103 protein-coding genes, 1 tRNA gene, 1 other RNA gene, 1 pseudogene and 1 riboswitch (2 of these 107 running past the window's edge) are annotated in these 110,699 nt (G+C 74.2%); of the genes and pseudogenes, 60 read left to right on the top strand and 46 right to left on the bottom strand.

The genetic code is table 11. The annotated features are described in order from the left end of the window. On the top strand, positions 1-699 hold the 3' portion of the coding sequence (locus tag EV384_RS30785; protein ID WP_130338878.1) for a hypothetical protein. It extends 60 nt beyond the left edge of the window; only the last 699 of its 759 coding nucleotides appear in the window; its start codon lies beyond the left edge, outside the window; it ends in the stop codon at positions 697-699. Between the two features lie 23 nt (positions 700-722). Beyond that, positions 723-1,988: an FAD-binding protein gene (locus tag EV384_RS30780; RefSeq protein WP_130340920.1), complete on the top strand. Its 1,266-nt coding sequence runs from the start codon at positions 723-725 to the stop codon at positions 1,986-1,988. A gap of 25 nt (positions 1,989-2,013) precedes the next feature. Here EV384_RS30780 and EV384_RS30775 read toward each other — a convergent pair whose 3' ends face one another. Then, positions 2,014-2,463 carry a MarR family winged helix-turn-helix transcriptional regulator gene (locus EV384_RS30775; protein ID WP_130338876.1) on the bottom strand — a complete coding sequence of 150 codons (450 nt, stop codon included), beginning with the start codon at positions 2,461-2,463 and terminating at the stop codon, positions 2,014-2,016. 83 nt (positions 2,464-2,546) lie between these two features. Between EV384_RS30775 and EV384_RS30770 the strand changes: the two genes are divergently transcribed. Continuing rightward, positions 2,547-3,188 (top strand): maleylpyruvate isomerase family mycothiol-dependent enzyme, encoded by a 642-nt coding sequence (locus EV384_RS30770; RefSeq protein WP_130338874.1) that lies wholly within the window; start codon positions 2,547-2,549, stop codon positions 3,186-3,188. 16 nt (positions 3,189-3,204) lie between these two features. Here the strand turns inward: EV384_RS30770 and EV384_RS30765 are convergent, their stop codons facing one another. Both EV384_RS30765 and EV384_RS30760 read right to left on the bottom strand, forming a co-directional pair. Beyond that, on the bottom strand, positions 3,205-4,347 hold the full coding sequence (locus EV384_RS30765; protein WP_130338872.1) for a site-2 protease family protein: 1,143 nt from the start codon (positions 4,345-4,347) through the stop codon (positions 3,205-3,207). Positions 4,348-4,395: 48 nt separating this feature from the next. Beyond that, on the bottom strand, positions 4,396-5,247 hold the full coding sequence (locus EV384_RS30760) for an alpha/beta hydrolase (protein WP_130338870.1): 852 nt from the start codon (positions 5,245-5,247) through the stop codon (positions 4,396-4,398). Between the two features lie 148 nt (positions 5,248-5,395). Between EV384_RS30760 and EV384_RS30755 the strand changes: the two genes are divergently transcribed. The 4 genes from EV384_RS30755 to EV384_RS30740 are packed head-to-tail and all read left to right on the top strand — an operon-like array spanning position 5,396 to position 8,954. After that, positions 5,396-6,355 (top strand): ABC transporter ATP-binding protein, encoded by a 960-nt coding sequence (locus EV384_RS30755; RefSeq protein ID WP_130338868.1) that lies wholly within the window; start codon positions 5,396-5,398, stop codon positions 6,353-6,355. 1 nt (position 6,356) lies between these two features. Further along, positions 6,357-7,157 (top strand): ABC transporter permease, encoded by an 801-nt coding sequence (locus tag EV384_RS30750; RefSeq protein ID WP_130338866.1) that lies wholly within the window; start codon positions 6,357-6,359, stop codon positions 7,155-7,157. 29 nt (positions 7,158-7,186) lie between these two features. Next, positions 7,187-8,323 (top strand): sensor histidine kinase, encoded by a 1,137-nt coding sequence (locus tag EV384_RS30745; RefSeq protein ID WP_130338864.1) that lies wholly within the window; start codon positions 7,187-7,189, stop codon positions 8,321-8,323. A gap of 7 nt (positions 8,324-8,330) precedes the next feature. Next, positions 8,331-8,954 carry a response regulator transcription factor gene (locus EV384_RS30740; RefSeq protein WP_130338862.1) on the top strand — a complete coding sequence of 208 codons (624 nt, stop codon included), beginning with the start codon at positions 8,331-8,333 and terminating at the stop codon, positions 8,952-8,954. A gap of 122 nt (positions 8,955-9,076) precedes the next feature. On the opposite strand, the gene EV384_RS30735 is transcribed toward EV384_RS30740, so the two are convergent. After that, entirely contained in the window at positions 9,077-10,522 is a 1,446-nt protein-coding gene (locus EV384_RS30735; RefSeq protein ID WP_130338860.1) for an alpha-amylase, read from the bottom strand. A 300-nt stretch (positions 10,523-10,822) separates the two neighbouring features. Between EV384_RS30735 and EV384_RS30730 the strand changes: the two genes are divergently transcribed. From EV384_RS30730 to EV384_RS30715, 4 genes are read left to right on the top strand one after another with little or no spacing between them, the layout of a single operon-like run. After that, positions 10,823-12,250: a hypothetical protein gene (locus tag EV384_RS30730; protein ID WP_130338858.1), complete on the top strand. Its 1,428-nt coding sequence runs from the start codon at positions 10,823-10,825 to the stop codon at positions 12,248-12,250. Further along, positions 12,247-13,710, top strand: a complete 1,464-nt coding sequence (locus EV384_RS30725; RefSeq protein ID WP_130338856.1) for an NADH-quinone oxidoreductase subunit NuoF family protein — start codon at positions 12,247-12,249, stop codon at positions 13,708-13,710. Before EV384_RS30730 ends, EV384_RS30725 begins: the two co-directional genes overlap by 4 nt. Before the next feature lie 20 nt (positions 13,711-13,730). After that, positions 13,731-14,336 (top strand): TlpA family protein disulfide reductase, encoded by a 606-nt coding sequence (locus tag EV384_RS30720; protein ID WP_130338854.1) that lies wholly within the window; start codon positions 13,731-13,733, stop codon positions 14,334-14,336. After that, the gene (locus tag EV384_RS30715; protein ID WP_130338852.1) at positions 14,336-15,325 is read left to right on the top strand and encodes a cytochrome c biogenesis CcdA family protein; all 990 of its coding nucleotides are present in this window, start codon (positions 14,336-14,338) and stop codon (positions 15,323-15,325) included. Before EV384_RS30720 ends, EV384_RS30715 begins: the two co-directional genes overlap by 1 nt. Positions 15,326-15,632: 307 nt before the next feature. On the opposite strand, the gene serS is transcribed toward EV384_RS30715, so the two are convergent. The 5 genes from serS to EV384_RS30690 all read right to left on the bottom strand — a co-directional run bounded on the left by serS (position 15,633) and on the right by EV384_RS30690 (position 20,949). Continuing rightward, the gene (gene serS, locus EV384_RS30710) at positions 15,633-16,919 is read right to left on the bottom strand and encodes a serine--tRNA ligase (protein WP_130338850.1); all 1,287 of its coding nucleotides are present in this window, start codon (positions 16,917-16,919) and stop codon (positions 15,633-15,635) included. A 92-nt stretch (positions 16,920-17,011) separates the two neighbouring features. Continuing rightward, entirely contained in the window at positions 17,012-18,091 is a 1,080-nt protein-coding gene (locus EV384_RS30705) for a DNA polymerase III subunit beta family protein (protein WP_130340919.1), read from the bottom strand. Positions 18,092-18,138: 47 nt separating this feature from the next. After that, entirely contained in the window at positions 18,139-19,326 is a 1,188-nt protein-coding gene (locus EV384_RS30700) for a saccharopine dehydrogenase family protein (protein WP_130338848.1), read from the bottom strand. Between the two features lie 31 nt (positions 19,327-19,357). Continuing rightward, the gene (locus EV384_RS30695; RefSeq protein ID WP_130338846.1) at positions 19,358-20,509 is read right to left on the bottom strand and encodes a zinc-dependent alcohol dehydrogenase; all 1,152 of its coding nucleotides are present in this window, start codon (positions 20,507-20,509) and stop codon (positions 19,358-19,360) included. Further along, positions 20,506-20,949, bottom strand: coding sequence for a hypothetical protein (locus tag EV384_RS30690; protein ID WP_423202929.1), 444 nt, complete (start codon positions 20,947-20,949; stop codon positions 20,506-20,508). Before EV384_RS30690 ends, EV384_RS30695 begins: the two co-directional genes overlap by 4 nt. Before the next feature lie 118 nt (positions 20,950-21,067). Between EV384_RS30690 and EV384_RS30685 the strand changes: the two genes are divergently transcribed. Continuing rightward, on the top strand, positions 21,068-24,091 hold the full coding sequence (locus EV384_RS30685; RefSeq protein ID WP_423202976.1) for a winged helix-turn-helix domain-containing protein: 3,024 nt from the start codon (positions 21,068-21,070) through the stop codon (positions 24,089-24,091). A 67-nt stretch (positions 24,092-24,158) separates the two neighbouring features. Here the strand turns inward: EV384_RS30685 and EV384_RS30680 are convergent, their stop codons facing one another. The 3 genes from EV384_RS30680 to EV384_RS30670 form a co-directional block, all read right to left on the bottom strand. Continuing rightward, positions 24,159-24,710, bottom strand: a complete 552-nt coding sequence (locus tag EV384_RS30680; protein ID WP_130338842.1) for a DsbA family protein — start codon at positions 24,708-24,710, stop codon at positions 24,159-24,161. Continuing rightward, on the bottom strand, positions 24,707-24,943 hold the full coding sequence (locus EV384_RS30675; RefSeq protein ID WP_130338840.1) for a hypothetical protein: 237 nt from the start codon (positions 24,941-24,943) through the stop codon (positions 24,707-24,709). The genes EV384_RS30680 and EV384_RS30675 overlap by 4 nt, the downstream gene beginning before the upstream one ends. 80 nt (positions 24,944-25,023) lie before the next feature. After that, entirely contained in the window at positions 25,024-25,701 is a 678-nt protein-coding gene (locus EV384_RS30670) for a BON domain-containing protein (protein ID WP_130338838.1), read from the bottom strand. A 270-nt stretch (positions 25,702-25,971) separates the two neighbouring features. On the opposite strand from EV384_RS30670, the gene EV384_RS30665 reads away from it, so the two are divergent. Then, on the top strand, positions 25,972-27,762 hold the full coding sequence (locus EV384_RS30665) for a hypothetical protein (protein ID WP_130338836.1): 1,791 nt from the start codon (positions 25,972-25,974) through the stop codon (positions 27,760-27,762). 175 nt (positions 27,763-27,937) lie between these two features. On the opposite strand, the gene EV384_RS30660 is transcribed toward EV384_RS30665, so the two are convergent. Together EV384_RS30660 and EV384_RS35190 are read right to left on the bottom strand one after the other, a co-directional pair. Beyond that, positions 27,938-28,342 (bottom strand): hypothetical protein, encoded by a 405-nt coding sequence (locus EV384_RS30660; RefSeq protein ID WP_130338835.1) that lies wholly within the window; start codon positions 28,340-28,342, stop codon positions 27,938-27,940. 128 nt (positions 28,343-28,470) lie between these two features. Continuing rightward, entirely contained in the window at positions 28,471-28,614 is a 144-nt protein-coding gene (locus tag EV384_RS35190; RefSeq protein WP_165440117.1) for a hypothetical protein, read from the bottom strand. Positions 28,615-28,965: 351 nt separating this feature from the next. Here EV384_RS35190 and EV384_RS30655 point away from each other — a divergent pair, with 351 nt between their 5' ends. Beyond that, a complete protein-coding gene (locus tag EV384_RS30655; protein ID WP_423202975.1) occupies positions 28,966-29,304 on the top strand; it encodes an STAS domain-containing protein in 339 nt (112 codons plus the stop codon). 15 nt (positions 29,305-29,319) lie between these two features. Here EV384_RS30655 and surE read toward each other — a convergent pair whose 3' ends face one another. Both surE and EV384_RS30645 read right to left on the bottom strand, forming a co-directional pair. Next, positions 29,320-30,180 carry a 5'/3'-nucleotidase SurE gene (surE, locus tag EV384_RS30650; protein ID WP_130338831.1) on the bottom strand — a complete coding sequence of 287 codons (861 nt, stop codon included), beginning with the start codon at positions 30,178-30,180 and terminating at the stop codon, positions 29,320-29,322. After that, a complete protein-coding gene (locus EV384_RS30645) occupies positions 30,177-31,157 on the bottom strand; it encodes a 1-phosphofructokinase family hexose kinase (protein WP_207232518.1) in 981 nt (326 codons plus the stop codon). The genes surE and EV384_RS30645 overlap by 4 nt, the downstream gene beginning before the upstream one ends. Positions 31,158-31,239: 82 nt before the next feature. Between EV384_RS30645 and EV384_RS30640 the strand changes: the two genes are divergently transcribed. Next, a complete protein-coding gene (locus EV384_RS30640) occupies positions 31,240-31,767 on the top strand; it encodes an SRPBCC family protein (protein WP_242624370.1) in 528 nt (175 codons plus the stop codon). Between the two features lie 11 nt (positions 31,768-31,778). Here the strand turns inward: EV384_RS30640 and EV384_RS30635 are convergent, their stop codons facing one another. From EV384_RS30635 to EV384_RS30615, 5 genes are all read right to left on the bottom strand, one after another. Continuing rightward, positions 31,779-32,288, bottom strand: coding sequence for a hypothetical protein (locus EV384_RS30635; protein WP_130338829.1), 510 nt, complete (start codon positions 32,286-32,288; stop codon positions 31,779-31,781). A 114-nt stretch (positions 32,289-32,402) separates the two neighbouring features. Continuing rightward, positions 32,403-33,479 carry a coiled-coil domain-containing protein gene (locus EV384_RS30630; RefSeq protein ID WP_130338827.1) on the bottom strand — a complete coding sequence of 359 codons (1,077 nt, stop codon included), beginning with the start codon at positions 33,477-33,479 and terminating at the stop codon, positions 32,403-32,405. A 5-nt stretch (positions 33,480-33,484) separates the two neighbouring features. Beyond that, positions 33,485-33,616: riboswitch (cyclic di-AMP (ydaO/yuaA leader) on the bottom strand. Between the two features lie 143 nt (positions 33,617-33,759). After that, positions 33,760-34,674, bottom strand: a complete 915-nt coding sequence (locus EV384_RS30625; RefSeq protein WP_130338825.1) for a cation diffusion facilitator family transporter — start codon at positions 34,672-34,674, stop codon at positions 33,760-33,762. Between the two features lie 105 nt (positions 34,675-34,779). After that, on the bottom strand, positions 34,780-36,897 hold the full coding sequence (locus EV384_RS30620) for a HelD family protein (RefSeq protein WP_130338823.1): 2,118 nt from the start codon (positions 36,895-36,897) through the stop codon (positions 34,780-34,782). 117 nt (positions 36,898-37,014) lie between these two features. Then, positions 37,015-37,974, bottom strand: coding sequence for an alpha/beta fold hydrolase (locus EV384_RS30615; protein WP_130338821.1), 960 nt, complete (start codon positions 37,972-37,974; stop codon positions 37,015-37,017). A 149-nt stretch (positions 37,975-38,123) separates the two neighbouring features. On the opposite strand from EV384_RS30615, the gene EV384_RS30610 reads away from it, so the two are divergent. Further along, the gene (locus EV384_RS30610; protein WP_130340915.1) at positions 38,124-38,786 is read left to right on the top strand and encodes a carbonic anhydrase; all 663 of its coding nucleotides are present in this window, start codon (positions 38,124-38,126) and stop codon (positions 38,784-38,786) included. 36 nt (positions 38,787-38,822) lie between these two features. On the opposite strand, the gene EV384_RS30605 is transcribed toward EV384_RS30610, so the two are convergent. Beyond that, complete coding sequence (locus EV384_RS30605; protein ID WP_109804978.1) at positions 38,823-39,152, bottom strand: hypothetical protein; 330 nt, start codon at positions 39,150-39,152, stop codon at positions 38,823-38,825. A gap of 322 nt (positions 39,153-39,474) precedes the next feature. Here EV384_RS30605 and EV384_RS30600 point away from each other — a divergent pair, with 322 nt between their 5' ends. The 4 genes from EV384_RS30600 (at position 39,475) to EV384_RS35185 (ending at position 45,118) form a co-directional block, all read left to right on the top strand. After that, the gene (locus EV384_RS30600; protein ID WP_130338819.1) at positions 39,475-39,966 is read left to right on the top strand and encodes a DUF3145 domain-containing protein; all 492 of its coding nucleotides are present in this window, start codon (positions 39,475-39,477) and stop codon (positions 39,964-39,966) included. 39 nt (positions 39,967-40,005) lie between these two features. Next, positions 40,006-41,733, top strand: a complete 1,728-nt coding sequence (locus tag EV384_RS30595) for a glycoside hydrolase family 3 protein (protein WP_130338817.1) — start codon at positions 40,006-40,008, stop codon at positions 41,731-41,733. A gap of 119 nt (positions 41,734-41,852) precedes the next feature. Next, positions 41,853-42,842, top strand: coding sequence for a glycosyltransferase family 2 protein (locus EV384_RS30590; protein ID WP_278045658.1), 990 nt, complete (start codon positions 41,853-41,855; stop codon positions 42,840-42,842). Beyond that, positions 42,839-45,118, top strand: a complete 2,280-nt coding sequence (locus tag EV384_RS35185) for a hypothetical protein (RefSeq protein ID WP_165440116.1) — start codon at positions 42,839-42,841, stop codon at positions 45,116-45,118. Before EV384_RS30590 ends, EV384_RS35185 begins: the two co-directional genes overlap by 4 nt. Before the next feature lie 73 nt (positions 45,119-45,191). Here EV384_RS35185 and EV384_RS30580 read toward each other — a convergent pair whose 3' ends face one another. The 7 genes from EV384_RS30580 to EV384_RS30550 all read right to left on the bottom strand — a co-directional run bounded on the left by EV384_RS30580 (position 45,192) and on the right by EV384_RS30550 (position 52,463). Then, positions 45,192-45,908 carry a class I SAM-dependent methyltransferase gene (locus EV384_RS30580; protein WP_130338815.1) on the bottom strand — a complete coding sequence of 239 codons (717 nt, stop codon included), beginning with the start codon at positions 45,906-45,908 and terminating at the stop codon, positions 45,192-45,194. Between the two features lie 57 nt (positions 45,909-45,965). Then, positions 45,966-47,390 carry an acyl-CoA carboxylase subunit beta gene (locus EV384_RS30575; protein ID WP_130338813.1) on the bottom strand — a complete coding sequence of 475 codons (1,425 nt, stop codon included), beginning with the start codon at positions 47,388-47,390 and terminating at the stop codon, positions 45,966-45,968. 22 nt (positions 47,391-47,412) lie between these two features. Further along, complete coding sequence (gene fabF, locus EV384_RS30570) at positions 47,413-48,639, bottom strand: beta-ketoacyl-ACP synthase II (RefSeq protein ID WP_130338811.1); 1,227 nt, start codon at positions 48,637-48,639, stop codon at positions 47,413-47,415. Positions 48,640-48,641: 2 nt separating this feature from the next. Beyond that, positions 48,642-48,881, bottom strand: coding sequence for an acyl carrier protein (locus EV384_RS30565; protein ID WP_088972559.1), 240 nt, complete (start codon positions 48,879-48,881; stop codon positions 48,642-48,644). Between the two features lie 88 nt (positions 48,882-48,969). Next, a complete protein-coding gene (locus EV384_RS30560; protein WP_130338809.1) occupies positions 48,970-49,914 on the bottom strand; it encodes a beta-ketoacyl-ACP synthase III in 945 nt (314 codons plus the stop codon). Then, on the bottom strand, positions 49,914-51,083 hold the full coding sequence (locus EV384_RS30555) for an acyltransferase domain-containing protein (protein WP_130338807.1): 1,170 nt from the start codon (positions 51,081-51,083) through the stop codon (positions 49,914-49,916). The genes EV384_RS30560 and EV384_RS30555 overlap by 1 nt, the downstream gene beginning before the upstream one ends. A gap of 78 nt (positions 51,084-51,161) precedes the next feature. Next, complete coding sequence (locus tag EV384_RS30550; RefSeq protein ID WP_278045657.1) at positions 51,162-52,463, bottom strand: PucR family transcriptional regulator; 1,302 nt, start codon at positions 52,461-52,463, stop codon at positions 51,162-51,164. Between the two features lie 65 nt (positions 52,464-52,528). Between EV384_RS30550 and EV384_RS30545 the strand changes: the two genes are divergently transcribed. The 3 genes from EV384_RS30545 to EV384_RS30535 all read left to right on the top strand — a co-directional run bounded on the left by EV384_RS30545 (position 52,529) and on the right by EV384_RS30535 (position 54,519). Then, positions 52,529-53,068 (top strand): orotate phosphoribosyltransferase, encoded by a 540-nt coding sequence (locus EV384_RS30545; RefSeq protein WP_130338803.1) that lies wholly within the window; start codon positions 52,529-52,531, stop codon positions 53,066-53,068. A 149-nt stretch (positions 53,069-53,217) separates the two neighbouring features. After that, complete coding sequence (locus tag EV384_RS30540; protein ID WP_130338801.1) at positions 53,218-53,556, top strand: hypothetical protein; 339 nt, start codon at positions 53,218-53,220, stop codon at positions 53,554-53,556. A gap of 36 nt (positions 53,557-53,592) precedes the next feature. Beyond that, positions 53,593-54,519: an NADP-dependent oxidoreductase gene (locus tag EV384_RS30535; protein WP_130338799.1), complete on the top strand. Its 927-nt coding sequence runs from the start codon at positions 53,593-53,595 to the stop codon at positions 54,517-54,519. A gap of 39 nt (positions 54,520-54,558) precedes the next feature. Here the strand turns inward: EV384_RS30535 and EV384_RS30530 are convergent, their stop codons facing one another. Then, the gene (locus EV384_RS30530; protein ID WP_130338797.1) at positions 54,559-55,212 is read right to left on the bottom strand and encodes a hypothetical protein; all 654 of its coding nucleotides are present in this window, start codon (positions 55,210-55,212) and stop codon (positions 54,559-54,561) included. A 223-nt stretch (positions 55,213-55,435) separates the two neighbouring features. On the opposite strand from EV384_RS30530, the gene EV384_RS36965 reads away from it, so the two are divergent. Then, positions 55,436-56,059, top strand: a complete 624-nt coding sequence (locus EV384_RS36965) for a copper resistance CopC family protein (protein ID WP_130338795.1) — start codon at positions 55,436-55,438, stop codon at positions 56,057-56,059. Positions 56,060-56,314: 255 nt separating this feature from the next. On the opposite strand, the gene gltX is transcribed toward EV384_RS36965, so the two are convergent. From gltX to EV384_RS30510, 3 genes are read right to left on the bottom strand one after another with little or no spacing between them, the layout of a single operon-like run. Next, positions 56,315-57,724 carry a glutamate--tRNA ligase gene (gltX, locus tag EV384_RS30520; protein ID WP_130338793.1) on the bottom strand — a complete coding sequence of 470 codons (1,410 nt, stop codon included), beginning with the start codon at positions 57,722-57,724 and terminating at the stop codon, positions 56,315-56,317. Between the two features lie 48 nt (positions 57,725-57,772). Further along, a complete protein-coding gene (locus EV384_RS30515; RefSeq protein ID WP_130338791.1) occupies positions 57,773-59,050 on the bottom strand; it encodes an MFS transporter in 1,278 nt (425 codons plus the stop codon). After that, on the bottom strand, positions 59,047-60,378 hold the full coding sequence (locus EV384_RS30510; RefSeq protein ID WP_130338789.1) for a GH1 family beta-glucosidase: 1,332 nt from the start codon (positions 60,376-60,378) through the stop codon (positions 59,047-59,049). Before EV384_RS30510 ends, EV384_RS30515 begins: the two co-directional genes overlap by 4 nt. A gap of 187 nt (positions 60,379-60,565) precedes the next feature. On the opposite strand from EV384_RS30510, the gene EV384_RS30505 reads away from it, so the two are divergent. After that, positions 60,566-61,012 carry an SRPBCC family protein gene (locus EV384_RS30505; protein WP_089013161.1) on the top strand — a complete coding sequence of 149 codons (447 nt, stop codon included), beginning with the start codon at positions 60,566-60,568 and terminating at the stop codon, positions 61,010-61,012. Positions 61,013-61,172: 160 nt separating this feature from the next. Here EV384_RS30505 and aceE read toward each other — a convergent pair whose 3' ends face one another. Continuing rightward, positions 61,173-63,917, bottom strand: a complete 2,745-nt coding sequence (aceE, locus tag EV384_RS30500) for a pyruvate dehydrogenase (acetyl-transferring), homodimeric type (protein ID WP_130338787.1) — start codon at positions 63,915-63,917, stop codon at positions 61,173-61,175. 181 nt (positions 63,918-64,098) lie between these two features. Here aceE and EV384_RS30495 point away from each other — a divergent pair, with 181 nt between their 5' ends. Then, a complete protein-coding gene (locus EV384_RS30495) occupies positions 64,099-64,458 on the top strand; it encodes a hypothetical protein (protein WP_130338785.1) in 360 nt (119 codons plus the stop codon). 23 nt (positions 64,459-64,481) lie between these two features. After that, the gene (locus EV384_RS30490; RefSeq protein WP_207232517.1) at positions 64,482-64,886 is read left to right on the top strand and encodes a YjbQ family protein; all 405 of its coding nucleotides are present in this window, start codon (positions 64,482-64,484) and stop codon (positions 64,884-64,886) included. Between the two features lie 103 nt (positions 64,887-64,989). Here the strand turns inward: EV384_RS30490 and EV384_RS36960 are convergent, their stop codons facing one another. Together EV384_RS36960 and EV384_RS36955 are read right to left on the bottom strand one after the other, a co-directional pair. Beyond that, complete coding sequence (locus tag EV384_RS36960) at positions 64,990-65,451, bottom strand: alkaline phosphatase D family protein (RefSeq protein ID WP_278045656.1); 462 nt, start codon at positions 65,449-65,451, stop codon at positions 64,990-64,992. A 103-nt stretch (positions 65,452-65,554) separates the two neighbouring features. Beyond that, positions 65,555-66,025 (bottom strand): annotated as a pseudogene (locus tag EV384_RS36955) (alkaline phosphatase D family protein); the annotation flags it as partial. Between the two features lie 281 nt (positions 66,026-66,306). Between EV384_RS36955 and EV384_RS30480 the strand changes: the two are divergent. The 7 genes from EV384_RS30480 to EV384_RS30450 all read left to right on the top strand — a co-directional run bounded on the left by EV384_RS30480 (position 66,307) and on the right by EV384_RS30450 (position 72,393). Beyond that, on the top strand, positions 66,307-66,789 hold the full coding sequence (locus EV384_RS30480; RefSeq protein WP_130338781.1) for a MarR family winged helix-turn-helix transcriptional regulator: 483 nt from the start codon (positions 66,307-66,309) through the stop codon (positions 66,787-66,789). Between the two features lie 51 nt (positions 66,790-66,840). After that, entirely contained in the window at positions 66,841-69,609 is a 2,769-nt protein-coding gene (locus EV384_RS30475) for a thiamine pyrophosphate-dependent enzyme (RefSeq protein WP_130338779.1), read from the top strand. Between the two features lie 111 nt (positions 69,610-69,720). Beyond that, positions 69,721-70,158, top strand: a complete 438-nt coding sequence (locus tag EV384_RS30470) for a DUF3052 domain-containing protein (RefSeq protein ID WP_089013166.1) — start codon at positions 69,721-69,723, stop codon at positions 70,156-70,158. Between the two features lie 80 nt (positions 70,159-70,238). Beyond that, the gene (locus EV384_RS30465; protein ID WP_130338777.1) at positions 70,239-70,706 is read left to right on the top strand and encodes a peroxiredoxin; all 468 of its coding nucleotides are present in this window, start codon (positions 70,239-70,241) and stop codon (positions 70,704-70,706) included. A gap of 84 nt (positions 70,707-70,790) precedes the next feature. Next, positions 70,791-70,865 (top strand) — tRNA-Val (locus tag EV384_RS30460). Positions 70,866-70,952: 87 nt separating this feature from the next. Continuing rightward, positions 70,953-71,219: a DUF2625 family protein gene (locus EV384_RS30455; protein ID WP_130338775.1), complete on the top strand. Its 267-nt coding sequence runs from the start codon at positions 70,953-70,955 to the stop codon at positions 71,217-71,219. Positions 71,220-71,457: 238 nt separating this feature from the next. After that, positions 71,458-72,393, top strand: coding sequence for an acetyltransferase (locus tag EV384_RS30450; RefSeq protein WP_130338773.1), 936 nt, complete (start codon positions 71,458-71,460; stop codon positions 72,391-72,393). A 453-nt stretch (positions 72,394-72,846) separates the two neighbouring features. Here EV384_RS30450 and EV384_RS30445 read toward each other — a convergent pair whose 3' ends face one another. Continuing rightward, on the bottom strand, positions 72,847-73,374 hold the full coding sequence (locus tag EV384_RS30445) for a hypothetical protein (RefSeq protein WP_130338771.1): 528 nt from the start codon (positions 73,372-73,374) through the stop codon (positions 72,847-72,849). A gap of 390 nt (positions 73,375-73,764) precedes the next feature. On the opposite strand from EV384_RS30445, the gene EV384_RS30440 reads away from it, so the two are divergent. From EV384_RS30440 to EV384_RS30430, 3 genes are all read left to right on the top strand, one after another. Then, a complete protein-coding gene (locus tag EV384_RS30440; RefSeq protein WP_130338769.1) occupies positions 73,765-75,255 on the top strand; it encodes an NCS2 family permease in 1,491 nt (496 codons plus the stop codon). 218 nt (positions 75,256-75,473) lie between these two features. Next, the gene (locus EV384_RS30435) at positions 75,474-76,007 is read left to right on the top strand and encodes a GNAT family N-acetyltransferase (protein ID WP_130338768.1); all 534 of its coding nucleotides are present in this window, start codon (positions 75,474-75,476) and stop codon (positions 76,005-76,007) included. Positions 76,008-76,203: 196 nt separating this feature from the next. After that, positions 76,204-77,001, top strand: a complete 798-nt coding sequence (locus EV384_RS30430; RefSeq protein WP_130338766.1) for an alpha/beta fold hydrolase — start codon at positions 76,204-76,206, stop codon at positions 76,999-77,001. An 81-nt stretch (positions 77,002-77,082) separates the two neighbouring features. On the opposite strand, the gene EV384_RS30425 is transcribed toward EV384_RS30430, so the two are convergent. Both EV384_RS30425 and EV384_RS30420 read right to left on the bottom strand, forming a co-directional pair. After that, on the bottom strand, positions 77,083-77,826 hold the full coding sequence (locus tag EV384_RS30425; RefSeq protein WP_130338764.1) for a 3-oxoacyl-ACP reductase family protein: 744 nt from the start codon (positions 77,824-77,826) through the stop codon (positions 77,083-77,085). A gap of 92 nt (positions 77,827-77,918) precedes the next feature. Further along, positions 77,919-78,854, bottom strand: a complete 936-nt coding sequence (locus tag EV384_RS30420) for a phosphotransferase (RefSeq protein ID WP_130338762.1) — start codon at positions 78,852-78,854, stop codon at positions 77,919-77,921. A gap of 217 nt (positions 78,855-79,071) precedes the next feature. On the opposite strand from EV384_RS30420, the gene EV384_RS30415 reads away from it, so the two are divergent. Next, positions 79,072-80,223 carry a polysaccharide pyruvyl transferase family protein gene (locus EV384_RS30415; RefSeq protein WP_130338760.1) on the top strand — a complete coding sequence of 384 codons (1,152 nt, stop codon included), beginning with the start codon at positions 79,072-79,074 and terminating at the stop codon, positions 80,221-80,223. A gap of 27 nt (positions 80,224-80,250) precedes the next feature. Here the strand turns inward: EV384_RS30415 and EV384_RS30410 are convergent, their stop codons facing one another. Then, positions 80,251-80,457, bottom strand: coding sequence for a hypothetical protein (locus EV384_RS30410; protein WP_130338758.1), 207 nt, complete (start codon positions 80,455-80,457; stop codon positions 80,251-80,253). Positions 80,458-80,540: 83 nt separating this feature from the next. Between EV384_RS30410 and EV384_RS30405 the strand changes: the two genes are divergently transcribed. Next, entirely contained in the window at positions 80,541-81,062 is a 522-nt protein-coding gene (locus EV384_RS30405; protein ID WP_130338756.1) for a DinB family protein, read from the top strand. Between the two features lie 12 nt (positions 81,063-81,074). Here the strand turns inward: EV384_RS30405 and EV384_RS30400 are convergent, their stop codons facing one another. After that, positions 81,075-81,947 carry a carbohydrate kinase family protein gene (locus tag EV384_RS30400; RefSeq protein WP_130338754.1) on the bottom strand — a complete coding sequence of 291 codons (873 nt, stop codon included), beginning with the start codon at positions 81,945-81,947 and terminating at the stop codon, positions 81,075-81,077. A gap of 63 nt (positions 81,948-82,010) precedes the next feature. Here EV384_RS30400 and EV384_RS30395 point away from each other — a divergent pair, with 63 nt between their 5' ends. Together EV384_RS30395 and EV384_RS30390 are read left to right on the top strand one after the other, a co-directional pair. Further along, positions 82,011-85,193: a DEAD/DEAH box helicase gene (locus EV384_RS30395; protein ID WP_130338752.1), complete on the top strand. Its 3,183-nt coding sequence runs from the start codon at positions 82,011-82,013 to the stop codon at positions 85,191-85,193. After that, positions 85,190-86,224 (top strand): SWIM zinc finger family protein, encoded by a 1,035-nt coding sequence (locus EV384_RS30390; RefSeq protein WP_130338750.1) that lies wholly within the window; start codon positions 85,190-85,192, stop codon positions 86,222-86,224. Before EV384_RS30395 ends, EV384_RS30390 begins: the two co-directional genes overlap by 4 nt. A 12-nt stretch (positions 86,225-86,236) precedes the next feature. Here the strand turns inward: EV384_RS30390 and EV384_RS30385 are convergent, their stop codons facing one another. Next, positions 86,237-86,494 (bottom strand): DUF3040 domain-containing protein, encoded by a 258-nt coding sequence (locus EV384_RS30385; RefSeq protein WP_089013185.1) that lies wholly within the window; start codon positions 86,492-86,494, stop codon positions 86,237-86,239. Between the two features lie 476 nt (positions 86,495-86,970). Here EV384_RS30385 and EV384_RS30380 point away from each other — a divergent pair, with 476 nt between their 5' ends. From EV384_RS30380 to EV384_RS30360, 5 genes are all read left to right on the top strand, one after another. Then, positions 86,971-89,016, top strand: coding sequence for a DUF1800 domain-containing protein (locus EV384_RS30380; RefSeq protein ID WP_130338748.1), 2,046 nt, complete (start codon positions 86,971-86,973; stop codon positions 89,014-89,016). Positions 89,017-89,024: 8 nt separating this feature from the next. Next, complete coding sequence (locus EV384_RS30375; protein WP_130338746.1) at positions 89,025-90,404, top strand: DUF1501 domain-containing protein; 1,380 nt, start codon at positions 89,025-89,027, stop codon at positions 90,402-90,404. Continuing rightward, complete coding sequence (locus EV384_RS30370; protein ID WP_130338744.1) at positions 90,401-91,828, top strand: ferredoxin reductase family protein; 1,428 nt, start codon at positions 90,401-90,403, stop codon at positions 91,826-91,828. Before EV384_RS30375 ends, EV384_RS30370 begins: the two co-directional genes overlap by 4 nt. Before the next feature lie 14 nt (positions 91,829-91,842). Continuing rightward, on the top strand, positions 91,843-92,421 hold the full coding sequence (locus tag EV384_RS30365) for an FMN-binding protein (RefSeq protein ID WP_130338742.1): 579 nt from the start codon (positions 91,843-91,845) through the stop codon (positions 92,419-92,421). A 61-nt stretch (positions 92,422-92,482) separates the two neighbouring features. Beyond that, positions 92,483-93,058, top strand: coding sequence for an FAD:protein FMN transferase (locus EV384_RS30360; protein WP_130340913.1), 576 nt, complete (start codon positions 92,483-92,485; stop codon positions 93,056-93,058). 289 nt (positions 93,059-93,347) lie between these two features. Here EV384_RS30360 and EV384_RS30355 read toward each other — a convergent pair whose 3' ends face one another. Beyond that, positions 93,348-94,019, bottom strand: a complete 672-nt coding sequence (locus EV384_RS30355; RefSeq protein WP_130338740.1) for a bifunctional DNA primase/polymerase — start codon at positions 94,017-94,019, stop codon at positions 93,348-93,350. 244 nt (positions 94,020-94,263) lie between these two features. Between EV384_RS30355 and EV384_RS30350 the strand changes: the two genes are divergently transcribed. The 7 genes from EV384_RS30350 (at position 94,264) to mctP (ending at position 101,084) form a co-directional block, all read left to right on the top strand. Next, positions 94,264-95,490 carry a helix-turn-helix domain-containing protein gene (locus tag EV384_RS30350; RefSeq protein ID WP_130338738.1) on the top strand — a complete coding sequence of 409 codons (1,227 nt, stop codon included), beginning with the start codon at positions 94,264-94,266 and terminating at the stop codon, positions 95,488-95,490. A 16-nt stretch (positions 95,491-95,506) separates the two neighbouring features. Next, positions 95,507-96,088: a flavoprotein gene (locus EV384_RS30345; RefSeq protein ID WP_130338736.1), complete on the top strand. Its 582-nt coding sequence runs from the start codon at positions 95,507-95,509 to the stop codon at positions 96,086-96,088. Between the two features lie 123 nt (positions 96,089-96,211). Continuing rightward, positions 96,212-97,078: a Nif3-like dinuclear metal center hexameric protein gene (locus EV384_RS30340; RefSeq protein ID WP_130338734.1), complete on the top strand. Its 867-nt coding sequence runs from the start codon at positions 96,212-96,214 to the stop codon at positions 97,076-97,078. After that, positions 97,075-97,812 carry a zinc ribbon domain-containing protein gene (locus EV384_RS30335; RefSeq protein WP_130338732.1) on the top strand — a complete coding sequence of 246 codons (738 nt, stop codon included), beginning with the start codon at positions 97,075-97,077 and terminating at the stop codon, positions 97,810-97,812. Before EV384_RS30340 ends, EV384_RS30335 begins: the two co-directional genes overlap by 4 nt. A gap of 5 nt (positions 97,813-97,817) precedes the next feature. After that, on the top strand, positions 97,818-99,038 hold the full coding sequence (locus EV384_RS30330; RefSeq protein WP_130338730.1) for a bifunctional RNase H/acid phosphatase: 1,221 nt from the start codon (positions 97,818-97,820) through the stop codon (positions 99,036-99,038). A gap of 151 nt (positions 99,039-99,189) precedes the next feature. After that, entirely contained in the window at positions 99,190-99,432 is a 243-nt protein-coding gene (locus EV384_RS30325; RefSeq protein WP_130338728.1) for a DUF3311 domain-containing protein, read from the top strand. Then, complete coding sequence (gene mctP / locus EV384_RS30320; RefSeq protein ID WP_130338726.1) at positions 99,429-101,084, top strand: monocarboxylate uptake permease MctP; 1,656 nt, start codon at positions 99,429-99,431, stop codon at positions 101,082-101,084. Before EV384_RS30325 ends, mctP begins: the two co-directional genes overlap by 4 nt. A gap of 50 nt (positions 101,085-101,134) precedes the next feature. Here the strand turns inward: mctP and EV384_RS30315 are convergent, their stop codons facing one another. Beyond that, positions 101,135-101,614 carry a MarR family winged helix-turn-helix transcriptional regulator gene (locus EV384_RS30315; RefSeq protein ID WP_130338724.1) on the bottom strand — a complete coding sequence of 160 codons (480 nt, stop codon included), beginning with the start codon at positions 101,612-101,614 and terminating at the stop codon, positions 101,135-101,137. 58 nt (positions 101,615-101,672) lie between these two features. Here EV384_RS30315 and EV384_RS30310 point away from each other — a divergent pair, with 58 nt between their 5' ends. Then, complete coding sequence (locus tag EV384_RS30310) at positions 101,673-102,905, top strand: MFS transporter (RefSeq protein WP_130338722.1); 1,233 nt, start codon at positions 101,673-101,675, stop codon at positions 102,903-102,905. An 88-nt stretch (positions 102,906-102,993) separates the two neighbouring features. On the opposite strand, the gene EV384_RS30305 is transcribed toward EV384_RS30310, so the two are convergent. Further along, a complete protein-coding gene (locus EV384_RS30305; protein WP_130338720.1) occupies positions 102,994-103,755 on the bottom strand; it encodes a sulfite exporter TauE/SafE family protein in 762 nt (253 codons plus the stop codon). A 157-nt stretch (positions 103,756-103,912) separates the two neighbouring features. Between EV384_RS30305 and EV384_RS36560 the strand changes: the two genes are divergently transcribed. The 3 genes from EV384_RS36560 to rnpB all read left to right on the top strand — a co-directional run bounded on the left by EV384_RS36560 (position 103,913) and on the right by rnpB (position 106,252). Further along, entirely contained in the window at positions 103,913-104,266 is a 354-nt protein-coding gene (locus EV384_RS36560; RefSeq protein ID WP_341273646.1) for a sigma-70 family RNA polymerase sigma factor, read from the top strand. Next, on the top strand, positions 104,263-105,735 hold the full coding sequence (locus EV384_RS30295) for a hypothetical protein (RefSeq protein WP_130338716.1): 1,473 nt from the start codon (positions 104,263-104,265) through the stop codon (positions 105,733-105,735). Before EV384_RS36560 ends, EV384_RS30295 begins: the two co-directional genes overlap by 4 nt. 104 nt (positions 105,736-105,839) lie before the next feature. Further along, an RNA gene (gene rnpB / locus EV384_RS30290) (RNase P RNA component class A) lies at positions 105,840-106,252 on the top strand. Between the two features lie 410 nt (positions 106,253-106,662). On the opposite strand, the gene EV384_RS30285 is transcribed toward rnpB, so the two are convergent. Beyond that, positions 106,663-107,139: a MarR family winged helix-turn-helix transcriptional regulator gene (locus tag EV384_RS30285; RefSeq protein WP_130338714.1), complete on the bottom strand. Its 477-nt coding sequence runs from the start codon at positions 107,137-107,139 to the stop codon at positions 106,663-106,665. Between the two features lie 286 nt (positions 107,140-107,425). Between EV384_RS30285 and EV384_RS30280 the strand changes: the two genes are divergently transcribed. The 3 genes from EV384_RS30280 to EV384_RS30270 form a co-directional block, all read left to right on the top strand. Next, the gene (locus EV384_RS30280) at positions 107,426-108,631 is read left to right on the top strand and encodes a multidrug effflux MFS transporter (protein WP_130340912.1); all 1,206 of its coding nucleotides are present in this window, start codon (positions 107,426-107,428) and stop codon (positions 108,629-108,631) included. A gap of 139 nt (positions 108,632-108,770) precedes the next feature. Then, positions 108,771-109,757: a zinc-dependent alcohol dehydrogenase family protein gene (locus EV384_RS30275; protein WP_130338712.1), complete on the top strand. Its 987-nt coding sequence runs from the start codon at positions 108,771-108,773 to the stop codon at positions 109,755-109,757. A gap of 89 nt (positions 109,758-109,846) precedes the next feature. Further along, positions 109,847-110,699, top strand: the 5' portion of a protein-coding gene (locus EV384_RS30270) for an aldo/keto reductase (protein WP_130338710.1). 221 nt of this gene lie beyond the right edge of the window; only the first 853 of its 1,074 coding nucleotides appear in the window; its start codon is at positions 109,847-109,849; its stop codon lies beyond the right edge, outside the window.

Raw genomic sequence — 110,699 nt, 5'->3', positions numbered from 1 at the left:
GTGACGGTGCTGGCCGTCGGCGGCCACCGGGTGCTGCGGACGCTGGTCGCCCTCGGGGCCGTCATCCTCGGCGGCGTGGTGCTGCTCGGCGCGCTGCGGCCGTTCCGCTTCGTGATCGGACCGGACGGGCTGGACGTGCGGCGGCCGGGCCTGCGCGGCACGTACCGCTGGGATCAGTTCGACGCCCTGGCGCTCGCCGACGGGCCGTCGGTGCAGGGGCGTCCCGGGACGCCACGGTTGCTCGGCGTGCCCGGCGCGGCGCTGCCGCCCGAGGTGCGGGCCAGCGCGCGCCACTCGCTCGACGGGCGGGCCGCCGTGGAGCTGCTCGACCTGGCCCAGGTGCGCCAGACACCCGACGAGGTGGCGGATGCCCTGGCCCGGTACGCCGCCGACCGCTTCACCGACGCGCGTGCCCGCACCACCGCCCGGCTCGTCGGCGTCGACTTCGACTTCGCCGAGTCCCTGCGCGGCTACCGGACCGAGCGGATCGACGAGCTGGTCCGGCATGCCCAGGCGGCGCTGGCTCACGGCGACGCGGCGGCGCGGCAGGCGGCCCGCGCCGAGATCGAGCAGGCCCGGACCACCGGGCTGCCGGTGGCGCTGCGCGGGTATGCCCTCCGCGAGGTCGATGTGGCGCTCGACGCGCTCTGCGCCGCCCTGGCCGACCCCGCCGCCACCGACCGGGAGACCGCCCCGTGACCGACGCCCCGCTCGCCGGCGACATCGCCGCCCGGACGACCAGCGGCGCCGCCCCGCGCCCCCGCGCCGGCCGGAACTGGGCCGGTAACGTCCGCTACGCCGCCCGCCGCCGGCACACCCCGTCGACGGTGGACGAGCTGCGCCGGCTGGTCGCCGGCAGCGACCGGATCCGGGCCGTCGGCACCGGGCACTCGTTCAACCGACTCGGCGACACCACCGGCGACCTGGTCTCGCTGGCCGGGCTCCCGCCCACCGTCGAGCTGGACGCGGAGCGCGGCACCGTCGCCGTCGCCGCCGGCCTGCGCTACGGCGACGTCGCCACCCGGCTGCACGCCCAGGGGTACGCCCTGGCCAACCTGGCCTCCCTCCCGCACATCTCGGTGGCCGGCGCGGTCGCCGCCGGCACCCACGGCTCGGGCGACACCCACGGCAACCTGGCCACGGCGGTCGCCGCCCTCGAACTGGTCACCGCCGACGGTGACCTGCTGACCCTCGACCGGGCCGACGACCGGTTCGCCGGCATGGTGGTCAACCTCGGCGCGCTCGGCGTGGTCACCCGGGTGACCCTGGACGTGGTGCCCACCTTCGACGTCCGGCAGTACGTCCGGCTCGGCCTGCCGCGCGACGCCCTCGATGCCGCCTTCGCCTCGGCGTACAGCGTCAGCGCCTTCACCGACTGGCGCTCCGCGCGGCTGGACCAGGTGTGGCGCAAGCAGCGCGCCGACCAGCCGCCGCCCCCGGCGGACTGGCTCGGTACGACGGCCGCCCCGGCGCAGCGCCACCCGGTGCCCGGCATGCCGGCGGAGAACTGCACCCCGCAGCTCGGCGTGCCCGGGCCGTGGCACGAACGGCTGCCGCACTTCCGACTCGGCTTCACCCCGAGCAGCGGCGACGAGCTCCAGTCGGAGTACCACGTGGCCCGCGACGTGGCCGCCGAGGCGCTCGCCGCCCTGGACGCGGCGGCCGACCGGATCGCCGCCGTGCTGCAGATCTGCGAGCTGCGGACGGTCGCCGCCGACCCGCTCTGGCTCAGCCCGAACCACGGGCGGGACAGCCTCGCGATCCACTTCACCTGGATCGGTGACGAGGCGGCGGTGACGCCGGTGGTGGCCGCGGTGGAGGAGCGGCTGGCGCCGTTCGCGCCCCGCCCGCACTGGGGCAAGGTCTTCGGGCTGGACCCGGCCGCGGCGTACCCCCGGCACGCGGACTTCCTCGCCCTGCTGCGCGAACTCGACCCGGCCGGGAAGTTCCGCACCGAGCTGCTGGACCGGTACTTCCCCCGCGACTGACGGCCGGGCGGCGATGCCGACCCGGTCACCGGTACGGGTCGGTGATCTCCCGGAGCCGGGTGAGGGCGCGCCGCAGCTGGCTGGTGGCCTGCCTGCCCAGGTGCCGCGTCCATTCGGCTTCGACCTCCGCCTCGGCGGCCCGCGCCACCCGGATCGCGGCCTCGCCGCGCGCGGTGATGGTCACCAGCCGGGCCCGGGCGTCGGACGGGTCGGGCACCCGGCGGACGTAGCCGGCGCGTTCGAGCTGGTCGACGAGGAACGCGGCGGTCTGCTTGGTGACCCGCGCCTGCTCGGCGAGCTCGGTGACCCGGGTGCCCTGCGGGCCGATCCGGGCGAACACCCGGCCCTGCGCCACGGTCAGGTCGTCGAACCCGGCGGCGGCGACGGCGTCGACCACGCGGGACTCCATGGCCCGGTACGCGATGAAACAGAGCAGCCCGAGGTTCAGCTCGTCGTCGGGTGGACCCTCGTTCATTCGGCCCCTTGACTTGGTCAGACACTCTGACGAATATTGGTCAGAGGATCGTACCAAATCAAGCTGTCGGCGAGGGGGCGGGAATGAACCGTGACGACGTGTGGCGGACGATCGACGACGAGCGGTCCAGCCTCGCCGACCTCCTCGACGACCTGTCCGGCGCGGAGTGGGGGACGCCGTCCCTCTGCGCCGGCTGGCGGGTACGCGAGGTGGCCGCGCACCTCACGCTCGCCCACACGGGGGCGCTCGCAGCGGCCCTGGCGATGCTGCGGGCCCGCGGCAGCTTCGACCGCATGATCCACGACACCGCCGTACGGGAGGCCGCGTTGCCCGTCGAGGAGTACGCCGTCCGACTGCGGGGCATGGTGGGGTCGCGCCGGAAGGCGCCCGGCTTGACGCACCTGGAGCCGCTGCTGGACATCCTCGTGCACGGCCAGGACATCGCCCGGCCGCTGGGCCGGAGCCGCCCGATGCCGGCGGAGGCGGCGGCCACGGCCGCGACGAGGGCCTGGACCATGGGCTGGCCCTTCCACGCCCGCCGCCGGCTGGACGGCTTCGAGCTCGTCGCCGTGGACCACGCCTGGTCCGTCGGGCGCGGCCCCCGGGTCGAGGGAGACATCGCGGCGCTCCTGCTCCTGCTCACCGGCCGGCATGCGGTCGTCCCGGAGCTCTCCGGCCCCGGCGCCCCCGACCTCACCGCCCGGCTCTCCCCGGCGCCTGCCTGACGGCGGCCCGTCGTCCCTAACGGCGACCCGGAGTCATCTGGTCGCGCATGCTGCCGCGCTGCACTGCCCGGCTGATGTCGCTCGGCGAGACGATCCCCACCAGCCGCTGGTCGGTCACCACCAGCGCCCGGCCGTCGGCACACTCACTGAGCCGGGGAAGCAGGTCGTTGAGCGCCTCGTCCGGGACGGCGAGCACCAGCTCGTCGGCCCGGCAGGACACCTCGCCCAGCGTGGTGGTGGCCCGCCGGTCGGCGGGGATGCCCCGGACCCGGTCCAGGGTGACCAGCCCGACCGGCCGGCCGTCCTCGGTCAGCGGCAGCGCCGAGTGCCGGTACGCGAAGAGGTAGTGGTCCACGAAGTCGGCGACTGTCATGTCCCCGGACGCGGTCTGCGGCTGCGGCGTCATCACCTCGCCGACCCGGACCCCGCGCAGCGCGCTGCCCATCCGGGCCTGCCGTTCCTCCATGCCGGCCGCGCCGATCAGGAACCAGCCGATCAGCGCCAGCCAGAGCCCGCCCACCCCGGCCCCGGTCAGGAACCGCCAGAGTCCAAAGGCGATCAACAGGGCGCCGAGGCCCCAGCCCGCCCGGGCCGCCACCACGGACGCCTTCGTCCGGTCGCCGGTCGCCTTCCACACCGCGGCGCGCAGCAGCCGCCCGCCGTCCAGCGGGGCGGCCGGCAGCACGTTGAAGATCGCCAGCAGGACGTTGATGCCGGCCAGCCAGGACAGCGCACCGAGCAGCAGCCCGCCCCCGCCGGCCAGCGCGATCACCACGGCGATGCCGCCGAAGAAGAACCCGATCAGCAGGCTCACCAGCGGGCCGATCCCCGCGATGCGCAGCTCGGCACCCGGGTCCTTCGCCTCCCCCTTCAGCTCGGACACCCCGCCGAAGAGCCAGAGCGTGATTCCCTGCACGGCGATCCCGTTGCGTTTGGCGACCACCGAGTGGGACACCTCGTGGGCGAGCAGGCCGAGGAAGAAGACCACCGCGGCGCTCACCCCGGCCGCCACGTACTCCCAGCCGGGGCGGCCGGGGTAGCTGCGGGGAAACAGACTGGCCGACAGCGCCCACGCGATCAGCACGAAGATGACCACGACGCTCCAGTTGACCCCGACGGGTACCCCCGCGATCCGGCCAAGCCGGAAGCTCGCCCTCATACGTCCGTCATACCCCCGCTCCACCCCGACATGCCAGGGCCGATCGGCTCATCGGCCCGGCGCCTCGCTCACCACCGTCGGCGAGACGGTGTTCGCCGCCTCCACCGCCCAGTCCAGCGCGTAGTCGGCCTCCTCCTCCCAGCCCGGCTCGCCGCCCACGAAGTGCGACCGGCCGGGGAACTCGTGGTACGCGGTCACCGCCCGGGACGGCCGGTAAAGCTGGGCGTTCGCGGCGGCCAGCGACGGCGGCACCACATGGTCCTCGGTGCCGGTGGTCAGCAGCAGCGGCGCCCGGTCGTCCCGGTGGGTGTCCGCCTTGGTGGCCGAGTTCGGGTCCAGGTTGGCGAAGGCGCCCTCGAAGAAGACGTGTCCGGCGCCGGGGACGGCGTACCGGTTCCAGGCCGCGTCGGAGTCCGCCCGGCTCATCGTGTTGCCGAAGGCGTACGCGAAGTCGTCGGCGGTGAACGGCACCGCGCGGTTCCGGTTGGCCGGGCTGCGCAGGATGGAGAACCCGGAGCGCAGGGTGCTCAACGGCAGCCTCAGCACGCCCTTGACCGGTGCCGGGTGCACCCCGACGCCCGCCGCGCCGAGGCCGCGGGAGATCAGCAGCTGGGTGACCAGGCCGCCGAACGAGTGCCCCATGATGATGGGCGGCCGGGGCTGGTCCCGGATGATCGCTTCGTAGTGGTCGACGATGTCGGCGATCCGCTGCTGGGCGATCGGGGTCGGGTCCGCCCGCAGCGCCTCGACCTCGCCCTCCATCCCGGGCCAGGCCGGCGCGAGCACCCGGAAGCCCTGGGCCTCGTACCGGTCCACCCAGTGTTCCCAGCTGCGCGAAGTCATCCAGAGGCCGTGGATCAGCACGATCGTGTCGACCCGTCCGGTTGGCGCGCTGGCCATGGTGCCCTCCCCGGTGTCGCGGACGTGGACCGCAGGCGCTTACCCGGCGCAGGCCCGGGCGCACCCCGCCGGGACCTGACAAATGTCACGGTCGGAAGGTGACGCCCGCTCCGGGGACGGGACGGCCGCTCGCCGGAGCATCGTTGTCATGACCGACACCGCACCGGCCGTCGAACTGGCCGGACTCACCAAGACCTTCGGCCCGGTGACCGCCGTCGACGGGCTCAGCCTGCGGATCGAGCCCGGTGAGGTGGTGGCCTTCCTCGGCCCCAACGGCGCCGGCAAGACCACCACCGTGGACCTGCTGCTCGGGCTGGCCCGCCCCGACGCCGGCGGCGTCCGGCTCTTCGGCGGCACCCCGGCCGACGCCGTCCGGCACGGCCGGGTCGCCGCGGTGATGCAGACCGGCGGGCTGCTCAAGGACCTCACCGTCGGCGAGACGGTACGGATGACCGCGCGCTTCTACGGCCGGACCCGCCCGGTGGGTGAGGTGCTGAACCGGGCCGGCATCGCGTCGATCGCCGACCGGCTGGTCGGCAAGTGCTCCGGCGGCCAGCAGCAGCGGCTGCGCTTCGCCCTGGCGCTGCTCCCGGACCCCGACCTGATGGTGCTCGACGAGCCGACCACCGGCATGGACGTCGAGGGGCGGCGGGACTTCTGGCAGGCGATCCGGGCCGACGCCCGGGCCGGCCGGACCATCCTCTTCGCCACCCACTACCTGGACGAGGCCGACGCGTACGCGGACCGGATCGTGCTGGTGCGGCAGGGCCGGGTGGTCGCCGACGGCACCACCGCCGAGATCAAGAACCTGGCCGCCGGTCGGGTCGTCCGGGCCACCCTCCCCGGCGCCGACCAGGCCGTGCTCGCCGCCCTGCCCGGGGTCCGGGCGGTCGAGGTACGCGGTGACGCGGTGCTGGTCCGCACCGACGACTCCGACGAGGTCGCCCGGCACCTGCTCACCCGCACCGCCGCCCGGGACGTCGAGATCACCTCCCGCAACCTCGAGGACGCGTTCCTCGCCCTCACCACCGACGGCCCGACCACCGACGGTGTTGCCGCCGGTGGCCCGACCGCCGCCCGCCCGACCGCCCAGACCATCGGAGCCTGAGATGACCGTCGCCGCCCCCTCCGCCCCGTCCGCCACCCGCGCCGACCGGCGGCCGCCCGCCCTGGGCGGGTTCTCCACCGCCGTGCTGGCCATCGAGATCCGCCGGGTCCTGCGCAACCGCCGGACGCTGATCTTCATCCTGGTCATGCCGGCGGTCTTCTTCCTCCTCTTCGGACTCCCGCAACGCGGACAGGAGCTGCCCAACGGCCGCCCGGTCACCGCCTGGATCATGATCAGCCTCGCCGTTTACGGCGCCATGGTGGCCACCACCAGCGCCGGCGCCGCAGTGGCCACCGAGCGGGCGCTGGGCTGGAGCCGGCAGCTCCGGCTCACCCCGCTGCGCCCGCCCGCGTACGTGGCGACGAAGGTGGCCACCGCCATGGTGCTCGGGCTGATCGCGGTGCTCGTGGAGTTCGCGGTCGGCGCGGCCGCCGGGGTCCGGCTGCCCGTCCAGGTCTGGCTGCTGTCCGGGCTCACCGCCTGGCTCGGCTCGCTGGTCTTCGCCGCCTTCGGGCTCTTCGTCGGCTACCTCGCCCCGGCCGAGAACGTCATGCAGTTCATGGGCCCGATCCTGGCGATCCTGGCCATGCTCGGCGGCCTCTTCGTCCCGCTCGACGTGCTGCCGCACGCGCTGCAGCAGATCGCCAAGTTCACCCCGGTGTACGGAGTCGGCCAGCTCGCCCGGGCCCCGCTGACCGGGGCCGGGCTGGACTGGGTGGCGCTGGGCAACGTGGCCGGCTGGACCGTGCTCTTCGGCCTCGGCGCGGCCCGGCTGTTCCGCCGGGACACCACCCGGGTCTGACGGGAACGGCGGCCGCTAGCGTGTTCAGGATGCAGCTTCCGTCGGACCGGAACTATCTGGAGACCCGCCACTGGCGGGTCACCGGCTGGTTGCTCGCCGCGGTCTGGCTCTTCTTCCTCAACATCCCGCTGCTCGCCGCCCTGCACCAGCCCGAGCCGTGGCGACGGGTGGTCGGCGCGGCGACCCTGGTCGCCTTCGGCGTCTTGTACGTCTTCGTCTTTCAGTGGGCGCGCGGCCGGCGTCTGGAGCGCCGGGGAATCCCCGTCGGCCGGGCGTGGGCGGCCGTGGCGTTGCTGCTCGGGCTCGGGCTGGCCGGCATCCCAGGTACCGGCGGCGACTGGTTGACCACCCTGGTCTTCGTCGCCGCGGCGGCGGTGTTCCTGCTGCCGAGCCGGCAGTCGCTGGCGGTGGTCGCCCTCGCCGCGCTGACCCCGCCGGTGACGGCCGCGCTGGTGCCCGCCTGGAAGGCGGAGGGCACCGTGGTCTTCGCGGTGCTGCTCGCCTCCTTCGCCATGTACGGGGTGACCCGGCTGACCCAGCGCAACAGCGAACTCCAGGCCGCCCAGCAGGAGATCCGCCGGCTGGCGGTGGCCGAGGAGCGGGCCCGTACCGCCCGGGACCTGCACGACATCCTCGGCCACTCGCTGACCGTGGTGGCGGTGAAGGCCGAGCTGGCCGGCCGGCTGCTGGAGCTGGACCCGGCCCGGGCGGCCACCGAGATCGCCGACGTGGAGCGGCTGGCCCGGCAGGCCCTCGCCGACGTGCGGGGCACCGTCGGGGCGTACCGGGGGATCAGCCTGGCCGGGGAGCTGGCCGGCGCCCGCTCCGCGCTGGCCGCCGCGGGCATCGCCGCGGAGCTGCCGGACGCGGCGCCGGAGTTGCCGGCGGAGCGGGACGAGCTCTTCGGCTGGACGGTACGGGAAGGGGTGACCAACGTGGTCCGACACAGCGGGGCGCGGCGCTGCGTGATCCGGGTGGAGCCGGGCCTGGTCGAGGTCCGCGACGACGGACGGGGACCGGCCGCCGCGGCGGCGAACGGGCCGGGCGGGCACGGGCTGGTCGGGCTGCGCGAGCGGGCCCGGCGGCTGGACGCCACGGTCACCGTCGGCCGCCGCTCCGACGGGCCGGGTTTCCTGCTCCGCGTCACCCTGCCGGCGGACCAGTGATCCGGCGATGAGCGGGCGGATCCGGCTGCTGCTCGCCGACGACCAGGCGCTGGTCCGGGGCGCGCTGGCCGCGTTGCTCTCGCTGGAGCCGGACCTCACGGTGGTCGCCGAGGTCGGGCGGGGCGACGAGGTGGTCCCCGAGGCCCGCCGCACCGCGCCCGACGTGGCCCTGCTCGACGTCGAGATGCCCGGCCTGGACGGGATCGCCGCGACCACCGCGCTGCGCGCCGCCGTGCCCGGCTGCCGGGTGCTGGTGGTGACCACCTTCGGCCGCCCCGGCTACCTGCGGCGGGCGATGGAGGCGGGCGCCAACGGCTTCGTGGTGAAGGACACCCCGGCCCGGCAGCTCGCCGACGCGGTGCGCCGGGTGCACGCCGGGCTGCGGGTGGTCGATCCCACCCTGGCCGCGGAGACCCTGGCCACCGGGGCCAGTCCGCTGACCGAGCGGGAGACCGAGGTGCTGCGGACGGCCCGGGGCGGCGGCACGGTGGCCCAGCTCGCCGCCGTGCTGCACCTGTCCGAGGGGACGGTGCGCAACCACCTCTCCGCGGCGATCGGCAAGACCGGGGCCAGGAACCGCGCGGACGCGGTGCGCATCGCCGAGGAGAACGGCTGGCTGCTCGGCGAGTGAGCGCGCGACCGTCGCCGCTCAGGCGGTGGCAGCCGTTGGTGACGTAAGGGAGAGGAGGCCCCCCGCTCCGTCAAAGGCGGTGCGGGGGGGCCTCCGGGTCGGATCGGGCCGGCCGGGCCGGGTCAGGGCAGCTTCGCGCCGATGTGGACGGCGACCGCGTCGTGGGCGTTGATGTTCGCCGCGAACCAGCCGCTGGAGTCCACCGTGATCACCGGCCCGCTGCACGAGCCGTTGCCGAAGTCGCCGTGGATGACGTCGCAGTACCGGCCGGCGGGCACCCCCGCGTAGTAGGAGCGGCCGGTGACCGCGAAGCCCTCGTCGTTGATGGTCAGGTAGCCCCTGCCGGCCCGGCTGAACGCGATGTGCTGGTAGCCGTTGTCGTACCAGTTGGCCACCGCGGCGCCCTGGGTGGCGTTGTTGAAGGCGACCATGTTGGCGATCACCCGCCAGCGGTGCTCGCACTCCCAGCCCGAGTAGCAGGTGGTGTTCAGGGTCTTGTTGTTGGCGTCCGAGGGCGGGCCCTGGTCCTTGCCGCTGAACGTGAAGCTCGACATCACCGCCGGCGACCCGTACGGCCAGGCCAGCATGAACGCGTTCGCGAGGGCGTAGCTGCCGCCGTTCTTGTAGGTCAGCACCCCGCCGTCGCGCTGGGTGTCGTGGTTGTCGACGAAGGCGACCGCCGAGCCGCTGGGCAGGTAGCCCCAGGCCGCACCGAAGTTCTTCAGGTACGCCAGCCGCTCGCTGTTGAACATCCGGGCGAGGTCCTTGCCGTACCGGAACTCGTGCACGTCGCCGTTGCCGGTGTACTCGGTCGGCTGGATCGGCTCCCCGGCGCCGTAGATCACCTCCTGGACGAGGTACGCCGAGCGGGAGAGCTTGCCCTTGATGGCGGCGATGTCGCCGGCCGGCATGTGCTTGCTGGCATCCAGCCGGAACCCGTCCACGCCGAGCGAGAGCAGGTCGTTCAGGTACCCGGCGATCCTCGACCGGACGTAGTCCGACTCGGTCTTCAGGTCCGCGAGGTTGACCAGCTCGCAGTTCTGCACCTCGTACCGGTCGTTGTAGTTGACGATGTCGTCGCCGCCGTTGCGGCCGCAGTGGTGGAAGTCCTGGGTCTGGTAGATGCCCGGGTAGTCGTAGTGCCCGTACGAGGAGCCGGCCCAGCCGGTGCCGCCGTTGTCCTGGCCGGACATGTGGTTGATGACGGCGTCGACGATCACCTTCACGCCGGCGGCGTGGCAGGTGTTCACCATGGACTGGAACTGCGCCCGGGTGCCCTTGCGGGACTCGACCCGGTAGCTGGCCGGTTGGTAGGCCACCCACCACGGGTTGCCCTTGACGTGCTCCTGCGGCGGGGAGACCTGGACGTAGCCGTAGCCCTTGGGGCCGAGCACGTTGGTGCACTCGCTGGCCACCGAGGGCCAGTTCCACTCGAAGAGCTGGGCGATGACCTTCCTGGTGCCGGACGGGGCCGCGGCGGCCGGGGGAGCCGCCACGGCGGTCGGTACGAGCAGGCTGGCGATCATGCCGAGGGCGAGGACCGCCGAGCGGCATCGGCGTCGATGCATCGGGACTCCTGGGGGTGCGGGGGACGGGGGTGGCGCGGCGCGGGGGAGGCATCTCAGTGCCGGTTTCTTGCAATTCCGGGCTGAAATTTTCGGCAAGGTTACAAGCGTGTTGCAACGACTGTCAACGGATGGAAATACGTCGCTGGATTTGGCGCTACACGCGCGCCGGGGGCACGCGGTTCGACGGATCGGCCGAGAAATTCGCCACCGCGCTGATCCGCTCGCCGCGTCGCTCCGTACCTGAGGAGGGAGCAGGGTTGGCCGGTGGGGGCGCCGCCGTGAGACACGATCGAGGAGCAGATGGCCCGGGCAAAGCAGAACGAGAAGGCGGCGACCGTCCGGACCACCAGCACCAGCCGAGGTGCCCGGACCCGGTCGAAGTCCGCGATGATCGCGCTGACCACGTCCGCGCTCGCCCTCGCCTGGGCCGGCGTCGAGCTGGCCGGCGTCGGCGGGACGATGTACGCGTACGGCTTCTTCTTCACCGAGTTCTTCGCCGGGGTGGTCGCCCTGGTCTCGCTCAGCCTCACCGTGATGATGGGGCTGCTCGCCACCGACCGGCTGGTGCTGCTGATCCGGCACCGGGTGCTGCTCCAGTCCGCGCACCGGGCCACCGGCATCCTCGGCGTGGCCGGGCTGGTCGTCCACGTCATCACCAAGATCTCGATCGGCCGGGCCGGGCCGACCGACGCGGTGGTGCCGTTCATCGGCGGCCGGGGGCTCTACGTCGGACTCGGCACGGTCGCCTCCTTCCTCATGGTCAGCGTGCTCTGGACCGGCCTGATCCGGGTCCGCTTCGCCGGGGTCGGTCCGAAGTGGCTCTGGCGGGCGCTGCACTCCATGGCGTACGTCTCCTGGCCGTTCGCCCTGATCCACGGCCTCAACGCGGGGCGACCGGCGACGTCCTGGGTGGTGGTTAGCTACCTCGCCTGCGTGCTGCTGGTGGTGGTGGCGCTGCTGGTCCGCTTCTCCGTCCACCTCGGCAAGCGCAGCCGGGAGCAGCACCAGGCCGCCGTGCTGAACCAGGCGATGGCCGGCAAGCCGGCCGAGGAGAGCCGGGGACTGCTCGGCGGCCTGGTCCGCCGACGCTCCGGCGAGGAGGAGAAGAGCCGCGCCGGCCGGGGCCGGGAGGGCGGCTGGGCGGAGACCACCGCGACCTCGTGGAGCGCGCCGGCCGGCACCGCCCGCCGCCGCGACCCCGACCGGTTCGCCGTGCCGGTGGTGCCCGAGCCCGGCTCGCTGCTGGAGCCCGTCCGGGCGGCCGCCCGCCGGTACCGGGACGAGGAGGAGAACGTCCCCCGCCGGTACCGGGACGAGGTGGACGCCCGCTACTCGGCACCGCCGCAGCGGCGGGTCGAGCCGGAGGAGCCGTGGGACAGCCCGCGGCGGTGGGAGAGCGGCGAACGACCGGTCTCCGCGGAGCCCATCTCCGCCGGGCCGATCTCAGCCGGCCCGGTGTCGGCCGGGCCGATCTCCGCGGCGCCGTGCAGCGGCGGCGGCCGGCACAGCGTTGCGGACGAGGTGCCGGAGGAGCCGGACTACTGGCGACCGCCGGCCCGGTACGTCCCGGACGAACTGCCCGTCGACGACACCCCCACCCTGGTCGACCTCGCCTCCCGGCGGGCGCTGCGGGCCGCCGGCGAGAGCCGGTCGTCCCGGCGGCGCCGGGCCAGCGCGGACGCGGTCGACGGCGCCTACTGGGCCGGGCTGCGGGGCGAGGCGAAGTGATGCGGACGACCGTGCCACCGGTCGCGTGCGTCGGCGAACCCCGCCTCACCGCCGGCTTCGCCGAGTTCGGCCGGCTCGACCTGCTGGCGCATGAGGAGGTGCACGGCCCGATCGGGCCGATGGAACCGGCCAGCCTGCTCCGGCTGGCCGAGGCGATCGACCTCAAGGGCAAGGGCGGCGCGGGCTTCCCGTTCGCCCGCAAGCTGCGCGCCGTGCTGGAGTCCTGCGAGCGGCAGAGCCTCTCCGCCGTGGTGGTGGTCAACGCCACCGAGGGGGAGCCGGCGAGCTGGAAGGACAAGGTGCTGCTCACCCGGGCGCCGCACCTGATCCTCGACGGCGCCGCGCTGGCCGCGTACGCCCTGGATGCCGAGGAGATCGTGGTCGGGGTGGCGGACGACGTGGGCCGGCCGTCGCTGACCGAGGCGTTGCAGGAACGCCGGATGCCGGTGCCGACCACCATCGTCACCGTGCCGCACCGGTTCATCTCCGGCGAGGGCGGCGCGCTGGTCAACGGCATCAACGGCCTGCCGCACATCCCGCCCGGCACCAAGAGGCGCTCCAGCGACTCCGGGGTCGGCGGGCTGCCCACCCTGCTCTCCAACGCCGAGACCTTCGCCCAGCTGGCGGTCGCCGCCCGGCTCGGCCCGTACGAGTACGCCGCGCTCGGCACCGACGACGAACCGGGCACCGTGCTGCTCACCGTCACCGGGGCGGCCGGCCGACCGGCGGTGGTCGAGTGCGCCGCCGGCACGCCGCTGCGGGAGATCCTCGACCTCTGCGAGGCGCCCGACGGGCCGGGGGTCCTGATGGGCGGCTACCACGGCAAGTGGATCACCCCCGAGGCCGCGGACCGGGCGGAGGTCTCCCGCAAGGGGCTGACCGCCGTCGGCGGCACCCTCGGCGCCGGCATCATCGTCCCGCTCGGCCGGGACACCTGCCCGCTCGGCGAGGCCGCCCAGGTGGTCCGCTACCTGGCCGGCGAGTCCGCCGGGCAGTGCGGGCCGTGCAAGATGGGCCTGCCCGACCTGGCCCGCGCCGTGGACCTCGCGGTCTCCGGCAGCGCCCCGATCGAGATCGTCCGGGCCGCGGCCGGCGACGTGAAGGGGCGCGGCGCGTGCAGCCACCCGGACGGCACCGCGCGGTTCGCCCTCTCCGCGGTGCAGGTCTTCGCCGAGGACCTGCGGCTGCACACCACCGGCGACGGCTGCGGCAAGCGGGTCAAGGGCGTGATGGGACTGCCCGGGGCGCCCGACGCGAACCCGCAGAACCTCACCCTGGACTGGTCCCGGTGCGACGGGCACGGACTCTGCGCGCACGTGGTTCCGGACTTCATCCGGCTCGACGCCAACGGTTACCCGGCCTTCCCGTCCACCCCGGTGCCGACCTGGCTGCGGGAGGGCGCGCTCAAGGCGGTCAAGGTCTGTCCCGAACTCGCGCTCCGGCTCGCCAGGGCCGAGTAGCCGACCGAGAGGAGACGCGGATGTCGCGTCGTACCACGGTGGCCCGCCGGGCCACCGCCGCCGTCGCGGTGGCCGCGCTGCTGGGCGTCGCGTCCTGCGCGGTCGGCCCGGAGCCGGCGCCGCCGGTGAGCGCCGTCGCGGCCGCGTCTCCCGCCGCCCCGACGATCGGGCCGGCCGCACCCACCGGCACACCCGCCGCCACGCCGGCGGTCCCGGCCAGGGTGCCGGAGACGTTGAAGTTCACCGCGAAGACCCTGGACGGTACGCGGTTCTCCGCCGCCGAGCTGGCCGGGAAGCCGGTGGTGCTCTGGTTCTGGGCGCCCTGGTGCGCCACCTGCGCCAGCCAGGCCTGGACGGTCGCCGAGATCGCCCCGAAGTACCGGGACACGGTGCCGATCGTCGGCGTCGCCGGCCTGGGTGAGCAGCAGGCGATGAAGGAGTTCGTCACCGAGTTCGACCTGGCCGGCACCCCGCAGCTCGACGACCGGGCCGGGGCGCTGTGGCGCCGGTTCGAGGTGGTCGAGCAGAGCACCTTCCTGATCATCGACCGGGACGGCCGGGTCGTCCACCAGGGCTTCCTCGACGGGGAGTCGCTCAGCCGGCGGGTCGCCGCGCTGGCCGGCTGATGACGCCGCTGCTGCTCGCCCTGACCGCCGGCATGCTCGGCGCGGTCAACCCGTGCGGCTTCGCGATGCTGCCCGCGTACCTGTCGCTGCTGGTCGCCGGCCCGCCGGACGGGCGCGGCGCGGTCGGCCGCGCGCTCACCGCGACCGTCGGGCTGACCCTCGGGTACGTCGTGGTCTTCGGCGCGTTCGGACTGGCCCTGGCGCCGCTGGCGGACTGGCTGCGCCCCCGGCTGCCCTGGTCGACCGTGACGCTCGGCCTGCTGCTGGCGGCGGCCGGCTGCTGGCTGCTCGCCGGCCGGCGGCTGCCCGCCCCGCGCCCGTTCGCCCGGGCGCCCCGGCTGACCCGTTCGCTGCCGTCCATGGCGCTCTTCGGCATGGCGTACGCGCTGGCCTCGCTGACCTGCACGGTCGCCCCGTTCCTGGCGATCGTGGTGACCAGCCTCCAGGCCGGCTCGACGCTGCGCGGGCTGGCGCTCTTCGGGGCGTACGCGATCGGGATGGGGCTGGTGGTCGCGGTGGCCGCGCTCGGCGTGGCCTTGCTGCGCGGCCGGGTGGTGGCCCGGCTGCGCGGCGCCGGCGCGCTCGTGCCCCGGTTGAGCGGCCTGGTGCTGCTCGTCGCCGGCGGCTACGTCGCCTGGTACGGCTGGTACGAGGTCCGGCTCGCGCTGGGCCGGCACGACGCCTTCGGCGACCCGGTCGTGGTGGCCGCGGCCCGGATCCAGCAGGGCCTGGTCGCCGGGCTGGACGCGGCCGGCCCGGCGGTGCTCGCGGCGGCCCTGGTCGCGCTGCTGCTGCTGGCCCTGTGGCGGCGGGCGACGGTCGCCGTCCGCACCGAAGGCCCCGGTCCCGAAGGCCCCGCGCCCGACGGTCCCGCGCCCGACGGTTCCCGGGCGGTGGCCGACCGCCCGGCGGCGGGTCCCGTGGCGGCGTCGGCCGCACCGGCGGCGGTGTCGCTGGTGGCGGCGACCGTGGCAGCGTCGGCGCACTGAGGTCGTCGCCGCGGTCCGTACCGGATCGGGTCCGTCGTCACGCTCCGCGGCGCCCGTCGAGAGCCGTTGTCTCCGTGAGCGTTATTCCTGTCAGGCATATTTATGCCTGACGGTCATAACCGTTGACGGACATGGTGTCGTCGGGGCGCCGGCGGCGGGCCCCAACCGGATCCGACGCGGAACGGGTCGGGCGGTCAGCCTCGACCCGGATCGGACCCCCGGGTGCGCGCGGCGAGGTGCCGAGCCGAGCCGGGACGACGAACGGCGGGGTCGGGAGGACCCGACGCCCGCCGTTCGGCGTGTGCGGTCAGCGGAGCGGCGTGAGCCGGTCGGTGCCGATCTTGTCGCGGAGCACCTCCGGCACCAGCACCGAGCCGTCGGGCTGCTGGAACTGCTCCAGGATGGCCGGGAAGAGCCGGCTGGTGGCCAGCGCCGAGCCGTTCAGGGTGTGCACGAAGCGGGTCTGCTTGCCGCCCGGCTCGCGGTAGCGGATCGCCGCCCGGCGGGCCTGGTAGTCGCCGGCCCAGGAGACCGACGACACCTCCTTGTACTTGCCGGTGCTCGGCATCCAAACCTCGATGTCGAGGGTCTTCTTCATCGCGGCGCTGGCGTCGCCGGCCGACAGCATGCTGCGCTGGTAGTGCAGGCCCAGTCGCTCGACCAGGCTCTCCGCGTGGGTGAGCATCTCCTCCAGCGCGGTGCCCGCCTGCTCCGGCAGGGTGAACTGGAAGATCTCCACCTTGTTGAACTGGTGGCCGCGGACGGTGCCGCGCTCGTCCGAGTGCGCGCCCGCCGCTTCCCGCCGGTAGCACGGGGTATAGGCGAACGCCTTCAGCGGCAGCTTCGCCGTCTCCAGGATCTCGTCCTGGTACGCCCCGAGGATCGCCGTCTCCGAGGTGGGCAGCAGGAACTGCCCGCGCGGGGCGGACTCCCGGTCCAGGTGGTAGACGTCGTCGTAGAACTTGGGGAACTGGCCGGCGGCGAAGCCGGCGGTGTCCAGCAGCAGGTGCGGCGGAAGCAGGAACTCGTAGCCGGCCTTGACGTGCTCGTCGATGAACCAGCTGATCAGGGCCCACTCCAGCCGGGCGCCCATGCCCGTGTACATCCAGAAGCCGGAGCCACCGAGCTTGACTCCCCGCTCGTGGTCCACCAGGCCCAACATCCGGCTCAGCTCGACGTGGTCGCGGACCTTCTCGAGCACCGGCGGCTCGCCGAAGGTCTTCACCACCCGGTTGGCCTCCTTGCCGCCGGGGACGACGTCGTCGGCGGGCAGGTTGGGCAGCTCGCTCATCGTGGTCCGCAGCCGGGACTGCACCTCGTCCAGCTGGGACTCCAGCTCGGCGAGCTGCTTGCGCTCGGCCTCCGGCGCGACGGGCTCCGGCGCGGTGCCGGCCCGCTTCGCCTGCGCGTACGCCCGAGCCTCGGCCTTGCGGCGCTGCCGCTCGGCGTCGATCTCCGTGATCAGGGCGCGGCGCTCCTGGTCGAGCCGCTGGACCTCGTCCAGGACCCGGTTGACCTCGGCGGGATCCAGGCGCTTCGCCAGCGCGGTCGCCACCGCCTCGCGATCCTTCCGGATCAACTCCATGTCGAGCATGCTGCTCGTACGCCTCCGTCCAGGCAGTCAGGTGGGACCCCCAGATGCTACCGTCGCGGCCCCGTCCGGCCGTCCCGCACCCGGGACCGGCGTCAGAGCCGCACGGGCATGAGGATGGAGAAGGCGTGCTCGTCGTCCGGGCGGCGCACGGCCAGCGGGGCGATCGGCCCGTCCAGCTCCAGCAGGAGCTGCCCCCGGTCCCCGGCGTCCAAGGCGTCGAGCAGGTACTCCCGGTTCACCCCGATTCGGACGACGTCCGCCTCCGGCGCCTCGTCCGGCCCGACCACCCGCAGCCCGCCCCGCGCGTCCAACCCCAGCACGGTCACCTCGGCGCGTACCCCGTCGTGCTCCTTCACCAGCACCGGCGCGCCCTCGGCGGTCACCGCCGCGCGCAGCGCAACCACGTCCACCACCACCCGGTGCGCCGGCGCGCCGGGAACGTGGCCGCGCAGCAGCCGGCGGTAGTCCGGGAAGTCGTACGGCAGGGGCGCGGTGCTCACCGTGCGTCCGGCGACGGAGACCTCGACGCGCTCCCGGTCGACGGTGACGTGCGCGTCCGGGGTGATCCCGGCGCCGGTGTCCAGCAGGGCGCGCGCCTCGTCGACGAAGCCGACCGGGACGAGCACCCGCACCGGCGGGCCGTCCATCTTCCACCCGGTCCGGGCCACCGCCAGCCGGTGCCGGTCGGTGGCGACCAGCCGTACGCCGTCCGGCTCGACCTCCAGCAGCACCCCGGCCAGCACCGGCAGCTCCGGGTCGGAGCCGACGGCGAAGCGGACCGCGTCGACGGCGGCGGCGAGGTCGGCACGGTGCAGCACGAGACGGGTGGTCATCGGGGTCTCCTCGGAGTCGATCAGGGCACGGACCCGGGAGAGCTCACGGCGGGCGTCGGCGAGGCCGTCCTCCAACCGGCGCAGGTGCGCGTCCAGCAGCCGGCCGACCACCGCCGGCTCGGACCGGTGCCGCAGCGCGGCGCCGATCTCGGCCAGTGGCATGCCGACCCGGCGCAGCCCGGCCACCAGCCGGGCCGGGGCGACCTGGTCGTCGGTGTACCAGCGGTAGCCGGTCACCGGGTCGACCAGCGCGGGCACCAGCACGCCGGAGCGGTCGTAGAACCGCAGCGCGCTCACCGTCAGCCCACTGGCCCGGGCCAGCTCGCCGATGCTGCGCAGTTCGCTCTCCACGACGACCGATCCTGTGCCCTCAACCCGGTCGAGGGTCAAGCCGTCGGGCCCTCGTCGACCACGCGGAACGTCATCCCCGCCTTGACCAGGCGCGCCAGGAGCGCGTCGCCCATCGCGGTCACCGGGGTCACCTGCCCCGACGTCGGCGGCAGGTCGTCGCACGCCAGGCAGAGCGCGGACTCGGCGAGCATCTTCGCGGTCTCGTCGTACCCGGGGTCGCCGCCGGCCACCTCGGTGAGCACCTTCCGGCCGCCGCCGACGCCCAGGAAGCGCACCTTGAACCAGGACTTCGCCCGCTGCTCGGCGGTCGGCCCCTGACCGGAGGAGAGCCGGCCGAGCAGCCAGCGCCGGGTCGGCGGCAGCTTCACCAGCCCGACCAGGCCGGCCATCCCGACCCCGGCGACCAGGATCGTCGGCAGCCGCTTCACCGCGGCGAAGTGCCGGTAGCGGAAGTCCGGGCCGTACTCCGGGCGGGCCGCCGCCGACCGGCGGACCACCTGCGGGTCGATGGTCGGCAGCGGCACCACCCACCGGCCCAGCTCCTTCGACCGGCCCACCTTCCCGGGCACCGCGCGGACCCGGCGGCCCTCGGGGCGCGGCTCGACCGCCTTGCGCGCCTTCGCGGCCCGGCTCATCTCCCCGGTCCGGGAGAACGCCGTCAGCGCCGAGTGGTACGTCCCGGCGGAGAACCGGCCGCCGGCCCGGACGAAGCCGTCCACGGTGATCGGCCCGTCCGACGGGAGCTGCTTGACGGTGTACCAGGCGCCGAGGTCGTGCGGGATCGAGTCGAAGCCGCAGGCGTGCACCAGCCGCGCCCCGGTGCGCACCGCCTCGGCGTGGTGCCGGATGTACATCAGGTCGACGAACTCCGGCTCGCCGGTGATGTCCAGGTAGTCGGTGCCGGCGGCGGCGCAGGCCGCGACCAGCGGCTCCCCGTGGTGGATGTACGGGCCGACGGTGCTGGCCACCACCCGGGCGCTCGCGGCGACCGCGCGCAGCGAATCCGGATCGGTCACGTCGGCGGTCAGCAGCGGCAGCCCGGCCAGCTCCGGGTCGATCGCGGCGAGCCGGTCCCGCACCGCGGCCAGCTTCTCCGGGTTGCGGCCGGCCAGCGCCCAGCGCAGTCCGGCCGGGGCGTGCCGGGCCAGGTACTCGGCGGTGAGGGCGCCGGTGAAGCCGGTCGCGCCGAACAGGACGAGGTCGTACGGGCGGTCGTCAGGCATCTGCCGAGTGTGCCACCCGCGGGCGCGCGGATCACGGGGCGAATACCGCCCGGACGCAGCCGTCGGCCCGCTCACGGAACAGCGCGTAACCGTCGGCGCCCCGCTCCAGCGGCAGGCGGTGGGTGGCCAGGTGCTCGGTGCGCAGCTCGTCGCGGGCCATCCGGTCCAGCAGCATCGGGATCCAGCGCTGCCCGTGCTGCCGGGCGCTGCGGACGGTGAGCCCCTTGTTCATCACCGCGCCGAGCGGGAACGTGTCGACGAACCCGGTCCAGGTGCCGAGGACGACCACCGTGCCGCTCTTGCGGCAGGCGTGCACCGCCTCGCGGAGCGCCAACGGCCGGTCCGCCCTGCCGCCGAGCCGGCCGCCGAGCAGCCCCGGTGGCTCCGGTTCCATGCCGACCGCCTCCACGCACACGTCCGGGCCCCGACCGCCGCTGCGTTCCCGCAGCTCGGCCGGGACGTCGACGTACCGGTAGTTGAGCGGCTCCGCGCCGACGTGCCGGTCGACCATGCGCAGCCGTTCGTCGTACCGGTCGATGACGATCACCCGGTGCGCGCCGCGCAGCAGGGCGGCCCGGGCGGTGAGCTGCCCGACCGCCCCCGCTCCCCAGACCGCGACGACGTCACCCGGCCCGACCTCGCCCAACTCGGCGCCCATCCAGCCGGTCGGCGCGGCGTCCGAGGCGAACACCGCCCGGTCGTCGCTGACCGGGTCGGGCACGGTGAACGCGCCGACGTCGGCGTACGGCACCCGGACGTACTCGGCGTGGCTGCCGGCGAAGCCGCCCAGCGGGGCGGGGTGGCCGTAGCAGCCGCCGGTGGGCTGGCCCCAGGCCGACTCGGTCGCCGCCGCGCCGGCGCCGCCGTTGTCGCAGCAGGCGAAGAGGCCCTGCCGGCAGAACCAGCAGGCGCCGCAGGCGACCGCCGCGCAGACCACCACCCGGTCGTCGAGCCGGTGCCGGCGTACCTCCGGGCCGACCTCGACCACCTCGCCGAGGAACTCGTGGCCGAGCACGTCCCCGGCCGCGAGGAACGGGATCCGCCCGCCCAGCAGCGGCAGGTCCGCGCCGCAGGTGGCGCTGCGCCGGACCCGGACGATCATGTCGTGCGCGTTGCGCAGCTCCGGGTCGGGCACCTGCCGTACCGCCAGCGCGTCGACGCCCTCCCAGCACAGTGCCCTCACCCGGCGGCCCCCGGACGGTCCAGCCGCGAGCGGTCCGCGCGGAGCACCTCGCCGGTCTCGGCGAGCTGCTTGGCCTCCCGCAGCGCCTGCCGGATCAGCAGCCCGGGGTCGTCGCCGACCAGGTGGGCGGCGAGGCCGGGCAGCCGCGGCGAGCCGCCGAGCGGTCGGGCGGCCAGCTCGGTGCCGCGGCCGCCGGGCGCCGGGCGGGCGTGCAGCTCCACCGCGCCGTCGAGCCGGCGCAGCGGCTCCGGCCACCTGCCGCCGGGCAGCACCGCCTCTGGCGGGCCGCCGACGGTCACCACCTGCCACCGCGCGGGCCGCGGGTCGGCGCCGGCCACCCGCGGCCAGCTCCACCGCCCGGGTACGACCAGCGCCCGGACCGCCGTCGCCCCCGCCGCGGACACCGCGAGGGCGATCGTGCCCCGGGCCAGCCGTCCCATCCGTACCACCTGCCCCTCGCCTCGTCGCGGGTCGGCGGGCGGCCGGTCACGCGCGGCCGACCGCCCGCGGGTGTCCAGCATCCGGGGGGCCCGGGTGAAGCCGGCTCGCCCCGAAGGGGTGAACCGGCGCGGGCCGGGTAACCGCTCGCCGCACGACCGGGAGCGGACGCGACGGGGGAGGGGCCGCATGCCGGAGGACCGCGACGGCGTCGGGACCGCGGACGCGCCGCCGCTGCTGGCGTCGCGGCTTTCGCCCGCCGTCCTGCCGGAGCCGGTGCTGGTCCGGCCCCGGCTGCTGGACCGGCTGGACCAGGGGGTCGCCGGGCCGGTCACCCTGGTCCGCGCTCCGGCCGGCTGGGGCAAGACCACGCTGCTCGCCTCGTGGGCGCGGGCGTCCCGGGCCGAGCCGCCGCCCGCCTGGTTGGCGGTGGAGGCCGGGGATACCGGGGAGCGGCTCTGGTCGTACCTGGCGGCGGCGCTGCGGGGGGTCGTAGAGGGTACGCCGGACGACACACCCCGCCCCCCGGTGCCGGAGACCCCGCCCCGCCCCGACCAGCTCGAACTGCTCGCGGCGGCGCTCGCCGCCCGGGAGCGCCCGGTGCTGCTGGTCCTGGACGACCTGCACCGGGTCACCGATCCGGCCGCGCTGACCGGGCTGGAGTTCCTGCTGCGCCACGCCGAGCAGCGGCTGCGGCTGGTGGTCGGCGCCCGGACCGACCTGCCGCTGGCCCTGCACCGCTGGCGGCTGGCCGGAGAGCTGACCGAGCTCGGGCCGGACGAGCTGGCCTTCACCGGCGAGGAGGTGGCCGACCTGCTGGTCGCGCACGGGGTGCGGCTGCCGGCCGCCGCGCTGCCCCGGCTGGTCGAGCGCACCGGGGGCTGGCCGGCCGGGCTGCGCTTCGCCGCGCTGGCGCTGCGCGCCCAGCCGGACCCGGCCCGCTGGGTGGAGCGGTTCGGCGGCGACCAGCCGGACGTCGCCGGGTACCTGCGCGAGGAGGTGCTCGGCCCGCTCGCCCCGGACGCCCGGGACGTGCTGCGGCGCAGCGCGGTCGCCACCGCCGTCTGCGCCGACCTGGCCGACGCCGTCACCGGCCGGGCGGACTCGGGGCCGCTGCTGGCCGCCCTGGCCCGGGACGGCGGGTTCCTGCGGCAGGACGGCAGCAGCCCGCCCTGGTACCGCTGCCACCCCCTCCTGGCCGACCTGCTCCGCGACGAGCTGGGCCGGCTCCCCGCCGACGAGCTGCGCGACCTGCACGCCCGGGTGGCCGACTGGTACGCCGGGAACGGCCGCCCGGCGGAGGCGTTGCGGCACGCGCTGGCCGGGGGCGCCTGGGACCGGGCCACCGAGCTGCTCATCGGGCACTGGCCGGAGCTGGCGCCGTACGACCGGGACCTGCCAGCCGCTCCGCCGCCCGCCGACCCGCCCGCCGAGGCGCTCCGCCGGGACCCGGAGCTCGCGCTGGCCTGCGCGGCGGAACGGGCGCACGCCGGGGACGCGACCGCCGCCGCCGGGCACCTGCGGCGGGCCGTGGAGCACGCCCGCACGCTGCCCGCACCGCGCCGGGACCGGTTCCGGCGGCTGGCCACCGCGCTGGAACTCACCCTGGCCCGGCTGGCCGGCGACCACGAGGAGGTACGCCGGGTCGCCGCCCGGCTGCTCGCGACGCGCACCGCCCCCGGTCCGGGGGACGATCCGCGCGCCGGGGCCGGCGAGGACGCCGACGTCCGGGCCGTCGCCGGCACGGCGCTCGGCCTGGTCGAGCTGGCCGAGGGGGAGCCGCGCGCCGCCGGGGACCGGTTCGCCGATGCGCTGGCCGCGGCGCGGCAGGCCGGCCGGCCCCGGACCGAGCTGGTCTGCCTCAGCCGGTCGGCCCTGCTCGACGCGGTCCGGGGCGACCTGCAGTCGGCCGACCGGAGCGCGCGGGAGGCACTGGCCCTGCCGCCCTGCCAGGGGTGGTCCTGCCGGGTGGACTGCGGGCACGCGTACCTGGCGCTGGCGCTGGTGGCGTTGCACCGGGACGAGCCGGCGGAGGCGGCGGCGAACCTGTCCCTCGCGGCACCGGCCGCCGGGGACCCCGGCGTGGCCGCGCTGGCCGCGCTCTGCCGGGCGGAGCTGCTGGCCGAGAGCGGCGAGCCGGCCGCCGCCCTCCGCACGCTGGTCGAGGCCCGGCAGGGGCTGGCCGAGGCCCACGCGGGGCGGGTCGGCACCCGGGAGGGGCTGCCCGAGGACCGGGAGGTGCGGGTCGAGGACCGGGCCGGGCTGGTTGACGGCCGGCCCGCCGCCGCGGAGCTGACCGCCTGGTTGACCGCCGCGGAAGCCCAGCTGCGCGCCGCCGTCGGCGACCTCGACACCGCCCGTGGCCTGCTGGTCGAGGCGCTGCGCCGGGCGGACGCCGAGGCCGCCCGGGAGCCGGCCGGCGGCCGGCTCCCGGCCGGGCCGCCGGGTGTGCCGTCCGCCACCGGCGGGGCGCCGGGTGGTGGGGGCGCGTCGACGGGGTGGGACGACCGGACGCCGGACCGGGGGGACGACGCCCGGCGGTCGAGCGGCGAGGCGGCGGCGCTGTGGGTGGCGCTGGCGCGGGTGGAGCTGCGGGCCGGTGATCCCCGGGCCGCCGCGCACGCGGTACCGGACTGGTCGGCCCCGGAGGCGGAGTCCTGGCCGCTGCCGCTGCGCCTCGCCGCCGGCGTCCTCGACGCGGTCCTGGCCCGGGAGGGCGGCGACGACCGGCGGGCCGGTCGGCTCGTGGAGCGGGTGCTCGACCTGGCCGAGCCGGCGGGGTACCGCCGGGTCTTCACCCGCGCCGAGCCCGGGCTGCGCGACGTGCTCGCCGCCCACCTGGACTCCGGCACCGCGCACTGGCCGACGGTGAGCGACCTGGTCCGCGGCGCGGACGAGCGGCACGCGGACGAGTCGGCGGACCGGCCGGGCGGGCCGGAGCGGGCGTTGGACGAGCCGCTCACCGAGCGGGAGCTGACCATCCTGCGGTACCTGCAGAGCATCCTGTCCAACGTGGAGATCGCCAGCGAGCTGTCACTGTCGGTCAACACGGTGAAGACGCACGTGCGCAACATCTACCGCAAGCTCGACGCGACCCGCCGTCGCGAGGCGGTCCGGCGGGCCCGTGAGCTCCGGTTGATCTGACGGCCGCAGCCGTCCACCAGGGTTGATCTGACGGCGCAGCCGTGGGTCGGCGCTGGTCCGGTCGGGGTCAGGCGTTCGCGGCGGCGTCCACCGCGGCCAGCAGGTCCGCCAGGTCGTAGCCGCCGTCGTGGCGGACCTCGTTGACGAAGAGGGTCGGGGTGCCGTTGACGCCGCTGCGGATGCCGCCGACGAAGTCCCGCCGGACCCGGTCGGCGTACGCGTGCCCCTTCACCTCCGCGTCGACTTCCTCGGGCGGCAGCCCGAGCTGTTCGACGCCGAGCGACAGGTGCACCGGGTCGAGCTGGTCCTGGTGCTCGTAGAGCCAGTCGTGCATCTCCCAGAACCGTCCGCGCCGGCCGGCGGCCTCGGCCGCCTCCGCCGCGCTCTCCGCGTACGGGTGCACGTTGGCGATGGGGAAGTGCCGGTAGACCAGCCGGACCTGGTCCGCGCGCTGGCGCAGCACCTCGGCCAGGTTCGCGTACGCGGCGCCGCAGAACCGGCACTGGAAGTCGCCGTACTCGACGAGGGTCACCAGCGCCTCCACCGGCCCGCGGGCATGGTCGGTCTCGGTCACCGGGATCCGCAGCTTCGCGGTGGTGACCTGCAGTGGCGTCGTCATCCGGCCGTCACCCGCCGATTCGTCTCCAGCCGTTCGAGGGCGTCGAGGATGCCGTCCACACCGGGGTTGACGTCCGTCGGGGAGAGATGGCTCCAGGTGACCGCGCCCTGGCGGTCGATTACCGGGTGGCCGCGTAACTGCCCGGGGCCCACCTGTCGCCCGTCCGGGGTGCCCGGCAGCGTGAACCCGGGCGCGGGACGCCCGGGGCTGATCAGCCCGTTCGGATCAGTCATGGGTTCCACGCTCGCTCCGGACGGGGTGAGCCGGGATCACCCGGGCCGGGTGGTTCCCGCCGGCCACCCGGCCGGGCCGCTCAGCGGCCCACCGCGACGTGGTTGTGCACCTCGCGGATGCCGGGCGCCGACCAGACGACCCGTTCGATCTCCTCGCGCTCCGGCACCGAGTGCACCAGGCCCTCCAGCACGACGGTGTCGCCGTGCACCCGGACGCTGATCCCCTCGGCCTCGGTGGCGCCGTTGCGGGCCAACGCGTCCACGATCCGCTCGGCCAGGTCGCGACTGTCGGCCCGGACCGCCGGCCGGACGGTCATGCCGTTGCTCACCCCGCGTACGCCGGTCAGCCGGCCGACCGCGCGTTCGGCGGCGCGGCGCTGGTACTCCCACTCGACCTCGCCGTGCAGGGTGACCCAGCCGTCCGCCACGGTCACGTTGAGGGCCTCGATCGGCACGAACGCGTCCCATTCCAGGGCCCGGCTGGCCGCGGTGGCGATCTCCGGGTCGCTCTTCTCGGCCGCGGTGGAGATCCGGACGGCCAGGTCGTTGGCGACCGCCCGGACCCGGGACACCCGGTGGGCGGCCCGCTCGGCGGCCCACTTCTTGGCGTAGCTGTCCACCCAGCCGGTCAGCGTCACCACCCCGTCGGTGACGGTCACCCCGATCTCGTTGGGGCGTACCCGGGGTTCCCAGGTCAGCTCGTCGAGGACGTCGGTCTGGATGTCCTGGTCGGTCCGGGTGACGGTTGCGGTGGCCATCGATCACTCCTTCACGGATCGGATTCGCTGCGGTGCGCCCACCCGCCGGCACGGACGCCGCCAGCACCGATCCTGACCCCGCCCCGGGTGACCTGTCCTCACCCGACCCGGGTGACCCGCGCCCGCGACCTTGCGCTCGCTGCCCCGGCGAACGGGGCGAATCGCCCGCCCGGCGGCCCCCAACCGCAAGATCGCGGGGAGCGGGAGGTCAGGGCGTGGACCGGGGGTGGGTGGGTCGGGCACGATCGCGGGGGCGACGGGGGGCGGGCGATGAGTGGTGTGCGGGAGGCGGTCGCGGTCGGCGGGGTCGCGGTCCCGGGCCGGCGGGGCGGGGTCGTGCGGGGGCGGGGGTCGGGGCTCGTCGGGGCGGCCGGGCGGCTGGTCCGGCACGAGTGGACGGTCCTGGTGCTCGGCTCGCTGCTGCTGGCCGCGGCGATGACCTGGCCCACGCTGCGGGACGTCACCGGGACGCTGCCACAGGACACCGGTGACCCGACGTTGCAGGCGTGGCAGATCGCCTGGGGCGGGCACGCCCTGCGCACCGATCCGGTGCGGGTCTGGCACTCCAACACGTTCTTCCCCGAGCCCTACACCTACGCCTACTCGGACACACTGCTCGGCTTCGCCCCGGCCGGCCTGGTCGGCGCGGGACCGGTGGCCGCCGTCGCCCGCTACAACCTGGTCTACGTGCTGGTGCACGCGCTCGCCTTCGTCGGGGCGTACGCGCTGGCCCGGCAGCTCGGATCGGGGCGGGCCGGCGCGGCGGTGGCCGGCGCCTCCTTCGCGTACGCCCCGTGGAAGCTGGCCCAGGCCGGGCACCTGCATGTGCTCTGCGTGGGCGGGATCGCCCTGTCGCTGGCCATGCTGGCCCGGGGGCACGGCTGGTCGCTGCGCCGGGGCCGCCGTCCCCGACGGGTCCGCCCGGGCTGGGCGGCGGCGGGCTGGGCGGTCGCCGCCTGGCAGGTCACCCTCGGCTTCGGCATCGGCCTGCCCTTCGCGTACGCCCTCGGCCTGCTCTGCCTCGGCGCGGCCGGCGGGTACGGCTGGTCGTGGTGGCGGCGTCGGGCCCGGCCGGTCCTGCCGCGCGGGCTGCTCCTGGCCGACCTGGCCGGTGGGACCGCGTTCGCCGGGGTGACCCTGCTGATGGCCGCGCCGTACCTGGAGGTGGTGGCCCGGCACCCGGCCGGCCGGCGGACGGTCGCGCAGATCGCGATGTTCTCCCCGCCGCCACACGGGTTCCTGACCGCGCCGCCGGAGTCCTGGCTCTGGGGCGACGCGCACGGCGCGGCCCGGGCCACGCTGGGTTTCCCCACCGAGATGACCCTGCTGCCGGGGATGACGCTGCTGGGGCTCGCCGCCGCCGGGTTGTTCTTCTCCGGCTGGCGGATCCGGCACCGGCTGGCGCTGGGAATGGGGGTGCTGGTCAGCGCGGCGCTGGCCGCCGGCGCCACGCTGGGCGGGGACGGCGATCCCGGGTACGTCACGCTGGTCCGCCACCTGCCCGGCTGGGACGCCATCCGCACCCCGGGGCGGCTGGTGCTCTGGACCACGCTGCTGCTCGGGATGCTGGCCGCCGGGGCGCTGACCGTACGCCGCTCGGAGCTGCCGCCCGGCGTCGGGGGGTGGCGGCGGTGGGCGCGGTGGGTGCTCGTCCTGCCGGTGCTGCTGGTGCTGCTGGAGGGGGTCAACCGCACCCCGCACGTGCCGGTGCCCGCCGAGCCGGCGGCGCTGCGCGGGCTGACCGGCCCGGCCCTGGTGTTGCCCAGTGGTGGCACCCGCGAATTCCACGTGATGCTCTGGTCGACCGACGGCTTCCCCCGGATCGTCAACGGCCTGGCCTCGTTCACCCCGGCCAGCCAGGAGCGGATCCGGGCGGCGAGCGTCACCTTCCCGGACGCCGCGTCGGTGGCGTACCTGCGGGCGTCGGGGGTGCGCACGGTGGTGCTGCTGCCCGGTTACGCGGCCGGTACGCCGTGGCGGGAGGCGGCCGGGCGGCCGGTGGACGGCCTGGGGATCCGCCGGGAGCCGGTGGGCGACGGGCTGGTCTTCCACCTGGACTGACCGACCGTCCTAATCGGACAAAGCCCGTCCGGGTGGCTGTCTCCTCCGGGGCAGCCACCCCGGGCGGGCACGGCTGTCTCTCCTCGTCCGGCCCGGCGCCGCGCCTCATCGGGCCGGACGGCGAACGGCGGTGTCCCCGGGGTCGGGGACACCGCCGTGTCGTCGGTGCGTCGGGTCAGCCGTCCAGGCCGACGGGCGAGTTGGGCCGGTCCACGTCGACGAACTCGATCTCGTCGGCGTCCCGGCCCCGGCTGCCGGCGGCCCGGGCGGCGGTGCCGGCGGCCCAGCCGAGGGCCGCGCCGACCAGCGCGGCGCTGATCAGCAGGGTCCAGGGCAGCGCCGGACGGCGGCCGGCGAGCGCGTCGAAGGCGAGGGTGGCCCGGCGGCGGGCCTCCTCGGCGGCGGTGCCGACCAGGTCGGTGGCGTCGTCGGCCAGGCCCGAGCCGCCGCGCCGGGCGGACCGGGCGGTGTCCCGGACGCTGTCACCGGCGGAGCTGACGGACGAGACCAGGTGCTGCCACGCCTGGTCCGCGATCCGCTCGGGCTTGCTGCGGCGGTCCAGCAGAGTGGTTCCGAACATCGTGCTTACCTCCTCGGGGTGCCGAAGCCCGGGGGCCACTTCGGACTCCGGCGGCTGTCCGGCGCGTGACTGTTCGCTTACCCGCCAGTGCCCGTCCGGGCGTTGGCGCAAACCATCCGCCGGTCCGCTCAGCGGACCGAGACGGTCACCGGCCCGCGGGCGAAGTCGTCATCGTCGTCGTCATCGTCGTCGTCCCCGCCACCGAAGCCACAGGCCAGTACGAGAGCGAGCAGGGCGCCGACACCGGTCAGCCCGAGCAGTCTCCTGATCATCGATCATCCTCTCCGTCCGGGGCACTCCCGGCCGATGCTAAGCGGCGGGGTCAACCGAACGCGCCGATCGTCGGGGATACGCGCCCGGCGGGCGCGGGACCGCTACCCTGGTGCGGCGGATCGGCCGGCACCGGTCGATCGTTGGAGACAGCGAAACCCGGACGTCGGGAAAATAGGAACCAGAAGGTCCGGATTGGGCTGCCCAGGTGTGCCCGGTCCGCGAATTGCTCATCCCGAGGGGTGGCGACCGAGGCCGTCGGAGGAATACTCTCGGTCGCGGCCCGCGTACTGATGAGGCGCCCGTCATGGGCGAGTGGAGGTGCTCGCGTGAGCCTGTCGATCGTGAAGTCGATGCTGCCGGGTGGTGTCATCCAGATCGCCCCGCGAGGTGAAATCGACGTCGACACCGCCTACGAGGTCCGCGAGGCGATCGCGGAGGTGCTCGCGAAGGGCCGCCCGTCCCGGATCGAGCTGAACATGCGGTTGGTCACCTTCATCGACTCCGTGGGCATCAGCGCGATGGTCGCGGGCTTCCAGACCGCCGAGGTCAGCGGCGTGAAGCTGATCGTGACCGAGCCGAGCCGGTTCGTGCACCGGCAGCTCTGGGTCACCGGCCTGCTCGGCCTCTTCGGCGCACCCGAGCCCTACTTCGCCGGCACCGCGACCCGCGAGGTGCTCCCCGGCGCCTGAGGCCGCTCCGATCGATCACGACTCCCGCCGGCCGCCGGCCGGGGGTCGGTCCTCGGGTGCGCCGAGGCCGGAGAGGTCGACGTCGGAGACCTCCGTCACGGCCCGCACGGCGGTGACCGAGGCGTACCCGTCGGCGAGCAGGGCCAGGTCGGTGCCGGGCTGGACGGCCTGGCCGGGCTCCTCCAGCGAGGTGCGGACGAAGCCGTGTCCCGACTCGGCGACCGTCATCTGCACCTGACCGAAGCTGGCCAGGGTTCCCTTCCGGACCCCGCGCAGCCGGCCGTGCGGCAGGTCGGGCGCGTTGACGTTGAGCACGCTCTCCACCGGCCCGGCCAGCAGCCGGGGCAGCAGGTCGAGGGCGACCCGGGCGGCGGTGGACCAGTGCCGCTCCGCGTCGCGTACCCGGGCGGCGGCGGCCACCGCGGCGCCGCCGCTGGCCGCGGTGGCCTCCCCGACGGAGAGCACATCCAGGGAGACCGCCATCGCCCGGCAGCCGTTCGCAGCGGCGGTGAACGCGGCGCCCACGGTGCCCGAGTGCAGCACCGCGCGGCCGGCGTTCGCGCCCCGGTTGATCCCGGAGAGCACCACCGTCGGCGGCGGCCCGAACGCGCCGTGCACCGCGATCAGCGCGATGAAACCGGGTGAGCCGCCCACCCCGTACGCCGGCACGTCGGGCAGCTCCGGCAGCGGGTGCTCGCGGACCACCACGTGCCCCTCCCGCTCCACCGCGGTCATCGCGGCGCTGGCGCCGCTCGCCTCCTCCAGCGGCGCGGCGACCACCACGTCCAGCCCGCGGTCCACCGCGGCCCGGGCCAGCCAGCCGATGCCGGGCGCGGCGATGCCGTCGTCGTTGGTCACCAACACCCGCAGCGTCATCGTTCGGCCGCCCGCTCGGCCAGCTCGTCGGGGGTGGTCCGCTCCTGCGGCCGGGTGCCCGCCGGCACCAGCCGGACCCGCTCCACCAGCCCGGTGATCGAGTCCAGCCGCCCGGTGCCGGGCCCGTGCCGGGTCACGTTCAGGGCCCCGGCCGCGGCGCCGGTACGGATCGCGGTGCGCACGTCACCGCCGCTGGCCGTCACGGCGGCCACCCCGGCGGTCATCGAGTCGCCCGCGCCGCGTGGGTCGGTCGCCTGCAGGCGGGGCATCTCCACCTCGAAGACCTCCCCGTCGACCAGGGCCAGCGCCGGCTCCTCGGCGCGGCTCACCACGACGTTCTCGGCGCCGGTGGAGTGCAGGTCGTACATCGCCCGGGTGAGCTGCTCCTCGTCGTCGCCCTCGGCCCGCCCGTCGACGATCAGCTCCTCGTGGCTGACCTTGAGGAAGAAGACGCCGCTGGCCAGCACCGCGGTGAGATGCTCGCCGGCCAGGTCCACCACCACCCGGCTGCCGTTGGCGCCCAGGTCGGCGGCGACGCGCCGGTAGAGGTCGGCCGGGACCAGCGTCGGGTCGTTCGGGCCGCTGAGCACACTGACCGGGGCCCGCAACCCCTCGCCGAGGGCCAGGTTGTAGAGCTCGTCCAGCTCGTGCCGGCTGAGCGGGTGGCCCGGCACGTCGACGATCTCCTGCCGGGTGCCGCCCCGCCGATCGTGCACGTACCCGCCGCTGCCGCCCGAGTCGCGGACCACCGCCTTGAGGTCGACGCCCTCGCTGACCAGCAGCGGCTCCAGCACCTGGCCGATCTCGCCGCCGAGGCTGGCGCAGAGCACCACCTCCACCCCGAGCGACATGATCATCCGGGCCTGCCAGACCCCCTGCCCGCCGGGGTGCAGGTGCAGCTCGGGGTGGTCGGCCGGCTGGTCGACGGTCACGGTGAGCCGGGGCGTCGGCGCGAAGACCATCACGTGTCCGCTCATCCGCCGTACCCGTCCATCCGCGCCACCTCCTCGTCCCGCCGGGCGTCCGGATTCCCCGCCGGCCCCGCGTCATGCCGAGGCGTTGCCAGCCCGCCCGCCGTACGGGACGATCGGGCGGACCGCCGACGGCGAGGGGGACGGTGTGCTCAGCCGCGACACGTTCAGCTACACCGTGCAGGCCCGGTGTTCCCGGGCCGAGGCGGTCGCGCTCCTCGGCGACCTGACCCGCCAGGGCGAGCTGCACCCGCTGATCGTCGGCGTGCGCCGGCTGCCGCCCCGCCCGGGCGCGCTGGCCAGCTACGCGATCACCGACCGGCTGGCGGTCGGGCCGCTGCGCTTCCCGGTCACCTACCAGGCCGACGTGCTGATCGCCACCGAGGACGAGGTGGTGACGGTGGCCCGGCAGCGCCCGGCCACCACCGTGCGCAACCACACCCGGCTGCGGGACGAGCCGGGCGGCGTGACGCGGATCGACGTCGAGATCACCCTCGCCGCGCCGGCGCCCCTGTTCGGGTACGCCTTCCGGCAGGCCCGGGCGGCCCACCTCGGGCTCGCCAGCCGGCTCGGCGCGGTGCTGGACCGCGGTCCGGACGCGCCAGCCGCCAGCTGACCGGTGTCCGGTCAGGACCGGGGCGCGACGGCCACCGGGCGGCGGCGGGCCGGGGTGGCGGGGCGTAGCCGGCCCCACGGCTTGTACGTGGAGAGCACGGTGGCCACCAGCAGCAGCGTGCTGGAGATGGCCGGGGCGACGACCAGGTCCACCCGGTAGTGGGTGGAGGCGGCGGCGCCCAGCTCGCCGAGCTGCCGGATCCGGGGCGTCAGCAGCAGCAGGACCAGACCGAGCAGCACCGTGGTGAGCACGAACTTGACCAGCACCCAGCGCCAGCGCAGCAGCCCCCACGGGGTGAGCAGGGAACTCGCCACCCCGACCAGCCAGACCACCACGCTCAGCGGTGCGAAGAGGTACGTGACGACGAGCCCCGCGGTGGGGTAGACCACCGCGGGGTCGGCGCCGCGCAGCCCGGCGACGCCCAGGGTGAGCAGCACCAGGTCCGCGCCGAGCCAGCCCAGCGAGGTGACCAGGTGCAGGGTCAGCAGGGCCTTGCGGACGGCGGGGGAGAGTCGGCTCATGCCGTCGATGCTGGTCCGGCGGGCCGGTCGCGTCGTGGGGCCGGGGGCGACATTCCGCGTACGTCGACGGGCGTAGCGGGGGTGACCCGTCCGGCGACGGATCACCCCCTCGGCTCAGTAGACCGACAGGTGCACGTGGTTGGTGTGGTCGCTGGACGGGTCGCCGTTGCCGCCGCTGTACGACTTCCAGCCGCTGCTCGGCAGCCAGATCTGCTTGAACCAGATCACGTAGAGCACGGCCAGCGCGTCGGAGTTGCGGACGAAGTAGGCCGCCAGGTTGTTGCCGTACGTCCGGTCGCCGCCGCTGGCGACCCCGCCGAAGCCGTCGGACTGCGCGGCGAAGTCGCACGCCCGGCCCTTGGGGTGCTCGCCCGACCCGCTGGGTCGGTAACAGGAGACGTACCGGGTGAACCCGGCCGACTTGGCCTCGTTGAGCGCGTGCAGCGTGCGCGGGGTGATGCAGCCGTCGGCCGGGGTGGGGTCGTTGACGCTGCACGACTCGGGCGGCCAGGAGCCGTCGGCGTTGCGCGGTGCCGGGTCGGCGTTCGCGGTGGAGGTGCCCCGGACCGTGCCGCCACTGTCGCGGGCGCTCTCGGCGCGGTCGTTCGCCACCTCCAGCGCGCGTTCGGCCTGCTGCTTGCGCTTGGCCATCACCGCGACCTGCTTGCGCTGTTCCTGGATCTCGGCGTTCAGCGCCGTCCGGGTCGATGTCGCCCGGTCCCGGGTCTCGATCAGGTCGCGCAGCGCCCGGTCCTCGTGGGCGGCGACCTGGCCCAGCGCGGCGGCGCGGTCCATGAAGCCTTCCGGGCTGTCGCTGGCGAGCAGCGCCGCCGCGGTGCCGAGCCGTCCGGTCCGGTACGCGACCCCGGCGATCTCGCCGACCTTGGTGTCGCGGACGCTCAGCTCGGCGTTGATCGTGGTGAGCTGGTTGGTGAGCTGCTGCTGCCGACCGACCGAGCGGGCCAGCGCCGTCTTCGCCTCCAGCCAGCCCTTGCTGGCCGCGTCGAGCTGGGCGCGCAGGGCCGGGGTGCCGCCCTCGTCGTCGTCGCCGGGGGCGGCGGCGAGCAGGCCGGCCGGGGGCGCCGCCCCGGCGGGGCCGACCGGCGCGGTCGCGAGGCCGAGCGCGAGCGTCGCCACGAGCAGGGCCGCCAACCGGGCGGCCGTCCGTTTCACAGGTGCCACTGCTGGCATTCAGGGTTTCCTTCCGTCAGCCGCCGACCGGGTTAGCTGACGGGTTCGGGACGGAAGATCCCTACCGCTGGCGCGGATGCACCCCACGAACATGGTTCCCCGGTTCGCCGCAGGCGGCGATTAGGCGGCGGCCACCGCAGGCGCCGGAGGGCGCCGCCTGGCGGAGGCCGGGGCCGAGCCTACCGGTGGTGCCCCGGCCCGGCCCGGTGAGCTACGGGCACGAACGAGGGCAAAACCGGCACAGGTGCACAATACCCGCACTGATTTAAGTTTGCCCTAATTACCACTCGACTGCACCACAGGCCCCGGCTGACGCTCCGGGCTCGATCTGCAACGTGGCGTGATCGATCCGGAAGTCCTCGTGCAGGGCGGCCCGAGCGGCGGCCAGCACTTCGCCCACCTCGGCGCCCGGGCACATGGTCAGGTGCGCGGAGGCCACATCCATCCCCGAGGTCAGCGTCCAGACGTGCAGGTCGTGCACCTCCGCCACGCCGGGCACCGCGGCCAGCCGGTCGTGCACCGCGGTCACCTGGAGGTGCTCCGGGGCGGCCTGCACCAGGATGCGCACCGCGGCGCGCCCCAGCCGCCAGGTGCGGGGCAGGATGAACAGCCCGATCGCGACGGCGACGAGAGGGTCCGCCCACCACCAGTCGGTGAGCGCGATGACCAGCGCGGCGCCGATCACCCCGAGCGAGCCGAGCAGGTCGCCCAGCACCTCCAGGTACGCCCCGCGCAGGTTGATGCTCTCCTCCGCCCCGCTGCGCAGCAGGGCGAAGGCGGCGATGTTGGCCAGCAGGCCGAGCACCGCCACCGCGAGCATGGGACCGGCCAGCACCTCCGGCGGCTCGCCGAACCGGCGTACCGCCTCGACCAGCACGTAGACCGCGACCGCGCCGAGCAGCACCGCGTTGGCCAGGGCGGCCAGCACCTCCAGCCGGTAGAGCCCGAAGGTGCGCTGCGGGTCGGTGTCGGCGCGTCGGGTGGCGGTGATCGCGGCGAGGGCCATGCCGATGCCCAGCACGTCGGTGAACATGTGCCCGGCGTCCGAGAGCAGGGCCAGCGAGCCGGTGCCGAACGCGGTGACCGCCTCGACCAGCATCAGGGCGGCGAGCAGCCCGAACGCGGCCCAGAGTCGACCCCGGTGGCGGTAGGCGGCGTTGGTCACCGCCCCGCTGTGGTCATGACCTGCGCCCACGCCCACACCCTTTCGCCCTCGCCCCGGCCGGGCCCAATCTATGTTCACATCGCTATGTATGCAAGTGAAAGGCCGGCGTCCGCCCGCTCGCGGTCGAAGCCCTGCTCAGCCCAGCGCGTCGAGGGTGGTGAGCCGCTGCGTGGCCCGGGAGAGCGCCACGTAGAGGGTCCGTACGCCCGAGCCCGGATCCGCCCGGATCTCGCTCGGCGCGACCAGTACGACCCCGTCGTACTCCATGCCCTTGGCCTGCAGGCTCGTCACCACCTGGAGCCGGGAGCCGCCCAGGTCGCCGAGCCAGCCGGCCACCTCGTCCCGGCGCGGCACCGGGGTGATCACCCCGACCGTCCCCTCGACCTCGGCCAGCAGGATCCCGGCCGCCTCGACGGCGGCCGCCGCCAGCTCGGCGGCTGGCACGGTCCGCTCGACCGGCTCGATGCCGGTGGAGCGCACCGCGGTGGGCAGCGGCAGGTCCGGGTAGAGCCGGCGGATCTCCGCCGCCGCCACCGCGAAGATCTCCGCCGAGTTGCGGTAGTTGGTGGTCAGCGTGAACTGGTGCCGGCGGCGTCGCCCCAGCGCCTGGTCCCGGGCCCGGGTCAGCTCCTCCGGATCGCCGGTCCAGGCGGTCTGCGCCGGGTCGCCCACCACCGTCCAGGAGGCCAGCCGGCCGCGCCGACCGATCATGCGCCACTGCATCGGCGAGACGTCCTGCGCCTCGTCGACCACCACGTGCGCGTACTCCCGGTAGTCCTCCGGCCGTTCCCGGGCCGCGGCCCGGGCGGCCCGCTGCCGATCGGCGAAGGTGCTCAGCTCGCGGACCCCGCCGGCGAGCTGGAACGGGTCGCGCTTCGCCTTCGCCGGCCGCACCGGCTTGCCGAGCAGCGCGTCCAGCTCGTCCAGCAGCGCGATGTCCGCGATGGTCAGCCCCGCGGTGTCCAGGCTCCGGTACGCCTCCGTCAGCAGCCGGATCTCCGCCCCGGAGAGGATGCCGCCGGCGTACCGGCGCAGCCGCTCCGGACGGGCCAGCCAGCCGAGCACGTGCCGGGGATGCAGCCGCGGCCACCAGGCCTTAAGGAACTCCCGGAACTCCGGCCGGTCGATGATCTCGTCCTCGAACGCGCGCTGCTCCGGCAGCCGGCCGACCCGCAGCTGGCGGGCCTGGGCGTAGAGCGCCGCAAGGACGCCGTCGAAGCCGGCCCGGCGCACCTCGTTGCGGCGCGCGCCCCGCAGCAGCGCCCGCTCCTGGATGCCGTCCAGCTCCCGGCGCTCCAGCCGGAGCAGCTCGCCCCGGTAGAGCAGCCGCAGCTCGGCCGGCGAGTCCGGCGCCGTGTCCCGGACCGCGCGCTCTAGCACCCGGCGCATCCGCAGCGACCCCTTCACCGCCGCCACCTCGGGCGGGTCGGTCCGGGTCGCCGACATGCCCGGGAAGAGCGAGCCGAGCGAGTGCAGGGTGGCCGTCTCCTCGCCGAGCGAGGGCAGCACCGAGGCGATGTACGCCACGAAGACGCTCGACGGGCCGACGACCAGGATGCCGCCGCCGGCGTACCGGCTGCGGTCCGAGTAGAGCAGATAAGCCGCCCGGTGCAGCGCCACCGCCGTCTTGCCGGTGCCCGGGCCGCCGGAGACGATCGTGACGCCCGAGCCGGGGGAGCGGATCGCCTCGTCCTGCTCCCGCTGGATGGTCGCCACGATGTCCCGCATGCCCCGGCCGGTGGCCCGGGACAGGGTGGCGAGGAGCGCCCCGTCGCCGACCACCGCCAGGTCCGCCGGCGCCGAGGCCGGGTCGAGCAGGTCGTCCTCGATCCGGGTCACCTTCTCGGCCGAGGACTGGATGGTGCGTCGCCGCACCACGCCCATCGGCTCCGCCGGGGTGGCCTGGTAGAAAGCCGCGGCGGCGGGCGCCCGCCAGTCGACCACCAGGGTCTCGGCGTGTTCGCCGCGCACCCCTAGCCGCCCGACGTGCAGCACCTGGCGGGTCCGCAGGTCGAGCCGGCCGAAGACCAGCCCCTCGTGCTCGGCGTCCAGCGCGTGTCGGCGCCGCGCGGCGTGGAAGACCATCGCGTCCCGCTCGACCAGCGCCCCGAAGTTGCCCACCCGGGCCAGCCGGTAGCCCTCCCGCTCGGCGTCGGCGGCCGACCGGCGCAGCTCCGCCAGCCGGGCGTACACCCGGTCGAGATGCCGCTGTTCGGCGGCCATCTCCTGTTCCAGGGTGGTCTGGTCGGTCAACGCGGCAACTCCTGTGGTCAGGGCGGCGGGCACGGTGGCTGAATGAGGGTACGGGCCGGCGTTCCGGCCCGCGTCGGGGCCATGCCGGTCCGGGGCGCCGCCCGCCCGGGTTGCCCGTTATCCGACCGTTCCCACCCCGGCCGTCGGGCCGTCACCGGCGCGGCTCCCGGCCGGGGCGGGCAGCTCCAGCACCTGCCGGAGCACCGCGGCCAGCGCCGCGTTCACCTCGTCCGGCCGCTCCATCATCAGCATGTGCCCGGCGCCCGGGCAGACGGTCAGCTCGGTGGTCGCCAGCGCGGCGGCGATCGACTCCGCGCACGGCGGCGGGGTGAGCCGGTCCCGGTCGCCGACCAGCGCGGCGGCCGGCAGGTGGCCCAGCGCGGCCAGGGTGTCCAGCCGGTGCTGGGCGCCGATCGAGGCGCGGAACCCGCCGATCGAGCGCAGCGAGGCGTGCGCCACCGCGGAGGTGACCAGCCGGATGTCCGCCGGGTCGCAGCGGTCGCCGAAGAGCATCCAGCGGATGCTGGGGCGCAGCGCGCGCAGCAGCGCCCGGGGCGGCCGCCAGGACCCGCACCGGGCCAGCACCCCGGCGCCGGTGGTCTCGGCGAGCCGGATCAACCGGGCGATCCGGGGCGACAGGCCGTAGACGGTGTGCGTGTGCCCCTCGGCGGTGGTCGAGACGAAGACCAGGCCGGCGGTACGGGCGGCGAAGTGGCCGGGGTGGCGGTGCGCGTACTCCATCACCGTCATCCCGCCCATCGAGTGCCCCACCAGCACCACCTTCCCGGCCGGGGCGACCTCGTCCACCACCGCGGCCAGGTCGTCGCCGAGCTGGGCCAGGGTGGCCGTGCGCAGCGCCATGCAGCTGGACCGGCCGTGCCCCCGGGCGTCGTAGGTGACCACCCGGACCCGGTCACCGAACCGCTCGCGGATCTCGGCGACCTGGCGGTGCCAGCTACGGCCGTCGAGCGTCCAGCCGTGCAGCAGGATCGCGGTCACCTCGGCGTCGTCCGGCCCGGTCACCGCCACGTGGAGGCGTACGTCGTCGGGAAGCTGTACCTCCACGTGCTCCGGCATGGTTACCTCCCCCGGGCCGACCGGTGTCCGTCGCACCGGCTTAACCCGGCGGTAACACCGGCTACCCGTCATGACAACACGCCAACCGTGGTGGTGAGAAGATTCGCAACCGCCCCCGCGGGGTCGGATCGGTGACCAGGCTGGAGGGCATGCCGCCGCCGCGCCCGACCCCGGCCGCCGGAGCGGGCCGGAGCCCGCGTTCCGCCCTGGCCGAGCTGCTCGCCGGGAACCGCCGGTTCGTCAGCGGCCAGCCGGTGCACGGGCACGACGTCACCGCCGCGGCGGCGGTCGCCTCGGGTGACCAGCAGCCGTACGCCGTGGTGCTCGGCTGCATCGACTCGCGGGTCCCGCTGGAGGCGATCTTCGACCAGACGTTCGGGTCGATCTGCGTGATCCGCACCGGCGCGCACGTGCTCGACCGGGCGGTCCTGGGCTCGATCGAGTACGTGGTGGGCCAGCTCGGGGTGCCGCTGGTGATGGTGCTCGGGCACGAGCGTTGCGGGGCGGTCGGCTCGGCGGTGGAGACGCTGCGCACGGGGGAGCGGCCGGGCGGCTCGCTGGCGTACGTGGTGGACCAGATCGCCCCGGCGGTGGCCGAGGTGGGCCCGGACGACCCCCGGGCGCACCCGCTGGCGGTACGCCGGCACGTGCGACGCACGGTGGCCGCGCTGCGGGCCGACGACCTGCTCGCCGGCCCGGTCGCCGCCGGCCGGGTCGCCGTGGTCGGCGCCCTCTACGACCTGGCCACCGGCGATGTCGCGCTGCTGGCGGAGGGACCGGCCGGAGAGACGACGAACCGCCCGCCGGGGTGACCCGACGGGCGGTTCATGGTGACGCGGGTGAGGGACTCAGCCCTCGAAGACGCCGGCCTCGACGAGACGCTTCTCGGTGGCGTCCCAGCCGTGGCCCGGGTGAGCGGCGGCGAGGCCGTTGATCTCAGCCCGGATCTTGGCGGCGTGACCGGCGGCGGCCAGCACCCGGATCTCCTCGACGAAGGCCTCGGAGTCGGTGCGCAGGTGCGCCGTCTTGCCGTTGGTCAGGTTCCGCACGTAGGCGTGCTTGCCGCCGTTGAGCGGGATGACGTACTTGAACTCGCCCAGCACGCTGAGTGCGCCACCCTGGCCAGCCTGGCCGGCCCGGACTGACGCGCGCGCGGTCTTAGAGGTGTTGCTCGCCACGGAGGTACTCCTTGCAGACGTACGGGAGGACTTAAACGTCCGGGGGCTGTTGCGGGTGACGCACGGATGAGCCTCGGCCCGCGAAGATGTGCGGCGGCACAGAACCGCCCATGAAACTGTACACGACCGCGACACCTGGCTGGTCGTCGCGCCGTCATGGTGGTCAACCGGGTCACCCGGCCGGCTATTCCGACCCGATCCCGTCGCCGAATTTTCCGATTCGCTGGCGCACCACCCGTCACAGGGTCATCATGTGTTGCAGAGGCCACTCGGGTGGACGAGGTCGTAGGGGAAGACGCACCTCGCTCTCCGGGAGGTCACCGTGCCAACGCGTGGCGTCGTATACGTCCACTCGACCCCGCTCGCCGTGTGCTCACACGTCGAGTGGGCGATCGCGCGCGTCCTCGCCGCGCCGGTCAACCTGCAGTGGACGGCTCAGCCCGTCGACCCCGGCGCCCGGCGCGCCGAGTGCGGGTGGACCGGTAGCCCGGGGACGGGCGCCGAGCTGGCTGCTGCCCTCCGGCAGTGGCCCATGATCCGTTTCGAGGTCACCGAGGAGCCCAGCCCCGGCGCCGACGGCGAGCGGTTCATGTACGTCCCGGGGCGGGGCCTGTTCCGGGCCACCGTCGGCGCGGCCGGCGACATCCAGCTCGGCGAGGACCGGCTGCGCAGCATCATGGCGTCCGCCCGCGCCCCGGAGGCCCTCGCGCACGCCTTGGACAAGGCGCTCGGCACCGCCTGGGACGCCGAGCTGGAGCCCTACCGGTACGCCGGCGACGGCGCCCCGGTGACGCTGCTCACCCGGGTCGGTTGACCAAAGGTCAAGTTGCCCGATACGCGGTGGACTGGTGGGATGGGCCGCGTGTCGACCACCCCTCGACGTACCGTCGTCGCGCTCGTCGCACTGACCGCGCTGCTCGTCTCCGGGTGCGGGAAGGAGCCGGGACCGCGCCGCGCCGCGCCGCCGGGTCCCTCCTCGTCGGCCGCCCCGACCCCGACCCCGACCGCCGCCGACCCGGCCGCCCGGGCCGCGGCCCTGGTCCGCACGCTCGCCGACGAGGACCTGGTCGGCCAGGTGCTGATGCCGTACGCGTACGGCAGCTCCGCCACCAAGGTCTCGCCCGCGTCGGCCGCCGGCAACCGGGCCCTCGCCGGGGTCGACACCCCGGCGGAGATGGTGGCGAAGTACCGGCTGGGCGGGGTGATCCTGGTCGGGTTCAGCGCCGACGACCCCACCTCCGGCAACCAGGCCACCACCAACGTCGACAACCCGAAGCAGGTCCGGGAGTTGACCACCGGGCTGCGGGAGGCCGCCGGGAAGCTCCCCGCCGGGCCGGCCCCCTTCCTGATCGGCACCGACCAGGAGTACGGCGTGGTCACCCGGATCACCGACGGGGTGACCCTGCTGCCCAGCCCCCTCGCCGCCGGGGCGGCCGGGAAGCCGGCGCTGACCGAGGCGGCCTGGCGGGCCGCCGGCGCGGAGCTTGCCGCGATGGGGATCAACCTCGACTTCGCCCCGGTCGCCGACGTGCTGGCCACCCGGAGCACCGTGATCGGCTCCCGCTCCTTCGGCGCCGACCCGGCCAACGCCTCCGCCCAGGTCGCCGGCGCGGTGCGGGGCCTGCAGGCCGAGGGGGTGGCGGCCAGCGTCAAGCACTTCCCCGGGCACGGCCTGAGCGCCACCGACTCGCACAAGGACCTGCCGGTGATCGGCCAGTCCCGCGAGGTGCTCGACCGGACGGCGTTCCCGCCGTTCCGCGCCGGCATCGACGCCGGCGCCATGGCGGTCATGTCGGCCCACCTCGACGTGCGGGCCGTCGACCCGGGCACCCCGGCCACCTTCTCCCACAAGCTCCTCACCGACGTGCTGCGCGGCCAGCTCGGCTTCCAGGGCGTGGTGATCACCGACGGGATGAACATGCCGCCGGCGAAGCGCTGGTCGCCCGGCGAGGCGGCGGTGCGGGCCCTCACCGCGGGCAACGACCTCATCCTGATGACCCCGAACGTGGGTCAGGCGTACGACGGGCTGCTCGCCGCGCTCCGCGACGGCTCGCTGCCCCGGGCCCGGCTGCTGGAGGCGGCCACCCGGGTGCTGACCATGAAGTTCAAGCTGGCCGACCGGCCGACCCCGGAGCTCTCCGGGCTGAACGGCCCGGAGCACCGCAAGGCGGCGGCCGACCTGGCCGCCGCGGCGGTCACCGTGCTGCGCGGCCGGTGCGGCGGCCCGGTGGCCGGGCCGGTCACCGTCACCTCCTCCGGCGGGCGGGACCGGACCCGGGCGACGCTGACCGAGGCGCTCACGGCGGCCGGGGTGAAGGTGGTGCCGAGCGGCGGCACGGTCGTCCACCTCGTCGGGTACGGCGACGGCGCGGACGACCTGCGCGCCGACGCCGCGGTGACGGTGGCCATGGACACCCCGTACGTGCTGGCCGCCGCGAAGTCGCCGACGCTGCTGGCCACCTACTCGTCCAGCCCGGCGTCGATGACCGCGCTGGCCGGGGTGCTCGCCGGCAAGGCCCGACCGGGCGGCCGGTCGCCGGTCCCGGTGACCGGGCTGCCCGCCACCACCTGCGGCACCTGACCGGCGGCCGCCGCTCCCGCCCGCCGGGCCGCTGGTCGACCGCGACGGGCCGAGCGGAGGCGGCTCGACTGGTAGCGTTCGGGCCGTCCGCCACCACAGGAAACGGAGGGTCGAGCGCCGTGACGCGACCGGAGCCGGCACTCTCCGTGGTGGTGCCGATGTTCAACGAGGAGAGCGTCCTGCCGCTGCTGGTCGAGCGGTTGCGCGGCGTGCTCGACGGCCTCGGCGAGTCGTACGAGGTGGTGGCGGTCGACGACGGCAGCACCGACGGCACCCTCGCCGGGCTGGCCGCCCTGCGCGCCGGCTGGCCGGCGCTGCGGGTGCTGCGGCTGCGCCGCAACAGCGGCCACCAGGCGGCCCTGATCGCCGGGCTGCTCCGCGCCCGCGGCGGACACGTGGTCAGCATCGACGCCGACCTGCAGGATCCGCCCGAGGTGATCGTCGAGATGCTCCGCCGGGCGCGGGCCGACGAGCTGGACATCGTCTACGGCGTCCGGGCCGACCGGAGCCAGGACAGCGCCTTCAAGCGGTGGACCGCGGCCGGCTACTACCGGCTCATGCGGCGGCTGGTCGGCAAGCAGGTGCCCGCCCAGGCAGGTGACTTCCGGCTGCTCAGCCGGGCCGCCGTGGAGGCGCTGCGGGAGCTGCCCGAGCGCAGCCCCGTGCTCCGCCTGGTGGTGCCCTGGCTCGGCTTCCCCAGCGGGGAGGTCGGCTACGAGCGGCAGGAACGTGCTGCCGGACGGACCAAGTACCCGCTGTCCCGGATGGCCGGCCTGGCCGCGGAGAGCGTCACCAGCTTCTCCGCCGCGCCGCTGCGGGTGGCCACCTGGCTGGGGCTGGCCGGGGTGGCCGTCTGCGGGGTGCTGGTGGTGGTGGCGGTGCTCGCCTGGTTCGCCGGCGCGACGGTGACCGGCTGGCCGTCGCTCTACGTGGCGATCCTCTTCCTCGGCGCGGTGCAGCTGCTCTGTCTCGGCCTGCTCGGCGAGTACGTCGCCCGGATCTACACGGCGGTGCAGGGCCGGCCCGCGTACTTCGTGGCCAGCGACAGCGCCGCCGAGCCGGCGGTTCCCGGCCGGGACGTCGTCGAGCTGGCCGACACGCTGCGGTGACCACGCTCGCCACCGGGGACGCCGCCCCGCCGACCCTCGGTCCGCGCCGCCGTCAGGCCGCCGCCCGATTCGCCCCGGCCCTCGCCGGCTACGCGTTCGTCGCGGTCGTCCTGCTCAGCGCCGGCACGCCCGCGCCCGACCTGGCCCGCTGGACGGCGTACGCGCTGCTGGCCGTGCTGCTGCCCGGGACCCTGGTGTACCGGGCGCTGCGCCGCCGGCCGCACACCCTGGTCGAGGACCTGGCGATGGGCGCGGCCGTCGGGCTGGTGCTGGAGCTGGCCGCCTGGGCGGCGTTCACCGCCGTCGGGGCACCCGGCTGGCTGCGTCTCTGGCCGCTGGTGGTGCTGGCGCCGTTCGCCGCCGTGCCGCGGCTGCGCCGGCACTGGCGGGTCCGCTACGACACCGCCGCTCCCGCCGGTTGGGCCTGGGCGCTGACCGGGGTGGTCGCCGGCTTCACGCTCTACCTGTACGAGTCGTTCCTGGCCGTCAACCCGGTGCTCCCCACCGAGGAGGGGCAGGCGCAGTACATCGACCTGGCGTTCCAGCTCTCCCTCGCCGGGGCGGCCACCCACCAGGTGCCGCTGGAGGTGCCGCAGGTGGCCGGGGAGCCGCTGCACTACCACTGGTTCGGCTTCGCCCACCTGGCGGCGACCAGCCTGGTCAGCGGGGTCGACCTGCCGACGGTCCTCTTCCGGCTCGCCGTGCCGGCGCTCTGCGCGCTCGCCGCCGTGCTGGTCGCCGTGGTCGGCTGGCGGATCACCGGCCGGCCGTACGCCGGGGTGGTCGCCGCGGGGCTGATGTTCACCGTCGGCGAGTTCGGCTTCGAGAACGGGTGGCGGCAGCTCTTCGGCACCCAGGCCACCTTCATCGTCTGGGGCAGCCCGTCGATGACGTACAGCTGGGTGCTGCTGCTGCCGCTGATCGCGGCGCTCGGGGAGATCGTCGGGCGGGCGCGCGGGGTGGCCGTGCCCCCGCTCGGGCGCGGCGCCTGGGTGCTCGCGGCGCTCTTCCTGGCCGCCTCCACCGGCGCGAAGGCCAGCACGGTGCCGGTGGTGCTGGCCGCGCTCGCGTTCACCGCCGCGCTGCTGCTGGCGGTCCGCCGTCGGCTGCCCCGCGCGGTGCTCGTCGCCGCCGGGCTGGCCCTCGTGGCGCAGGTCTTCGCCACGGCCGTGCTCTTCGCCTTCGAGAGCCACGGGGTGATCGTCGACCCGTTCTCCGGGCTGCGGACGTACCTGCCCGAGGGGCGCTCCGCCGGGGTCACCGCGGTGCTCTGGGCGGCGGTCTTCCTGGCCTTCCTGCTCAGCCTCCAGCTCCGGCTGGCCGGCGTCCTGGCGCTGCTGCGGGTGCGCCGCGGGCGGCTGGAGCCGGTGCAGCTCCTCCTGCTCGGCGGCGCGCTCGCCGGGCCCGCCATCTACCTGCTGGTCGGCCACCCCGGTAGCAGCAACCAGTACTTCACCCGGACCGGCTTCGCCTTCGGGGTGCTGCTCTCCGCCTGGGGCTGGGTCGAGGTGGTCGACCGGGCCGCCCTGGCGGCGCGGGGACGGCTGCTGCTCGGGGTGGGCACCGCCGGGTTCGCGGTGCTGCTGACCGCGGTGCAGCTCGGCTCCGCGGCCAGCACGCCGGCGACCCCCGCGTACGCCCCGGTGCTGTCGCTGCTCTGCTGGGCCGCCGCCCTGACGGTGGTGGCGCTGCTGGTCGCCCTGTGCTGGCCGGCGCTGGTCGGGCGCTGGCCCGGGCTGGCCGGCCGGGGCGGGCTGCTGCTGCTCACCGCCGTGCTGGTCGCCGGCGCGCCCGGCCTGGTGATGGACGCGGCCGCCGCCCGGAAGCAGCCCAACGGCGGGGCGTACCCGGTGGTGCCGATGCCCGCCTCCCGGGTCGAGGCGGCCCGCTGGGTCCACGCGCACAGCGCCCCGGACGACGTGGTCGCCACCAACGTGCACTGCCGGGCCGTGGTGGACGGCTGGTGCGACGCCCGCACGTTCTGGCTGAGCGGCTACGCCGAGCGCGCGGTGCTGGTGGAGGGGTGGGCGTTCGCGCCCCGAATGGTCGGGCTGCCCGAGGGCCCGTACGCCCCGTTCTGGGACGCCGACCGGCTGCGCGCCAACGACGCCGCCTTCACCGCCCCGACGGCCGCCGGGCTGGCCGCCCTCCGCGACCGGTACGGGGTGCGCTGGCTGGTGGTCGACCGGGCCGTCGGACCGGAGTCGCCGACCCTGCGTACCCTGGCCGACCTGCGTTTCGAGAACTCCCGGACGGCCGTCTACCGGCTGCGCTGATCCCCGTTCGGCCCGCTCGTCTCACCCGCCGTGATCGGCGGTGGCGGGCGAAGGAGTCAGCCGGGGTTCCGGCTCAGCCCTCGGCCGGACGGTGGACGCGGAGCATCAGCGAGACGCCGGGGAGCGACCGCACCGGCAGGTACCGCTCGGCGGTGATGATCGTGCGCAGCCCGAGGTTGACCACCGGGTGCAGGTCGTCCAGGTCGCTGCCGGTGGACCGGCGCCGCCGCCAGGCGGCCACCGGGCGGAGCGCCACGTTCCAGCTCCACAGCTCGTCGACGACCAGGCCGGCCTTCTCCACCACGGCGCGCAGCGAGGCGCGGTCGTAGCGGCGGACGTGCCCGACCGCCACGTCGTGCGCGGACCAGAGCCGCATGTCGCACGGCACTGCGATCAGCGCCGTCCCGCCCGGGCGAAGGGTGCGCCGGATCTCGGCGGCGGCGAGGTGGTCCTCGTCGAAGTGCTCCAGGATGTCGTAGGCGACCACCAGGCCCAGGCTGGCCGAGGGGATCGGCAGGTGGCGGGCGTCGGCCCGGATCACGTCCAGGCCGCGTTCCCGGGCCACCCCGGCGCCCTCCGCGCTGTACTCCAGGGCCACCGGCCGCCAGCCGTGCGCCCGCAGCACCCGGGTGTTGCCGCCACCGGCCGCCCCGATGTCCAGCGCCCGCTCCGGTCGCGTCCCGGCCGTCGCCAGCCGGCGCAGCGCCCGTCCGAGCAGGGCGCGCCGCTCCCGGTACCACCAGTGGGTGTCCTCGAGCGCGGCGAGCTTGCGGATCTCGGTCGCTTCCACGCCGCAGACGTTAACAGGGCCCCTCCGTGCCGGAGGGGCCCTGTCCGCACGCCGTCGTTACAGCGGGATGTTGCCGTGCGCGCCCCGGGCGGCCGGCGCCGCGGCGAGCGCCTCGGCGATCCGGCGCCGGGTCTCCTCCGGCTTGATCACGTCGTCCACCACGCCGATCTCCAGCGCCCGGTTGACGCCACCGGCGACCCGGATCTGCTCCTCGATCAGCTGGGCGCGCAGCGTCTCCCGCTCGTCGGCGGGGGCGGCGGCCAGCTTCTTGCGGTGCAGGATGTTGACCGCCGCGCTGGCGCCCATGACCGCGACCTCCGCGTTCGGCCAGGCGAAGACCGCGGTGGCGCCGAGCGACCGGGAGTTCATCGCGATGTACGCGCCGCCGTACGCCTTGCGGGTCACCAGCGTCACCCGCGGCACCACCGCCTCGGCGAAGGCGTGCAGCAGCTTCGCGCCGCGCCGGACCACGCCGTCCCACTCCTGGCCCAGGCCGGGCAGGTAGCCGGGGACGTCGACCAGCACGATCAGCGGCACCCCGAGCGAGTCGCACATCCGCACGAACCGGGCCGCCTTCTCGGCGCTCGACGCGTCCAGGCAGCCACCCAGCCGCAGCGGGTTGTTGGCGATCACGCCGACCGTCCGGCCGGCGAACCGGCCGAGCGTGGTGACCACGTTCGGCGCCCACTTGGCGTGCAGCTCCACGCCCGGGGCGTCGAGCAGCGCCTTGACCACCGGCTTCACGTCGTACGCCCGGTTGGTCTCGACCGGCATCTTGGCGGTCAGGTCGTGCCCCTCGGTCGCGCCGGCCGGCACGTCGTCGGGGGAGAGCCGGCCCTGGTGACCCAGCAGCGCGGCGAGCTTGCGCGACTCGACCATCGCCGCCTCGTCGTCGGCGCAGGTCACGTGCACCACGCCGGAGCGCCGGCCGTGCGGCTCGGGGCCGCCCAGGCGCTCCATGTCGACCTGCTCGCCGGTGACGCTGCGGACCACCTCGGGGCCGGTGACGAAGATCCGGCCGGCGCCGCTCATCACCACGATGTCGGTCAGCGCCGGGCCGTACGCGGCGCCACCGGCGGCCGGGCCGAGCACCACGGAGATCTGCGGCACCCGGCCGGAGGCCCGGACCATGGCCGCGAAGACCTGCCCGACGGCGTCGAGCGCGACCACGCCCTCGGCCAGCCGGGCACCGCCGGAGTGCCAGAGGCCGAGCACCGGCACCCGCTCCCGGACGGCCGTGTCGATCGCGTCGACGATGTGCCGGCACCCGTCGGTGCCCATCGCGCCGCCCATCCTGGTGGCGTCGGTGGCGTACGCGATCGCCGGCGTCCCGTCGATCTCGCCCCGGGCCCAGAGCACGCCGGAGGTGTCCCGCGGCGCGAGCAGGCGCAGCGAGCCGCCGTCGAACAGGGCCCGGAGCCGGACCTCGGGATCGCGGTAGTCCACTGTCGAGCTGTCCGCGCTGACGGCGGTCGTGGTCACTTGTGCCTCCAAGGCTGTGGTCTCAGGCCCGCGTGAAGACGAGAGCCACGTTGTGACCGCCGAAGCCGAACGCGTTGTTCAGCGCGGCGGGGATCTCCAGGTGGCGCGCCTTGTGGGCGGCCACGTCCATGGTCAGGCCCTCGTCCGGATCGTCCAGGTTGATCGTCGGCGGGGCGACCCCGTCGCGGATGGCCAGGATGGTGGCGATCGACTCGAGCGCGCCGGCCGCGCCGAGCAGGTGCCCGGTCATCGACTTGGTGGCGGAGAGTACCGGGTGGTCGCCGAGCGCCTTGCGCAGCGCGCCGATCTCCAGCATGTCGCCCACCGGGGTCGAGGTGGCGTGCGCGTTGACGTGCGTGATGTCCGTCTTCGCGACGTCCGCGTCGGCGATCGCCTTCGCGATGGCCCGGATCGCGCCCTCGCCCTCGGCGTGCGGCTGCACGATGTCGTACGCGTCGGAGGTGATGCCGGCGCCGGCGAGGCGCGCGTACACCCGGGCGCCGCGCGCGGCCGCGTGGTCGGCGCGCTCCAGGACCACGACGCCCGCGCCCTCACCGAGCACGAAGCCGTCCCGGCCCTTGTCCCACGGACGGGAGGCCCTCTCCGGCTCGTCGTTGCGGGTCGACATGGCCCGCATCGAGGCGAAGCCGGCGATCGGCAGCGGGTGGATGACCGCCTCGGTGCCGCCGGCCACCACCACGTCGGCCCGGCCGGCGCGGATCAGGTCCAGGCCGAGCGAGATCGCCTCGGCGCCGGTCGCGCAGGCGCTGGCCACCGAGTGCACGCCGGCCTTGGCGCCCAACTCCAGCCCGACCCAGGCGGCCGGACCGTTCGGCATCAGCATCGGCACCGTGTGCGGGGAGACCCGCCGCGGCCCGGACGCCTCCAGGATGTCGTCCTGGGCGAGCAGGGTGGTGGCGCCGCCGATGCCGGAGCCGACGCTGACCGCCAGCCGCTCCGGGTCCAGCCCGGAGTCGGCCAGGCCGGCGTCGGCCCAGGCCTGCTGCGCCGCGATGATCGCGATCGCCTCGGACCGGTCCAGCCGGCGCAGCTTGACGCGGTCCAGCACCTCGGACGGGTCCACCGCGAGCTGGGCGGCGATCCGGACGGAAAGTTGCCCGGCCCACTCCTGGGTGAGCGCACTCACCCCGGAGCGGCCGGCGAGCATGGCGTCCCAGGTCGACGCGACGTCCCCGCCGAGCGGGGTCGTCGCGCCGAGCCCGGTGACGACGACGTCGGGGCGACTCATGATCAGGACTGCGCCGCGATGTAGCTGACGGCGTCCCCGACGGTCTTGAGGTTCTGCACCTCGTTGTCCGGGATCTTGACGCCGAACTTCTCCTCGGCCGCCACCACGACCTCCACCATCGAGAGGGAGTCGACGTCGAGGTCGTCGGTGAAGGACTTCCCCTCGGCCACGTCGTCCGGGTTCACGCCGGCAACCTCTTCGAGGATCTCGGCGAGGCCGGCGGTGATCTCGTCACGGGTCATTGCGGTTGGTTCCTTTCATCGGGGGGTTCACTCGACGGCCGGCGATGCCGGTCGTCACTCCTCGGCGCGTGCGCGCCCGAGGGGGTCTTCAGGGGCAGCGGACAACCTGACCGGCGTAGGTCAGGCCACCGCCGAAGCCGAACAGCAGCACCGGGGCGCCCGCGGGCACCTCCCGCCGCTCGACCAGCTTGGACAGGGCCAGCGGCACGCTCGCCGCCGAGGTGTTGCCGGACTCGACGATGTCCTTGGCGATGATCGCGTCCGGGATGTTCAGCCGCTTGGCGATGCCGTCGATGATTCGGGCGTTGGCCTGGTGCGGCACGAACGCGGCCAGCTCCGACGGCGCCACCCCGGCCTTCTCGCAGGCCTGCAGCGCCAGCGGGGCCAGCGAGGTGGTGGCCCAGCGGAAGACCGCCTGCCCCTCCTGCGCGATGTACGGGCGCCAGCCCTCGATGCGGACCGCGTCGCTCTTCTCCGGCACCGAGCCCCAGACCACCGGGCCGACCCCGGCCGGCTCGCCCTCGGCGGCGGCGGTCACCACGGCCGCGCCCGCGCCGTCGCCGAAGATGATGCAGGTGGAGCGGTCGGTCCAGTCGGTGAAGTCGGAGAGCTTCTCCGCGCCGATGACGATCGCGTTGCGCGCCGCTCCGGCCCGGATCGCGTGGTCGACGGTGCCGAGGGCGTACGCGAAGCCGGAGCAGGCGGTGTTGATGTCGTACGCGGCCGGGGCGGTGATGCCCAGCTTGGCGGCGACCCGGCAGGCCACGTTCGGGCTGCGGTCGACCGAGGTGCAGGTGGCCACCACGACGAGGTCGATGTCGGCGGCGGTGAGGCCCGAGTTGGCCAGCGCCTTCCCGGCGGCGGCGGTGGCCATGTCGGCCACCGTCTCGTCGCCGGCGATCCGCCGGGTGACGATGCCGACCCGGTCCCGGATCCACTCGTCGTTGGTGTCCACGAGCTGGGCGAGGTCGTCGTTGGTCACCACCCGGGACGGCTGGTAGTGCCCCATCGAGACGATCCGACTGCCTGCCATTAGTGCTGTCCTCCGATGCGGGCGAGCGGCTGGCCCGGGGCGACCGGGTCGTCGTGGTGGGCGAGCCACTCGGTGAGCAGCCCGCTGTCGTGCGCGGTCACCTCGACCGGCCCCTGCCGGGTGGCGACGTGACCGATGACCTGGCCGACGCGCAGGTCCGCACCCTCGGCCAGCTCGGCGGCCGGCTCGAAGGTGCCGGCGGCGGGGGCGACCACCACCCGGAACTGGATCACCGGCTCGTGGCCGCCCAGGCCGCTGTGCCGGGCAATCAGGTCCCGCGCGGCGGGCAGGTCGTCGGGGGTGTTCAGGGTGACGATCTCGGGGACGCCGGTGGCCTTCAGCTCCCGCTTGACCAGGCCGGCCAGGGTGCCGGCCGGGGGCAGCTCGATCACCCCGGTGACGCCGAGGTCGGCGAGGGTGCGCATGCACAGGTCCCAGCGGACCGGCGCGGTCACCTGCCGGACCAGCCGCTGCACCATCTCCCGGCCGTGGTTGACCGCCGAGCCGTCCAGGTTGGAGAGCAGGATCCGGGCCGGGTCGGTCGGAGTGATCCCGGCGGCGACGCCGGCCAGCGCGGCCTCGGCCGGGGCCATGTACGGCGTGTGGAAGGCGCCGGCCACCTGGAGCCGGATCACCCGGGTCTTCGCCGGCGGCTCGGCGGCCAGCTTCTCCAGCCCGTCCACCGCGCCGGCGGCGACGATCTGGCCGGCGCCGTTGCGGTTGGCCGGGTGCAGCCCGTGCGCCTCGATCGCGGCGAGTACCTCGTCCGGGTCGCCGCCGAGCACGGCGGCCATCCCGGTGGGCTCCAGCGCGCAGGCGGCGGCCATCTCCCGGCCGCGTACGCCGGCGAGGGTGATCGCCGCCTCGGCGGGCAGCACCCCGGCGAGCGCCGCGGCGCCCAGCTCACCGACGCTGTGCCCGGCGGTCACCGCGACGTCGTACATCGGCAGGTGCTCGGCGGCGAGCAGCGCGGCGGCGACGAGCAGCGGCTGGGTGCGGGCGGTGTCCTTGATCTCCTCGGCGTCGGCCTTCGTGCCGAGGTGGACCAGGTCGACGCCGGCCAGCGCGGACCACCAGCGCAGACGCGCCTCGGAGCCGGTCAGGTCGAGCCAAGGGGTCAGGAAGCCGGGTTTCTGGGAACCCTGGCCGGGCGAGAGTACGGCGAGCACGCTTATGACTCTGACTGATACTCGTGAGTCATGCTGTAACGAGCGACACCAAACCGCACTAGAACCTTTGGAGGGATCCTACAAAAATCGGCGGTGATCATCACCTGCCTGTGACGTTTTCCTGACGCCTGGGGCCATTGTCTGGGTCGGGACGGGTGCGACCCCCGGGACGACCGGGTCCAGCCGGCCCACGGTCAGCGCCACCTGGAGTGCGAACGCGTCGCGGGGCGCCAGCGGCGAGAAGCCGGTCACCTCCGCGATCCGCTTCAGCCGGTAGCGCACGGTGTTCGGGTGCACGAAGAGCGCCCGGGCGGCACTCTCCAGCGTGCCGCCGGCGGCGTGGAACGCGTCCAGCGTCTCCAGCAGCTCGCCACCGGCCCGGACCAGCGTGGCGTACACGTCGTGCCGGAGCCGGCGGCGGGCCTCCGCGTCGCCGGCCAGGGCCCGCTCGGGCAGCAGGTCGGCGGCGGGCACCGGGCGCGGCGCGGTCGGCCAGGCCGGGGCCGCGCGGAACCCGGCCAGCGCGGCCCGCGCCGAGTCCGTCGCCTCGTCCAGACTGGGTACGGCCGGGCCGACCACCACCGGCCCGTCGCCGAACGCCGTGAGCAGCTTCTCCGTCGCGGCCACCGGGTCGGGCGCCCCGCCGAGCACGATGACCAGCCGGTCGCCGTGCACGCCGCCGATCACCTCCACCCCGATCCGCCGGGCCTGCCGGTAGACGGTGTGCAGCACCGCGGCCACCTCGCCGCCGGGGGAGCGGCCCACCGCCACCGCCACCGGCGGCGCGTCCGTCCAGCCCAGCGCGGCCGCCCGGCTGGCCAGCACGTCCGGCGAGTCGCCGCGCAGCAGGGCGTCCACCAGCAGGGCCTGCAACCGCGCGTCCCACGAGCCCCGGGACTCGGCGGCCCGGGCGTAGACCCGGGCGGCGGCGAACGCGATCTCCCGGGAGAAGCGCAGCACCGCCTCGCGCAGCTGCTGCTCCTCGCCCTTGGCGGCGAGGTGCGACACCTGCTCCTCGACCACGTCGATGGTCACCTTGATCAGCGCCACCGTCTGCTGCAGGCTGATCGAGCGCGCCAGGGCCTGCGGCGCGGTGGCGAAGACCTCGTCGGAGACCTCCTGGGTGCTGTCCGCGGTGCCGCCGCCCTCGCGCAGCCACTGCACCAGCGACCGGGCGCCGGCCTGGGCGACCAGCATGACCCAGGAGCGCTGGTCCGCCGGGAGCTCCCGGAACCAGGGCAGGGTCTCGTCCATCCGAGAGACGCTGGCAGTGGCCAGCGCCCCAGCCGCCCGTTCGATCCGGCGCAGGGTGGCCGACAGGTCGGTACCGCCCGGCTCGCTCACCGGTCCAGCCTGACACGCCCTGACCAGGGACTGCACACCGAGGGGTCCGCCGGCCGGGACGCGCTCGACGCGGGGCGGGGGCTCCGCCAGAATGATCTTCCGTGACCGACCACGACCTCGCCGCGCTGGCCCGCGACATCGACGCGACCTCCCGACTCACCGGACGCTTCGTGCTCCGCTCCGGCCGCGTCGCCGACGAGTACTTCGACAAGTACCGGTTCGAGGCCGACCCCGCGCTGCTGGACCGGGTCGCCGCCGGGCTGGCCGGGCTGGTCCCGCCCGGCACGGAGGTGCTCGCCGGTCTCGAGATGGGTGGCATCCCCGTGGTCACCGCGCTGGCCCGGCAGGTGGGGCTGCCCTGCGCGTTCGTGCGCAAGACGGCGAAGGCGTACGGGACCGCCCGGCTGGCCGAGGGAGCCGACGTCGCCGGCCGGCGCGTGCTGGTGGTGGAGGACGTCGTCACCTCCGGCGGTCAGGTGGTGATCTCCACCGGTCAGCTCCGCGAGCTGGGCGCCCGGATCGACCACGCGCTCTGCGTGATCGACCGCGCCGAGGGCGGCACCGAGGCGCTCGCCGCCCACGGCGTCGCACTGCGCGCCCTGCTCACCCGCGCCGACCTCGACGCCCACCGCCCGGCCTGAGCCGTCGCCGGCGGTCCAGGCCGCCGGACGATCTCCACCATGCGCCGATCCGGTACGCGGCGCAAAGCGCGTCAGCCCCGGCCAGTACGGTGTCAGGGCACGTCGGGGCGACCTGCCCGGCGGGCGATGGCGAGCGTGAGGAGACCGGGATGGCGCACGGGGAGGCCGAGCACGGCTGCGCCCAGGGCGAGCCCTGCCGGCTGGGCCACCACGAACAGCCGGCGTCCCCCAAGCACCCCCGCCGGCTGAGCGGCGCGACGCATCCGGGGGAGCCGACGGCCGGGCGCGGGCCCGACCGCGTCGACGACGAGCCGCCCGCCCCGCGCCAGCGCGGGCCCGAGCCGGTCGAGCTGACCACGCCCGAGCCGGCCCCCGCCCAGGGCTGCCGCAGCGACCTGGCCGGCTGGGCCGGGGCGCACCGGCACGGCGCGGTCCGGCCCCGCAACCGGAGGCTCCGCCGGGAACGACCGCCACACCGCTGGTGCTGACCCCGCCGCCGCCCTGCGGCGGTTAGCGTGAGCAGGGTGAAGGCGATCGCGATCGACGCGTACGGCTCGGCGGACCAGCTCACCCTGCGGGACCTGCCGGAGCCGCCGGTCGGCCCGGACACCGTGCTGGTGCGGGTGCGCGCCGCCGGGGTGAACCCGGTCGACTGGAAGGTCCGCGAGGGCCACCTGGCCGGCGCCATGCCGCACCACTTCCCGCTGGTGCCCGGCTGGGACGCCGCCGGCGTGGTGGCCGCCGTCGGCCCGGCGGTGGCCGGCTTCGCCGTCGGGGACGAGGTCATCGGGTACGTCCGGCGCGACGACGTCCAGCACGGCACGTACGCCGAGCTGGTGCCCGCCCCGGAACGGACGCTGGCCGACAAACCGGTACAGGCGTCCTGGGCCGAGGCGGGTGGCCTGCCGCTGGCCGGGTTGACCGCGTACCAGGCGTTGCAGCTGGCCCGGACCGGCGCCGGGGACACCGTCCTGGTGCACGGCGCGTCGGGCGGGGTGGGACACCTGGCCGTGCAGGTGGCCCGGGCGCTCGGCGCCGACCGGGTGATCGGCACCGCGAGCGAGGCCAACCACGACTTCGTCCGCTCGCTGGCCGCCGAGCCGGTGGCCTACGGCGACGGCCTGCTGGACCGAATCCGCGCCGTCGCGCCCGACGGGGTGGACGTGGCGCTGGACCTCTTCGGCGGCGAGGCGCTGGACGTCTCCGCCGAGCTGCTGAACCGGCCCGCCCGACTGATCTCCACCGCCGACCCGGAGCACGTCACCCATCTCGGCGGCAGCTACCTCTTCGTCAAGCCGTCCACCGACGACCTGGGCGTGCTGGCCGGGCTGGTCGACGCCGGCCGGCTCACCGTGCAGGTGGCCCGGACGTTCCCGCTCGCCGAGGCTGCCGAGGCGCAGCGGCTGGTGGAGGCGGGGCACGTCCGGGGCAAGGTGGTGCTGGAGGTCTAGCGGGGGCCGGAGCCGCCGGCCGGTCGCCGGCCGGCCCGCTCAGCGGGTGCGGCGCCGGATCAGCAGCGCGATGCCGGCGAGGCCGGTCGTGATGACCAGCATCACCCCGACGTTGAGCAGCAGCAGCCGCTGGAGCTCATCCACCGCGTCGTCGATGTCCCGCGCCGGGTTCAGCGAGTCCTCCGGGATGACCCGCTCGCCGCCGCCCACGCCGCCGCTGACCGTGTCGAACTGCCGCTCCAGCGGCACCCCGACGCTGCGCAGCGTCTCGGACATGTTGAGCCGGCCGAAGAACCAGCCGGCCGAGATCTTGCTCAGGTCGGGCTGCTTGGCCGGCCGGTAGACCCGGGGGCCGCCCTTGGCCAGCGGGTAGAGGTCGTACGTCCGCGTCGGCCTACCCCCGGCGAGCACCACGACCGTGTACTTCGGACCGAGGTTCTTCGCCTCCGGTCCGCGCTGCCGGCCGGTACGGCCGAGCCAGCTCACCTGGTCGACGACGGCGGCGACCTCGATGGGTCGGGTGTCGGCGCGCAGCCGCAGCGGCTGGCCGAGCCGGTCGCCGGTGATGTCCACTCCGGCGGGTGCCGGCTTGGGCGCCGTCGCGTGGGCCGTGGCGGCGAGCGCCAGCGAGCAGGCCGTCGCTATCAGTGCACCCGTCACCGCGGCCAGCAGCCGCCTCACCTTCCGGACCATCGCCGCCTCCTCGCCCCGTTCGATGGATGGCTTTCGCTGCAGGTCACACGTTGATCGGCCGACGTGGTGGTCATGCCCACGGATCGGGTGCCCACCTCAAAGACTCCGCAGAACGTCGCTCGGTTGCAGCTGTTGGAAAAGTATTTGGAACTATCTGCGATCTGGGGCCGACTAACGAGCGGCCGTTGATCAGCGGGCGGATCGTACCTTTGCGGAGGGGTTCATGGGGGGCAGCGTGGCACGCGCGGCGCGTACCTGGCTAGCGGTTCTCGGCGTGGCGATCGGTATGTCGGTGCTGCTGCCGGCCACCCCCGCGGCGGCGCACAACTCGTTGACCGGCAGCGACCCGCGGAACGGGGCGCGGCTGGCGGCCGCGCCGAAACGGATCGAGCTCCGCTTCCTCGCCACCCCGGCCCCCGCTACGACGAAGATCACAGTCACCGGGCCGGAGAACGTGCCGGCGGCGGGCGGCGCGCCGACGTTCACCGGCAACCGGGTGAGCGTGCCGTTCAAGCCCGGCGCGGCCGGCCTCTACATCGTCGGCTACCGGGTCGGGTCGACCGACGGCCACCCGGTGACCGGCGAGATCCGCTTCACCGTCACCACCGGCACGCCGGCCGAGCCGCCGTCGGCGACTCCCACGGCCACCAGCGCCGCGTCGACCACTGCCCCGCCGACCGGTGCCCCGGGCAGCTCGGCCGCCGTCCCGGCGAGCCCGCCGGCCAGCCCCGCGCTCGCTGCCGACCGCCGCTCCGACGACGGCGGATCGGGCTGGCTCTGGGCGCTCGGCGCCGTTGCGCTGCTCGGCGGGGCGTTCCTGCTCCGCCGCCGCGCCGCGCGCGGCTGACCGCCACCCGGTGGGTGCGGGCCGTCCGGCCGTTGCCCGGATCGTCCCTGCCGAGTGGGGCGAGGTGTTCGACGGCGGGACCGACACTCCGCCGCGGCCCCTTTGCTCTGCTGCACTGGACGCAACACCGAGCGCCGCCCGGTGTTGCGTGGGCTGCAGCAGTGCAAAGCATGGACAGCGGTGTGCTGAGGGCGCGGGCCACGCCGTACGACGAAGGGCCCGCCGGACGACCGGCGGGCCCTTCGGAGGTCGGGGTCAGACCAGGCGGATCCGAGCGGCGCGCAGCCGGGTCAGGGCGCGCTCCCGGCCGAGCACCTCGAGGGACTCGAAGAGCGGCAGCCCGACGGTGCGGCCGGTGACCGCGACCCGGACCGGCGCCTGGGCCTTGCCGAGCTTCAGGCCACGCTCCGCGCCGACCGCCTCCAGGGTGGACTTGAGCGACTCCGCGTCCCAGGACTCCAGCGCGTCGAAGGCGGCGATCGCGGCGTCGAGCAGGTCGGCCGCGCCCTCCTTCATCGCCTTCGCCCAGGCCGCCTCGTCGATCAGCGGGTCGGCCAGGAAGAGGAAGTCGACGTTCGGCACGATCTCGCTGAGCACCGCGATCCGGGTCTGGGCCAGCGGCGCCACCGCGGCGAACGCGGCCGCGTCGAACTCCTCCGGCTGCCACGGCGGCGGGGCGATGGTGCCGGTGCCGGTGAGCCACGGCTGGCACGTGGCGATGAACTCCTCCACCGGCAGCGCCCGGATGTACTCGCCGTTGAAGGCGCGCAGCTTCTTCTCGTCGAAGAACGCGGGGGAGGGGTTCACCTCCTCCAGCCGGAACTCCTCCTCGATGACCGGCCAGGGCACGATCTCCCGGTCGCCGGAGGGGGCCCAGCCGAGCAGCATCAGGTAGTTGCGCATCGCGCCGGCGAGGTAGCCCTCGTCCCGGTACGCCTCCAGGGCGACCTTGTCGCGCCGCTTGGAGAGCTTCTGCCGCTTCTCGTTGACCACCACCGGCACGTGCGCCCAGACCGGCGGCTTGACCCCGAGCGCGTCCCAGAGGAGCTGCTGCTTCGGCGTGTTGGGCAGGTGCTCCTCGGCCCGGATCACGTGGGTGATCCCCATGGTCATGTCGTCGACCACGTTGGCGAGGAGGAAGACCGGCGAGCCGTCGCCGCGGGCAATCACGAAGTCCTCGATCAGCTTGTTCTCGAAGGTCGGCTCGCCGCGGATCAGGTCGACCACCACGGTCTCGCCCTGGTCCGGCGTACGGAAGCGCAGCGCCCGCCCCGGGCCGGGCTCCAGGCCCCGGTCCCGGCAGAAGCCGTCGTAGCCCTGGTACTGCGAGCCGGTCCGCGCCTGCACGTCCTCGCGGGTGCAGTCGCAGTAGTACGCCCGGCCGGCGTCGAAGAGCCGCTGGGCGGCGGCCCGGTGCTCCCCGGCGTACGACGACTGGAAGTACGGGCCCTCGTAGCTGCCCCGCTCGATGCCGATCCAGTCCAGCGCCGACAGGATGCCCTCGGTCCATTCGGGCTTGTTGCGGGCCGCGTCGGTGTCCTCGATGCGGAGCACGAACACCCCGCCCTGCTGCTTGGCGTAGATCCAGTTCTGCAGGGCCGAGCGGGCGCCGCCGACGTGGAACATACCGGTCGGGGAAGGGGCGAAGCGTACACGTACCGTCACGTCCCCCAGCCTACGGCCGGCCGCGACCGCTTTCCGCCAGGGGGCCGGTCAGGGCACCGAACGGATCTTGAGGACCAGGGCGCTGCCGAGCAGGGTGACCGCCGCGGTGGCCGCGTAGAGCGTCGGATAGCCGCCCAGGTGCACGACGATCGGGGCGGAGATGGCCGGCCCGAGCACCTGCGGCGCCGAGTTCGCGATGTTGATCACGCCGAGGTCCTTGGCCCGGTCGGTGGCCGCCGGCAGCACCTGGGTGATCAGCGCCGCGTCCACCGCCAGGTAGACGCCGTAGCCGGCGCCGAGCAGCAGCGCGGCGGCCACCGCCATCGGCCAGACCGGCGCCATGGCGAGCAGCAGCGCCGCCACCGCCATGATCACGCCGGAGGTGATCACGAAGACCTTGCGCCGGCCGGACCGGTCCGACAGCCGGCCGGCGACCACGGCGGTGAGCATCATGCCGAGCGTGTAGAGCAGGATCAGCACCAGCAGCGCGCCCTCGGGGTCGGGGTGGCGCACCCCGTCGGTGAGGAAGTACAGCAGGTAGAGGGTGCCCAGCGCGTTGCCGGTCTGCACCAGGAACCGGGTGAACCAGGCCCAGGCGAAGTCCGGGTGCCGGCGCGGGCTGATCCACATCGAGGCGAGCAGCGCGCGCAGCCGCAGCGCCGGCCGGTGCTCCCGGGGCAGCGGGTCGTCGGCGGTGAGCAGCGCGAACGGCAGCGACAGCAGCAGCATCGCCACGGCGATCGCGGCGTACCCGGCGGCGTTGCCGGTGACCAGCGCGGTGACCAGCACCGCCCCGACCACCAGGCCGAGCGCCTGCGGGATGCCCACCCAACCGGAGACGCCGCCGCGCTGGGCGACCGGCACCCGGTCCGGAATGGCGGCGGTCAGGCTGGCCAGCATCGCGTTGAAGCAGACCTGCGCGGCGACCCAGCCGAGCGCCACCCCGGCGATGGTGTCCTGCCGGGCCAGCAGCACCAGCGCGAGGGCGCCGAGCACCGCGCCGGAGGCGGTCCAGACGTGCCGGCGACCCAGGTGCCGGCTGGCCAGCCGGATCACCGTCCGGTCGGACAGCGCCCCGGCGAGCGGGTTGGCCAGCACCGCGGCGAGCGCGCCCAGCCCGGTGACGACCGCGAGCATCGCCTCCTTGTCACCCGGCGCGATCCGCTCCACCTGCTGCGGGAGCAGCACCTGGATGGGGGTGAAGAAGGCCATCCAGACGCCGAGGTTGGCCGTGAAGATCAGCGCGATCCAGCTCCGCCGGACCGGCACGGTCGGTTCGGCGAGCGCCGCCGGCAGCGAGGTCGGCGTCGGGTTCACCGTGGTCACGGCTTGATCACCTGATCACGCAGCCAGGCGTACGAGGACTTCGGGGTACGCGCCTGGCTGGCGTAGTCGACGTGCACCAGGCCGAACCGCTTGGTGAAGCCCTCCGCCCACTCCCAGTTGTCCAGCAGCGACCAGACGAAGTACCCGGTCACGTCGACGCCCTCGTCGATCGCGGCCCGCACGGCGCGCAGGTGCCCGTCCAGGTAGGCGATCCGCTCGGGGTCGTCGACCCGGCCGCCGGCGTCCGGCACATCGTCGTACGCGCAGCCGCTCTCGGTGATCTGGATCGGCGGCAGCGCGTCGCCGTACCGGTCCCGGAGGCCGACGAGCAGGTCGCGCAGCCCGTCCGGGACGACCGGCCAGTCGAAGGCGGTCCGGGGGTAGCCCTCCAGCGGGACGATCTCGAAGGGCAGGGGCGAGTCCTCCTCGGCCGCCCGGATCCCGGTCGGGTTGTAGTAGTTCACCCCGAGCACGTCGATCGGGGCGGCGATCACGGCCAGGTCCTCGTCGCGGACCAGGCCCGGGTCGAGGCCCGGCCCGTCGGGATAGCCGAGGCCGAGCAGCGGGTCGGTGAAGAGCCGGTTGTGCAGCGCGTCGTAGGCGGCCCCGGCGGCCCGGTCGGCGTCGGTGTCGCCGGCCGGCCGCACCGGCGAGTAGTTGTTGGCGATCGCCACCGGGCTGGTGCTGCGCGCCCGCAGCGCCGAGACCGCCAGGCCGTGCCCGAGCAGCTGGTGGTGGGCCACCGGGAAGGCGTCGAAGAGCAGCATCCGGCCCGGGGCGTGCACGCCCATGCCGTGCCCGAGGCTCATGTGGATGAACGGCTCGTTCAGGGTGATCCAGAGCTTCACCCGGTCGCCGAGGCGGGCGGCGACCAGGTCGGCGTACTCGGCGAAGCGGGCGGCGGTGTCCCGGTTGAGCCAGCCGCCGGCGTCCTCCAGAGCCTGCGGCAGGTCCCAGTGGAAGAGGGTGGCGACCGGGTCGACGCCGTGGCCGAGTAGTTCGTCCACCAGCCGTTCGTAGAAGTCCAGCCCCGCGGGGTTGGCCGCCCCGGCCCCGGTGGGCTGCACCCGGGGCCAGGCGATCGAGAACCGGTACGCGGAGACCCCGAGCCCGGCCAGCAGCGCGACGTCCCCGGCGTACCGGTGGTAGTGGTCGCAGGCCACGTCGCCGGTGCTGCCGTCGGAGATCTGCCCGGGGGAGTGGGCGAAGGTGTCCCAGATGGACGGTCCGCGGCCGTCGGCGTCGACCGCGCCCTCGATCTGGTAGGCGGAGGTGGAAACCCCCCAGCGGAACCCGGTGGGGAACTCCGGCATCGGCGCGCTCGTCATTCGCCCTCCCAGAAACGCGAAGCGTGTTCGGGACTCTAGGGCGCGAGCCGCCGATGCGCCATAGGCCGGAGAGCGCCGGCAGCGCAAGGGTTTTCGGCGTGTCTTTTCGGAACCCGTCCGAGTAAGTCCGAATTACCGCATACAGTCGGAATATCGCGGATGTGTCCTTAGTGGGGGAAAGACAGAAATGATCCTCGTGGAACGCAGTGCGCACGTGATGGCGCCGGTGGAAGCGGTCTGGGACGTCGTACAGCGGGCCGAGCAGTTGCCGGCCTGGCTGGCGGGGGTTCGCGCGGCGGAGGTCCTCTCGGGGGAGGGCTTCGGCCGGCGCCAACTGGTCCAGGCCGGGCGCGGCGCGGCGCACGAGGCCGAGGTGATCGCCTACCAGGAGCCGACCCTGATCGGGTGGCGCGAGCGGGCCAAGGGCGCCGGCGCCCGGGCCGAGGCGCGCACCGAGATCTACGTACAGCTGACCCCGGACGAGGAGGAGGGCGGGACGATCGTGCGGCTCATCGTCGTACGGTGGCCCGCCGGGCCGGTGAAGGCCGCCCTGCTCCGGCTCGGCCTGCGTCGGGTCGGCGCCGACCTGGAGGACTCGCTGGCCCGACTGACCGACCTGGCCGCCGTCGGCTGACGGGCCCCGTCCCGGCGTCGCCCGCGATGGTGATGGTCCGGCGTCCCCGCCAGGGACGCCGGACCATCCTGCCCTTTGTCGACCACCACAACTTCATGATCGACGGGGGAAGACGAAGGGCCCGGCGCGGGAGTGCGCCGGACCCTTCGGTGCGTACGACTCAGCTGTCGCCGCCGGTCTCGCCGACCGGGGCGGCGGTGACGTCCTCCAGCGCGTACTTCTTGGCGGCCTCGGCCGGGACGTTGGCCGGCACCGCGCCGCGGAGCGCGAGCTGCCGCAGCGTGGCGACCGTCACCGACTCGGCGTCGACGTGGAAGTGCCGGCGCAGCGCGTGCCGGGTGTCCGACATGCCGAAGCCGTCGGTGCCGAGCGAGGTGTAGTCGCCGGGCACCCAGCGGGCGATCAGATCCGGCACCGCGCGCATCCAGTCGCTGACGGCGACCTTCGGCCCGTCGGCGTCGGCCAGCTTCTGCTGGATGTACGGGACCCGCTGCTCGCCGCCCGGGTTGAGCAGGTTGTGCTCCTCGCACTCCACCGCGTCCCGGCGCAGCTCGGTCCAGGAGGTCACCGACCAGACGTCGGCGGCCACCCCCCAGTCCTCGGCGAGCACCTGCTGCGCCCTGAGCGCCCACTGCATGCCGGTGCCGGAGGCCAGGATGTTGGCCTTCGGCGCGTCCCCGCCCAGCTGCGGCGCGGGGGAGTAGCGGTAGATGCCCTTGAGGATGCCCTCGGCGTCCACGCCCTCCGGCTCGGCCGGCTGGAAGATCGGCTCGTTGTAGACGGTGAGGTAGTAGAAGATGTTCTCCTGCGCCTCGCCGTACATCCGGTGCAGGCCGTTCTCCATGATGTGCGCGATCTCGTACGCGAACGCCGGGTCGTACGCGACCACCGCCGGGTTGGTGGCGGCGAGCAGCAGAGAGTGGCCGTCCTCGTGCTGGAGGCCCTCACCGTTGAGGGTGGTCCGGCCGGCGGTGGCGCCGAGCAGGAAGCCGCGGGCCATCTGGTCGGCGGCCGCCCAGAGCCCGTCGCCGGTGCGCTGGAACCCGAACATCGAATAGAAGATGTACATCGGGATCATCGGCTCGCCGTGGGTGGCGTAGGAGCTGCCGGCCGCGGTGAACGTGGCGACCGAACCGGCCTCGTTGATCCCCTCGTGCAGGATCTGCCCGTCGGTGGCCTCCTTGTACGACAGGAACAGCTCCCGGTCCACCGAGGTGTACCGCTGGCCGTGCAGCGAGTAGATCTTCGCCGTCGGGAAGAGCGAGTCCATGCCGAAGGTACGGGCCTCGTCGGGGATGATCGGCACCCAGCGCTTGCCGAACTCCTTGTCCTTCATCACATCCTTGAGCAGGCGGACGAAGGCCATGGTGGTGGCCACCTTCTGCTTGCCCGAGCCGCGCTTGACGTCGGAGAACCGCTCGGTGCCCGGGATCTGCAGCCGCTTGCCGGTGGTCCGCCGGGACGGCAGGTACCCGCCGAGCTGCTGGCGCCGCTCCTTGAGGTACTGGATCTCGTCCGACTTCTCACCCGGGTTGTAGTACGGCGGCAGGTAGGGGTTCTCCTCCAGCTGCTTGTCCGGGATGTCCAGGTAGAGCCGGTCGCGGAAGAGCTTCAGGTCCTCCAGCGTCAGCTTCTTCATCTGGTGGGTGGCGTTGCGGGCCTCGAAGTGCGAGCCCAGCGTCCAACCCTTGATCGTCTTGGCCAGGATCACCGTCGGCTGACCGGTGTGCTCCATCGCCGCCTTGTAGGCCGCGTAGAGCTTGCGGTAGTCGTGCCCACCCCGCTTGAGGTTCCAGATCTCGTCGTCGCTCAGGTGCTCGACCATCTTGCGGGTCCGCGGGTCGCGGCCGAAGAAGTGCTCCCGGACGTACGCCCCGGACTCCGCCTTGTAGGTCTGGTAGTCACCGTCGGGCGTGGTGTTCATCAGGTTGACCAGCGCGCCGTCGGTGTCCGCCGCGAGCAGCGGGTCCCACTCCCGGCCCCAGACCACCTTGATCACGTTCCAGCCGGCGCCCCGGAAGAACGCCTCCAGCTCCTGCATGACCTTGCCGTTGCCGCGGACCGGGCCGTCCAGGCGCTGGAGGTTGCAGTTGATCACGAAGGTGAGGTTGTCCAGCTCCTCGCGGGCGGCCACCCCGATCGCGCCCAGCGACTCGACCTCGTCCATCTCGCCGTCGCCGAGGAACGCCCAGACGTGCTGCTGGGAGGTGTCCTTGATGCCCCGGTGCTGCAGGTACCGGTTGAACCGGGCCTGGTAGATCGCGTTGATCGGGCCGAGGCCCATCGAGACGGTCGGGAACTCCCAGAAGTCCGGCATCAGCCGCGGGTGCGGGTACGAGGGCAGTCCGCCGCCGGGGTGCGACAGCTCCTGCCGGAACCCGTCGAGCTGGTCCTCGCTGAGCCGCCCCTCCATGTAGGCCCGCGCGTACATGCCGGGGGAGGCGTGACCCTGGTAGAAGATGTGGTCGCCGCCGCCCGGGTGGTCCTTGCCCCGGAAGAAGTGGTTGAAGCCCACCTCGTAGAGCGACGCCGAGCTGGCGAAGGTCGAGATGTGCCCGCCGACGCTGATCTCCGGACGCTGCGCCCGGTGCACCAGCATGGCGGCGTTCCACCGGATGTACGCCCGGATCCGCCGCTCGATGTGCTCGTCACCCGGGAACCACGGCTCGCGCTCCGGGGGGATGGAGTTGATGTAGTCGGTGGTGGTCAGGGACGGCACCCCGACCTGGCGCTCGCGGGCCCGCTCCAGCAGGCGCAGCATGACGTACCGGGCGCGCTTGGTTCCGCGCTCGTCGATGACACCGTCGAGTGACTCGACCCATTCGCCGGTCTCTTCAGGGTCGATGTCCGGAAGCTGGCTCGGCAGACCAGCGGTGATCACCGGGCGCTTGCGTTCCGTAGCCACAGGCGTTCCCTCGGTTGTGTGTGGGATAGGTCTCTAGCGCCATCCTGCCCCCTGGTGGCGCTCGTCGTCACGTCTCCCTCCCCGAGACGCGACGCTCAACACAGGTACCCACCAGTAACTTTGCGCGATCGCCGAGTGCGCTAGGAACCTGCCGCTCGCCACCGGGGGCTACCCTGCCGGCATGCGGCGGCGACCGGTCCTGGTGGGCGGGGCGATGGCGGCCGTGGGCGTGGCCCTCCTGGCGGCCGCGGTAGCAGTCATGGCGCGCGGAGGCAGGGGAGTGCTCGACCCGCTCCGGCTTCCGTTGCTCGGCGTCGTCGTCGGCGGGCTGCTGGTGCTGCTGGGCGTGGGGCTGATCCGCGACGCGCGCCGGTTCCCGCCCGGTTACCGGGAGCACCAGGGCGACGGCGCGTACCTGCCGTACCTGCCGGCACCCGACGGCGGAGCGGGTGGGCAACAGTCGCCCGCCGACGGTGGTGGCGGGGGCGATTGGGGTGGCGGTGGCGGTGGCGACTGTGGCGGGAGCGGCGGCGGTTCCTGAGCCGCTGCGGCAGAATGCGCCGTATGCGCAGTGAGGTGATCACCGTCCAGACCGGGTCCCGGCCGACCGTCCGGGACATCACCGCCGAGGCCGAGCGGTTCGTCTCCGGTCAGGGCGACGGCCTGCTGCACGTCTTCGTGCCGCACGCCACCGCGGGGCTGGCGGTCATCGAGACCGGGTCCGGCTCCGACGACGACCTGCTGCGGGCGATCGACGACCTGCTCCCCGCCGACGACCGCTGGCGGCACCGGCACGGCTCACCCGGTCACGGGCGCGATCACGTGCTCCCGGCGTTCGTCCCCCCGTACGCGACCCTGCCGGTGGTCGACGGGCGGCTGGCGCTCGGCACCTGGCAGTCGATCTGCCTGGTCGACACCAACGGCGACAACCCCGGCCGGAAGGTCCGCTTCTCCTTCCTCCCGGGCTGACGGGCCTCCCGGGCTGACGGGCCCGGTACGGCAGGTCGGGGTGTCCGGTGCTCGGCACACCCCGACCTTTCCGCGGTGGTGTTGACCGGTCCGGTCGGGCCGGTCAGGGCCGTGCGGTCTCCGCCTCGACCGTGTCCCGGCCCGCGTCGCCGTCCGCCTCGGTGCTGAGCGAGCGGGCGGTCGGGGCCGGCGGGTGGTCGTACGTCTGGTGCAGGCCGGGCACCCGGTCCTCGATCACGAACGACGCCCGGGTGTACGCCGGAGCGTCCGGCCGGCTGACGTACGGCAGCACTACGAAGTCGGCGGCGAGTTGTTCCGGGGTGATCGTCGTGCGGACGTATCCGCGCAGGTTGTTCTGGAAGCGCAGGTGCGGGTTGATCTTCAGCCACGGGTGCGAGCCGGAGGCCGAGTCGGCGCCGTCGCCGCCCGAGGTGATCGAGGAGCAGACCAGCTCGCTGCCGACCGTGCGCGAGGTCGGGTCGGCGTAGTCCAGCTTGAGGTCGCTGGCCCAGTGCGCGTGCACGTCGCCGGTGAGCACCACCGGGTTGCGCACCCCGGCGGCCACCCAGCCCCGGGTGATCCGGTCCCCGGAGCCGACGTACCCGTCCCCAGGCGTCCATGCTGGTCACCGTCAGCGGGCCGGCGTTGTTGTCCCGCTGCGCGAAGAAGACCTGCTGGCCGAGGATGTCCCAGCGGGCCTCGGAGCGGCGGAAGCCGTCCAGCAGCCACGCCTCCTGCTCCGCCCCGATGATCGACCGGGCCGGGTCGGACGCCGCCGCGCAGTTGCGGTAGACGTCGCCGCAGGCCTGGTCGTCCCGGTACTGCCGGGTGTCGAGCATGTGGAAGGTGGCCAGCCGGCCCCAGCGGACCCGCCGGTAGAGCTGCATGTCGATGCCGCGCGGGATCGAGGTCCGCCGCAGCGGCATGTTCTCGTAGTACGCCTGGAACGCCGCCGCCCGCCGGGCGAGGAAGTCCGGGTCGGCTGCCTCGGGCACCTCGTCGGCCCAGTTGTTCTCCACCTCGTGGTCGTCGAAGACCACCACCCAGGGCGCGACCGCGTGCGCGGCCCGCAGGTCGGCGTCGGTCTTGTACTGGGCGTGGCGTTGCCGGTAGTTGGCCAGCGTCCGCTCCCACCCCACCCAGCCCGGTCGATCATGAAGTTGTTGTCGGCGACCGCGGCGTGTCGGAGCAACAACCTCATGATCAACGGACTGGCGGGCGGGGTGGGCGGGGTGAGGTGCGGGTCAGGGGGTGGTGGGGGCGAGAGTGGTTACGCGGATCTTGGTGACGAGGGCGCCGAGGAGCGCGCGGAGGAGGGTCTCCGTGGTCTCGTCCCTGGGGACGAACGCCCGACGCAATTGCGTGAGCTGCTCAATAGCAGAGCTAATCAACTATTGGATTGACAAGTAGCATGTGAGGCATGGCGCAACCCACCGTTCCCACCGCCGGCCCCGACGCGGGCGACCGCTCCGGCCCGGCCGGGGACGCGGTGCGCCGGATCATGCACATCGCCTCCGCGATCCGGCACTACCAGGACGAGGAGATCTCCGAGCTGGGTCTCACCCCGGCCGTCGCCCGGGCGCTGCACGAGCTGGACCCGGACCGGCCGCTGCCCGCCCGGGACCTCGCCGAGCAGCTGCGCTGCGACCGCTCCAACGTCACCGGCCTGGTCGACAAGCTGGAGCAGGCCGGCCTGGTGGAGCGGCGGGTCGACCCCGCCGACCGGCGGCAGAAGACGCTGGTGGTGACCGACGCCGGCCGACGGATGCGGGACCGGGTGCACCAGGTGATGTCCGATTCGCGACTGCTCGGCGGGCTCACCACCGGCGAGCTGGCCGCCCTTCGTGAGCTGGTCTGGAAGGTCTCCGACGGCGGCTGCCCGGAGCAGTGCGGCACTGAGTGACGCCCGGCGGGCGGATCGTGTCCGAGTGGGCGCGGCGCCCCTTCGTCGGTAATGCTGTCCGACGTGACCACCCCGCAAGATCTCGACGACCGGTTCCGGGAGGCCCTGGGCGCGCTCGGCGTGCCCGCCCGGCGACGTGACCTCGACGAGCCGCTCACCGAAGGCGCGCCACTGACCGGAGCGCAGGCGCTGGCGCTCCTCGACGCCCAGTTCACCAGTCGACTGCTGGACCTCGCCGGACGCTGGCTGCGCAGCTTCGGTGAGGGCTTCTACACCATCGGCTCCGCCGGTCACGAGGGCAACGCGGTGGTGGCCGCCGCCCTCCGGCCCACCGACCCCGCCCTCCTGCACTACCGCTCCGGCGCCTTCTACTGCGTCCGGGCCGCCCAGGCCGCCGGGACCTTCCCGGCCGGCGACGGCGCCGCCGACTCCTCAGGGACCGGTCCCGGCGGGCAGTCCGACGACGTCGGCCCGCTGGACCGGGTCGGGTCGCCCGCCGACGACGAGATCGGGTCGACCGCCGCCCGGCCGGCCCCGGAGACCGCGGAGCGGGACAAGCTCCCCGACCCGGACCGGCCCGGCGCGGCCGAGGCGGACGACCCGAACCGGCCCGGCGCGGCCGAGGCGGACGGCCCGGACGAGTCCGGCGCGGCCGAGACGGACGACTCCGACCGGGCCGGGGCCGACCCCGGGCGGTCGGCGGCGGCGGCCGTCGAGCCGCCGCCCGGGACCGCGGCACCGGACCATGGCCGGGACGCCGAGCCCGTCGAGGTGGCCGCCGTGCCGCTGGTCGCCGGGGTCGCGGTCGACGCCACCGGCGAGGCGGTGGTCGGCGCCCCTGCCACCGTCGGCGAGGACGCGTACGCCGAGGCGGCGCGGGACGTGCTGCGGGGGATGGTCGCGTCGGCCCGGGAGCCGATCGCCGGCGGCCGGCACAAGGTGTTCGGCCGGGCCGACCTGGCCGTCATCCCCACCACCTCCACCATCGCCTCGCACCTGCCCCGGGCCGTCGGCATGGGGCTGGCCCTGGAGCGGCAGCGCCGGGTCGGCGGCGGACGGCGGGTCGGGTCCGCGGCGTCGACGGGCGAGACGGTCGGCTCCCCGTGGCCGCCGGACGCGATCGTGGTCTGCTCGTTCGGCGACGCCTCGGTCAACCACGCCAGCGCCACCGCCGCGTTCAACACCGCCGGCTGGTACGACCACACCGGCCTGCGCATCCCGGTCCTCTTCGTCTGCGAGGACAACGGCCTCGGCATCAGCGTCCGCTCCCCACAGGGCTGGGTGGCGGCGACGCTGCGCGCGAAGCCGGGGATCCGTTACTTCGCCGCGGACGGCACCGACCCGGTCGAGGCGTACCGGGTGGCGGGGGAGGCGGCGGCCTGGGTGCGGCGGCACCGGCGGCCCGCCGTGCTGCACCTGACCACCGTACGGCTGATGGGGCACGCCGGGGCGGACGCGGAGACCGCGTACCGGAGCGCGGCGGAGATCGCCGCCGACGCGGAGCGGGACCCGCTGCTGGCCACCGCGCGGCTGCTGGTCGAGGGGGGTTTCGCCACCGGCGAGGAGCTGCTGGCCCGGTACGACGAGCGGGGCTGGCAGGTCCGCCGGCTGGCCGAGGAGGTGCTCGACGAGCCGAAGCTCGCCTCCCCGGCCGAGGTGGTGGCGGCGCTGGCCCCGCGCCGGCCGGTACGGATCTCCCGGGCCGTGGCCGAGGCAGGGGCCCGGGCGGCCGGCCCGAACGCGGGCGCGCGCGCCGAGGCGTTCGGCGGCAAGCCGCCGGAGCTTGCCGGCCCGCTCACCCTGGCGCAGAGCATCAACGCGGCGCTCGCCGACGGGATGCTGGACCACCCCGGAATGGCCGTCTTCGGCGAGGACGTCGCCGCCAAGGGCGGGGTGTACGGGGTGACGAAGGGGCTGCGGGACAGGTTCGGGGCGGCCCGGGTCTTCGACACGCTCCTCGACGAGACCTCGATCCTCGGACTCGGCCTGGGCGCCGGGATCGCCGGGATGCTGCCGGTGCCCGAGATCCAGTACCTGGCGTACCTGCACAACGCCGAGGACCAGCTGCGTGGCGAGGCGGCCACCATGCAGTTCTTCTCCGGCGGGGCGTTCCGCAACCCGATGGTGGTGCGGGTCGCCGGGCTGGCGTACCAGGAGGGGTTCGGCGGGCACTTCCACAACGACAACTCGGTGGCCGTACTGCGGGACGTGCCCGGCCTGGTGATCGCGGTGCCGGCGCGGCCGGACGACGCCGCGCCCATGCTGCGGACCTGCCTGGCCGCCGCGGCGGTGGACGGCAGCGTCTGCGTCTTCCTGGAGCCGATCGCGCTCTACCACACCCGGGACCTGTACACCGACGGCGACGGCGAGTGGCTGGGCGAGTACGCCGAACCGGGCGCCTGGGCGGCGGGCCACGTCCCGGTCGGCCGGGCCCGGGTGTACGGGGTCGGTTCCGCCGAGGACGTCACGATCATCACCTTCGGTAACGGGGTGCGGATGTCGCTGCGGGCGGCGGCCACCCTCGCCGACGAGGGGATCGGCAGCCGGGTGGTGGACCTGCGCTGGCTCGCGCCGCTGCCGGTGGCGGACATCATCCGGGAGGCCTCGGCGACCGGCCGGGTACTGGTCGTCGACGAGACCCGTCGGTCGGGCGGGGTGGGCGAGGGGGTGATCGCCGCGCTGGTCGACGCCGGCTACGTGGGCGCGGCGCGGCGGGTGGCGGGAGTCGACTCGTTTGTACCATTAGGTCCGCCGGCGCGTCAGGTTCTGGTCTCGGAGGAAGCCATTACCCAGGGTGCCCGTACGCTGCTGGCACGGTAAATTCCGTTCCACCCGGTGCGCCACTTGCGCGGGGAGCCACAACTGTGTGGACTTGGCTCGACGGTGTCGTACGACGCCGCGAGCAGGGATGAGATGAGGAGGCACGCGACAGTGAGCGCGACCGCTGGTCAGGCCGCCGACGGGGTACGCAGCCTGGCGGACCGGTTCGGGATCGAGCCGGGGATGGTCGTCATGGAGATGGGGTACGACGACGACGTCGACCAGGATCTCCGGGACGCCCTGACCGACCGCTGTGGAGAGCTGGTCGACGAGGACACCGACGAGGTGGTCGACTCGGTGCTCGTCTGGTACCGCGACGGCGACGGTGACCTCTTCGAGCTCCTCGTCGACGCCCTCGGGCCGCTGGCCGACAACGGGGTGGTGTGGCTCCTGACGCCCAAGGCCGGGCGGGACGGCCACGTCGAGCCGAGCGAGGTCGCGGAGAGCGCGCAGACCGCCGGCCTCCAGCAGACCTCCACCATCAACGCGGGCCGCGACTGGAGCGGCGCCCGCCTGGTGCTCCGGCGCGGGTCCAAGGCGAAGAAGTAGCCGACCCTGTACGCCCCGGCGGCCTGCGCCGCCGGGTGTGGCAGGCTGATCGTCTCCAGACTCGACCCCGAGGAGCTCGCATGACCATCGAGGTTGGCGCCGAGGCGCCGGACTTCGTGCTGAAGGACCAGAACAACCAGGAGGTGCGGCTCTCCGACTTCCGGGGCAAGCGCACCGTGCTGCTGGTCTTCTACCCGCTCGCCTTCACCGGCATCTGCCAGGGCGAGCTGTGCGAGGTGCGGGACAACCTCAACGAGTACGTCAACGACGACGTCCAGGTGCTGACCGTCAGTGTCGACTCGGTCTACGCCCACAAGATCTGGGCCGACCGGGAGGGCTACCAGTTCCCGCTGCTGGCCGACTTCTGGCCGCACGGCGCGGTGGCCCAGGCGTACGGCGTCTTCAACGACGTCGCGGGCATCGCCAACCGGGGCACCTTCGTGATCGACAAGGCCGGCGTGGTCCGGTTCGCCGAGATGAACATGCCGGGCGAGGCGCGCGACCAGGAGGGCTGGCGCAAGGCGCTCGCCGAGACCGCCGCCGCCTGATCCCAGAACCGGGCATACCGTTCGACCGGGCCGATGACCGGCAGGTAAGCTTGCCAGCCACCGGCCCGCCGTAACGGGCGTTCCGGGCGCGTAGCTCAGTGGGAGAGCACCCGCCTTACAAGCGGGGGGTCGCAGGTTCGAAACCTGCCGCGCCCACCAGCACCTGACCAGGCAAAACCCGCTTGAGCCCTATCCCGCCTGGGGAGGGCGGGTGACCGACATTCACGCCCTTGACCCTGGAGCCGCCTGGCTTGGCAGGATCTTGAGCTTGGGTTTGGCGACTGGCTGCACGCGATGCTCGCCGGTGCGGTGACTCAGTTCTATGCGGCCCTGCGCTGGCCGGGGTGGGCGACAGAGGTGGCCAGCGTCGCGCTCGATCAGGGGACCAGCGCGTGGCCGCCGCCGTGGACCAGGGAAGGCAAGGACCTCTCTGCAATGTCCCGGAAGGCCATCCCGTTGGCTGAGCTGGTGTCGGCCCAGCAGGATCTGGCGCGCCAGCTTGGCTTTCGCTAGGCGTGCTCGGCAGCGGTGGCCAGCGTCCCGACACGTACCGTCGCGGCCAGGACGACAATGACGGCGCGGTCCCGCGGTAAATCATGTTGCGGCGGCCGGGTGCGTTGAGTAGGTTTCCGGGGGCACGCCGTCGAGCTGGGAGGAGGTCAGAACAATGTCCGATGTTCTGCGCCCCTTCCGCGCTCCGGCGTCCGCGCGGATCTGACCCCGGGGCGCTCGCTTTCCGGAGGCTCAATCCATGACCGATCTGGTCATCCGTCCGCTCGTCGCGGGCGAGGAAGATCTGTTCGAGTCCATGCCCGATCCGCTGCCCCAACTGCGCCAGGTCGGTTACGCCGACGGGCTCGCCGGTGGCGGCTACCGGCCCGAGAACACCTGGGTCGCCATCCGCGCCGGCCGGGTGGTCGGCCGGGCGGCCTGGGTCCTCCCGCCGGGCGCCGCCGGTGCCCACTGGCTGGAGAGGTTCGACCTGGACGCCGAGCCGGAGGTGGGTGCCGCGCTGCTGCGCGCCGCCCACGAGGCGTTCGGCGGTCCCCGGTTGTACTACGCCGCAATGCCGGCGCACTGGCGGCGCCGGCCGGAGGTGCTGGCCGTGATCAGGGCGCCGATGGCGGCGGCCCGGCTCGCCGGGCTGGTCGAGCGCGGTGAGCGGCTGAGGTGCTCCTGGACGGGCACGCCGCTGCCGGCGTCCTCCGGGCGGTACACCTTCCGCCCGGCCGCCGACGCGACGGAGATCAACGCCCTGGTCGGCCGGATCGCCGAGCCGGACGTGCTGACCGGCATGGAGATGGCGCGGGCCGTCGGCGGCGTCGACCTGGCCACCGACCCGCTGGCCTGGCTGACCGGCCCGGCCGGGGACTGGCGCATCGCGTTGGACGCCGGGGAGCCGGTCGGCCTGGTCGGAACGGCCGGGCAGGCCTGCTACCCGCTCGTCGCCTACCTCGGCCTGCGCGACGCGGCCGTGCGGGGTGAGCTGCTGGCCGAGGCGGTCCGGGTGCTGGCCGCCGGCGGCGCCCGGGAGGTGATCGCCGACGTGGACGCCCACCGGGTGGCGGTGCTGGCGGAACTGGAACGGACCGGGTTCCGGCAGTTGCGTTCCCGGGTCGTCTTCGAACCGGCCGCAGGTCCGCCCTCCGACGCGGTGGCCGGGTCCGGAGCCGACCGGGCCGGCTAGGTCAGATCAGTGCGGTGCGCCCTGCCCTGCCAGGGCGCACCGCCCAGTCACGCAGAGCTTGCGAGCGAGGGTCGCAGATCCGGAACCCGCCGCGCCCCAACCGGCACCACCAGCCGACGCCGTCCGGAGGACCGACGCGACTCAGACCGAGTTCCGAGCGACGGCGAGGCCGCAGGTCGCCAGGATTCCGACTGCGACGAGTCCGATGCGGAGCCAGGGGACGTCCCGGGTGGGCTTGACGCCGATGGACACGGACAGGCCCGCGCAGGCGGCGACGACCAGGCAGATGACGACCGTCCAACCTGATCACACCGGACAGCCTACGTACCGACGGCGGCCGGGGTCTCCCCGCTGCGCGCCGCCTGGCACCCCGGGCCGGCGCCGGTTCCGGCGCCGAGCCCGGTGGCCGCGGACTGACCCAGCCGCGTACGCGCGATCGTGCCCGCCTCCCGGTCAGGGCGTGGTGGGTTCGCACTCTGCGGTGTACGTGTCGAAGGCGACGGTGACGGTGCCGTCGGCGTTGACGGTGGTGTGGTTGGTGATCCGGATCGAGGCGTCGTTGCCCGGCCCCGCCCCGGCGATCCGGAACACCAGCTGCTGGGTGGACGTGATCGGCAGCGACCCGGATCCCTGGTGGTAGACGAAGAGGTTGACCCGGGTGCTGACGTACCGGTCGCCGGTCGTGGCACCGGTGCCCTGCACGCTCGACTGGGTCTCGACGAGGTGGACGTGGAACCCACCGGCCTCGTCGACGGTCACGTGGTACAGCTCGGAGATCGTCCCGTCGAGGTCGACGACCTCGCCGAGGCCGCCGTTGGCGCAGGGCAGGAAGACGGAGAGCTCCAGCGGGGCCCGGAGGATCCGGGTGGTCGTCTCCGCGGCGTACGCCGGCGCGGGCCCGGCCACGAGGACGAGCGACGGCGCGAGCAGCGCCACCGCCGAGGCGAGCCGGGCCGTGCCGGTGGCTCTGATCTTGTTCATGGCGATCGTCCTTCCACGCGGACGTCCCGGCCGCGACCGACCGGGATCACTCCGGAATCTGCTCGCGGTGGGTAAGGGTGTCAATACCGTGCGCGTGTCGCGGCGGTCCGTCGGGGCCGGGCGGCCCACCGGCTCGCCGCCGCGGCTGACGGTGATGTTGACCACCCACGCGGTGCCCCCCGCGTAGGGGCAGGTCATCCGGCGTTTGCCGGCGGTTAAGGTGAGGGGGCGAAGTCGCTCCCTGACCGGGATGCGGCTTCGTAGTGCTTCACGGGATCCGTGCAGCCCAGCCGTTCCGACGTTCTCCGGGCCAACCGCTCCGGGACGGCTGCACCCCCTCGCCCGACCGGCACGTCCGGCGGGCCAACCCGGAACGGAGTAAGCCACGCCATGAGCGTGACTACGCAGGATCCTGCTGTCCCGGTCGAGCCGACGGAACCCGCCGAGCGCGGCCGTCTCGACCGCTTCTTCGAAATCACCCGGCGTGGCTCGACGATCAAGCGCGAGGTGCTCGCCGGGCTCACCACCTTCGCGACGATGGCCTACATCGTCGTGCTCAACCCGCTGATCATCGGCACCGCGCCGGACGCCGACGGCAACCTGCTCGGCATCGCGCCGGTCGCCGGGGTCACCGCCCTCGTCGCGGCGGTGATGACCATCCTGATGGGCATCGTCGGCCGGGTGCCGTTCGCGGTGGCGACCGGCCTGGGCCTGAACGCCTTCGTCGCGTACGCCGTCGCCTCCCAGATGACCTGGGCCGAGGCGATGGGCCTGGTCGTCATCGAGGGTGTGATCATCACCGTGCTGGTGCTGACCGGCTTCCGGAAGGCCGTGTTCCGCGCCATCCCCGGCGAGCTGAAGGCGGCCATCGCCGCCGGCATCGGTCTCTTCATCGCGCTGATCGGCTTCGTCGACGGCGGTCTGGTCCGGCGGGTGCCGGACGCCGCCGGCACGACCGTGCCGGTGCAGCTCGGCGGCGACGGCACGCTGCGCGGCTGGACCACCGTCGTCTTCCTGGTCGGCCTGCTGGTCACCGGCATCCTGGTCGCGCGCAAGGTGAAGGCCGGCATCCTGATCGGCATCGTGGCGACCACGGTCGTCGCCGTGATCGTCAACGCGCTGGCCAAGCCGGGCCCGGCGTTCGTGAACGGCAAGCCGAACCCGACCGGGTGGCAGCTCAACGTGCCGACCCTGCCGGACCCGCTGATCAAGGCGCCGGACCTGCACCTGGTCGGCAACGTGTCGTTCACGGCGTTCGCGCACGTCGGGGTGATGACCGCCCTGCTGCTGGTCTTCACCCTCGTCCTCGCCGACTTCTTCGACGTGATGGGCACGACCGTGGGCCTGGCCAAGCAGGCCGGCCTGGCGACCGCCGACGGCACCGACATGCCGCGGCTCGGCAAGGTGCTCTTCGTCGACGGTGTCGCCGCGGTCGCCGGTGGCGCGGGCAGCGCCTCCTCGGCCACCACGTACGTGGAGTCGTCGTCGGGCATCGCGGACGGCGGCCGTACCGGTCTGACCAGCGTGGTCACCGGTCTGCTCTTCCTCGGCGCGCTGCTGCTCACCCCGCTGGTGTCGCTGGTGCCCAGCGAGGCCGCCGGTCCGGCGCTGGTCGTCGTCGGCGCGCTGATGATCCGTCAGGTCAAGGACATCGACTTCACGGACGTCGGGGTGGCCGTCCCGGCGTTCCTGACCATGACGCTGATGCCGTTCACCTACTCGATCACCAACGGCATCGGCGCCGGCTTCGTCAGCTGGGTGGCGATCCGGGTGGCGCAGGGCAAGGCCCGGCAGATCCACCCGCTGATGTGGGCGGTCGCGGTCGCGTTCGTGTTCTACTTCGGCATCAACCTGGTCAAGGCCGTCACCGGCGTCAGCTGACCGGCACCGACGCGCCCCCGCTGCCTCCGGCCCGACGGCAGCGGGGGCGCGCCGTATCCGCCCTCGGCGGTAAGGTGCGGGGGCGCGGCACACGCGACCGACGTGGGCGCAGGGGAGATGAGGCCATGGATCGCCAGGAGCTGTCTCGCCATGCCCTTTTCCGGGTCGCCGTCCGCTGATCGCGCGACCCGGGTCGCTCCACGACCAGGAGAATCCGCGTGTCCGTTGAGAACCTTTCCCTCCGTACGTCCGACCTGATCACCGACCGGCTGGTCCTGCGCCCGTGGTCGGCCGACGAGGTCGCCGCCGTCGTCGCCGGCGACCGGCCGCCGCACTGGGCGGAGGGCTTCCCCGCCGAGGGTGACCGCATGATCGCCGGCCGCCTCGCCCGGCAACCCGACTCCCTGCACGAGTACGGCCACCGGCAGATCATCGAACGGGAGACCGGCCTGACCGTCGGCGCCATCGGCCTGTTCTGGCCGCCCACCGACGGCGCGGTCGAGTTCGGCTACGGAGTCGTCCCCTCCCGGCGCTGCCGGGGCTACACCACCGAGGCGGCCCGGGCCCTGGTGGCCTTCGCCCTCACCGCCCCCGGGGTGGACCGGGTGCAGGCCGACGTCGATCCCGGGAACCGGGCGTCGGTGCGGGTGCTGGAGAAGGCCGGCCTGCGCCGGTCCGACACCGACGCGCGGTCCGAGCGGGCCGAGGGCCGGCTGCACCGGTACGTCCGCACCGCCGCCGAGCTGCGATGATCCGGCCGGCCCGGCGGTGGGGAGTCCCCCGCCGCCGGGCCGGCGCGGTCAGCGGTCGGAGGTGTCCACCCTCTGACACATCGCCGGGCGTCCGCTCCAGCGCCGGTGAGCCTTCGGCGTCTTCGGCGTTACATCAGGTGTGCCCCGTGGACGGCGGTGGTCGCGCGACGGGTCGGCGAGTGATGGAGGAGCGAGGGTGAGTTACGCGGACGTCAACGGGGTGCGCCTCTGGTACGAGATCCACGGCACGGGCCGTCCGCTGGTGCTGGTGCACGGCGGCTACGGCGCGGTGGAGATGTTCGCCCCGATCCTCGCCGCCCTCGCCGAGCGCCGGCAGGTCATCCTGGTCGACCTCCAGGGCCACGGACGGACCGCCGACGTGGACCGGCCGCTGCGCTTCGAGTCGATGGCCGACGACATCGCGGCGCTGATCCGGCACCTCGACCTGCCCGAGGCGGACCTGCTCGGCTACTCCCTCGGCGGCGGGGTGGCGCTGCGGACCGCGATCCAGCATCCGGGCCTCGTACGCCGGCTGGCCCTGGTCTCCGCGCCCTGCAAGCGGCAGGGCTGGTATCCCGAGGTGCTGGCGGCGATGGCCACGCAGGACGAGGGGGTCGCCGAGCAGATGCGTGGCAGCCCGCCGCACGAGCTGTACACCCGCGTCGCCCCGCGCCCGGAGGACTGGCCGACCCTCTGGGTCAAGACCGGTGACCTGCTCCGTCAGGAGTACGACTGGTCGGCCGAGGTGGCGGCCCTCGCCATGCCGGTGCTGCTGGTCTTCGCCGACGCCGACTCGATCCCGGTCACCCACATGGCGGAGTTCTTCGGCCTGCTCGGCGGCGGCCACCGGGACGCCGGCTGGGACGGCGCGGACCGGCCGGCCGCGCGGCTGGCCGTGCTGCCCGGCCTGACCCACTACGACATCGTCACCTCACCGGCGCTGCCCGCCGCCGTCCTGCCCTTCCTCACCCACGAGGTCCGCCCGCCGGCCTGACCGCCCGGTCCGCGCCCGCCGTCCGGGCCGGCGGGGGTGGGGGCGATCGGCCCGCACCCCCGTCGCCGCGCGGTCCGCGGCTCAGCTGGCGAAGCCGCCGTCGACGTCGATGCTCGCGCCGGTGACGTAGCCGCCGTCGACGCCCGCGAGGTGGGCGACCATGCCGGCGATCTCGGCCGGCACGGCGTACCGGCCGAGGGCGGTGAGGCCGCTGATCGCCGCGGCGTTCGGCCCGTCCGCCGGGTTGGCGTCCGTGTCGGTCGGACCCGGGTTCACCAGGTTGACGGTGATGCCCCGCGGGCCCAGCTCCCGGCCGAGCCCCTTGGTGAGGCCGACCAGCGCCGTCTTGCTCATCGAGTAGAGGGCGAGGCCTGGAAACGGGGCCCGGCGGGCGACGTTGCTGCCGATGTTGATGATCCGGCCGCCGCCGGTCATGTGCCGGGCCGCTGCCTGCGCGGCCACGTACGGCGCCCGGACGTTGACCGCCAGCGTCCGTTCCAGCTCGTCGGGGCCGAGCTGCTCGACCGGGCCGACCAGGAACACGGCGGCATTGTTGACCAGGATGTCGAGTCGTCCCAGCTCCTCGACCGTCCGGTCCACGGCCGCCCGTACCGCGTCCGGGTCCGCGCTGTCGGCCCGCACGGCCAGCACCCGCCGGCCCAGCGCCTCGATCTGCTTCACCACCAACGCGGCCCGGTCGTCGTCCCGCTGGTAGGTCAGCGCCACGTCGGCGCCCTCGGTGGCCAGGCGCAGGGCGATCCCGGCGCCGATGCCCCGGCTGCCCCCGGTGACAAGTGCGACTTTTCCGTCCAGTGTGGTCGTCATGAGACGAGCATCGCCGCTGTGACGGCGCCGGTCCGGCGGAGATCGGACGTCTCGTTCGGCACCGGAGCTTCCCGCCGCCGCCCCGCCGGCGGTCAGCCCAGGCGCTCGGCGAGCCAGGGCAGCAGCGCCTCGCCCTGCGCGCGCTGGAACGCCCGGACCGTCGGGATGCCGGCCGGCGGCGGCTGCCGGGCGCTGTCGAGGAAGAAGCCGGCGAGACCGGCCAGTACCCCGGTCAGCGCGGCCGGCTCCACCCCGGCGGTGAGCGGCAGGTCGCGCAGCAGCGCCTCGGTGTCGTGGCCGCCGTGCAGCCGCACGTTGACCAACAGGAGCAGGGTGTCCAGCCAGGACGGCCCCCGACAGGCCCACGGCCAGTCCACCACGCTGACCGTGCCGTCCGCGCCGACCAGCAGGTTGTCGGCGCGGACGTCCAGATGGCACAGCGTGTGGCCGGCCAGCGCGGCGAGTCCCCGGTCCGCCGCGGCACACAGCTCGGGCAGGCGCGCACGGGCCCACGGCGGCAGGTCGGCTGCTGGGTCCGTCGCGATCCGCCGCCAGCCGGCGAAGTCGTACCCGAGCTGCTCGGCCGCGGTGGGCACCGCCGCGACCGGCGTCGGGGTCAGCGCGGCGGCCATGGCCGCCAGGGCGGTGAGCACGGCCGCCAGCTCGGTGGCGAGCCAGGGCGTGGCCGGGTGCCGGCCGGCGACGTCGGTGAAGACCAGGGCCACCCACTCGCCGTCGTCGTGGCTGCCCAGCAGCCGGGGCGTCGGCGCGTACGGCGGCAGCGCGGCCGCGATCCGCGCCTCGGCGCGGTGCAGGTGCGGGCTGCGGTCGTTCTGCGCCGGGCTGACCGCCTTGACGAAGGCTCGCCCGCCGCCGGCGGTGCGGACCCGGTCGGCGGTGCCGGGGGAGTAGCCCCCCGGCTGGGACACCGCCTCGACGACCCGGTCCCCGAGGATCTCCTCGATCGTGGCCCGGACCTGGGCGGGCAGGTCCGTCCAGCCGATCCTGGTCTTCGTCGCGCTCGTCATCCGTCCACGGTCGGTTCGAGCGCGCCGTCGGGCAAGCCGATTACCGGGTCGTCGCGGCGTGCTCACCACCTCGGTCGACGCCGGCTTCGACACCGCCCGGGCGGTTTCCGCCCTGGTGTCCCGCCCGGGCGGTGCGGCGGCCGGCTGACCACGCGCCGAGGTATGTCCACCGGCGCAGCGGGAACCCGGCCCGAACGCACCTGGGGAGGAGCGACGGATGACGGATGGCGCCGCACTGACGATCGGTTTGCTCGGTTCGTACGGAGGGCGCAACCTCGGCGACGAGGCGATCCTCAGCGGACTCCTGGCCGACCTGCGGCACCAGGAGCCGAACGCCCGGATCATCGTCTTCTCCCGCAACCCGGCGCACACCGCCCTGGCCCACCCGGACGTCGAGGCGGTGCCCTGGGAGGGCGTCAGCAGGGCCGACTCGTCGGTGACCCTGGGCGAGCTGGACCTGCTCATCCTGGGCGGCGGTGGCATCCTCTACGACCGGGAGGCCCGGCGCTACCTGCGGGTGGTCCGGGTCGCCCAGGAGCGCGGCCTGCCCCTGCTCACCTACGCGGTGGGGGTCGGCCCGCTCAGCGACGGGGTGGACACCGGCATGGTCCGGGAGACCCTGGCCGGGGCGACCGAGGTCACCGTGCGGGACCAGGAGTCCCGGATGGTGCTCGAGGAGGCCGGCCTGGTGAACCCGATCACCGTCACCGCCGACCCGGCGTTCCTGCTCGAACCGGAGGACTTCCCGACGAGCTGGCTCCGCGACGAGGGGGTCCCGGCGGGCAAGCGGCTCGTCGGGTTGAGCGTCCGCGAGCCGGGCCGGGCCGCGGAACGCCTCGACGTGGACGGCTACCACCGGCTGATGGCCCAGATCAGCGACTTCCTGGTGCACCGGATCGACGCGTACGTGCTGTTCGTGCCGATGGAACGCGACGACATCCGGCACTCGCACGGCGTGATGTCGCACATGGTCGCCGCCGAGCGGGGCCGGGTCCTGCACGGCGATTACTCGCCCCGGCAGGTCCTGGGGCTGATGAAGCACTTCGACCTCGCGGTCGGCATGCGGCTGCACTTCCTGATCTTCGCGGCCATGGTGGGCACGCCGTTCCTGCCGCTGCCGTACGCCGGAAAGGTCTTCGACCTGGCCCAGCGGCTCGGGGTGCCGGCGCTGCGCGGCGTGGAACGGGAGGTGGAGGGCCCGCTGCTGGCCGAGGTGGACCGGCTGTGGGACGAGCGGGAGGGGCGGGCGAAGGAGACCGCCCAGCGGGTGGCCGAGGTGTGCGAGCAGGCCCGGGGCACCTCCCAGGTCACCCGCGGGGTGCTGGAGAGCATCCGCTCCCGGCGCCTGACCCGGGTCAACGCCGCCTGAGCCGGCGCGGTACCCCCCGCCGGCCCGTCAGACCGCCGGCCCCCGCCAGGTGTAGATCCACGGCCGGCCCGCCCGGTCGTCCGACTCCAGCTCGTAGATCTGCGCCTCGGCCAGCCCCTCCTCGCCGAGGTGGTGGTGGGTCAGCGGCGGCCGGCCGTTGCCGTCCAGCTCGACGGTGACGGTCTCGCCGTCGGCCGTGCCGCCCACCAGGGGGATCTGCACCGTGGATGCCATGCGCCCATCCTGCCCCGGACACCGTCGGCCCGCAGCGGATAGCGGGGCAGCGGGCCGGCCGCCGCCGGGACTATCGTCCGGAGATGGCGGACACCACCATCGATCCCACGCTGGGTCCGGTCCTCGCCCGCACGGGTGACGAGCGGGCGGTCCTCGAATCCTTCCTCGACTTCCACCGGACCATCGTGCTGCGCAAGGCGCGCGGCCTCACCCACGCCGAGGCGAGCCGGCGCCTGGTGCCCTCCCTGACCACCCTCGCCGGCCTGCTCAAGCACCTGGCGCTGGTGGAGCGGAACTGGTTCCCCTGCCTGCTCGCACCGAAGCCGGGGGACGTCTACCTGACCACCGAGGAGGAGGCGAGGGCCAGCTTCACCCTCCAGGAGACGGACACCGTCGAGGAGCTGGCGGCGGCGTACGAGCGGGCCTGCGCCCGGTCCCGGGAGGTCGCCGCCCGCTTCGACCTGGACCACGTGGTGCCGCACCCGCAGCTCGGCGAGGTGTCGCTGCGCTGGATCCTGGTCCACCTGATCGAGGAGACCGCCCGGCACGCCGGGCACGCCGACATCCTGCGCGAGCTGACCGACGGCGAGACCGGCGCGCTCTGACCGGCCGCCGGCTCAGTCCCTGGGCAGCAGGCCGGGCGGGTACTCCATCCCGTCCTGGGTGCAGGCGGCGGCGGCGACCCGGGCGGCGTACCCGGCCGCGTCGGGCAGGGCGGCGCCGCGCAGCCGGGCGGCGATGACACCCGCGGCGAACGCGTCGCCCGCGCCGTTGGTGTCGACCACCGGGCCGGGCGGGGTGGTGGCGGGCACCGGCACCGGCGGGGCGTCCGGGGTGTGCAGGGTCGCACCCGCCTCCCCGCCGGTCACCAGCACCGTCCGGGGCGCCAGCTCCGCCGCGAGCTTCCCGGCGTGGTCGCCGAGGCGGACGCCGCTGACGAAGACCAGGTCCGCCGCGTCGGCGAAGGGGCGGTGGTACGGGTTCTCCCCGTCCCAGTCGTGCAGGTCGGTGGAGAGCCCCACGCCCTCGGCGAGCCCGGCGCGCAGGACCGGCAGCCCGTCGCGCGCCCAGTCCATGATCGACACGTGCACGTGCCTCGCGTCCCGGACCAGGGCGGTCAGCGCCTCCGGCGGGAACGGCGGCGGCCCCTGCCAGGGACGCGGGTCGTAGAGGGACATCCGGCGCCCGGCCGGGTCGACCAGGTTCACCGACCGCCGGGTGCCGGCCGGGGCCTCGGCCAGCACGGTGTGCACCGAGGTGCGGGCCAGCGCCGCCCGGACCACGTCGCCGGCCGGGTCGGCGCCCAGCACGTCCACCAGCGCCACCCGCAGGCCCAGCGCGTGCGCGGCCAGCGCCACCCCGGCGCCCGTGTTGCCGATCCGCAGGTCGATCGGGGGTACGGCCACGGAGTCGGCGGCCGGCAGCGGAAGCACGGGCACCTGGGTACGGATGTCGACGCCCAGGCCGCCGATCACCAGCAGATCGAACATGGCGCAGACAGTAGCCCGCCCGGGCCGCCTATCCTTGCCCCGGGCGTCGACGAGGGGGAGTGCGTGCAGGTCATCCACGGGGTGTGGCTGTCCGGCGTCGGGCTCGCCGTCTGGGCCGAGGACACCACGCTGCCGGCGCGGGCGCCGCGCCGGCCCGGCCGGGCCCCGCGCGAGCGGCCGCACCCGTTCGCCGCCGGCCACGCCACGCTGGCCGGGGCGCTCGGCGACCTCCCGGCCCGGGCCTCGTCCGTCCTGCTCTCGCTCCCCACCCGGGCCGGTTCGCCGCTCGACTCGCCGGAGCTGGTCCGGACCGCCGTCGCGGAACCGGTCCGCGGGTCGGTCACCCTCGCCGGCTGGCGGGTCCCCGCCCTGACGTACGCCCCGGACGCCGCGTTCGCCCTGCTCCGGGAGATCGACCTCGGCGCCGCCGTGCCCGGTGCGGACCTGCGCCACCTGGCCGAGCTCGCCGACTTCGCCGCCGATCTGGTCGCCCGCGGTCGGGTGCTGCCCGGCGTCGCGTCCCCGACCGGCGCCGCGCCGAGCGCCGTCGCCGACCCGGTCCGGCCCGGCCCGGCGGAGGACGCCGACGTGGTGACCGCTCGGGCCGTCTGGCGGCCCCTGCTGACCGGTACGGACGCCGGATGGGCCCGGTCCCTGGCCCTCGCCCTGCCCCCGGCCGCCCGCGCCGCCGCCGCTCCGCCCGCCCCGGCCGAGCCGGTTGCGCCGGTCGAGCCGCCCGCCCTCGACCCGGATGGGCTGGCCGAGCCGGGCGCGCTGGTCGCCGACGCGTTGGACGCGCTGACCGACGCCGCGGCCCGGGTTGCCCTCGCGGGGACCGTGCTCACCCGGGGTCTCCGGCCGGCCGGGCCGGTGCCGGCCTGGCTAGCGGCGCTCACCGGCGAGCGCCGCGAGTTCACCAGCGACCCGGCCGGGCTGGAGACCCTCCGCGCCGAGCTGGACGCCTGGCAGCGCGACGCCGCCGGCGGCCCGGTACGGGCCAGCTTCCGCCTGGTCGAGCCCGATCCCGACGAGATCGTCGAACCGCTGCTCGTGGTGCCGGCCGACCCCACTGCCGTGGTGACGCAGGGCGGCCGGTGGCGGGTGGAGTTCGGCCTGCAACCGGCCGACGAGCCGGGGCTGCTGGTCGAGGCGGGCCAGGTCTGGCGGTCGCCGGGGAACCTGTCCGCGCTCGGCGCCGTGGACGACCCGCAGGAGACCCTCCTCGCCGAGCTGGGCCGGGCCAGCCGGCTCTGGCCGGAGCTGGACGACGCGCTGCGTACCGCCACGCCGGAGGGGATGGAGCTGGACGCGGAGGGGGCGCACCGCTTCCTGCGGGAGGGCGCCCCGGTGCTGCACGCGGCCGGCTTCGGGGTGCTGCTGCCGTCCTGGTGGCGGCGGCCGTCGACCCGGCTGGGCGCCCGGCTGCGGGCCCGGAGCCGCACCGCCCCGGGTACCGTGGCCGCGGCCTCCGGCGGCCTGGGGCTGGACGCGCTGGTCGACTACCGGTGGGAGGTCGCGCTCGGCGACCAGCCGCTGACGGCCGAGGAGCTGGCCGCCCTCGCCGAGCTGAAGTCCCCGCTGGTCCGGCTGCGCGGGCGCTGGGTCGAGCTGGACCCGAAGCGGCTCGCCGCCGGCCTCCGGCTGCTCCGCTCGGCCGGGGAGCTGACCGTCGCCGACCTGCTCCGGCTGGGCCTCGCCGAGACCGACCGGCCCGACGAGCTGCCGGTGCTGGAGGTCACCGCCGACGGCGCGCTCGGCGAGCTGCTCGCCGGGGCGGCGGAGCGGCGACTCACCCCGGCCGACCCGCCGCCCGGGTTCCACGGCACGCTGCGGCCGTACCAGCGGCGGGGACTGGCCTGGTTGGCCTTCCTCCAGTCGCTCGGGCTGGGCGGGGTCCTCGCCGACGACATGGGGCTGGGCAAGACCGTGCAGCTGCTCGCCCTGCTGGCCGGGGACCCGCCGGAGGCGGCACCGACCCTGCTGGTCTGTCCGATGTCGCTGGTCGGCAACTGGCAGCGGGAGGCGGCCCGGTTCACGCCCGGGCTGCGCGTACACGTGCATCACGGTGCCGAGCGGGCGCGGGGGGCGGAATTCCGGGCGGCCGTGCACAACGCGGACCTGGTGCTGACCACCTACTCGGTGGCCGCGCGGGACGCGTTCGCGCTGGCCGGAATCGACTGGCACCGGGTGGTGGTGGACGAGGCGCAGGCGATCAAGAACGCCTCGACCCGGCAGGCCGAGGCGGTCCGGTCGCTGCCCGCGCGGCACCGGGTCGCGGTCACCGGTACGCCGGTGGAGAACCGGCTGGCCGACCTCTGGTCGATCATGCAGTTCGCGAACCCCGGCCTGCTCGGCCCGGCCGCCACCTTCCGGAAGAAGTTCGCCGAGCCGATCGAGCGGCACGGCGACGACGAGGTGGCCGGCCGGCTGCGCCGGATCACCGGCCCGTTCGTGCTGCGCCGGCTCAAGACCGACTCGTCGATCATCTCCGACCTGCCGGAGAAGCTGGAGATGGAGGTGCTCTGCAACCTCACCGCCGAGCAGGCCGCGCTCTACCGGGCGGTGGTCGACGACATGATGGCGAAGATCGAGTCCAGCGACGGGATCGAGCGCCGGGGGCTGGTGCTGGCCACCATGACCCGGCTCAAGCAGGTCTGCAACCACCCGGCGCAGCTGCTGCGCGACGGCTCGCCGCTGCCCGGCCGCTCCGGCAAGCTGGAGCGGCTGGAGGAGATCGTCGACGAGGTCCTCGCGGCGGGGGAGAAGGCTCTGCTCTTCACCCAGTACGCCGAGTTCGGCGGCATGCTGCGCGGGCACCTGTCGGCCCGGGCCGGCCGGGAGGTGCTCTTTCTGCACGGCGGCGTCGGCAAGGCCGACCGGGACGCCATGGTCACCCGGTTCCAGTCGCCGGACGGACCGCCGCTGTTCGTCCTGTCGCTCAAGGCCGGCGGCACCGGGCTCACCCTCACCGCGGCGAACCACGTGGTGCACGTCGACCGGTGGTGGAACCCGGCCGTCGAGGACCAGGCCACCGACCGGGCGTTCCGGATCGGCCAGCGCCGCCGCGTGCAGGTCCGCAAGTTCGTCTCCGCCGGGACCGTGGAGGAGAAGGTGGCCGCCATGATCGCCGACAAGCGGAGCCTGGCGGGGCGGGTGGTGGGCAGCGGCGAGCAGTGGGTCACCGAGCTCTCCACCGGCGCGCTGCGCGAGCTGTTCGCCCTGGAGTCCGGGGCGGTGGTGGAGTGAGCACGCCGGACGGAAACGGGGCCGGGCGGTTCGCCGAGTTCGGGCCGCCGCGGCGGGTGGCGGGCGGGCTGCGGGCGCGCAGCACCCGGGGCGCCATCGGACAGTCCTGGTGGTCCCGCCGGTTCCTGGAGGTGCTGGAGTCCTTCGCCCTCGGCACCCGGCTCACCCGGGGCCGGGCGTACGCGCGCCGCGGCCAGGTGCTCCGGCTGGACATCGCCCCCGGGGTGGTCACCGCCGCCGTGCAGGGTTCCCGGCCCGACCCGTACCCGGTCCGGATCGAGCTGGCGGCCCACCCGGCGCAGGTGTGGGCCCGCATCGAGGCGGAGCTCGCCGGGCAGGCGTTCTTCAGTGCCCGGCTGCTCGCCGGCGACCTCCCGGCCGAGCTGGAGGAGCTGTTCGCCAGGGCGGGCGCGCCGCTCTTCCCGTCCACCGTGGATGAGCTGGCCCAGCGCTGCGGCTGCCCCGACTTCGCGGTGCCGTGCAAGCACCTCGCGGCCACCTTCTACCTGCTCGCCGAGGCGTTCGACGCCGACCCGTTCCAGCTGCTGCACTGGCGGGGCCGTAGCCGCGCGGAGCTGCTCGACCGGCTGCGTACGCTGCGCGCCGCCGCCGGCGCGACCGCTACGCCCCCCGAGACGGTGGCCGGTGGGTCCGACGTGACCACGGCAGGCTCCGGTCCGGCCACCGAACCGGCGAACAGCCGGCCGGCTGGTCCGGCCGCGGCCGGTCCCGCGCCGGCTGGGCGGCCCACGGCGGCCGGCGCGGCGCGGGTGCTCGGCGCGCTGCCCGCGGCGTCGTCGGCCGACCCGGTCGACCGGTTCTGGGTGGCGCCGGTGCCGCTGCCCGACCGGCCACCGACCCTGGCGACCGCCCCGGACCTGCTGCTGCGCCAGCTCGGCCCGCCGGGGCCGGCCATCGGCGGCCCGGGGCTGGTCGAACGGCTGCGCCGGGCCTTCCGGGACCTCGGCCGGCCGCGCTCGGACCGGCCCACCACCGCCGGCCCTGTCGAGGCGACGCCCACGGAGCGGTAGCGGCCGGCGCGGTCAGAGCCAACGCCGTCGGAACCGCCACATGAGGCCGGCGTTCGCCAGCAGGACCACGGCGCAGATCGCGCCGGCCAGCCGCCCGGCCAGCACGGTCATCGCCGGCAGTGAGGCCCACAGCACGATCGTCAACAGCATGAGGTACCGGCCCCGGCGGGCGCGCGCCCGATGGTCGAGCCGGGCGAAGAACTGCGGATCGCTCTCCCGGAGCTGGCGGGTGATCTGCTCGAACCTGCGCTGATCCTCTTTGCTGAGCATGGCGGTGCCTTCCCCTCACGGCTTCAGCGGTTCGGCGGCATACCCGCAACGGAGGCGGGTCACGCGCTGCTCCAGCTGCCACTTTCGCCGGGCCGGCGAGGGCTCGCGGGCGGCTCGGCGCAGGCGGGCGGCCGTTCCGGTCGGACGAGCTCAGCGCAGGCTTATCCGCGCCTTAAGTCTGCCTGTGGCGTTGAACGACGGTAACAGCGCCACGGCGGGCGAAAACGTTACGTCCCGCCGTTCCGGGGCGATGTCGGCCCTGCTGGGGAGGCCGCCGCCCGGACGGTGCCGGACCGACCGTCCGGCCGGGCTCATGAGCACTGTCTTAAGTACCCTGCCGAGCGCTTCCCGCCCGCCTTGAGCGCCCGGGAACGCGTGGCTACTTTCCCGTAGCAACTCCTCCGGCAACCGTCGCCGCCCCTGATGTCCTCCCCGATCGCAGGCGTGCCGGCGCTCGAAGAAAACGGGATTGGTACATGGCCGACCAGAACGTGCCACCGCGTCGACCCCGGGACAACCGCGGGTGGGACGGACGACAGCACCCCACCTCGGACGGGTACCGCGACCTGGACCACGCGACGACGTACGGCCCCGCCGCCGGTTACGGCGGACCCGCCGGGTACCCCGGCGGCACCACGACCCTTTCCGGGCAGGGCTCGCGGTGGGTCGGCCCGGACGGCTTCGGCCGCCAGGGTTACCTCCCGGCGTCCGGCGCGGGACTGCCCAACCTGGACGATGACGACGAGCCCGGCCGCCGCACCGGCCGGCGGCGGGCCCTCGCCGCGCTCGGCGGCGCGGCGGTGGTCGCCGGCGGGGCCGCCCTCGCCATGACCCCCCAGGTGCGCGGGCTCTTCCGCGACGACCCGGTGGCCGGCGACGCCACCGGCACCGTGGTCACCGACGGCACCGCCGCCCGGCCCAGCGGGCAGCAGCCGAGCACGGTGCGCACCTACCCCGAGCAGAACGAGAGCTACATGGGCTCCCGGGCCGGTGCGGCGATGAGGCGGAACTCCCCGAGCGGTGGCCGGCTCTTCGACGGTCCGGCGGCCGCCGCCGCGGCGACCCGGGTCACCGTGCAGACCGTGCTGGCCAAGGACCCGGTCCGGCACCTGGCCAGCCGGGCCACCTTCGGCGCCACCCCGAAGGTGCTGGCCGACATCAAGCGGCTCGGCATCGACGGCTGGCTGCGCCGGCAGCTCGACCCGGAGAAGATCGCCCCGGCCAGGGCCGAGCTGAAGCTCGCCGAGCTGCCCACCCTGAAGCTGACCCCGCAGCAGCTGCGCGACCAGCGGGACCAGCTCAACGAGCGGGGCGCCCAGCCGGAGAAGGAGACGATCGACGCCACCATCGCCCGGCAGATCTGGTCCGACCGGCAGCTCTTCGAGGTGATGGTCGACTTCTGGAACGACTTCCTGCACGTCGCCGCCGACTTCGACGGCGGGGAGGTCTACCGCAACTCGTTCGACCGGGACGTCATCCGGGCCCACGCCCTGGGCAGCTACCCGGAGATGCTGATCGCCGCGAACAAGCACCCGGCACTGCTGCTCTACCTGAACCAGGTCGAATCCCGCAAGGACGCGGTCAACGAGAACCTGGCCCGGGAGAACCTGGAGCTGTACTCGGTCGGTGTCGACGGCGGGTACACCGAGAAGGACGTCCGGCAGGCCGCGATGCTGCAGACCGGCCGGGGCGTCGCCGACGGGAGGTACGTCTTCCATCCCGAGCGGCACTACGTCGGCAAGGTGAAGATCCTCGGCTTCAGCCACCCGAACGGCTCGGCCGACCCGAAGACCGCCGACCGGGTGATCGACCAGTACCTCACCTACATCGCGCTGCACTCGTCGACCGCCCGGTACGTGGCCCGCAGCCTCGCCACCCGGTTCGTCTCGGACACCCCGCCGAAGTCCCTGGTGGACCGTCTGGCCAAGACGTACGCGGCGAACAAGGGCCTGATCAAGCCGGTGCTGATGACGCTCTTCAGCTCGTCGGAGTTCTGGGCCGCGGTGGGCCAGAAGGTGCGCTGGCCGATGGAGTACCTGGCCGCCACCTACCGGACCCTCGGCGTCCGACCGGAGGCGTCGCCCGGCTTCCAGGGCGACAACCGGCGCACCCCGTACGCGCAGGGCCTGCGGCAGATCCAGGACAAGATGCGCGAGCTGGGCCAGTATCCGATGGGCAAGCCCACCCCGGACGGCTACGCGGACGTCTACGTCGCCTGGACCTCGGTCGGCACGATGGTCGACGGCTGGAACGAGGCCGGCGACCTGCTCGGCGGCTGGCGCAAGCAGTTCACGTACCCGGCGCCGGAGAAGCTGGTGGCGCGCCCGCCGGCCACCGCCGGGGCGTACGTGGACGAGCTGGCCGAGCGGCTGGTGCACCAGAAGCTGAGCGCCAAGGAGAAGGCGCTGGTCCTCGGCGTCGCCGGGGTCACGGCGACGGCGAAGGTCGACGCCACGTTCAACGGGGCCATCGCCGCCGTCGCGCGGACGATCCTCGCTTCCCCCCAGCACCACCTCCGGTGAGGCATTCGATGGAGAAGACTGTGTACTCGTACCCCCTGCACCCCGAATGCCTCGACCTGCGGCGGCTGGCCGGCAACCCGGCCGAGGCGCTGCTCCGCGCGGAGGCCGACGTCGTCGCGGCGGAGAACGCCGCCGAGGCGGACCGCTACCGGCGGCTGGCGGAGCTGGAGGAGGCCCAGCAGGACGGGCGCGGCGTCACCCGGCGCACCTTCGTCGCCGGCGCCGCCGCCACCGCCACCGCGCTGGCCACCGCCCAGTTCGTCACCACCTCGGCGTCCTTCGCGGCGACGAAGACCGGCACCCTGATCCACGTCTTCCTCTACGGCGGGCTGGACGGGCTGAGCCTGGTCGCCCCGGCCGACGACCCGATCCTCGGCAAGGCCCGGCCGGACCTGCTGCTCGGCGACGACTCGCTGGCCCTGGGCCGCGGCTTCAAGCTGACCAGCGCCTTCGCCCCGCTGGAGAAGTGGCTCAAGGCCGGCCAGCTCGGCTTCGTCCCGGCGGTCTCCGACCCCCGGTTGTCCCGCAGCCACTTCCAGGCCGCCGACGCCTGCAACCTGGGCGGCCTGCCGGGCGAGACCGGCGGCCGGGGCTGGCTGGACAGTCTGGTCGACGCGCTCGGCAAGGGCACCGCGTTCCGCAGCGTGGGCATCGGCAGCACGCTGCCCCGGTCGCTGGTCGGCGTCAACGGCGCGCTCTCCCTGAACAGCGTCGGCGAGCTGCGGCTCAACGGCGACGAGAAGTACCGGGCCGCCACCGAGAAGGCGATCCGCGGGCTGTTCACCGGGATCAACCACCCGGTGGAGGAGGCGGTCATCGAGGGGATGGGCGCGCTGGCCACCGCGCAGAAGCTCGCCGCGAAGCCGTACCGGACCGCGGCGGGGGTGAAGTACCAGGGCGTCGGGTTCGCCTTCCAGCAGCTCGCCCAGCTGATCAAGGGTGGGGCGAACGTGCGGGTCGCCACCGTCGGCATGGGTGGTTACGACACCCACGAGAACCAGGGCACCCGGGGCGGTGGGAACCTGTGGCGGCGGCTCAACGAGCTGGCCACCGCCATGGCGGCGTTCTTCACCGACCTCGGCGACCGGGCCGCCGACGTGACGATCATGGTGTCCAGCGAGTTCGGCCGCCGGGTCGCCTCCAACGGTGGCGGCACCGACCACGGGCACGGTGGGGTGGTTACCGTCCTGTCCGGGCGTAGGCTCGCCGGGTCGCTGCTCGGCACCTGGAACGGGTTGAACGATCTGGACTCGGGAGACGTACCCGAGTACAACAACATGTTCAACGTCTACGGGTCCGTGGCCCAGGGCCGGTTCGGGCTGACCACGGCGGAAGTGGACAAGGTCTTTCCCCGGCAGAAATACGTACCCATGAAGTTGTACGCGTGACATCTCAGGACACCTACGCCGCCGGCCGCCGTACCGGGACCTCGGTCCCGCACGGCGGCCGTTCGGCTGCCCCCGTACCCCCGCCGCCCCCGCCGGCGTTGCCCCGCCGCGGGCCCGGCGGCCGGCGGGCCCTGGCGACCGTGTTCTGGCTCGGTCTGGTGGCCGCGGTCCTGCCCTGGTGGCTGGACACCCCGGCCGGCTCGCTCGCCGACACCCCCGACCTCCTCACCGGGGCCGGGCGGATCACCGGCCTGGTCGCCGGCTACCTCCTGCTGGTCCAGGTGGCGATGATGAGCCGGCTCGGCGCGCTGGAACGCTGGGTCGGCGGGGAGCGACTGTCCCGCCTGCACCGGGACCTCGGCGCCACCCTGCTCGTCGCGGTGCTCGCCCACCTCTCGCTGATCGTGGTCGCGTACGCCGGCCTGGAGGAGAAGTCGATCCTCGGCGAGGTCGGCTCGCTGCTGCGCGACTACGAGGACATGGTCTCCGCGTTCGTGGCCGCCGGCATCATGGTGGCGGTCGGCTTCACCGGCATCCGGGCCATCCGCACCGTCCTGCCGTACGAGCTCTGGTACCACCTGCACCTGACCAGCTACGCCGCCCTGCTGCTCGGCTTCGGCCACCAGGTCAGCAACGGCGCCCAGCTCTTCGAGGCCGGCCCGGTCCGGACCGGTTGGATCGCCGCGTACCTGCTGGTCCTCGCCGCGCTGGCCTGGGGTCGGGTGATCGCCCCGCTGCACTTCAACCTGCGGCACCGGCTGCGGGTGGCGGACGTGGTGGCGGAGAGCCCCGACACCATCTCGATCTACCTGACCGGTCGCCGGCTCAACCAGATCGACGTGCTCGGCGGGCAGTACTTCCGCTGGCGTTTCCTCAACGTCGGCGGCTGGTGGCAGTCCCACCCGTTCTCGCTCTCCGCCGCGGCCAACGGCCGCTGGCTGCGGCTGACCGTGAAGGTGGTCGGCGCGCACACCGCCGACCTGCGCGACCTCCGGCCGGGCACCCGGGTCTGGGCGGAGGGCCCGTCGGGCACCTTCACCGCCGCCCACCGCACCCGGGAGCGGGCCCTGCTCATCGCCGGCGGCAGCGGCATCGCCCCGCTGCGGGCGATGCTGGAGGAGCTGCCGGCGGGCGCCGCGCTGATCTACCGCGCCCGCACCCCGGCCGACGTGCTGCTCCACCCGGAGCTGGACTGGCTGGCCCAGGCCCGGCGGACCTCCGTCTGGTACGTCATCGGCTCCCGCCACGATCCCGGCCCCCGGCAGGTGATGAGCCCGGAGGGGCTGCGCCGGCTGGTGCCCGACGTGACCCGCCGCGACGTCTACCTCTGCGGGCCCGCCGGGCTGGTCGACGAGGCGGTCCGGGTGCTCCGCCGGGCCGGCGTCCCCCGCCGGCAGATCCACCTCGCCACGTTCGAGCTGTAGAGAGGCACCCTGGAATGCGTCGCGCCGTCCTCGCGATCACCGGCTTGGCAGCCAGCACCACCGCGCTGGTGGTGCTCAAGGGTTCCCCGGGCACCAGTCAGGCCGGCCAGGACCTCCCCGCCGACCAGGCGTCCGTCGCGCCGGGCGCCTCCGGGCCCGGGGTGACCCCGGCTCCCGGCCCCGCCGGCTCCGGTCCGGCCCCGTCGACCCGGCCCAGCGCCGGAGCCAGCCGGACCCCGGACACGAAGCAGACCGGTGTCACCGCCAAGGCGACCACGGCCGCGCCCAGGACCACCACCACCGCGCCGAAGCCGAGCACGCGCACCGTGACCGGGCCGACCGTGACCTACCGGTACGGCTCGCTCCAGGTGCAGATCACCCTGAGCGGGACCCGGATCGTCAACGCCACCGGCCTCGGCATGCCACAGTCCGGGGGGTCGGGGCTGCGCAGCGACGACGTGCAGGCCCGCTACAGCGGCACCTCCGGCGAGGTGGTGGCGAAACAGAGCGCCAACCTGAACACCGTCTCCGGGGCCACCTACACCAGCAACGCGTACAAGCAGTCGCTCCAGGCCGCGATCGACAAGGCCTGAGACGGTGGTCGAGGTGACGGCGCCGCGCGCCCGTCCGGGCCTGCGCCGGGTCGAGCAGATCATGGGTACGGCGATCAGCCTGGACCTGGCCGACGACCTGCCCGCCGCGACCCTGCACGAGCTGGCCGAGGAGACGTTCGACTGGCTCCGAGAGGTCGACGCCCGGTTCAGCACCTACCGGGAGGAGAGCGAGGTGTGCCGGTTCGACCGGGGCGAGCTGCCGCTCGCCGAGGCGTCGGCGGACCTGCGGGCAGTCCTGGAACGCTGCGCCGACCTCTGGGGCGCGACCGACGGTTTCTTCACGGGCGAGCCGTGGCGGATCGGCATCCGGCACCCGTGGGACCCGTCGGCCACCTGCCTGGTGCTCAGCGGCACCGACCTGGCGGTGGCCACCTCGGGGGTGTACGAGCGCGGCCAGCACGTGCTGGACCCCCGCCGGGGCGCCCCGGCCCCGGGCCTGCGCTCGGTCACCGTGGTCGGCGCGGACCTCGGCGTCGCCGACGCGTACGCCACCGCCGCCGTGGCGATGGGCCCGTCCGGCATCGGCTGGCTCGACCGCCTCCCCGACCACCTGCACGCGGTGGTCACCGACGACGCCCGCCTGCTCCACTCCACCCGCCTCCCCCTGGCGGACTGACCCGGGGGCCCGGGAGATCAGCGGAGCGGACGGTGGGTGGTGGCGGGGCGGGAGCCGGGTGGGCGGGGGCGGCCGGGTCGGGTGCCCCACGGGCGGGTGCCGGCCCAGCCGTACGGGCGGCGCCGGTGCCGCGATGGCTCGGTGCCGCCGGTGTGGCGTGCCGCGTCGTCCCTGGACATGGTCTACCCCCGCTCATTGGCGTCGGTGCGCCGTCACCCGGTTCAACGAGGTCGACGCCGCCGGGGTCGCTGCCGGGCGGCGGTCGTTCACCCGGCCGGGCGGCGGCCGGTCACCAGCCGCGGCGGGGGAGCGGGAGCTGGCCGGGGTGCAGGTCGGAGGCGAGCGTCACCCCGGCCGCCCGTAGCGCGTCGATCAGCGCGTTCTGCACCAGGTAGGAGTCGGGTAGCTGCCAGCGGGCCTGTTCGGGGGCGACGGCCCAGCGGACGATGCCTTCGGGCAGCCGGGTCGGCGGCGCCGCGATCCAGGAGCCCGGGCCGTGCCGGACCACGTGGAAGCAGTGTTCCAGCTCGGGCCGGAGCGGGTCGCCGGGGCGGACCAGGAACATCCACCGGCCGGTGGGGGTGACCAGGACCGGCCCGCGCACCCCGAAGCCGGCGGGGTGGGTCGCGACGGCGTCCAGCACGTGCCGGCCGAGGTGGGCGGAGACCTCCAGCACGTCGAAGGCGCGCCCGGTGGGGAGCAGCACTCCGTGCGGCCGGCTGCGCCACCAGGTGGCCACCCGGGCCGGGTCGGCGCTCGCCGCCTGCTCCCAGTTCTCCAGGGCGGGGTGGCAGCCGACCGTGGGGCAGCCGGCCCGGCCGCAGACGAAGCGGCTGTTGGCGAGGCAGGCGCCGGGGGTCACCTCCCAGCCGTGCCCGGCGTAGCGGACCGCGACCCGGCGCAGCCGGACCCGCTCCAGGGGCGACAGGCGAGCGACGCGCGGTCCGACATTCCCCCACATGTGTGCCATCTCCTCTCGCCCTTCCCGGAATTTCCTCACGTCAGATGTCGAGCGCCGTCACTGCCGTAACCCGCGATCGTTGAGCTGACGAACGGCCGATGCAACTTGCACGAAAACTACGAGGACTGGCTGTACGGCTGACGTACAGACTGTGCGACCGGCGAAAACCTGAATAACCAACGGGTCGTGGACGGCAGCAGGGCCCCGAACGTCGGCCGGACGCGGGCAGGGGGAGGGATGGGAGATGGATGAGTTGCCGATAGGCCGTCGGGTGGCATACTGGCGGGGCCGGCGCAAGATGTCCCAGCAGGTCTTCGCCGACCGGCTGGGCAAGTCCAAGAGCTGGGTGGACAAGGTCGAGCGCGGCGTCCGGCGGCTGGACAAGTTCTCCGTCCTCTACGAGATCGCCGACATCCTCCAGGTCGACGTCCAACTGCTGCTCGGCAAGGACCCGGAGCGACGTACCGACGCGTTGAACTGCATCGACCAGGTCGAGGTCGAGGAGATCCGGGCCGCGCTGGAGCGGTACGACTCGATGAGCGCCTACTTCGACGCCGCGCCGTACCCGCCGCCGCTGGCCGACATGCGCAAGGCGGTCAACCACGCCTGGCTCACCTACCAGTACGGCCGGTACGGGATGCTCACCCGCGCCCTGCCGAAGCTGCTGCGCGACGCCCAGGCGGCGGACGCCGGCTACGGCGGCGACCAGGCCCGGGAGTCGGCCCACCTGCTCGGGCAGGTCTACCAGATCGCCTCCTCGGTGCTGCGCAAGCTCGGCGAGTGCGACCTGGCCTGGCTGGCCGCGGACCGCTCGATGGCGGTCGCCCAGCGGGCCGACGACCCGCTGCTGGCCGGCATCGCCACCACCCGGGTCTGCAACGCGCTGGTCGCCATGGGCCGGGCCCGGCCGGCGCTCGAACTCAACGTCAACATCGCCAACCGGCTCGCCCCGGGCGGCGGCAACGACGCCTCCCCGGGCCGCCTCTCCGTCTACGGCATGCTGCTGCTCCAGGGCGCGATGGCCGCCGCCCGGATCGGCGACTCCGCCACCGTGGACGACCTGCTCACCGGGGCGCAGGAGGCGGCGACGCTGCTCGGCGGCGACCAGAACCACTACTGGACCTCGTTCGGCCCGACCAACCTGGAGCTGCACCGGGCCGCCGCCGCCGTGGAGCTGGGCGACGGCGGGCGGGCGGTGGAGATCCACCACGCCATCGCCGAGCCGGCGTTCAACGCGCTGCTGCCGGAGCGGCGGGCGCACCACCTGCTCGACATCGCCCGGGGCTACGCGCAGATCGGCGACGTGGCGAACGCGGGCGAGATGCTGCTGCGCGGCGACCGGCTGGCGCCGTCCGAGATCCGCTGCCGGCCGATCGCCCACGAGGTGATGGCGGACGTGCTCCGTCGCACACGGGGTGCGCCGCCTCCGCCGATTGCGGAGTTGGCTGCGCACATGGGAGTCGGAGTATGAGCCTGGTGCCGGTCGGATGAACGGTCCGCGCATCAGTGACGCGCGCCGCGAGGTGCTCTACGTCATCGCCTGCGGTTCGCCGCTGGCTCGGCAGGTGGGCCGGCTGGTCGAGCTGGCCCAGCAGGACGGGTGGGACGTCTGTGTGATCACCACGCCGGACGGCGCGAAGTTCGTCGACCGGACCGCGCTGGCCCGGCAGACCGGCCATCCGGTCCGCACCCGGTACAAGAACCCGGGCGACCCCGACGTGCTGCCGCCGGCGGACGCGATGCTGGTCTGCCCGGCGACGGTCAACACGGTCAACAAGTGGGCGGTCGGGATCGCCGACACCCTGGCGCTCGGGCTGCTGATCGAGGGCCAGGGGCTCGGCCTGCCGATCGCCGCGGTGCCGTACACGAACACGGCGATGGCCGCGCACCCGGCGTTCCGGGCCAGCCTGGGCCGGCTGCGGGAGTGGGGGGTGGCGGTGGTCTTCGGCGACCACGTCGTCCCGCTGCACCCGCCGGGCACCGGCGAGCGCCACCAGGACGCCTTCCCGTGGGGGGTCGGCCTGGCGGCGCTGCGTGGCGTGCGGCGCCCGGTCGCCCCGGTCGCCTGAGCCGGGCCGGATGGCCGCGCGGTCGTCCGCCGGGGTCCGCCGGCGCGGCGCCGGGTCCTGCGCGGGGCGCGTCCCGGCGGTAGAGGGCGTATGTCACCGCCCGCGCCGGTAAGCTGGCCGGCCGTGAGCACAACCGGATCCGCGCCCACGGTGGCCGACGTGGTGGCCGTGCTGGACGGCCGCTACCCGCCCGCCTGGGCGGAGGAGTGGGACCGGGTCGGCCTGGTCCTCGGCGAGCCCGCCACCGGGGTACGCCGGGTCGCCTGCGTGGTGGACGTGGTGCCCGAGACGGTGGAGGAGGCGCTCGCCGCCGGGGCCGACATGATCGTCGCCCACCATCCGCTGCTGCTGCGCGGGGTCTCCTCGGTCGCCGCGACCACGTACAAGGGGCGGATCGTCCACCGGCTGATCAAGGCGGACGTGGCGCTGTACGTGGCGCACACCAACGCCGACGTGGCCGATCCCGGCGTCTCCGACGCCCTGGCGGCCCGGTTCGGGCTGACCGGGCTGCGCCCGCTGCACCGGCCGCGCCCCGGCTCCCCGGCCGACGGCCCGGGGCGGGGCATCGGTCGCATCGGTGAGCTGCCCGCCCCGATGACCCTCGCCGAGCTGACCCGGCACGCCGCCGCCGTGCTCCCCGTCACCGCCTGGGGAGTTCGCGCCGCCGGGGATCCCGGGCGTATGGTTCGTACCCTCGCCGTCAGCGGTGGCTCCGGGGACAGCTTCCTCGCCGAGGCGTCCGCCGCCGGGGTGGACGCGTTCCTCACCGCCGACCTGCGCCACCACCCCACCGGTGAGCACCTCGCCGCCGGCGGCCCCGCCCTGCTGGACGCCGCCCACTGGGCGACCGAACGACCCTGGTTGGACGATCTGGCCGCCCACCTGCGGGCCGCGCTGGGCGTCGAGACCGTGGTGTCCGACCTGGACACCGACCCGTGGACCGTGCACGCCGCCGCACCCCGTCCGGACGACAAGGAGCCCCGCCCGTGAAGGCTGACCCGAAGGTGCAGCGCCGCCTGCTCGACCTCCAGGCGATCGACACCGCCCTCGCCCAGCTCGCCCACCGCCGCCGGTCGCTGCCGGAGCGGGCCGAGCTGGAGGCCCTCGCGCGGGAGCTCTCCGCCCTGGAGGACGAGCGGGTCCGCGCCCAGGTGGCCGTCGACGACCTGGACCGGGACATCGCCCGGCTGGAGAAGGACGTCGAGCAGGTGCGGGCGCGCAAGAGCAAGGACGAGACCCGGCTCGCCGCCGGCAGCGGCCCGGCCCGGGAGCTGGAGGCGCTCCAGCACGAGCTGGTCTCGCTGAACCGCCGGCAGAGCGACCTGGAGGACGCCGAGCTGGAGCTGATGGAGCAGCGGGAGACCGCGCAGGGGGTGCTCGACGGCATCGAGCGGCGGATGGCCGAGGCCCGGGACCGGCGCGCCGCCACGGAGCAGCGCCGCGACGACAGCCTCGCCGAGATCGCCAAGGAGGAGGAGTTCAAGCGCTCCGCCCGCCAGCCGCTCGTCGGTGACCTCCCGGCCGACCTGATCGGCCTCTACGACAAGATCCGCGAGGACACCGGGCTGGGCGCGGCGCTGCTCACCGCGGGCCGCTGCGGCGGGTGCCGGCTGGAGCTCTCCGGCGCCGAATTGGCCCGGATCCGCAAGGCGGCCCCGGACGAGGTGGTCCGCTGCGAGGAGTGCCGGCGGATCATGGTGCGTACCAACGAGTCGGGCCTGTAGTCGCCGTGGCGGTGCGCGCGGTCGTCGTGGAGGCCGACGGCGGGTCCCGGGGCAACCCCGGTCCCGCCGGGTACGGCGCGGTGGTCCGTGACCCGGAGACCGGCGAGGTGCTCGCCGAGCGCTCCGAGTCGATCGGCACCGCCACCAACAACGTCGCGGAGTACCGCGGCCTGATCGCCGGGCTGGAGGCCGCCGCCGAGCTGGGCGCGGCCGAGGTCGAGGCGCGGATGGACTCCAAGCTGGTGGTCGAGCAGATGTGCGGCCGCTGGCAGATCAAGCACCCGGGCCTGCGACCGCTCGCCGCGCAGGCCGCCGGCCTCGTCGGCCGGTTCGCCAGCGTGCGGTTCAGCTGGGTTCCGCGGGAGCGCAACAAGCACGCCGACGCCCTCGCCAACGCCGCGATGGACGTCGCCGCCGGGAAGGCCCCGAGCCGGGCCGCCGTCGCGCCGCCCCGGATCGTGGAGCCGCCGCGCGAGGTGGCCGCCCCCGACTCGGCGGCCCGCGCGGCCGCCCGCGAGGTGGCCGCCCGGGCGGCCACCGACCGCGCCACCGGCACCGACCCGGCCACCATCCCCGCCTCCTGGGAGCCGCGCCCCACCGAGACGGCCACCCGGCTGGTCCTGGTCCGGCACGGCGAGACCGAGCGGACCGTGCAGAAGCGCTACTCGGGCCGCGGCGACGTGCCGCTGACCGACCGTGGCCGGGCCCAGGCCCGGGCCACGGCCGCCCGGGTGGCCGCGCTCGCCCCGTCCGTCGCGGCGGTGGTCAGCTCGCCGCTGTCCCGCTGTACGGCCACCGCCGAGGCGATCGCCGCGGTCGTCGGCAACCCGCCGGTACGCCCCGAGGACGACCTGATCGAGTGCGACTTCGGGGCCTGGGAGGGGTGCACCTTCGCCGAGGTGCGTGAGGGCTGGGCGGGCGAGCTGGACGCCTGGCTCGCCTCGACCCGGGTCGCCCCGCCGGAGGGGGAGTCGTTCGTCGCCGTCGCCGAGCGGACCAGCCGGGCGGTCGACCGGCTGCGCGCGGCGTACCCGGGGGAGACCGTGGTGGTGGTCTCGCACGTCTCGCCGATCAAGCTGGTGCTGCGTGACGCCCTCGCGGCCGGTGACGCCTTCCTGCACCGGCTGTACCTGGACACCGCCGGCATCTCGCTGCTCGACCTGTACCCGGACGGCGGCGTCGCGGTCCGTTCGGTCAACGACACCGCCCACCTCACCGGTTTCTGACGAGGGTCGCCGGGCGGTGACCGGCACCGCTCGGCGCAGCCGGAACGCCGTTCGGCGCATCGCCGTCGCACCGCTGATCGTGACTGCGCTCACCGGGTCGTAGCCTCCGGCCGTCACATGGCTAGTTACGACTTTCCCGGAGGTGTGTCACATGGCAGCACCCGAACCGGAGGCGCCGACCTCGGCGCGATCCAGGGCGAAGGACCACAGTCCCTGGAACTGGTTGCTTTTCATACCGATCGTGGTGCCGCTGATCCCGGCCTTCTTCAACGCCGACTCACCCCGGCTGTTCGGCTTCCCGCGGTTCTACTGGCTGCAGCTGGCCTGGATCATCCTCGGCGTGGCCACCACCACGCTGGTCTACCAGATGACCAAGAAGCGGGGTGACCGGTGATGCGCGACCACCTGACCGAGATCATCGTCTTCACGTTCCTCTTCCTGCTGGTCAGCGCGATGGGCTTCGTGGCCGCCCGCTGGCGGGCACCGCGGGACATGGCCCACCTCGACGAGTGGGGGCTGGGCGGCCGCAACTTCGGCGGCTGGATCACCTGGTTCCTGGTCGGCGGTGACCTCTACACCGCGTACACCTTCGTGGCGGTGCCGGCGCTGGTCTTCGGCGCGGGTGCGATGGGCTTCTTCGCCGTGCCGTACACGATCGTGATCTACCCGCTGGTGTTCCTGGTGCTCTGCCGGCTCTGGTCGGTGTCGCACCGGCACGGCTACGTCACCCCGGCGGACTTCGTCCGGAACCGGTTCGACTCGCCGATCCTGGCGCTGCTGGTCGCGATCACCGGCATCCTCGCGACCATGCCGTACATCGCGCTGCAGCTGGTCGGCATCGAGGCGGTGCTCAAGACGATGGGCGTCACCGGGGAGAGCACGATCGCCCGGCACCTGCCGATCATCATCGCGTTCGCGATCCTGGCCGCCTACACCTACCAGTCCGGGCTGCGCGCCCCGGCGCTGATCGCCTTCGTCAAGGACTCGCTGATCTACATCGTGATCCTGGTGGCGGTCATCTACCTGCCGTACAAGCTGGGTGGCTGGGGCGACATCTTCAACGCGGCGGACGCGAAGTTCAAGGCGTCACCCGCCCCCGGGGACGGAATCCTGCTCAACGCCAACAACCAGCTCCAGTACATCACCCTGGCGTTCGGCTCGGCGCTGGCGCTCTTCCTCTACCCGCACAGCATCACCGGCGTGCTGGCGAGCCGGAACCGCGACGTGATCAAGCGGAACATGTCCGCGCTGCCGGCGTACAGCCTGCTACTGGGCCTGATCGCGCTGCTCGGCTACATGGCGATCGCGGCCGGGGTGAAGCCGCTGCCGGGGGCGACCCAGGGCAGCGTGGACGGCAACACCGTGGTGCCGCTGCTGTTCGACCAGCAGTTCCCGGACTGGTTCGCCGGCGTCGCGTACGCGGCCATCGGCATCGGCGCGCTGGTGCCGGCGGCGATCATGTCGATCGCGGCGGCGAACCTGTTCACCCGCAACATCTACAGGGAGTACCTGAAGCGGGACGCCACCCCGGCGCAGGAGGCGAACGTCTCCAAGATCACTTCGCTGGTGGTGAAGGTCGGCGCGGTGGCCTGCATCGTCTTCCTGGACCCGCAGTTCTCCATCGACCTCCAGCTCATCGGCGGCGTGATCATCCTCCAGACGCTGCCGGCGGTGGCGCTGGGCCTCTACACCCGCTGGTTCCACCGCACCGCGTTGATCGCGGGCTGGGCGGCCGGCATGGCGATGGGCATGTGGATGCTCTACCAGGTCGCGAATCCGACGACCGGAAAGAAGCACTTCGCCGGCTCGGCCTTCCCGCTGTCCGAATTCGGCTTCGACACCAAGAAGACGATCTACGTGGGCATCGTGGCCGTGCTGGTCAACCTGGCGGTCGCCGCGCTGCTGACCCTGGTCCTGCGGGCCGCGAAGGTCGCCGACGGGGTGGACCACACCACGCCGGACGACTACTTCGCCGACGAGGGCGACCCTCGCGTCGTCCCCGGCGCCGAGCGGGACGCCGACTCCGCCCGGGAGCCGGTCGCCTGAGGTGAGCGAATGGGCCCCCGGCTGTTGAGCCGGGGGCCCCTTTGCACCCGTCAGCGGGGGCGGGAGCGGGATTCCAGGGCCTGGTTGAGCCGGTGCAGCAGCTCCGCGAGGCTGTCCCGGTCGTCGGGGGACCAGGCGGCGAGGATGTCGCCGTAGAGGCGGGTGCGGGCCGCCTGGACGGCGGCCATCCGCTGGAGGCCGGCGGGGGTGGGGGAGATCACCGTGCCGCGCCCGTCGGCCGGGTCCGGGGTACGGGCGATCAGGCCGTCCCGCTGCATCGCGGAGACCTGCCGGGTGACCGTCGAGCCGTCCAGGTTCAGCTTCGCGGCGAGCGCCGAGACGTTCTGCGGGCCCGCGCTGTCCAGGTGCCGCAGGATCACGTACGCCGCCCGGTCCAGCAGCCGGTGCTCCATGGTGCCGGTGCCCCGCCGGGTGGCCTCGCCGAGGCGCATCAGTAGCGCCACCTCGGTCTCGATCCGACCCAGGGTGACCTCGTCCGGACCCGTTCCCGTCGTGCGGTCGTTCCTCATAGCTGTATGATACAACGGAATTACCTGTACGATACAGCTATCTGTCTGGAGGCGCGGAGTGGATCGGCGATCCGAACCCAACCGCAGTGCCATCTACGCCACCACCCTGGTGGCCTTCCTCGCCATCGCCGGCATCGCCGTGGTGGACCCGATCCTGCCCGCCATCGGCGAGGCGATCGGGGTCACCGCCTGGCAGGTCGAGCTGCTCTTCACCGCGTACATCGCGGTGATGGCGGTCGGCATGATCCCGGCGACCCTGGCCAGCGGTCGCTTCGGCTTCAAACCCGTGCTGATCACCGGTGTCTCGGTGGTCGGCGCCGCCGCGATCCTCGCCTCGTTCAGCGACAACATCGTGCAGCTCTCCGTGCTGCGCGGCGTCTGGGGGCTGGGCAACGCGATGTTCTTCGCCACCGCGATGGTGGTGCTGGTCAACCTCGCCGTCGACCGGGAGTGGGTGGTCGGCCTCTTCGAGACCGCGCTCGGTCTCGGCTTCGCCGTCGGCCCGCTGATCGGCGGGCTGCTGGGCCACGTGAGCTGGCGGCTGCCGTTCTTCGTCTGCGGCGTCTTCATGGTCCTCGCGCTGGCCGTCGCGTCCCGCAAGCTGCGCGAGCCGACCAACCGGCAGGCGCCCGTCCGCGTCGGCCAGATCTTCGCCACCTACCGCAAGCCGGCGTTCGTCACGCTCTGCGTGATCACCGCCGCGTACAACTTCGTCTTCTTCGTGGTGCTCGGCTACACCCCGCTCTTCCTGCACCTCGACGTGGTGCCGCTGGGGCTGGCGTTCACCGCGTGGGGCCTCGGCCTGGCCGCCGGCATCCTGGTGATCGGGCACCCGCTCGCCCACCGGATCGGCGCGGTGCAGACCGTCGGCGTGGCCATCGCCGGCCTGCTGGTCTGCATGGCGCTCTTCGCCACCTCGGGCTCCACCACCGAGTCGCTGGTGGTGCTCGTGCTCGCCGGCCTCTGCATGGGCCTGGCCAACGCCAACCTCACCGACCTGGCGCTCGGCCTCGGCTCCAGCGACCGCCGGGTGGCCACCGGCGCGTTCAACCTGGTCCGCTGGGGCGCCGCCGCGCCCGCCCCGATCATCTCCGGCAAGCTCGCCGAGCACGGGCTGGCGCTGCCGTTCTGGGTCGGCTTCGGGGTGCTCGCCGTCGGCGTGCTGGTCTACCTGGCCTTCGCGCACGTGATGGCGGCCGGCTACGGCGAGCGGGTGCTCTGGTCCCGCTGGAACTCCGCCGCCCGCGACGCCGAGCACGCCCCCGAGGAGCCGGTCGGCGAGGCGTACTGAGCTTTCCCCTCCGCCCCTGGTCGAACCGCCCCGGCGCCGCGTCGCGTCGGGGCGGTTCGGCGTCCGGGGTCCGCCACACGGCGGGGTCTCAGCGCAGCGCGCGCCAGAGCAGGTAGAGGCCGATCGTCGTGCCGAAGACCACGATCATGGTCTTCAGCAACACCGGCGGCAGCCGGCGGACCAGCCGGGCGCCCGCGTACCCGCCGACCAGCGTCGCCGGCGCGACCACCGCGACGGCCGCCCAGTTGACCGGGCCGAAGAGCGCGAAGACGACCAGCGTGGTCAGCCCCACCACCGCGGAGAGCAGATTCTTGATCGCCGACACCCGGGCCAGCGTGGCGTCCAGCACCAGGGCCAGACCGGCGACCAGCATCACCCCGAGCGCCGCGCCGAAATAACCGCCGTACACGGTGCCCAGCGCGACCATCGCCTGCACCGTGACGGTACGGCGGCGCGGGCTGAGGTCGGCCGGGTGACCGACCAGCCGGCGCAGCGGATCCTGGAAGGCCAGCACGGCGGTCGCGCCCAGCACCAGGAACGGCACCACCAGCTCGAAGGCCCGCGCCGGGGTGGCCAGCAGCAGCACGCAGCCGACGACCGTGCCGAGCACGGCGGTGGGCAGCAGCGTCCACAACCTCCGCCCGGGCGGCAGGTCCGTCCGGCTGCCCGCGACGCTCGCGACGTACCCCGGGAAGACCGAGACCGAGTTGCTGACGTTCGCCGGCACCGGCGGCAGCCCGACCGCGATCAACGCCGGGAAGGTGATGAGGGAACCGCCCCCGGCCACCGCGTTCATCGTGCCCGCGGCGAGACCGGCGGCGAGCAGGAGCGCGGCGTCGGAGAGGTCCATGATCCCCAGAGGCTAGTACGCTCCCGTCCGCGCCGCCCGGGCGCGGGACTCAACCTTTCGCCACCCTGCCGCGTCGTTCCCGGCGACAGGGTCGACGAGGGGAGTGGGACGTGCGCGGTCACAACGGGGGGTCGACGGGTGGATGACCCGGAGTTCCGTGAGTTCGTCGAGGTCCGCTACCAGCCGCTGGCGCCGGATCGGTCTGCGGGAGCTGCTCACCTCGGCCGTCCCGGACCCGGCCGGGCCCGACACCACCGACGGCGTCGTCGTCCGGGACGAGCTGTTGACCGCGCTGGACCGGCTGCCGGTCCGGATGCGCACCGTGCTGGTGCTGCGCTACTGGGAGGACCTGCCGGAAGCCGAGGTGGCGGCGGTGATGGCGTGTTCGGTCGGGACGGTGAAGAGCCAGGCGGCGCGGGGCCTCGCCCGGCTGCGGAACGTGTTGGCGTCGGCGTCGGCGTCGACCGGCCGGTCGACGCCGACCGGCAGAGTGATCGGGGAACGGGCATGAGTGTGGACGAACTGCGTGCCGGTCTGGCCCGGGTCGCCGCGTCGGTGGTCCTGGACGACGACCCGTACGGACGGCTCATGAGGCACGCCCGCCGCCGTCGGCGGAACCGGTGGTCCGGGGCCGTTGCCCTGCTCGCCGGCCTGCTCGCCACCGTGGTCTTCGCCCCCGCCCTCGGCCTGAGGGCGGGCGGTCTCGGCGACCTGTTCCGCGACCCCGAGCGGGGGTCCGGCTATCCGGTCACCGACGACTGGGTGTGGCGGCTCATCGACTCGCCCACGAGGGGCAGCCTGGCCACCGACGGGCGGTTGGTCGACGAGCTGACCAGCGTCTTCGACCGGGACCGCGACGAGGCGGGCATGGGGTCCGCGCTGCCGACGGTCAAGGTGCTCTTCGCCGACGACTCGTTCGGGGCACGCCAGGTCGTGGTGGCCTACCACTCCGACACCTCCGCGGCCCTGGTGGCGACGACGGGTGCGGCCGGCTCCTCGCCCCGGGACCTGGTACGCACCGGCGGTATCAGCAACGTGCGGATCTCGCCGTTCACCGTGATCGGCGGCGCTGTCGAGGGGAAGGGGGACACGCCCCGGTGGCTGCTGGGTCTCGCGCCGGCCGGCTGCGCCGTCTCGTCCGCCGGATCGGCGACGGTGAGCCCGGAGGGTACGGTGCGCCGTACCTGGCGCCCCACCCCGACGCCCGGCTATCTGCTCCTCGACGGGCAACGGATCCGTGGCTGGTGGCGGGTCGAGTGCGACGGCAGGATCCGCGAGCAGGGCCCCGTGGGCTTCGGGACCGGTGAGATCAGCGGCCGAGACTCCGCCCCGGCGTCGGACCCGAGCGCGGGCGCCGGCGGACCGCTGACGGTCGGCGCCGAGATCAGGCAGGCCGAGGAGGCGGCCATGAGCTCCTGGGGGTTGCTGGTCGAGACCACCGGCCTGTCGGGCGATCCCGGGCCGGTGCGGCGTTGGCGCGGCCGCGTCCCCGGCGGGGACGGCACCGGGGCGGCGCTCGTCGGTCCGGCCTCGGGCACCGGCCCGGCCGTCCTGCAGGTCGGGGCGAGCTACGACGCCCTCGTGGCGCTGGCCGCGCCGGATGGCGCCCGACCCGACGACACGGAGACCCGAGCGGCCAGCCGGACCGACTGGGCGCTGGTGAGCACGGTCGTCGGCAGCTCTCCGGACCTGATCGCGGTCAGGGTGCCGACCCGGGTGGGCGGGCACGCGGCCCTCACCGACCAGCTTCTGGTCGTACCCGAGGAGGAGGATGCGGCGCGGGTGGAGGTGGTCGGACCCGGCACGGTGCGCTCCTCCGCGCCGGTGACCAACGGCGCGGCGGTGGTCGCCCTGCCGCTCGGGGAGCCCGCGGACGTGCGTGCGCTGGACGCCGCCGGCCGAGTCCTCGCGTCGATCCAGGTACGCGAGCCGGAACGGGGTGGGCGCCTCTTCGGCGAAGGGCTGGTATCGGACTGGTGATCCGGCGGCGGGGACGGGCGGGTCGCCGCCGTCCCCGCCGTCCACACGTGTCCGGGTCGGAAATGAGCGAGGCCGTCGCGTCGTTAGGATGAGAGCGCGACGGACGAGTCGACCGGGCGGTCGCGTCGACGGGCTCCGGCCCGTCGCCGAGGAACGTCCGGACTCCACAGGGCAGGGTGGTTGCTAACGGCAACCCGGGGTGACCCGCGGGACAGTGCCACAGAAAACAGACCGCCGGCCCTAAACGGGACGGTAAGGGTGAAACGGTGGGGTAAGAGCCCACCAGCATCCCGGGTGACCGGGATGGCTAGGTAAACCCCACCCGGAGCAAGGCCAAGAAAGGGTCGTCACCGCAAGATGACGGTCCGCGCAGACGCTTGAGGGCTGCCCGTCCGATGTCTGCGGGTAGGCCGCTGGAGCCTGCCGGCGACGGCAGGCCGAGATGGATGGCCGCCGCCGACGACGTCCTCCGGGACGGCGTCGGTCACAGAATCCGGCGTACAGGTCGACTCGTCCGTCGCCTACAAGGTCGCAGCCTCGATCAAGGCTGCGACCTCGTTGTATTCCAGGCTGTCTATGGGCATTAGTGCCGGTTATGCCGACATCCGCGTCATCACCGGGACGGCCGCCGCCATATTCATCGTCGGCGGAATCACCCTGGCTGCGGCGCTCGCAATCCGAGCACGGTCCAGCGCGGCCATCAGTCCAGCCCACCGGAAGGCTCCGGCTGCACAAAGGCATGGCCCCGAAGCGTCCGGTCGTGAAACCGGAGCAGGTGTGGCATATCGCCTGCCGCATGCCCGACCCGCGCGACGGCTACGGTCAGGCGCTCTACAGCCGGACGGCGTGACTCGCCGTTCCCGACGCTCCGGCGGCGATCTCGATGACGTACACCCATGGCGCGCCGCCGACGAGCGCACGTTCCGTTCACGAGGCCACGTTCTGCATGGCCCTGGCGAGTTGGGCGAGGTCGATCCCTGTCACGTGGTCGAGAAGGTGCCGGCGAACGGCGGCGAGGTTGGTCGGCCACGCAGCCTCAAGACGGGCGAAACCGGCATCGGTAAGGACGGCGTTGCAGCCCCGCGCGTCATGCGTGGATCTGACTCGCCGGATCAGCCCTTCGCTCTCCAGGCGTTGTGCCACGCGGGTCATGCCGCTGAAGGACATCTCGCAGGCGGCGGCGAGTTCGTTCATTCGCATCTGCCGGTCGGGGGCCTCGGACAGGTGCATCAGCGCCGTGTATTCGGTGAGGGAGAGCCGCTGCTCGCGGACCATGTCTGCGTCGATGGCACGGGGCAGCGCGTACATGGCGCGGGTGAGGCTCCGGACGAGTGCTTCTTCGTCCCGATTGAGGGTTTGTAGCCCTTCTGGGGCCGGTGTCCGGCCGGGTGTGACGATGGACATCCTCCCAGCATAGTTGCTTGACGAAGGAAGCATCGCAACCGATAGTTGCTTGACCAAGCAAGGATATCGACCGGGTGCCGTCAAGCAACAGGGAAACGCAATGACAAAAGATCAGGACCATCATCGGCAGCACTCGCGCGGGTTGGAACGGCTGCGCGGCGGCGCGCTGGGTACGCGGCATCGCCGTGCAGCGCACGGATACGGATTTCGAACTCTTCTGGAGGGAGGTCTCATGAGCGACGCCGTGACCACCGACGGCGCCGAACCGGTGCTGCCGGGTGACCTGATGACCGGCCGCCAGCGGGCGTGGCTGGTGCTCATGCTCGGTGCCTTCATCGCGATCGGTCCGTTGACCGTCGACATGTACCTGCCCGCGCTGCCCGCCGTGACGGCCGCACTCGCGACCACCCCGACGGCGGTGCAGCTCACGCTCACTGGGACGCTGCTCGGATTGGCCGTCGGGCAGCTGTTCGTCGGGCCGCTGTCCGATGCGGCAGGCCGCCGCCGCCCGCTGCTGGCCGGGCTGGTCCTGCACGTGGCCGCGTCGATACTGTGCGTGTTCGCGCCCACCATCGCCGTACTCGACGTGCTGCGCGTGCTGCAGGGGCTCGGCGTGGCGGCCGCCACGGTGATCGCCACTGCAGTCGTGCGGGACCTGTTCAGCGGATCCGCCTTCGCCCGCATTTTCTCGCGACTGATGCTCGTCACTGGCGCGGCACCGATTCTCGCACCGACCCTGGGCAGCGCGGTGCTGCGCTGGACCGACTGGCAGGGCGTGTTCGTGACGCTGACGGTGCTGGGCGTACTGCTGATCGCAGTTGCGCTCTTCGGCCTTCCGGAAACCCTCCCGCCGCGCCGCCGTCACCGAGGCGGTGCGGCGGCGACTGTGCACTGGTACCGCCGGCTGTTCCGCGACCGTGCCTTCGTCGCTCTGGTACTCGTCGTCGGGCTGTACTCCGCCGCCCAGTTCGCCTACGTGGCGGGCTCGTCCTTCGTCCTGCAACAGCAGTACGGTCTCGACGAGCAGGAGTTCGGCCTTGTTTTTGCGGCCAGTGTGGCCGGACTCATCGGCGCCATCCAGTTCAACGTGCTACTGCTGCGCCGGTACACGCCGCTGCAGATCCTGCGCGCCGCCCTGATCGCCGGCACCGCCGGCGGGTTCATCGTGCTGTTCTTCGCCGTGACCGGCCTCGGTGGCCTGGCCACACTGCTGGTGTCACTGTTCCTTGTGCTCGCCGCGATCGGGCTCGCCTTCCCCAACGCCCCGACCCTGGCAATGACCCGGCATGGCGAGGCGGCCGGGACCGCCGCGGCGCTGCTCGGCGCTGTCCAGTTCGGCGGGGGTGCGCTGGGCGCCCCCCTGGTCGGCGTGCTCGGCGGCAGCAGCGTCGCCATGGCGCTGGTGGTCGCCGGCGGGATGACCGCGGCGACCGCCGTGATGCTGCTCGTCGCGCCGCGCGTCGGCCTCGCCGGGGCCGAGCCGGGTTCGTAGGGGCTCGCCCCGCACTGACCGAACACGGCCGGCGCGCCGGGCGCACAGCAACCCCTCGATCCGCGCGGAGCAGCCCCTCTGCCCTCCGACCTCACGAACGACCGGATCAGGTCCAGACTTGAAAGGAAAGACAACTCCCATGAGCAAGATTGTCCGATTTCACGCCACCGGTGGCCCCGAGGTCCTGACCTTGGACGACGTCGAGGTCCGCGAACCCGGCCAGGGCGAGATCCGCATCCGCACCCGGGCTCTCGGGTTGAACCGAGCGGATGCCATGCTCCGCAGCGGCCACCTCATGGAGCTCCCCTCCGGTATCGGATGGGAGGCCTCCGGTGAGGTCGACGCCATCGGCCCAGGCGTCGAGGGTTTCACCGTCGGGGATGCCGTCAGCCTGATCCCCTGCTTCAGGGCCACCGACTACCCCATCCACGGCGAGCTGGCCATCGCGCCCGCCACCGGGGTGGTCAAGCACCCCGACACGCTGTCCTGGGAAGAGGCCGCAGCTCTGTGGGGGCAGTACCTGACCGCCTACGGCGCCCTGATCGAGACCGCGGGCCTGAAGGCCGGTGACACGCTGCTCGTCCCGGCTGCCTCCAGCAGCGTCGGGCTGGCCGCGATCCAGATCGCCCGCAGCGTGGGGGCCCGGCCTGTGGCCCTGACCCGCACCAGCGCCAAGCGTCAGCAGCTCCTGGACGCCGGCGCCGAGGGGGTCATCGCCACGACCGAGGAAGACGTTGTCGCCCGGGTGAACGAACTCACCGACGGGAAGGGCGCGCGGGTGATCTTCGACCCGGTGGGGGGACCGGCGCTGACGCGTCTGCTCGGCGCCGCCGCGCCCGGCGGGACCGTGATCGTCTACGGTGCGCTGAGCACCGAGGCCGCGACCGTGCCCGCGCTCGAGTTGATCAGCAAGAGCCTGACCATCCGCGGCTACAAAGTCTTCGAGCTCACCACTGACCTCGAACGCCGCAAGGTCGCCGTTGACTGGATTCTCGACGGTGTCGCCCGCGAGGTCCTGCGGCCGGTCATCGACACCACCTTCCCGCTGGAAGACATCGTCGAGGCCCACCGTCGTCTCGAGTCAGGATCCCAGGTCGGCAAGATCGTCGTGACCGTCCCCCGCTGACCCGACACACCTTACGGGTGCCAAGAACCGCGTCCACGCTTACCCAACGCAAGTTACTTGTCTTACTCGTCTTAGGGAGATGTCCACCCATGCGATACACCACCTTCGGGCGCAACAACGGCCTGCGCGTGTCCGAGTACGGCCTCGGCACCGCCAATTTCGGCACCGGCTGGCGTGCCGGTGGCGGTTGGGGCCCCGGTTCCGAGCCCGCCGAGGCCCGCAAGATCTTCGACCGGTTCGCCGAAGCCGGCGGCACGCTCATCGACACCGCCGAGAACTACCAGGCCGGCGAATCCGAGCAGCTGCTCGGCGAGTTCCTGGGCGCCGACCGGGACCAGTTCGTGCTGACGGGCAAGTACAGCATGAACGGCGTCGGACCGCAGACCGTCTCCAACACCGGCAACAGCCGCCGGTACATGTTCCAGGCCCTCGAGGCCACCCTGCGCCGCCTGAACACCGATCACCTGGACATGTACTGGGTGCACGCCCCTGACGGCCTGACCCCGATGGAGGAGATCCTGCGCGGCCTGGACGACCTGGTCAGCGCCGGAAAGATCCGCTATTTCGGGCTGTCGAACTTCCCGGCCTGGCGGGTGTCGCGCGCCGCGGCCATCGCCGAGCTGCGCGGCTGGTCCCCGGTCGCCGGTATCCAGGTCGAGTACAGCCTGGTCGAACGCACCGCCGAGCGGGAGCTGCTGCCAATGGCGCAGGCGCTTGGCCTGGGCGCGACGCTGTGGAGCCCGCTCGGCGGCGGTCTGCTGACCGGCAAGTACCGTCAGGGCGCCACCGGCCGGATCAGCGCCCTCAAGGCCGTCGGGTTCTTCGAGGAGACCGCGCAGAAGACCGCGATCGTCGACGCCGTCGTGGACGTCGCGGCCGAGCTCGGCGTGCCGGCCTCCCACGTCGCCATCGCCTGGATGCGGCAGCAGGGCGCGCGGACGG

This window comes from Micromonospora kangleipakensis, from assembly GCF_004217615.1.
Taxonomy (GTDB): domain Bacteria; phylum Actinomycetota; class Actinomycetes; order Mycobacteriales; family Micromonosporaceae; genus Micromonospora; species Micromonospora kangleipakensis.
Note: the sequence above shows the minus strand (reverse complement) of the source record. Positions and strands in the feature narration are given on the sequence as shown.

What these genes read in the sequence shown, in the direction of transcription:
- EV384_RS30280 (WP_130340912.1), top strand. Translation starts at nt 107,426, where the DNA reads ATGACCGGCCGCCAGCGGGCGTGGCTGGTGCTCATGCTCGGTGCCTTC.
- EV384_RS30560 (WP_130338809.1), bottom strand. Translation starts at nt 49,914, where the DNA reads ATGGCAGGCAGTCGGATCGTCTCGATGGGGCACTACCAGCCGTCCCGG.
- EV384_RS30635 (WP_130338829.1), bottom strand. Translation starts at nt 32,288, where the DNA reads ATGAGCCGACTCTCCCCCGCCGTCCGCAAGGCCCTGCTGACCCTGCAC.
- EV384_RS30715 (WP_130338852.1), top strand. Translation starts at nt 14,336, where the DNA reads ATGACGCCGCTGCTGCTCGCCCTGACCGCCGGCATGCTCGGCGCGGTC.
- EV384_RS30315 (WP_130338724.1), bottom strand. Translation starts at nt 101,614, where the DNA reads ATGAGGAACGACCGCACGACGGGAACGGGTCCGGACGAGGTCACCCTG.
- EV384_RS30730 (WP_130338858.1), top strand. Translation starts at nt 10,823, where the DNA reads ATGGCCCGGGCAAAGCAGAACGAGAAGGCGGCGACCGTCCGGACCACC.
- EV384_RS30665 (WP_130338836.1), top strand. Translation starts at nt 25,972, where the DNA reads ATGAGTGGTGTGCGGGAGGCGGTCGCGGTCGGCGGGGTCGCGGTCCCG.
- EV384_RS30645 (WP_207232518.1), bottom strand. Translation starts at nt 31,157, where the DNA reads ATGAGCGGACACGTGATGGTCTTCGCGCCGACGCCCCGGCTCACCGTG.
- EV384_RS30495 (WP_130338785.1), top strand. Translation starts at nt 64,099, where the DNA reads ATGCGGCGGCGACCGGTCCTGGTGGGCGGGGCGATGGCGGCCGTGGGC.
- EV384_RS30385 (WP_089013185.1), bottom strand. Translation starts at nt 86,494, where the DNA reads ATGCTCAGCAAAGAGGATCAGCGCAGGTTCGAGCAGATCACCCGCCAG.
- EV384_RS30750 (WP_130338866.1), top strand. Translation starts at nt 6,357, where the DNA reads ATGACCGTCGCCGCCCCCTCCGCCCCGTCCGCCACCCGCGCCGACCGG.
- EV384_RS30505 (WP_089013161.1), top strand. Translation starts at nt 60,566, where the DNA reads ATGATCCTCGTGGAACGCAGTGCGCACGTGATGGCGCCGGTGGAAGCG.
- EV384_RS30405 (WP_130338756.1), top strand. Translation starts at nt 80,541, where the DNA reads ATGGCGGACACCACCATCGATCCCACGCTGGGTCCGGTCCTCGCCCGC.
- EV384_RS30510 (WP_130338789.1), bottom strand. Translation starts at nt 60,378, where the DNA reads ATGACGAGCGCGCCGATGCCGGAGTTCCCCACCGGGTTCCGCTGGGGG.
- EV384_RS30760 (WP_130338870.1), bottom strand. Translation starts at nt 5,247, where the DNA reads ATGGCCAGCGCGCCAACCGGACGGGTCGACACGATCGTGCTGATCCAC.
- EV384_RS30465 (WP_130338777.1), top strand. Translation starts at nt 70,239, where the DNA reads ATGACCATCGAGGTTGGCGCCGAGGCGCCGGACTTCGTGCTGAAGGAC.
- EV384_RS30765 (WP_130338872.1), bottom strand. Translation starts at nt 4,347, where the DNA reads ATGAGGGCGAGCTTCCGGCTTGGCCGGATCGCGGGGGTACCCGTCGGG.
- EV384_RS36965 (WP_130338795.1), top strand. Translation starts at nt 55,436, where the DNA reads ATGGGGGGCAGCGTGGCACGCGCGGCGCGTACCTGGCTAGCGGTTCTC.
- EV384_RS30415 (WP_130338760.1), top strand. Translation starts at nt 79,072, where the DNA reads ATGACGGATGGCGCCGCACTGACGATCGGTTTGCTCGGTTCGTACGGA.
- EV384_RS30410 (WP_130338758.1), bottom strand. Translation starts at nt 80,457, where the DNA reads ATGGCATCCACGGTGCAGATCCCCCTGGTGGGCGGCACGGCCGACGGC.
- EV384_RS30285 (WP_130338714.1), bottom strand. Translation starts at nt 107,139, where the DNA reads ATGTCCATCGTCACACCCGGCCGGACACCGGCCCCAGAAGGGCTACAA.
- EV384_RS30755 (WP_130338868.1), top strand. Translation starts at nt 5,396, where the DNA reads ATGACCGACACCGCACCGGCCGTCGAACTGGCCGGACTCACCAAGACC.
- fabF (WP_130338811.1), bottom strand. Translation starts at nt 48,639, where the DNA reads ATGAGTCGCCCCGACGTCGTCGTCACCGGGCTCGGCGCGACGACCCCG.
- EV384_RS30425 (WP_130338764.1), bottom strand. Translation starts at nt 77,826, where the DNA reads ATGACGACCACACTGGACGGAAAAGTCGCACTTGTCACCGGGGGCAGC.
- EV384_RS30660 (WP_130338835.1), bottom strand. Translation starts at nt 28,342, where the DNA reads ATGTTCGGAACCACTCTGCTGGACCGCCGCAGCAAGCCCGAGCGGATC.
- EV384_RS30400 (WP_130338754.1), bottom strand. Translation starts at nt 81,947, where the DNA reads ATGTTCGATCTGCTGGTGATCGGCGGCCTGGGCGTCGACATCCGTACC.
- EV384_RS30740 (WP_130338862.1), top strand. Translation starts at nt 8,331, where the DNA reads ATGAGCGGGCGGATCCGGCTGCTGCTCGCCGACGACCAGGCGCTGGTC.
- EV384_RS30615 (WP_130338821.1), bottom strand. Translation starts at nt 37,974, where the DNA reads ATGCCGGAGCACGTGGAGGTACAGCTTCCCGACGACGTACGCCTCCAC.
- EV384_RS30440 (WP_130338769.1), top strand. Translation starts at nt 73,765, where the DNA reads ATGAGCGTGACTACGCAGGATCCTGCTGTCCCGGTCGAGCCGACGGAA.
- EV384_RS30355 (WP_130338740.1), bottom strand. Translation starts at nt 94,019, where the DNA reads ATGTGGGGGAATGTCGGACCGCGCGTCGCTCGCCTGTCGCCCCTGGAG.
- EV384_RS30540 (WP_130338801.1), top strand. Translation starts at nt 53,218, where the DNA reads ATGGCGCACGGGGAGGCCGAGCACGGCTGCGCCCAGGGCGAGCCCTGC.
- EV384_RS30305 (WP_130338720.1), bottom strand. Translation starts at nt 103,755, where the DNA reads ATGGACCTCTCCGACGCCGCGCTCCTGCTCGCCGCCGGTCTCGCCGCG.
- EV384_RS30745 (WP_130338864.1), top strand. Translation starts at nt 7,187, where the DNA reads ATGCAGCTTCCGTCGGACCGGAACTATCTGGAGACCCGCCACTGGCGG.
- EV384_RS30565 (WP_088972559.1), bottom strand. Translation starts at nt 48,881, where the DNA reads ATGACCCGTGACGAGATCACCGCCGGCCTCGCCGAGATCCTCGAAGAG.
- EV384_RS30595 (WP_130338817.1), top strand. Translation starts at nt 40,006, where the DNA reads ATGGGCCGCGTGTCGACCACCCCTCGACGTACCGTCGTCGCGCTCGTC.
- EV384_RS30360 (WP_130340913.1), top strand. Translation starts at nt 92,483, where the DNA reads ATGGGTACGGCGATCAGCCTGGACCTGGCCGACGACCTGCCCGCCGCG.
- EV384_RS30420 (WP_130338762.1), bottom strand. Translation starts at nt 78,854, where the DNA reads ATGACGAGCGCGACGAAGACCAGGATCGGCTGGACGGACCTGCCCGCC.
- surE (WP_130338831.1), bottom strand. Translation starts at nt 30,180, where the DNA reads ATGACGCTGCGGGTGTTGGTGACCAACGACGACGGCATCGCCGCGCCC.
- EV384_RS30295 (WP_130338716.1), top strand. Translation starts at nt 104,263, where the DNA reads ATGAGTGTGGACGAACTGCGTGCCGGTCTGGCCCGGGTCGCCGCGTCG.
- EV384_RS30490 (WP_207232517.1), top strand. Translation starts at nt 64,482, where the DNA reads ATGCGCAGTGAGGTGATCACCGTCCAGACCGGGTCCCGGCCGACCGTC.
- EV384_RS30345 (WP_130338736.1), top strand. Translation starts at nt 95,507, where the DNA reads ATGAACGGTCCGCGCATCAGTGACGCGCGCCGCGAGGTGCTCTACGTC.
- EV384_RS30630 (WP_130338827.1), bottom strand. Translation starts at nt 33,479, where the DNA reads ATGCCAGCAGTGGCACCTGTGAAACGGACGGCCGCCCGGTTGGCGGCC.
- serS (WP_130338850.1), bottom strand. Translation starts at nt 16,919, where the DNA reads ATGCTCGACATGGAGTTGATCCGGAAGGATCGCGAGGCGGTGGCGACC.
- EV384_RS30480 (WP_130338781.1), top strand. Translation starts at nt 66,307, where the DNA reads ATGGCGCAACCCACCGTTCCCACCGCCGGCCCCGACGCGGGCGACCGC.
- EV384_RS30475 (WP_130338779.1), top strand. Translation starts at nt 66,841, where the DNA reads ATGCTGTCCGACGTGACCACCCCGCAAGATCTCGACGACCGGTTCCGG.
- EV384_RS30700 (WP_130338848.1), bottom strand. Translation starts at nt 19,326, where the DNA reads ATGCCTGACGACCGCCCGTACGACCTCGTCCTGTTCGGCGCGACCGGC.
- EV384_RS30445 (WP_130338771.1), bottom strand. Translation starts at nt 73,374, where the DNA reads ATGAACAAGATCAGAGCCACCGGCACGGCCCGGCTCGCCTCGGCGGTG.
- EV384_RS30450 (WP_130338773.1), top strand. Translation starts at nt 71,458, where the DNA reads ATGACCGATCTGGTCATCCGTCCGCTCGTCGCGGGCGAGGAAGATCTG.
- EV384_RS30375 (WP_130338746.1), top strand. Translation starts at nt 89,025, where the DNA reads ATGGAGAAGACTGTGTACTCGTACCCCCTGCACCCCGAATGCCTCGAC.
- EV384_RS30675 (WP_130338840.1), bottom strand. Translation starts at nt 24,943, where the DNA reads ATGACTGATCCGAACGGGCTGATCAGCCCCGGGCGTCCCGCGCCCGGG.
- EV384_RS30775 (WP_130338876.1), bottom strand. Translation starts at nt 2,463, where the DNA reads ATGAACGAGGGTCCACCCGACGACGAGCTGAACCTCGGGCTGCTCTGT.
- EV384_RS30770 (WP_130338874.1), top strand. Translation starts at nt 2,547, where the DNA reads ATGAACCGTGACGACGTGTGGCGGACGATCGACGACGAGCGGTCCAGC.
- EV384_RS30670 (WP_130338838.1), bottom strand. Translation starts at nt 25,701, where the DNA reads ATGGCCACCGCAACCGTCACCCGGACCGACCAGGACATCCAGACCGAC.
- EV384_RS30690 (WP_423202929.1), bottom strand. Translation starts at nt 20,949, where the DNA reads ATGGGACGGCTGGCCCGGGGCACGATCGCCCTCGCGGTGTCCGCGGCG.
- EV384_RS30325 (WP_130338728.1), top strand. Translation starts at nt 99,190, where the DNA reads ATGGCAGCACCCGAACCGGAGGCGCCGACCTCGGCGCGATCCAGGGCG.
- EV384_RS30530 (WP_130338797.1), bottom strand. Translation starts at nt 55,212, where the DNA reads ATGGTCCGGAAGGTGAGGCGGCTGCTGGCCGCGGTGACGGGTGCACTG.
- EV384_RS30275 (WP_130338712.1), top strand. Translation starts at nt 108,771, where the DNA reads ATGAGCAAGATTGTCCGATTTCACGCCACCGGTGGCCCCGAGGTCCTG.
- EV384_RS30365 (WP_130338742.1), top strand. Translation starts at nt 91,843, where the DNA reads ATGCGTCGCGCCGTCCTCGCGATCACCGGCTTGGCAGCCAGCACCACC.
- EV384_RS30720 (WP_130338854.1), top strand. Translation starts at nt 13,731, where the DNA reads ATGTCGCGTCGTACCACGGTGGCCCGCCGGGCCACCGCCGCCGTCGCG.
- EV384_RS30655 (WP_423202975.1), top strand. Translation starts at nt 28,966, where the DNA reads ATGCTGCCGGGTGGTGTCATCCAGATCGCCCCGCGAGGTGAAATCGAC.
- EV384_RS35190 (WP_165440117.1), bottom strand. Translation starts at nt 28,614, where the DNA reads ATGATCAGGAGACTGCTCGGGCTGACCGGTGTCGGCGCCCTGCTCGCT.
- EV384_RS30735 (WP_130338860.1), bottom strand. Translation starts at nt 10,522, where the DNA reads ATGCATCGACGCCGATGCCGCTCGGCGGTCCTCGCCCTCGGCATGATC.
- EV384_RS30610 (WP_130340915.1), top strand. Translation starts at nt 38,124, where the DNA reads ATGCCGCCGCCGCGCCCGACCCCGGCCGCCGGAGCGGGCCGGAGCCCG.
- EV384_RS30680 (WP_130338842.1), bottom strand. Translation starts at nt 24,710, where the DNA reads ATGACGACGCCACTGCAGGTCACCACCGCGAAGCTGCGGATCCCGGTG.
- EV384_RS30380 (WP_130338748.1), top strand. Translation starts at nt 86,971, where the DNA reads ATGGCCGACCAGAACGTGCCACCGCGTCGACCCCGGGACAACCGCGGG.
- EV384_RS30350 (WP_130338738.1), top strand. Translation starts at nt 94,264, where the DNA reads ATGGATGAGTTGCCGATAGGCCGTCGGGTGGCATACTGGCGGGGCCGG.